Here is a 107,013-nt window from a genome sequence, read left to right on the forward strand (position 1 = left end):
TCCGCAAGGCCTTCATCGCGCCGCCGGGCAAGGTGCTGATCAGCGCCGACTACAGCCAGATCGAGCTGCGCCTGCTGGCCCATATCGGCGACATCCCGCAGCTGAAGAAGGCGTTCCAGCAGGGCCTGGACATCCACGCCATGACGGCCTCGGAAATGTTCGACACGCCGATCGAGGGCATGGACCCGATGATCCGCCGCCGGGCCAAGGCCATCAATTTCGGCATTGTCTACGGCATCAGCGCCTTTGGCCTGGCCAACCAGCTGGGCATCTCGCAAGGCGAGGCGGGGGCCTACATCAAGACCTATTTCGAGCGCTTCCCGGGCATCCAGGCCTATATGGACGCGACCAAGGCCTTCGTGCGCGAGCACGGTTACGTCTCGACCGTCTTCGGCCGCAAGATCAACATCCCGGAGATCCAGTCCAAGTCGGTGGGCCAGCGGCAGTTCGCCGAGCGCGCGGCGATCAACGCCCCGATCCAGGGCGCGGCCGCCGACGTCATGCGCCGGGCGATGATCCGGATGCCCGCCGCCCTCGAGGCGGCCGGTCTCGAGGCGCGGATGCTGCTGCAGGTGCACGACGAACTGGTCTTCGAAGCGCCGGAAAGCGAGGCCGATCGCGCCTGCGCCGTGATCAGCGACGTCATGGAAAAGGCCGCCGAGCCCGCCGTGGCGCTGTCCGTGCCGCTCACCGTCGAGGCCCGCGCCGCGCTCAACTGGGATGAGGCTCACTGACCAAAAAAGTGGCGGAGTTGTCATTTATGCGACATTCCGCCACGGCACGGTTAATGCCCCGGCAATTGTTCGCGGCCACTGTGCCTGTGACGCCCGCGAACCGTAGTGCAGTTTCAAAGAGTAGTGTTATCCGAGGTTTAGCGGTCGCCGCCCCATTTCGAGGAGCCCCGGCCGGTGTCTTTTGGCGATCTGAAAATTCCGCACAAGCTGATGGCGGTTTTCGCTGTCATGCTTACGACCATCGTTGTGATGGGCGTGTCCCTCTACGCCAACAAGGTCGCCCTCGCTCATTCCGTGGAACGCACCGAGCGCGCCTATGAGATGCTGCGCCAGGCGGATACGGCGGCCTTCCGCCTGACCCGTCAGGAGAACTCGCTGCGCGGCTTCCTGCTTTCGGGCGACAACTACTACGTCCAGCGCCTGGAAGAGGCGCACAAGCCGAAGTTCCTGAAGGCGCTGGACGAGATGCGCGCGCTGGCCGCCGGCGACCAGGAAGACCTGGCCCGCATCGCCGCCGTCGACGCCGCCTACGCCAACTATCGCAAGATGGCCATCGAGCCGGGCGAGCGGCTGGGCGCCGATCCGGCCACTCGTCCTCAAGCGGTCGAGCTGGTGCGCAACGACGGCGTCGCCGACAAGGCGGTCGAGCCGGTCGAAAACGCTATCGAAGCCATCACCAAGCACGCCGAGGCCCAGCTGGCGACGGAAGCCGCCGCCCAGAAGAAGGCCTCGCTGGAATCGACCCTGGCCCTGGCCATCGGCATCCTGATCACGGCCGGCATCGCCATCGGCGGCGGCCTGCTGCTGACGGGCGCCATCGCGGCGCCGGTGACCGCCATGACCAACGCCATGCGCCGCCTGGCCTCGGGCGACAGCACCGTCGAGGTGCCGGCCCAGGGCCGCAAGGACGAGATCGGCGACATGGCCGCCGCCGTCGCCTACTTCAAGGATTCCGAGGCCGAGAAGGTCCGCATCGAGGCCGCCGCCGCCGAGCACCGCCGCGCCGCCGACGACGAGCGCGCCGCCAACGAGGCCGAGAAGGCCGAGGTCGCCCGCGCCGACGCCATCGCCATCACCGCGTTGAACGAGGCGCTGGACCATATGGCCAGCGGCGACCTGACCCACCGGATCACCACCCCGTTCGCGCCCAAGGCCGAAAGCCTGAAGGCCAACTTCAACGCCGCCGCCGACCGCATGCAGCAGGCGATCCAGTCGATCAACGCGGCCACCGGCGGCGTCAACAGCGGCGCCGACGAGATCGCCGAGGCCTCGGACAACCTCTCGCGCCGGACGGAACAGCAGGCCGCCAGCCTTGAAGAGACCGCCGCCGCCCTCGATGAGATCACCGCGACGGTCCGCAAGACCGCCGCGGGGGCCAAGGAGGCCTCGCAGGTGGTGGCCAACGCCCGGTCGGACGCCGAACGCTCGGGCCGCATCGTCAGCCAGGCCGTCGCCGCCATGACCGAGATCGAGACCTCCTCGACCCAGGTCGGCAACATCATCGGCGTCATCGACGAGATCGCCTTCCAGACCAACCTGCTGGCCCTGAACGCCGGCGTCGAGGCCGCTCGCGCCGGTGAAGCCGGCCGCGGGTTCGCGGTCGTCGCCCAGGAAGTTCGGGCCCTGGCCCAGCGCTCGGCCGACGCCGCCAAGGAGATCAAGACCCTGATCTCGACCTCGACCCAGCAGGTCGGCGCGGGTGTGGATCTGGTCGGCCAGACCGGCGAGGCCCTGAGCCGCATCGTCGAGCAGGTCGCCTCGATCGACGCGTTGATGAAAGAGATCTCGGCCTCGACCACCGAGCAGGCCACCGGCCTGAACGAGGTCAACGGCGCGGTGAACCAGATGGATCAGGTCGTCCAGCAGAACGCCGCCATGGTCGAGGAAGCCACCGCCGCCTCGCACTCGCTGAAGAACGAGGCCGCGGCCTTGATGGAGCTGGTCGGTCGCTTCCGCGTGACCGAGGGCGCGCCGGCCGTCGCCACGTCGCGTCCGGCCCAAACGACCTATCGTCCGCCGGCTCCGGCTCCGGCTCCGGCTCGGGCTCCCGCCCGTGCCGAGCCCGCGCGTCCGGCGGTCTCGGCTCGTCCGGGACGCGGTTCGGCCGCCGTGGCGGTCCGCGAGGATTGGGAAGAGTTCTGATCGCCCTGTTCTGATCGTGGACGATCAGCGATCTTGAGCGGGCTCTCCGGGAAACCGGGGAGCCCGTCTTCGTTTAGCGCGGGCTTAGCCGCGGTTCAGGGCGATCGTCTCGAACGACGATTGGGTGGTCCGGGGGCCGTGGCTCGGGTTCGGCGTCGGCAGGGCCAGGCCGATCGCGGCGGCGATCAGCAGGGCGACGGTGAAGAAGGCCTTGGCAGCCATGTCCTATCTCGGGTCTGACGTCTTGAAGCGACAATTCGCGGGCGTCGACGAGGGCCTAGATGGCCCCGCCGCCGCCAGGTTCAAGGCCCGGGTTCCTGTGGTCCCGAAGCGTCCTGATCCAATAGGAAAGGCCGGAAACCCGCTTGCGGGTTCCCGGCCTTTTTAGGATCGATGCGCTGCGAAAGCGGACTTAGAAGATTTCGAACAGGCCGGCGGCGCCGCGCTGAGATCGCGAAGAGCGATCTCAGCCACTCTTGGTGATGGGCGCCGTCCTCCGTCCTGATCGAAATCAGAAGATTTCGAACAGGCCGGCGGCGCCCATGCCGCCGCCGATGCACATGGTCACCACGCCCAGCTTGGCCTTGCGGCGCTTGCCTTCCAGCAGCAGGTGGCCGGCGCAGCGGGCGCCGGTCATGCCGAAGGGGTGGCCGATGGCGATCGAGCCGCCATTGACGTTGTACTTCTCCGGGTCGATGCCCAGGCGGTCGCGGCTGTAGAGGCACTGCGAAGCGAAGGCCTCGTTCAGTTCCCACAGGTCGATGTCGTCGACCTTCAGGCCGTGGCGTTCCAAGAGGCGCGGCACGGCGAAGACCGGGCCGATGCCCATTTCGTCGGGCTCGCAGCCGGCGATGGCGAAGCCCTTGAACAGGCCCAGCGGCTCCAGGCCGCGCTTGGCGGCTTCCTTGGCTTCCATGACCACCACGGCGGCGGCGCCGTCCGACAGCTGGCTGGCGTTGCCGGCGGTGACGAAGTTGCCCGGACCCTTGACCGGCTCCAGCTTGGCCAGGCCCTCGAGGGTCGTTTCCCGACGGTTGCACTCGTCCTTGGTGACCACGTAGTCGACCAGGCTCTCTTCCTTGGTCTCCTTGTTGACCACCTTCATCTTGGTGGCCATTGGCACGATCTCGTCGTCGAAGAGGCCGCTGGCCTGGGCCGCGGCGATGCGCTGCTGGCTGCGCAGCGAATATTCGTCCTGATATTCGCGGCTGATGTTGTAGCGCTTGGCGACGATGTCGGCGGTGTCGATCATCGCCATCCACAGGGCCGGCTTTTCCTTCATCAGCTTGTCTTCGGTGATGTGGAAGCGGTTCATGTGGCCGCCGCCCTGCACCAGCGAGATCGACTCCACGCCGCCGCCGATGGCGACCGGGGCGCCGTCGTTGCGGATGTAGTTGGCCGCCGTGGCGATGGCCTGAAGGCCCGAGGAGCAGAAGCGATTGACGGTCTGGCCCGAGGTGGTGACCGGCAGGCCGGCCCAGATCGCGGCGTTGCGGGCCACGTTCATGCCGGTGGCGCCTTCGGGGCCGCCGCAGCCCAGGACGACGTCCTCGACTTCCGGGCCGTCGAGACCGGCGCGGCTCACCGCGTGCTGGATCGCATGACCGGCCATGGCCGCGCCATGGGTGTTGTTGAAGCCGCCCCGATTGGACTTGGCCAGGCCCGTGCGGGCGTAAGAGACGATAACCGCTTCGCGCATAGAGGCGCACTCCCCGTTAAACGTTAGTTTGAATTGGGCTCACCCTAGACCGGCTTTCCGCGCGGCGAAAGATGACGTTAGCGTCAACGGTAGGTCTATTTCCCGAACCCTTGACCCGGCTCCATCAGCGCCAGGCGGATCAGCCGCGAATCCTCGACCGCCGCCGTGCGGTGCTCGACGAAGACGCGGTAGTCCGGGTTCGTGACCATGGCCAGGAAGGCGCCGGCGTTCGGATATTCGGCGATGAAGGCCAGGTCCCAGCGCTCGTCCGTCGGGCCGGTGACCACGCCCTCGGGCCGTCCCGCCCAGACCTGCCGCCCGCCCAGGCTGGCGAACAGCGGCGCGGTCGTGCGGCCATATTCGCGATAGGCGTCGAGGCCGGTCAGGCCCTTGCCATGAAGGGGATGCCCCTGCGGATAGTCGGCGGCGGGCTTCAGCCGGATCAGGTTGAGCATCTGGATCGGCGTGTCGCGCGGCAAGGCCTTGAAGGCGTCGAACTGCGCGCGGGTCGGGTCGATGCTGGACATGGTTCCTCCGGTCTCGGCGCCTCAGCGCTCTTGTTCGGACCGCAGTGGAGGCCAGAACCGAAACAACGCCAAGCTCAATATCGCGAGGGCGACGGCTTCAGCCGGACGTGTCCGCCTATCTCCCTGTCCTCACCGCTTCGTCAGGATGGTCAGGCCGTCGGGCAGTTCGTTGCGGTCGTCGGGGCGCGGCGGAATGTGGGTGGCCAGGATCGTTCCGGTGCGGTTCACGGCGGCGACGAAGCCGTCGGCGATCTCGCCGCGCTTGAGGCCCGCGACCAGATCGGCGACGACCTCGTCCCAGACCGCATTGGGCGCGGCGGCGTAGATGCCTTCGTCGGCGATGACCTCGACCCGGTGCTCGGCCAGGGCGGCGAAGATCAGCACGCCGGTGCGGTCGCGGGTGACGTGCAGGCCGTGGCTGAGGAACTGCTCAAGGGCCGCGCGCTTGACCCGGGCCGCCTTGAGCGAGCCGGGCGTGAGGGCGCGGCGGACCGGCGGCATCGACACCACCAGCGCCACGACGACGAACACCACCAGCTGCAGGGCGATGTAGGTCGACAGCGCCGACAGGATCGCGCCGTCCAGCGCGGCCTGGTGGCCGATGCTCCAGCCGCCGAACAGGCGGGTCAGCATCTCGGGCCGGAAGCCGGCGAACAGGGCGCCGGCCGGCAGGACCAGGGCCGCGAACGCCGCCCAGGCCAGGGGCGTCTCGCGATAGTCCGACACCTCGGGCGCCAGCACGCAGAAGATCTCGCCGCCGGTGGTCTTCTCGGCCTCGGCCACCGCGCCGGCGATACGGTCGAGGTCCTGTGGGGTCATGAATTGCGCCATCTCACCAGTTCCCCGAACTGCCGCCGCCGCCGAACGATCCGCCGCCGCCGGAGAAGCCGCCGCCACCGCCGCCGCCCCAGCCCCCGCCTCCGCCCCGCCGGCCGCTGTCGTTCAGCGCGCCCAGGATGATCCACGGCAGGGCCGAGCCCAGGCCGCCGCGACCGCGGCCTCCCCGGAACAGGCTGGAGAAGACGAAGATGATGAATAGGAAGATCAGGAAGCCGACGATCGGCGAGCCCTTGGCCTTCTGCCGCTCGGGCTGGCTGGCCTCGGCGACGCGGGCCTTGGCCTGGTCGGCGGGCAGGCTGAGCTGCTCGACCAGGGCGTCGGTCCCGGCGACGACGCCGCCCTCCATGTCGCCGGCGCGGAACTTCGGCAGGATGGCGCTCTGGATGATGACGCTGGACAGGGCGTCGGTCAGGACGGGCTCAAGGCCGTAGCCGACCTCGACCCGCACCTTCCGGTCGTTGGGCGCGACCAGCAGGATCACGCCGGTGTTCTTGCCCTTTTCGCCGATGCCCCAGGTCCGGCCCAGCTGGTAGCCGTAGTCCTCGATCGGATAGCCGTCGAGGCTGGGCACGGTGGCCACGACCAGCTGGCGGCCGGTCGTGGTCTCGAGGTTTTCCAGCTTGCCCGTCAGGTCCTGCTCGACCTGGGGCGACAGGATCTGGGCGTCGTCGACCACCCGCCCGGTCAGGGGCGGGAACTTCGGATCGGCGAAGGCGGGGAGGGCGAAGAGCACGGCCGTGAGGGCCAGCAGCCACGTCCTCACGCTCGCCCGGACCTTGGGCAGGGCGCGTTGCAACCTAGTTGACCTTCGGCGGGGTCGCCGCCGGCGGGCTGGAGAAGTCCACCGTCGGGGCGGTCTGGGCCGAAGCCGTGGCCTGGAACAGCTGGGCCGGCTTCTGGCCGCTGTAGACGGTCTTGGCCCACAGCACGCTGGGGAAGGTGCGCAGCGTGGTGTTGTAGGTCTGGGCGGCGCTGTTGTAGTCGCGGCGCGCGATGGTGATGCGGTTCTCGGTGCCTTCCAGCTGGCTCTGCAGGGCCAGGAAGTTCTGGTTCGACTTCAGGTCCGGATACTGCTCCTGGATGACCATCAGCCGACCCAGCACGCCCGACAGCTTGTCCTGGGCGGCGGCGTACTGCTGGAACTGGACCGGATCGGTGATGGTCGAGGCGTCGACCTTGACCTGGGTGGCGCTGGCGCGCGCTTGCGTCACCTCGACCAGCACGCTCTTTTCCTGGGCCGCGTAGCCCTTCACCGTGGCGACCAGGTTCGGCACCAGGTCGGCGCGGCGTTGGTACTGGTTCTGCACCTCGGCCCAGGCGGCCTTGGTGGCCTCGTCCTGGGTGGGGATGGTGTTGATGCCGCAGCCGGCCAGCGTCGCGGGAATGGCGACGATCAGGGCGATGCGCGCGGCGTAACGGACGAGACGGTTCATGGAGCCTCCTGCGCGAACACGTATGTTCGCGTATCGCGGTTAGATAGCGTGTCCATTGATACACGTCAGGTCGCGACGGGTTAAACCTTATCCATGTCCGCCCGTTCCTGGGCGAAGGCCTGCTTTCGCGGTCCGGCATAGCCAAACAGCCAGGCCGCGACCTTGCGCATCTGGATCTCCTCGCTGCCCTCGGTGATCCGGTAGCGGCGGTGGTGGCGGTAGATGTGCTCGAAGGGCTTGTGGCGCGAATAGCCGATGCCGCCGTGGATCTGCATGGCCCGGTCGGCGGCCTCGCAGCACAGGCGGTTGGCCCAGTAGTTACACATCGAGACCTTGTCGGAGAGGCGCTTTTCGACCTCGACCTTGGACATCTGGTCCATGTCCCAGGCGGTCTTGCGGATCAGCAGGCGCAGCATCTCGGCCTGGGTCGAGAGCTCGACGATCGGGAACTGGATGGCCTGGTTCTCGGCCAGGGCCTTGCCGAACGGCTTGCGCGCGCGCGCGTACTTGATGCTTTCTTCTATGCAGAAGGTCGCAGCGCCCAGGCTGGAGGCGGCCTGACGGATGCGGTTCTCGTGCACGAAGTGCTGGGCCAGGGCCAGGCCGCCGCCCTCGGGTCCGAACATCGCCGATTCCGGGACCCATACGTCGGTGAAGCTGACGCGCGGGTGGTCGGTCGGCATGTTGAAGGTCCAGAGGTACTCCTCGATCTTCACGCCGGGCGCGTGGGCCGGGACCAGGAAGGCGGTGATCCCCCGGGCGTCGCCGTCCTCGCCCGAGGTGCGGGCGAACAGGCAGCAGTGGGTGGCCGCGTGCATGCCCGTGGTCCACATCTTCTCGCCGTCGATCCGCCAGCCGGCTTCGCCATGGCGTTCCTCGCGCACGGCCTGGGTCTCCATGTGGGTGGCGTCCGAGCCGTGGTCGGGCTCGGTCAGGCCGAAGGTCGGGCGGAAGGCGCCCTTGTCCAGCATGTCGGTGATCAGGTGCTGCTGGTCGGGCCGGCCGAAGTCGCGGATCATCAGCACGAACGGGTTGTTGCCGACGATCGAGTGCTCGTTCTGCAGGTCGTTGAACAAGCCCAGGCCCTTGCTGGCCAGGTGTTCGCGGATCACCGCCATCCACAGGTTGGAGCCGTCCTGGCCGCCATGGGCCTTGGGCAGGGCGAAGCGGTAGTGGCCAGCCTGGTCGGCCAGCTTGCGGGCCTGCGCCAGCAGCGCTTCCCATTCGTGTTTGGGCAGGCCGCCGCCGTCCCAGTCGGTGCGGGCCCATTCACGGCGGTGGTCGAAGAAGCGATCGTTGTCGTCGCGCGCCTGCAGGGGCGCGATCTCCCTGTCGATGAAGGCGTCCAGCTCGCCCAGATAGGCGGTCAGCTCTGGTGGCAAGTGGAAGTCCATGGCGAAGCCTCCCTCAAGCGCGTTTTTGAGCGCACATCTTATGGTTATGGCGAGAGACTAAGCGCGGCGCGCGGCCGCGGCCAACCGTGCCCCTGCGGAATGAAGTTTTAACCGGTCCTTGACCAGAGCGTGCGTAGGGTTTCGGCCATGATCACCATGGCTGCCTTCGCGATCATCGGGGCCGCGCTCGGGCTGTTCGTCCGACCGCGCTGGCTGGGCGTGCTGCTGCCGATCGTCCTGGCCATGCTCGTCGAGGGCGGGGTCTACTGGGCCGTCGGGATCATGGAGCGCCAGCCGAACCGCGAAGTGCTGATCATGCGACTGCAGGCGATCTTCGGCGAAGACTGGATCGGCATGAGCGGCCCGATCGCCGCCGCCGTGATCGGCGCCGTCATGGCCGCCTTGCTCGGCGCCTTCACAGACCCCAAGCAGGTCGCGCCGGTGCTCACCGCCGAGGGCATCCAGCGTCGCGCCGGCAAGAACGGCCGCTATGCTCGGGCCGAGGGCATGGTCGAGGACCGCGCCATCCACGCCAAGGCCGAAAGCCGGATCGACTCGATCCTGGGGCTGTAGGCTCGCCGTTTCCGGCCGCCATTCGCCGCAATCGCTCCGAAATCCCCGTTTTCTGAAAATGCGATGCGCCCGCAAAAATTCCGCTTGCGCAATTTCTTATCACTGATATCTAAGCGATGCTTAGTTCGGACCCGAAGCACCGGTGGGGATACCGGCGCGGCCATGCCTAGATAGGGTGGTCCCAAGGGATTGGTAGGGTCCGGGCGGCCAGTACCGCTTTTCGACGATCAACGATCTGACCGCAATTTCCCCAACACCGGAGGGCTTTCTGATGAAGCTCCGCACACTGGCGGCTGTCGCCGCCATCTCCTTCTCGATGTTCGCCGGTTCGGCCCTCGCCGACGGCCGTATCGCCGCCGCCCTGGACGCCCCCGTCGCCGCCAAGACCAAGGTCGTCGCCGGCGGAGCAGTCTTCGTCTGCGAAGGCGCCGAGTGCGTCTCGGCCCAGGCCCCGTCGCGGGCCCTCACCGCGGTCGCCTGCAAGGCGCTCGCCAAGGAAGTGGGTCGCGTCGCGGCCTTCGGCGGCGAAACCAAGTCGCTGGACGCCGACGAGCTGACCCGCTGCAACGCCTCGGCCAAGGACGTTTCGTCCCTGGCCTCGGCTAAGTAGGAACACGTACCGCGCTTTACCTGAGTACCAGACGCGTTGTGGGTCGCCGTTTCTCCGACCCGGTCTGGCTGTTTCCTCGAGCATTCACCTTCAAGGGCGGCGGAAACCTTCCGTCGCCCCTTTTCTTTTCCGGACCAGTGATTAGTTGACGCTGATGGACATGAGCTTGGCCGCACAGCTGGAAACCGTTCTGCGCAAGGCCGCGGGCGAAGGAACGGCCCTGGCCTCGATGACCGTGGACTATGCCGGGGACGCCGGCGAAGAGGATCTGGAGCCCAAGGCCTGGGTCGAGCGGGGCACCCGCAGCCTCGTCTTCGCCCAGGGCGAATTGCGGCGTCCGGACGGCGCTCTGGCGGCTTCCGCCTCGGCCGTGTTCCGCCGCGCCGCGGACTGAACGGCTAACCAGCCTCGCCCCTTTGGTTGCGACTGCGAAAGGCCCGTGTTATCAGGCGCGCGGCTTCGGACAGGGCGGCGCGGACGCGTCGGCCGTCCATGTGCTTTTCATAAGCACGCTCAAGCCTTTAAGCCGCGATAAGGGTTAACCTTCTTGTTCGCGGCCATTTACAACGCACCGGGCGGATACCAAGTGGCGGACGAAACCAAGGCGACGGATGCGGGTCAGCGCTATGCGCAGTCCCTCTTCGAACTGACGATCGAGAACGGCTCCCTGCAGAAGGTCGAGGCCGACCTGAAGAGCCTGAAGGCCATGGTGGCCGACAGCGCCGACCTGCGCCGTCTGATCGCCTCGCCGGCCTTCTCCGCTGAGGACAAGGGCAAGGGCCTGGCCGCCGTCGCCAAGAAGGCCGGCTTCCAGCCGCTGACCACCAAGTTCCTGGGCCTCGTCGCCGCCAACGGTCGCGCGGGCGACCTGCTGGGCGCGATCACCGCCTTCACCGAGATGTCGGCTAAGCACCGCGGCGTCGTCACCGCCGAGGTCGTCTCGGCCGCCGCCCTGTCGCCCGCCCAGCTGAAGGGCGTGCAAGCCGCCCTGGCCGAAGCGCTCGGCAAGACCCCTGAAGTTTCCACGCGCGTCGATCCGTCCCTGCTGGGCGGTCTGAAGGTGCGCGTCGGTTCGCGTCTCTTCGACGCTTCGCTCCGTTCGAAGCTCGATTCCCTGAAATTCGCCCTGAAGCGCGCTTAAGCCTTTAAGTAAGCGCCAGAAAAATTAGATCGCAGAGAGCCCAGAAGACCATGGACATCCGCGCCGCCGAGATTTCGGCCATCCTCAAGTCGCAGATCGCCAACTTCGGCGAGGAGGCCGCCGTCTCGGACGTCGGCCAGGTGCTGTCCGTCGGTGACGGCATCGCCCGCATCTACGGCCTGGACAACGTCCAGGCCGGTGAAATGCTGGAATTCCCGAAGGCCGGCGTGAAGGGCATGGCCCTGAACCTCGAGCGCGACAATGTCGGCGCCGTGATCTTCGGCCAGGACCAGGCCATCAAGGAAGGCGACGAAGTCCGTCGCCTCGGCGAGATCGTCGACGTGCCGGTCGGCCGTGGCCTGCTGGGCCGCGTCGTCAACCCGCTGGGCGAGCCGATCGATGGCAAGGGCCCGATCGAGTTCACCGAGCGTCGCCGCGTCGACGTCAAGGCGCCGGGCATCATCCCGCGCAAGTCGGTGCACGAGCCCGTGCAGACCGGCCTGAAGTCGATCGACACCCTGATCCCCGTCGGCCGCGGCCAGCGCGAGCTGATCATCGGTGACCGTCAGACCGGCAAGACCGCCGTCGCCATCGACACCATCCTGAACCAGAAGATCGTCAACGCCGGCAAGGACGAGAGCGCCAAGCTCTACTGCGTCTACGTCGCCATCGGCCAGAAGCGCTCGACCGTCGCCCAGATCGTCAAGACCCTGGAAGAGCACGGCGCCCTGGAATACACGATCGTCGTCGTCGCCTCGGCCTCGGAGCCGGCCCCGCTGCAATACCTGGCGCCGTTCTCGGGCTGCGCCATGGGCGAGTGGTTCCGCGACAACGGCCTGCACGGCCTGATCATCTATGACGATCTGTCCAAGCAAGCCGTCGCCTACCGCCAGATGTCGCTGCTGCTGCGCCGCCCGCCGGGCCGCGAAGCCTATCCGGGCGACGTGTTCTACCTGCACTCGCGCCTGCTGGAACGCGCCGCGAAGCTGAATGAAGACAACGGTTCGGGCTCGCTGACGGCGCTGCCGATCATCGAAACCCAGGCCAACGACGTGTCGGCCTACATCCCGACCAACGTGATCTCGATCACCGACGGCCAGATCTTCCTGGAAACCGACCTGTTCTACCAGGGCATCCGCCCGGCCGTGAACGTCGGCATTTCGGTGTCGCGCGTCGGCTCGTCGGCCCAGATCAAGGCGATGAAGCAGGTCGCCGGTCCGATTAAGGGCGAACTGGCCCAGTATCGTGAAATGGCCGCCTTCGCGAAGTTCGGCTCGGACCTGGACGCCTCGACCCAGAAGATGCTGGCCCGCGGCGAGCGCCTGACCGAGCTGCTGAAGCAGCCCCAGTACGCGCCGCAGTCGGTCGAAGAGCAGGTCTGCGTGATCTACGCCGGCACGCGCGGTTATCTGGACAAGATCCCGACCTCGTCGGTCCGCCGCTTCGAGACCGAGCTGCTGGCTCGCCTCCACAGCGCCCACAAGGACCTGCTGGACGGCATCCGCACCAAGAAGGCCCTCGACAAGGATCTGGAGAACACGCTGAAGAGCGCGCTCGACAGCTTCTCGGCGACCTTCGCCTAAGGCGAGGCAGATGGCTGACGCCCCCAAGACCCTGGACGCCTGGTCCGGCGAGTTCGGCGACCGCTACACCCAGCGGAACGCCGTGACCGTCGACGCCGTGCGCGGCCGGACGAAGGCTTGGGGGCAGGTGCTGCCGCGTCTGGTCGGCGATCCGCCCAAGAGCATCCTGGAAGTCGGTCCGAACGTCGGGCTGAACCTGCGGGGTCTCCAGGCGATCACCGACGCCGAGCTGTGGGGCATCGAGCCCAACGGCGCGGCCCGCAAGCAGATCCTCGAGGATGGCGTCCTGCCGCCCGAGCGTCTGTTCGAGGGCTTCGGGCACAGCATTCCGCTGGCGGATGGCGCGGTCGACCTGGCGTTCACCTCGGGCGTTCTGATCCATGTGGATCCGACCCAGCTCGAGGCGACGATGCGCGAGATTCATCGCGTGTCCGCCAAGTACGTCCTCTGCGCCGAGTATTTTTCGCCGAAGGCGGAAACGATTACGTACCGAGGCGAGACGGATCTTCTGTTCAAGAACGATTTCGGCTCGCTCTATTTGGATCTGTTCCCGGATCTGGTGCTGGTTGATTACGGGTTTTTCTGGAGAAGAACGACCGTGATGGACGACACCACCTGGTGGCTGTTTAGGAAGGTCTGATAGGCGGATGGCAAGCCTAAAGGAAATGCGCAATCGGATCTCGAGCGTCAAGGCGACGCAGAAGATCACGAAGGCGATGCAGATGGTGGCGGCGGCGAAGCTGCGCCGGAGCCAGGACGCGGCGGAAGCCGCCCGTCCGTACGCCCGGCGCCTGGCTTCGGTGATCGCCAATCTGGCCGCCGGCGTGTCGGGCGACGGGGCTCCGGCCCTGCTGACCGGCACGGGGCGCGACGATCGTCACCTGATCATCGTCGCCGCGGCCGATCGCGGCCTGGCCGGGGGCTTCACGTCGTCGATCGTGCGGGCCGCGCGCCAGCAGATCGACAGCCTGATCGCCCAGGGCAAGGACGTGAAGATCGTCTGCGTCGGCAAGAAGGTCAGCGCCCAGCTGAAGCGCCCCTACGGCGACAAGGTGGTCGAGAACTTCGACCTGTCGGCCTATCGTCAGTTCACCCTGTCGGTCGCCCAGCCGATCGCCGACGTCGTCACGCGCCTCTATGAAGCCGGCGACATCGACGTGGTCACGCTGTTCTACAGCCAGTTCAAGTCGGTCGTCGTCCAGACCCCGACGGCGCTGCAGCTGATCCCGGCCGTGGTCGACGGCGCCGCGGCGCCCGCGGGCCAAGGTCAAGGCGGGGGCGCTTCGGCGGTCTACGAGTACGAGCCCTCGGAAGAGGCCATTCTCGAGACCCTGCTGCCGCGCAACCTGACGGTCCAGATCCTGTCGGCCCTGCTGGACAACATGGCTGGCTTCTACGCCAGCCAGATGACCGCCATGGACAACGCCACGCGCAACGCCGGCGACATGATCAAGCGCTACACCCTCGAATATAACCGCTCCCGCCAGGCCCAGATCACCAAGGAGCTGATCGAGATCATCTCCGGCGCCGAAGCCGTCTGATCCAAGCCTAACGACACAAGCACGCAGAGACCGAAAGACCGCAAGCCATGGCCAAGACCCCGACTAAGGCTCCCGCCACCGAAACGCCGGCCGCCGCCGCCAAGAAGCCCGCCGCCCCCAAGGCCGCCGCGGCTCCGAAGGCCGCTGTCGCGAAGGCTCCCGCCGCCGCTAAGGCTCCGGCCGCCAGGAAGCCGGCCGCCCCGAAGGCCGCCGCCGCCTCGGCCAACGCCGCCGTCAACCTGGACGGCGCGACCGGCCGCCTGGTGCAGATCATCGGCGCCGTCGTCGACATCGAGTTCACCGGCGAGCTGCCGGCGATCCTGAACGCCGTCGAGACCGTCAACACCGCCACCGGCCAGCGCCTGGTGTTCGAAGTCGCTCAGCACCTGGGTCAGAACACCGTCCGCGCTATCGCCATGGACGCCACCGAAGGCCTCGTTCGCGGCCAGCCCGTGCGCGACACCGGCGAGTCGATCCGCGTTCCGGTCGGTCCGGGCACCCTGGGCCGCATCATGAACGTCATCGGCGAGCCGATCGACGAGCAGGGTCCGATCCAGTCGGACATCTATCGCACGATCCACCGCGACGCCCCGACCTTCGCCGAGCAGACCAACACCGCTGAAGTGCTGGTCACGGGCATCAAGGTCATCGACCTGATGTGCCCCTACACCAAGGGCGGCAAGATCGGCCTGTTCGGCGGCGCCGGCGTCGGCAAGACCGTGACGATGCAGGAACTGATCAACAACATCGCCAAGGCTTACGGCGGTTACTCGGTTCTGGCCGGCGTGGGTGAGCGCACCCGCGAAGGCAACGACCTCTATCACGAGATGATCGAGTCGAACGTCAACGTCGACCCGAAGGCCAACAACGGCTCGACCGAAGGCTCGCGCTGCGCCCTGGTCTACGGCCAGATGAACGAACCCCCGGGCGCCCGCGCCCGCGTCGCCCTGACCGGCCTGTCGATCGCGGAATACTTCCGTGACGAAGAAGGCAAGGACGTGCTGCTGTTCGTCGACAACATCTTCCGCTTCACCCAGGCCGGCGCCGAAGTGTCGGCTCTGCTGGGCCGCATTCCCTCGGCCGTGGGCTATCAGCCCACCCTGGCCACCGAGATGGGCAACCTGCAGGAGCGCATCACCTCGACGAACAAGGGTTCGATCACCTCGGTCCAGGCCATCTACGTGCCCGCCGACGACTTGACCGACCCGGCCCCGGCCGCCTCGTTCGCCCACTTGGACGCCACCACCGTTCTGAGCCGCGACATCGCCGCCCAGGCCATCTTCCCGGCCGTCGATCCGCTGGACTCGACCTCGCGGATCATGGACCCGCTGGTCATCGGCGAAGAGCACTACAATGTGGCCCGCTCGGTCCAGGAAGTGCTGCAGCAGTACAAGGCCCTGAAGGACATCATCGCGATCCTGGGCATGGACGAGCTGTCGGAAGAGGACAAGCTGGTCGTCTCGCGCGCCCGCAAGATCTCGCGCTTCCTGTCGCAGCCCTTCCACGTCGCCGAGCAGTTCACCAACACGCCGGGCGCCTTCGTCCAGCTGAAGGACACGATCCGCTCGTTCAAGGGCATCGTGGACGGCGAGTACGACCACCTGCCGGAAGGCGCCTTCTACATGGTCGGCCCGATCGAGGAAGCCGTGGCCAAGGCCGAAAAGATGGCGGCTGAAGCCTAATGACCGAAGACACGGAACTGGCCGGTTTCTGCTGCGAGGAGCTGGCGGAGGCGGTGTCTCCGGACACCAACGCCGGTCTCATCGAGCATGACAGCGGCCTGATCCTGCTGAACCTCGGTGAGCGGGAAGAAGAGGGCGAGACGGGCTTGATGCTGGCCACGATCCACTTCTGCCCGTTCTGCGGGACCGAAATCCAGACCGACGAAGACATCGAGGCCGCCCTGGGCGGTGTCGAGGAGACCTTCAACTGATGGCCAAGCTGCATTTTTCCCTGGTTGCACCCGAGCGCGAACTGTTCTCCGGCGACGTGGACATGGTCCAGGCTCCCGGCGCGGAAGGCGACTTCGGCGTCCTGGCCAACCACGCTCCGTTCATGACCACCCTGCGCGAAGGCAAGGTGACCGTGAAGGACGGCGCGACGACCAAGGTGTTCGACATCCAGGGCGGCTTCGCCGACGTCGGTCCGGAAGGCCTGACGATCCTGGCCGAGCACGCCGTCGAAGCGGCCTGATTCAGGTTTTCTACGTGTTCTGAAACGCCCTCGGTCCTCGTGATCGGGGGCGTTTTCGCGTGTGGGGCGACCATCCGTGGTGTCAAGCGTAAGAAAATTACACTTGTGGCCCAATCTTGGTCTTAATCCGTAGCCATAAGGGTTGCGAGGGACCGTCCGTCGGTTTTAATGCCGACCTCTCGTCTTGTTGGGGATATCCAGCCTATGCGCCTTGCGCTCGCCAGCCTGATCGCCCTCGGTGCGGTCTCGACCGCCGCCGTTGCTCAGGAGCAAACCACCGCTCCCGCCGCCACGCCCGCTCCGGCTCCGGCCGCCGCGCCAGCCCCGGCCGATCAGGCCGCTCCCGCCGCCGCTCCGGCTGATCAAGCCGCGCCGCCCGTCGCCGCGCCGGCCGCCAGCGCCGCTCCGGCCGAAACCTATACCGCTCCGGTTCGCGGTCCGCGCACCACCGACCCGCTGTCGGTCCGCCTGATGGACGTGCTGGACAAGGTCTGCAAGCCGTCGGTCGCCGGCGGCGACTTCGCGCAGCTGGTCAAGGACTACGGCTTCAAGAAGAAGAAGGAACAGTGGGTCTTCGCGCTCGAGAAGCCCTACAACATCACCCTGGACAACCCGGGCTCGAACAAGAACGTCTGCACGATCACCATCGACTACGCGCAGACCCCCGAGCAGGCTCAGGAACTGGCCAACGCCCTGCACGACTACGCCACCTGGGAAAACAGCCCGCAGCTGCGCCTGATCCGCAACGACCAGACGGTCGGTAGCGACTTCCGCCGCTTCACCGTGTCGTGGGACGACGCCTGGGCTGGCGGCCACGCCGGTCTGGTGTTCATGCGGCTGAAGAAGACCGACGAAACCTCGGTCGGCAAGAACTTCGAACGCGCCCAGATCCTTTACAGCACCACCAGCCGCTAAGGCCCGTTGGTTGCCCTTCGGGGCGGCGCGATCTATCTAGGCGAGGCGCGGGGGACGACCCCCGCGCCTTTTGCTTTTCGCGAAGGCCGATTGTCCGGGGACGACCCCACCTTTTCAGGAAAGGGGCTCGTCGTGGCCTGGATCATTCTCCTCATCGCCGGCGTCTTCGAAGTGGGCTGGGCCGTGGGCCTGAAGTTCACGGAGGGCTTCACCAAGCCGATCCCGATCGCGCTGACGGCGGTCAGCCTGGTGCTGTCCATGGGGCTGCTGGGCTGGGCGGTGAAGACCCTGCCTCTGGGCACGGCCTACGCCGTCTGGACCGGCGTCGGCGCGGTCGGCACGGCCATTGTCGGCATCGTGCTGTTCAAGGAGCCGGCGACGGCCGCCCGGCTCGTCTGCCTGGGCCTGATCGTGGCCGGGATCCTGGGGCTGAAGGTGTTCTCGCCGACGGCTTAAGCCGCTGCCCGGCCTTCGTCAGCGATAAACGCCAGGCACCGTTCCGCCACCTTTTCCCAGCCCGGCTCCCCGGGAAGCCAGTGGCTCATCTCGGGGAACACCTCGACGCCGCCGCCCAGGCGCGCGGCGGTCTGGCGGACCGTGGCGGGCGGATGGATGACGTCCTGGCCGCCGGCGATCGCCAGCACGGAACAGCCCGGCGCCGAGACCGAGGTGGTCATGAAGGGGTCCAGCCACCAATTGAGCGTTTCCCAGAGGGCCCGGCCGCTCTCGGCCGTCATGCGGGCGAAGATCGCCTTTCGCTCGGGGCGCTGCAGGCGGTCGACGCTGTAGCGCCGCACCACGCCATAGTCCGGCGCGATGGCCTGCAGCCAGTAGGGGCCGAGGCTGTAGAGGCTGACGGCCGAGACCGCCTCCTCCAGGCTCGCGCCCGAGACGCCCCAGGGCGCGGAGGGGGCCAGCAGGATCAGCTTGGCGGCCTTGGCGCGGCTGGCGGCCATCTGGGCGACCAGGCCGCCCATCGAGTGGCCGATCACGATCGGCGGCGTCTCGCAGGTCTCGATCAGGCGCGCGATCTGGCGCGCGTAGTCGCTCATCGAGACACCGGCGGCGCTGCTCTGGCCGTCATGACCGATCAGGTCGGGCGTCAGCACGCGATGACCCGCCGCCTCGAACGGCGCGCGGAAGGCGTCGAAGGTCCAGCCGCCGCAGAAGGCGCCGTGGACCATGATCACGGGTGCGCGCATGAACGCCCTAAAGAAACCCCGCCGACGAAGCAGCCGGCGGGGAGCAGCCTACACGCTCTACTTCGCCTTGGGCGAGGTTTTGGCGGCCGTCTTTGTCGCAGGGGCTTTGGCGGCGGCCTTGGGCGCGGCGGCTGCTTTCGGAGCAGCGGCCTTCGGAGCGGGGGCGGCCTTGGGAGCGGCAGCCTTGGGCGCGGCCTTGGCGGCGACCGGTTTCGCGGCCGCGGCCTTCGGAGCGGCCTTCGGCGCGGCGGCCTTGGCGGGAGCCGGAGCGGCCTCGGCCTTCGGCTTGGCGGGGGCCTTGGGCTTGGCGGCCGGAGCGGCCTTGGCGGCGGGCTTCGGCGCGGCGGCGGCCTTGGCCGGAGCCTTGGCGGCTGGAGCCTTCGCGGCCGGCTTCGGCGCGGCCTCGGTCTTGGCGGGCGCGGCCTTCGCCGGCGCCTTGGGTTTCGCCTCGGCCTTCGGCTTGGCGGCGGCCTTGGGAGCCGCCGCCTTCTTCGGCGCGGGCTTCTCGGCCGCCGGGGCGGGAGCCGCCGCCACCGGGGTCGGCGCGGGCGCCGGAGCTGGAGCCGGAGCCGGGGTCGGTTCCGCCGCCTTCACGGGCGCGGGCGTCGGCGCGGGTTCGGGCGGCTTAGCCGGAGCCGGAGCCGGAGCCGGAGCCGGAGCCGGGGCGGGCGCGGGGGCCGGAGCCGCCGTCGTGGCCGGGGTTTGCTTCTTGCCCGTCAGCCAGGCGATCACGTCGTCGAGGATCTTCATCGTGTTGGGCTCGTCTATGAGATAATGGGCGTTGTTGGGATAGATCTTGAGGTCGGCCTGCGGGTACTTGCGGCCGAGGCGCTGGACGTCGTCCAGCGGCGTGGTGCGGTCCAGGGCGCCGGCATTGATCAGGATCGGCACGGTCACCTTGGTTTCGTCGACATAGGCGGTCTTGTGGACGTCCTTGTGCGGCCAGGCCAGGTCGGCCAGCGCCTGGCCGCTGTCATAGACCATCGTCGCGTAGAGCGCGTCGTGACGCTCGGCCGGCACGGCGTTCATGACGCCGAACTTGAAGCCGGTCTTCCACATCTTGCCCGCCCGGGTCTCGGGTTTGGATCGGAGGGCCATGTTCAGGAAGGTGAAGACCGGAGAGAGCTTGGGCTTGCCGCGCGCATCGGCCGGCGAGGCCGGGGCGAACAGCACCAGCGCCGACGCGTGGCCGGCCTCGGCGACCTTCTGGGCGATCAGCCCGCCCATCGAATGGCCGAAGACCAGCGGCTTCTTGCCGGTCTCCTTGGCCAGGGTCTGGGCCAGGGCGCTCATCTCGGCGACATAGTCGGCCAGAGAGAGGCCGACCAGACCCGCGCGCGGACCTTCGACCGTGCGCACCGCCGATCGGATGGTCGGCGCCTCCACGCGATAGCCTTCGGCCTTCAGCCGCGCGGCGACGGGACCCCAGACGTCCCCCGCGCAGCCATAGCCGTGAATCAGCAGGACCGTATTCGCCATTCGATACTCCCCAGCGCGGGAGATCAGCCGCCGCGCGCGAACTCCTGGAACGCGGCGACCACAGCTTCGTAGACCCCGCGCTTGAAGGGTACGATCAGTTCGGGTGCTTCGTCGAGCCTGCCCCATTTCCAGGCGTCGAACTCGACGTGCGCGTCCGCTTCCAGATCGATCTCGGCCTCGTCGCCGATGAAGCGATAGGCGAACCAGACTTGCTTCTGCCCCAGCCAGCCGCGCGAGCGCTTCTCGTTGGCCAGCACCTCGGGCGGAAAGTCGTACGTGATCCAGCCTTCGGTGCGTCCCAGAAGTTCGACGGAGCTGACGCCGGTCTCCTCGGCCAGCTCGCGCCGGGCGGCGGCCTCCAGGTCCTCGCCTTCGTCGACCCCGCCTTGCGGGAACTGCCAGTTGTAGGGCGGGGGCTGTTTGTGGCGGCGACCCAGCCAGACGCGGCCGTCCGGATGGAACAGGACGACGCCGACGTTCGGTCGGTGCTTGGGATGGTCGAGCTCGGTCATGCCGAGCCTTTTTCCACGAGTTCTAGCGGTGCGCCAGGGCTGACGCCGGGGCCAGCTGCATGCCGCGCGCCTGCAGGCCGGCGGCCCAGATACGCACCTGGTTGATCGTCACCGGATAGGCGAAGCCCGAGCCCAGCGCCTGTCCGCGACCGGCCGCGCCGGTCTCAAGGGCCTTGAGCTGAGTGTCGATGGCGCCGGCCGAGAGCTCGTCGTCGATCACGCGGTCGGCCGAGGCGCGCGGGATCGGGCCGGCGCGGCGGGCGGCCAGGCCGTCGTCGACGAAGGCCAGGCCCCGCGACTTGAGCACGCCGTTGAAGGTGGCCATCGCCTGGTCGTTGTCGACGAAGCGGGCGCCCAGATAGTTCGACAGGCCGAAATAGCCGGTGGCGCGCGACATCAGCCATTCCAGCTTGCGCACGGTGTCTTCGGGCCTGTTGGCGGCGATCAGGGTGTAGGGACCCGGATCGTTGGCCGGATAGTCGGCCGGCTCCATCGGGGTCTCGAGCAGCACCTCGTGGCCATGGGCGCGGGCCAGGTCGATCCAGCCCTGCAGGCCCTCGGCATAGGGCGCGAAGGACAGGGTGATCTCGCCCGGCAGGGTCTCGATCGCCGCGCGGGTGGTCTGGGCGTTGAGGCCGAGCCCTCCGATGACCATCGACACCTTGGGGCGGCCGTTGGGCGTGAAGGGGCGAGCATAGGCCTCGGCCGCGGTGCGGCCGTCGGCGCCGATGATCGGCAGAGGGCCGCCGCCGGGGCCCGGCGCGGTCAGGCCGGCGATCGGGGCCTGGGCCAGGCCCGGGCCCTGCTGGATCGGCGGCAGGTTCTGCAGGCCCTCGGCGGCCGGCGCCTTGCCCTCTTCGGGCTTCACCGGGGCGAAGGGATTGGCCGACAGGTCCAACTGGCCGGGCGCCAGTTCGGCCCCGTGCGGATCCTCGCCGCCCAAGCCCTCGCGCCAGCCCTCCGGCGCGTTCTTGGTGGCGCCGATCTTGGTCAGCTCCAGGCGAATCACCGGCGAGCCGGCGTGCGGGTCGCTGGTGATCAGAACCAGCGTCGCCAGCGAGGCCAGGAACAGGCAGGCCGCGCCGCTGGCGCCGATGAAGGGATTGCTGACCGCGGCCATCAGCTTGGCGCGCAGGTCGCCGGACCCGCCCGGAGCGGGCGCGGCGGCGGCATAGGCGGGCTTACGCGAAAAGGATACGGCCATGACCTCTTAAGGCTAGCGGGCAAGCTTCGAATATATGGTTAACGAGGTATGGCCGTATGGCGTTCTGATGACCTTCTGGCCGCGGCGCGGCGACGCGGGCGCCGCTGAAATTGGCGTTTTCTGCAATCGCCGCAGGCGTTGAACGCTGAGTGCGGTCACGGGCGGTCTGATCGGTTGACGGGCGCGGCCCCGGCTCCTTCCCTGGAGTCCTCTCGCGGGAGAGATCGGGCCCCGGCCCGGCGCTGAAGGCGAAACCGCCCCGGAAACGCTCAAGCAGAAGGACCGCGCGAGATGTTGAACGCTGGAAAGCAGGGCGCGTAACGCCCTCGCCGAAGGAGCAAGGCGACCGCCCGTCCATCGGAGGCGGGGCGCTGAATCTCTCAGGCCCAAGGACAGCGGGGGTGCGAAGGCGAGCCGTCCCGGCCCGCTCAGACCCACGCGTGCGCCAATGCAGATCTAGGTATTTCCATATCGATATAGCCAAATGCAATGAACGCGATCGTCGTGCACGACTTTCGTGAGATATCTGTTAGATATATAATATGAATATATTCAAAGTGTTCATAAATCGAACATGGATGCGTAACGTTTCCACTTTGTGATTATGTGGATGCGATCCGAGAAATTCTTAGTTTACCTGCGATGAGGCGTTGATGACGTTGCCCTGGTCAAAATGATCGGGGATAGTCATGACCACTCGCATACCTGCACACGCCGCCGTTCGTCTTAGGGCGCTGCTGCTCGCCGCCTCGGTTCTGGGAAGCGCCACGCCGGTCCTGGCCCAGGAAGCCGACAAGGCGGCCGAACTGGAAACCGTCGTGGTGACCGGAAAGCGCCTGTCGGAAGCCAGCGTCGCCATCGGCACCGACCACGCCACGGCCACCGTTTCGATCACCCGCGAGGCTCTGTTGTCCGCGCCGGCGGGGATCACCGGCCTGAAGATGCTGGAGAGCCTGCCGGGCTTCAACGTCCAGGCCAACGACGCCCTGGGCATGTACGAGTTCGGCAATTCGGTCTCGGTGCGGGCCTTCAACTTCCAGCAGATCGGCTTCCTGCTGGACGGCATCCCGATGGGCCGCAGCGACCAGTTCGGCGGCAGCCCGATCTATCGCTATGTCGACAACGAGAACCTGCTGCGGGTGACCGCTTCGGCCGGGGCCGGCGACGTCGCCCTGCCCAGCTATGCCTCGCTGGGACCCATCGTCGACTACTTCACCCAGGCCCCGTCGGAGGAGATGGGCGGCGCGATCAGCCAGACCTTCGGCAGCGACGACCTGCGCCGCACCTTCCTGCGCCTGGAATCCGGCAAGGTGGGTCCGCTGTCGGGCTATGTCAGCGGTTCTTGGATCAAGGGCGACCTGTGGCGCGGCCCGGGCACGATCGATCGCAAGCACTACGAGGGCAAGCTGCAGTACGACCTGCCCAACGGCGGCGACATCAGCTTCCAGACCGTCCACAACGATTATTTCGACTATGACAGCCCGTCGATCACCAAGGCTCAGTACGCCGGAACGGCGGGCGACGTGTTCGGCCGCCAGGGGCGCTATTTCGCCTATCTGGGCGCGGTGCCCACCTCGGTTCCGTTCGGCACGCCGCTGTCGATCCCGACGGGCAGCTTGCCGGAAGCCGTGGCGGGGGTGCCGTACTCCAACGCCAACTACGCCCAGTACTACAAGTTCGCGGTCAACAAGCGGAAGGACCACCTGTACGGCCTGACGCTGAACACGCCGATCACCGACAACTTCGACCTGACCACCACGGCCTATTACGAGGACAAGGGCGGCTACGGCGTCTCGCCCGAGGCCTATTCGACCTCTAAGTCCAGCTATGACGCCGAGGTCGGCAAGGTGGCCGGCATCGTCGCCCCGCGCGGCATCCAGTACGGCCTCTCCGGCATCGACGGCATCCGCAAGGGCGTCACCGCCAAGGTCGCCTGGCGCCTCGGCTTCAACAAGATCGAGGCCGGCCTCTGGCTGGAGAACGACGACTATCACCGCACCCAGAACCGCTACAACGTCGAGAACGGCAATCCCGACGGCAAGCCGCTGTTCAACGAGCGGGTCCACGCCCAGCGCGACTACAAGTCGCTGCGCGAGACCAAGCAGTTCTTCGTCAAGGACACCGTCACCCTGCTGGACGCCAAGCTGAAGCTGGAGCTGGGCTTCAAGGCCACCGACATCGACTACAAGATCGCCGGCTATCGCAATCCGTTGGACTACATCAACGGCCGCCACCCGATCCTGAAGGACAACTGGAAGGACAGCTTCCTGCCCCAGGTCGGCGCGGTCTACAGCGTGACCGGCCGCGACCAGATCTTCGCCTCGTACTCCGAGAACATGGCCCTGCCGCGCGGCGCCGACGACATCTTCTCGGCCGCCAGCCCGACCGTCGCCGGCCCCGATCCCGAGACCTCGACCAACTGGGAGCTGGGCTACCGCGCCAACCACAAGACGTTCAACGCCTCGATCGTGGCCTACCAGACCGAGTTCAAGAACCGCCTGCAGGCCTTCGCCTCGCTGGTGCCCGGCGGCGGCGGCACGACCGAGACCTTCTACCAGAACGTCGGGGCGGTGAAGGCCAAGGGCGTCGAGTTCAGCGGCCAGTGGAAGCCGGAGATCTTCGCCGGCAAGGCCTATTTCAACGCCAACGTCTCGTACAACGACGCCAAGTTCCAGGACGACGTCCTGAACTACCGCGCCAGCACCACGGCCGCGCCGGCCACCCTGGCCGTCGCCGGCAAGAAGGTGCCGGACTTCCCCGACTGGGTGTTCCAGGGCGGCGTGACGCTGGAGCCGTTCGATGGCCTGCTGATGAACGTCTCGGCCCGCCACCTGGAGAGCCGCTTCACCAACTTCGTCAACAGCGAGAAGGTCGGCGGCTACACCATCGTCAACGCCTATATCGACATCGGCGACGGCTTCGCGGCCGGGCCGTTCAGCCAGGTCAAGGCGCGGGTCAACATCGATAACCTGTTCGACAAGGACTATCTGGGCACGATCAACACCACGGTGAACACGCCGGCCAGCTTCCGTCCGGCCCCGCCGCGCACGATCCAGTTCACGATCTCCGCCGACTTCTAGTCCCCGCCCTCCGGTCGGCCTCTGCAAAGGCCGGCCGGACCCTTTTCGAGCGTACTCATGACCCGTTTCCTCCTCGCCACGACCGCCGCCCTGGCCCTGGTCGCCGGCGCCGCGCCCATGACGGCCTGGGCCGCCGATCCGGCCGCCGCGCGCAAGCTGCACGAGGGCCTGCTGACCCTCGACACCCACCTGGACACCCCCGCCAATTTCGGCCGGCCGGGCTGGGACATTCTCGATCGCCATTCCGCCGACAAGGACGGCTCGCAGATCGACTATCCGCGCATGGTCGAGGGCGGGCTGGACGGCGGCTTCTTCGCCATCTTCACCAACCAGGGACCGCGCACGCCCGAGGCCACGCGCGCCGCCCGCGACGCGGCGATCATCCGCGGCGTCGAGATCCGCGAAATGGTCGCCAAGCACGGCGACAAGTTCGCCCTGGCCCTGAAGGCCGACGACGCCGAGCGCATCGCCGCCCAGGGTAAGCGCGTGGTCTTCGTCAGCGTCGAGAACAGCTATCCGATGGATGGCGACGTCACCCTGCTGTCGACCTTCTACGCGCTGGGCGTGCGGATCTCGGGCCTGGCCCACTTCAAGAACAACGACATGGCCGACAGCTCGACCGACACGCCCGAGTGGCATGGCCTGTCGCCGCTGGGCAAACAGTTCGTCGCCGAGGCCAACCGCCTGGGCGTGGTGCTGGACGGTTCGCACTCGTCCGACGAGGTGCTGGATCAGCTGATCGCCCTGTCCAAGACGCCGGTGATCCTGACCCACTCGGGCTGCAAGGCGGTGTTCAACCATCCGCGCAATGTCGACGACGCCCGCATCAAGGCCCTGGCGGCTAGCGGCGGCGTCATCCAGGTCGACGCCTATTCCAGCTACCTGATCGAGACGCCCAAGAACGCCGAGCGCGACGCGGCCATGGCGGCGCTACGGGCCAAGGCGGGCGCGCGGGCCAAGATGACCGAGGCCGAACGCGCGGGCTTCATGGCCGAGATGAAGGCGATCGACGCCAAGTACCCCGTCCCGAAGGCGACCTTCGAGGACTTCATGAACCACCTGAACCACGCGCTGAAGGTGGCCGGCGTCGACCACGTCGGGATCGGCATCGACTTCGACGGCGGCGGCGGGGTGACCGGTCTGAACGACGCCTCGGACTACTGGAAGATCAGCGAGCGCCTGCTGGCCGAGGGTTACACCCGCGACGACTTGGCCAAGATCTGGGGCGGCAACGTCCTGCGGCTGCTGCGCGCGGCCGAGGCGGCCAAGGCGGCTTAAAGTCGTGCTCTAGCCGCTCAACAGCTTGTCATCCCGGCCGCAGCGAAGCGGAGAGCCGGGACCCAGGGGCCACTGGCAGTGCGCCGGCCGCTGGGTCCCGGACAGCCTCTTCGAGGCTTCCGGGATGACAAGGATTTTTGGCTTTGAATTTGTTGAAGACCCGAGGCTTTGTCCCGAACGAAAAGCGCCGCCCCGGTTTCCCGGAGCGGCGCTGATCGGATCGAGGAAGGCGAAGGCCTATTTGTTCTCGCTGACCGGCTTGCCGCTCGCCGCGGCGGCCGCCTTGGCGGTGACCTCGGCGACCTTGGCCGCCGGCTTGGGCAGCTTCGGCGTATTGGCGACGCCGCCGGCGTTCAGCACGGCGATGGCGCGCTGCAGCTGGAAGTCGCCCTTCTTGTCGTCGAAGGCGGTCGGCGGGGCTTCGGCCGGGGTGTGGACGCCCACGCGGCTCTTGCCCTCGTCGGCGTTCAGCGCGTTCTTGAAGCTGGCCTCGCTGAACCAGACGCGGTTGGCGATGTCCTGGGCCTGGTCGCGGGTCTGGGCGACCTCGAGGTCCGGGGCGATGCCGGTCTTCTGGATCGAGCGGCCCGACGGCGTGAAGTACTTGGCCGTGGTCAGCTTCAGGGCGCCGTCGGCCCCGCCGCGCAGCGGGATCACGGTCTGCACCGAACCCTTGCCGAAGCTGGTCAGGCCGACCAGTTCAGCGCGGTGGCGATCCTGCAGGGCGCCGGCGACGATCTCAGCGGCCGAGGCCGAGCCCTGGTTGATCAGCACGACCATCTTCATGCCGTTCAGCAGGTCGCCGGGACGAGCATTGTAGCGCTGGATGTTGCGCGGATCGCGGCCGCGCTGGCTGACCACCTCGCCGCCGTCCAGGAACACGTCGGCCACGCCGACCGCCTGGTCCAGCAGGCCGCCCGGATTGTTCCGGAGGTCGAGGATCAGGCCCTTCATCTTCGGGTTCTTGGCCTTCAGATCATTGATCGAGGCGACCAGGGCGTCGGTGGCCTTCTCGTTGAAACCGGGCAGGCGGACGTAGCCGTAGTCGCCTTCCATGCGGGCGATGGCGGCCTTGGGTTTGATCACCTCGCGGACCAGCTTGACGTCGAACGGATCGGTCTTGTCGCGGGCGATGGTCAGGGTGACGCCTTCGCCGGGCTGGCCGCGCATCTGCTTGACCGCCTCGTTGACGGTCAGGCCCAGCACGCTCTGGCCGTTGACGGCGGTGATGTAGTCACCGGCCTGGACGCCGGCGCGGGCGGCCGGAGTGCCGTCCATCGGCGAGATCACCTTCACGACGCCGTCCTCGCTGGTCACTTCCAGGCCCAGGCCCCCGTATTCGCCGCGGGTGGTGTCCTGCATGTCCTCGTAGGCGTCGGGCGCCAGATAGCCCGAGTGCGGGTCGAGGCTGGTCAGCATGCCGTCCAGGGCCGCTTCGATCAGCTTCTTGTCGTCGACCTCGGTGACGTACTGGTCCTCGACCGTGCCCAGCACGTCGCCGAACAGCTCAAGCATCTTGTAGGTCTTGGTCTTAGGCGCGTTGTTGGCCTGGGCGATGGGACTGACATAAGCCATGGCCCCCGCGCCGAGGACGAAGGCGGAAACGCCGATGAGCAGGTACTTGCGCATTAAGGCCCGGAAGGCTCCCTACGCGACGCGCGGCGTCGCAACCGAATTTAGCCCCACCCAACCACTGTCAGAGGCCGGAGGTATAATTACGGCCACCATTACTGAAAAAGCCGTCTACCGCGACTCCTGTTTGAGCCAACGCTCCGGATCGGCCGGCGCGCCGTTCTCCCGGACCTCCAGATAGAGTTCCGGCTCGGAAGATACATGATCCGGCATCTTCCCGATGGGGGCGCCGACCGCGACAGATTGTCCGGGTGAGGCCGTTATCTGGTCGAGGCCCGCCACCACCACGTGATAGGCGCCCTGGGCGCGAAGGATCAGCACCGCGCCCCAGCCGTTCAGCGCGCCGGCGTACTCGACGGTTCCGGCGACGGGCGCGGTGACGGTCAGGCCCTTCTCCGTGCGCACGGTCAGGCCGGGCGACTTGCCGCCGGCCGGCATGTCCTGGCCGAAACGGCGGACGATCTCGCCGGCGGCGGGACGTCGCAGCACCAGCGGCCCGGTGGCATCGACCCTAGCCAGGCCGTCGGTCAGGGCGCCTAGGGTGCGCAGCTCGTTCTGCTGGGTCAGGGCCTCCTGGGCATAGGCCCGCTCCAGCTGGGTCTTCTCGATGATCAGCCGCTCGATCTCGCCCTTGCGATCGGCGACCGCGCTCTCGGCGGTGAACAGTTCGGCCGAGGCGGCGGCGGCCTCGCGGCGCAGTGTCCCGACCGCCACGGCCTGGCGGCCATAGGCCTCGGCGCGCTTCTGCAACTCGGGCGTCATGGCGCGGATCAGGATCGCGGCCCGCACCGCATCGCGCGCATCGTTCGGCGTCACCAGCAGCGCCGGCGGCGGATCGCGGCGGAACAGCTGCAGGGCCGACAGCAGCAGCGACAGCCGCTGCCGGTTGGCGCCCAGGTCGGCCAGGATGGCGTTCTCGCGGGCGTTCAGGGCTTCCAGCCGGGCCCGCTTGGCGTCGACGTCGCCGCCGGCGGCGATGCGGGCGTGGTCCAGGCGGTCCAGCTCGGCGCGCAGATCCTCGATCTCGCGACGGGTGTCGATGGCGGTCTGGCGATCCCTGGCCCGCTGGTCCTCGACGATGCGGTCAGCGCGCTGCCAGCCGACCACGGCCGTCGGGACGGCGAGGACCAGGGCGCAAACGGCGATGACGAGTCGCGAGCGGGACATCGCCCAACCTTTAGCCCTAGTCGCGGTGATAGGGCGAGCCCGACAGGATGGTGGCGGCGCGATAGACCTGCTCGGCCAGCATGGCCCTGGCCAGGGCGTGCGGCCAGGTCTGGGGGCCGAAGGCCATGGTCTCGTGGGCGTTCGCCAGGATCGAGGGATCCAGGCCGTCGGCCCCGCCGATCAGGAACACCACCCGCCGCGTCCCGTCGTCGCGCAGGCGGGCCAGGTGGTCGGCGAAGGCGCGGCTGGGCCGGACCTTGCCGTGCTCGTCGCAGGCGATGACGTGGGCGCCCTCCAGGTGCGGCCGCAGCACCTCGGCCTCGGCCGCCTTGCCGGGCTTGCGGGCCTCGACCTCGAGGATCTCGACCGGTCCCAGGGCCAGGGCGCGGCCGGACGCCGTGGCGCGGGACGCATAGTCCACGGCCAGCTGCGCCTCGACCATGCGGCCGAGTTTTCCGACGGTGAGGATTGTGATCTTCATCGGGGGAGTGCGTTGAGATCCCCGCCCTTCGACAGGCTCAGGGCGAGGATCTCAAGAACGCGCATCAATAGACCTCACCCTGAGCTTGTCGAAGGGCGAGGTCGCCTGGCGCTATCAGTTCGTCGCGGTGCGGTGCGGTGCGTCGACCGCCCAGATCTTCTCGATGTTGTAGAAGCTGCGCACTTCGGGACGGAACAGGTGGATGACGACGTCGCCGGCGTCGATCAGCACCCAGTCGCAATGCGGCAGGCCTTCGACCCGCGCCTTGCCGTAGCCGTTTTCCTTCAGCGCCCGCAGCAGGTGGTCGGCCAGCGCGCCGACGTGGCGGTGCGAACGGCCCGACGCCACGATCAGGCTGTCGGCGACCGAGCTCTTGTCCGCCAAGTCGATGTGGACGATGTCCTGGGCCTTGTCGTCATCCAGACGTTCCAGGATCAGGCGCTCCAGCGCCTTGAGATCGAGGGGCAGACTCAGGCCCGGGGATTCAGTCGATGACTCGGCGCCGGCCAGGCCTTCGTGCGCACTAAGCGCGGGGTCGCTACGCAGCGGATTGCTCCTTATGGGTTCGCTGTGGATATCTTCCATAGCACGGAATTGAGCCGGAAGTGAGGGGGTGATGGCCGAACGCCGATTCGTCGGCGCCCCTGAGGCGTTCACGCAACGCCCGAAAGCTTGGCTTTCAGCCCTTTTGCCGTGACCGCATAGCCGTGGAAGAGGCGAAGTTCAGCGGTCCGGTCAGGTAGACCCAGGCCGGCGACTTGGCGTCCGGCAGCCTGGCCGCGGCGCTGGCGGGCCAGCGGGCGAAGGCGAAGCGGCGGGCGGCCGGCGAGGTGCGGGCCTTCAGCGCGATCCAGGGGCGGGAGATCACCGCGACCGGAACCTCGCGCATGATCTGGGTCCAGCCGCGCCAGCGATGGAAGGTGGCCAGGCTGTCGGCGCCCATGACCCAGACGAACTTCACGCCAGGATAGCGCGCCCGCAGCACCCGCAGGGTGTCGATGGTGTACCGCGACCCCAGCCGCGTCTCGGCGTCCGAGACGATCATCCCCGAGCCGCGCGCCCAGCGGCGGGCGTTGGCCATCCGCTCGGCGACGGGGCGGGTCTCGTGCGACGACTTCAGCGGGTTCTGCGGCGACACCAGCCAGATGACGCGGTCCAGCTCCAGGCGGCGCATGGCGGTCTCGGCTACGTGGGCATGGCCCTCGTGCGCCGGGTTGAAGCTGCCGCCGAACAGGCCGACGCGCATGCCCGGCTCCAGGTGGAAGCCAAGACGCTGAGCGTTGGGCCGGCCGGCCTCAGGGACGAGTCTGGCCGGTCCCGCGAACCACATATTTGAATGTCGTCAGTTGCTCGGCCCCAACCGGGCCGCGGGCATGAAGCTTGTCGGTGGCGATGCCGATCTCGGCCCCGAAGCCGAACTCGCCGCCGTCGGCGAACTGGGTCGAGGCGTTGACCAGCACGATGGCGCTGTCGACCTCGGCCACGAAGGCGTCGGCGGCGCCGGTGTCCTCGGTGACGATCGCGTCGGTGTGGCCGGAGCCATAGGCCGCGATGTGTCGGGCCGCGCCGGCCACGCCGTCGACCACGGCCACGGCCAGGATCGGGGCCAGGTATTCGGTGGTCCAGTCCTCGACGGTGGCCTTCTTCATCGTCGGCTCGATGGCGCGCGCAGCCGTGTCACCCCGGAGTTCGCAGCCGGCCCGGATCAGGGCGTCGGCGATCGGCGGGAGAAGCTTTTCGGCGGCGGCCTTGTCGACCAGCAGGGTTTCGGCCGAGCCGCAGACCGACACCCGCCGCAGCTTGGCGTTGACGACGATGTCGACGGCCTTCTTCACGTCGGCGGCCGCGTGGACGAAGACGTGGTTGAGGCCTTCCAGATGGCCCAGCACCGGGGCGCGGGCCTCGGCCTGGACGCGGGCGACCAGGCTCTTGCCGCCGCGCGGGATGATCAGGTCGATGGCCTTGTCCAGGCCCGAGAGGAGGGCGCCGACGGCGGCGCGGTCGGGGGTCTTGACGATCTGGACGGCGGCGGCGGGAAGGCCAGCGGCCTTCAAACCGCGTTCTATCGAAGCGTACAGCGCGAGGTTGGAGTGGATGCACTCCGAGCCGCCGCGCAGGATCACCGCATTGCCCGAGCGCACGCACAGCGCCGCGGCGTCGGCGGTCACGTTCGGGCGGCTCTCATAGATCATGGCGATGACGCCGATGGGTGTGCGGACGCGGCTGATGTCCAGGCCGTTGGGCCGGGTCCAGCGCGCGGTGGCGACGCCGACAGGATCGGGGATGGCGGCCACGGCCTCGACCCCGGCGGCGACGTCTTCCAGCCGCGCCTCGTCCAGGGCCAGGCGATCCAGCATCGGGCCTGAGACGCCATTGGCCTCGGCGCGGCCCAGGTCCTTGGCGTTGGCGGTCAGGATGGCGACGGTGTCCTGGCGGATCGCGGCGGCCATGGCCTGGATGGCGGCGGTGCGCTGCTCTGGCGTGGCGAGGCGGAGCGCATGCGCGCCCTCGCGAGCCGTCCGGCCCATCCCCGCCATCGTCGCTTGCAAGCTGACGCCCGCGTCGTCCATCGTCCCCGTCCTGATCCTGATGGTCCTGGTAAGTTATGCTCAGGTTGAGGCTTACCTAGGCGCTTTCAGGGTAGGATGAAACAAGGTTCGTCTGAAAACGGACGGAGTTTTGGTGGGGCGGTCTCGCTTCAGGATGGGTCGCTGACCATCCAGGCTGGTATGTCGCTGGCGGCGTGCAGCACACGCCAGACGTCGATATGATCCTCGCGGGCAACGTAGAAGACGACATAGGGACAGCCGTGCAACGGCCAACCGCGCAGGCCGGGCAGGTCGAGCTCGTGGGCGTAGCGGCTTGAGCCGGCGTCCGGTCGTTCGCCGATCAGCCTATAGGCCCGTTCGAGCGCGTCGATGAAGCCGAGCGCGGCCTTCGGACTGGCTTCCGCGAGATAGAAATCCAGCGCGTCGTTGATGTCGCGCTCCGCCAGGGTGCGCGGAACGACGTCCTTGGACTTCAAGAGCGGCCACGCACGCGCGTCCGAAGCGCGTCGAAGTAGCTCGCGTCCGCCTTGGCGCCAGACGGCGCGGCCGCGCCATCCAGCAGCAGGGCGCGGAGATGCTGGCGGTTCTGGTCCTTGCGGATCAGTTCCCGGACATACTCGCTGCTGGTTCCATAACCCCGGCCGGAGACCTGCTCGTCGACAAAGGCCTTCAAGGCGTCCGGCAGCGAGATATTCATCGTGGTCATGGGATCAGGATGAGGTTCTTGGCAAAAATTGGCAAGGGTCGCGTCTGGCGACCTATTCCGCGTCCCAGGCATACGCCTTGTCCAGCCAATCCCCCAGCCGCCCGTCCGGCCGCGCCAGGGCGTGGATCCGGGTCATCTCGTCGTCGGACAGGTTGAAGTCGAGGATGTCGAAGTTCTCCTCGATCCGCGCCGGGTTCTTGGTGCGGGGGATGGCGATGATCCCCTGCTGGATGATCCAGCGCAGGGTGACCTGGCCGGGGGTCTTGCCGTGCGCGGCGCCGATCTCGACCAGCACCGGATCATGGGCGACCTTGCCCTGGGCCAGGGGCGACCAGGCGGTGATCGAGACGCCCAGCGCGTCGGCCTTGGCCTTCAGGGTCTTGATCGACAGGTAGGGGTGATACTCGACCTGATCGTTGGCGATCGGGGCTTCCGACAGCTTCGCGGCTTCTTCCAGCAGAACCGATGGGAAGTTCGACAGGCCGATGGCGCGGGTCAGGCCCCGCGACTGGACCTCGTTCAGGGCCTTCAGGGTCTCGGCCAGCGGCACCTCGGGCTTGGGCCAGTGCAGCAGCAGCAGGTCGACGTGGTCGACGCCGAGACGCTCCAGGCTCTTCTCGGCCGAGCGCTGCAGATCGCCGTCGTGGAACTTGTCGATCCAGACCTTGGTGGTCAGGAAGATCTCGTCGCGCTTGACGCCGCTGGCCTTGAGGGCGGCGCCCACATCGCGTTCGTTGCCGTAGATCTGAGCGGTGTCGATATGGCGATAGCCGACCTCCAGGGCCTTCTCGACCAGCGGCGTGGCCGCGCCGTTCTCCAGCTGCCAGGTGCCGAAGCCGAGGGCGGGCATCAGGACGTCGCCCGAGCGGATGGCGGGAACGAGCTTGGACATGGAGAACTCCTGGGAAGACGTCAGGCGGATATAGGCTCTGGCTTGGCTAGCGCCACCTTGGTGCGAACGCGCGAGAGGGCGATGAAGACCAAGGCGAAGGCCCGCGCGGCCCTGATCCTCAAGGCGGGGTCGCCGTCGGATGGGCCTCGTCCCAGGCCTTCAGCACCTTCTTCGGAGCGGTGGCGCGCCATTGGCGGGCGATCAGCCGCTCGACCGTGCCCGGATGGGCGTGGGGCAGGCGGACCAGGACGTAGGGGTAGTTCCTGAAGTGATCGGTGACATGGAAGACGTCGGGCTCGGCCTCGATCAGCATCTCGCGTTCGTCGAACGGCACGGCGGGGCAGACCAGGCTCTCGCCGTCCTCGAACAGGCGGGTCAGGAACTTGCCGTGCGCCTTCAGGCAAGGCCGGCCATAGGCGGTCCCATCCTCGACCCCGGGCAATTTGAACGCGAACGCTCTGACGTCGTCGTAGGTCATGGGCTCTCTTCCCCAGCGCGACTATATGTGGGGAATGGACGCTGAGAACACCCTGAAGACGCCGGTCCTGGTGCTGGGCGCGACCAGCCTGATCGGCGGCCACCTGCTGTCGCGGCTGAAGGCCGAGGACCTGGATCCGACGGCGTTCAGCCGGCGCCCGCCGACCGAGGAGACCTGCTGGATCGGTGGTGACCTGAAGGACGCCGATCTGGACGAGCGGCTGCCGGTGGCGGCGACGGTGTTCGCGCTGTCGCCGATCTGGCTGCTGCCGACGGCGCTGCCGGCGCTGAAGGCGCGCGGCATGGAGCGGCTGATCGCCTTCTCCTCGACCAGCCGCTTCACCAAGGTCGACTCGCCGGACGAGGGCGAGCGGGCGGTGGCGCGGACATTGGCGGAGGCCGAGGCGGCGGTCGAAACCTGGTGCGCCGGGCACGGCGTCGCCTGGACCATCCTGCGGCCGACCCTGATCTATGACGAGGGCCACGACGAGAACGTCAGCCGCATCGCCCGCCTGATCCGCCGCTTCCATGTCATGCCGCTATCAGGCGACGGCGCGGGCCTGCGCCAGCCGGTCCATGCCGAGGACCTGGCGGCTGGAGCGCTGGCCGCCGCCCACGCGCCTGCGACGATGAACCGGGCCTATGACCTGGTGGGCGGCGAGACCGTGACCTACCGCCTGATGGTCGACCGGATCTTCGAGGGCCTGGGCAAGACTCCGCGCAGCCTGCCGATGCCGACCTGGCTGTTTGGACTGATCATGCGGCTGGCCAAGCCGTTCTACCCGGGCGCGACCGTGGCCATGGGCGCGCGGATGGGCCAGGACCTGACCTTCGACAGCTCGGCGGCGATGCGGGATTTCGGGTGGAGCCCGAGAAAGTTCCGCCCGCGCTTCTAGTCCGCGTCGGCCAGCACCATGGCGAACGGCGTCAGGCCGCCGTCGCGTTCGACATAGCCGCTGACCAGCTTGCGGTCGGGCGGCAGGACCCCCAGGTCGATCTCCTCGGTCGGGAACACCACGATGCGGCGGTCGCCGATGCAGACCACCAGCTCGTAACCGTCCAGGGCCCGGCGGGACATGTTCTTGATGTAGGAATAGTACGGCTCGCGCTTCCAGCTGGCGGGCTTGCCGGCGTCGACCACCACGTTCAGGCGCTTGCCGTCGCGGTCGGAATACAGGACGAAGCCGGCCTTGTCGGGCCGCCAGGCGTCGCCCAGCTTCTCGGACGTGATCCACAGGCACATGAAGCTCCGGCACGCCTGGGGCCGTAGTTCATAGTCGCCGCAGCCGCCGCCCTCCTGCCCGAAGTGAGCTTGATCGTCAGGAGGCGGACGATAGCAATGCCGTGTGACGGTTTGATGGGGCGGCGCTACGCGGGACAGCTCGTCCGGGTCAGCTCGTAGCGGGCGAACGGCGCTTCCTTGGCTCCGCTCTGGGCGACGATGGTCCAGGTCAGCCGGTCGCCGTCGCGCCGCCAGCGGTTGACGTAGCTGGCGTCCGGATAGGCGTAGGCGATATCGAACCCGCCCGGCTGGGCCGCGCCCTGGCCGACGGCGGTGAAGTCGCCCCCGAAGCTGTCGGACCAGAAGCCGGACACGCCGGCGGGCTCACCGCCCTTCAGCGTCGCGCCCCGACCGCCAAACACCAGGTGGGCGGCGTAGCGATCCTTGGGATCGGCCTTGGCGCGACTGTCGGCGTCCACCGTCAGCATGGTTCCGAGCGCGACGGGCTTGGCGGCGAGGGTGATCTCGACCGCCTTGCCCATGACCTCGCCCGCGCCGCGCCAGCAGCCTTGCAGCGCGCCGACCTCGGCCGGCACGGGCGCCGGCGGCGGATCGTCCGCCCAGGCGGTTCCGGCCGTCGCCAACAGCAAGATGCTCACGCTCGCCAGATGCATATCTACTCGACCCCCGTCGCGCTCCACACGCCCAGTTCATTGCCGGATGGATCGGTGAAGTGGAAGCGGCGGCCGCCGGGGAAGCTGAAGATCGGGGCGGTGATCACGCCGCCGGCCTTCGTCACCTTGTCCAGCATGGCTTCCAGGTCGTGGGCGTAGAGGATGACCAGCGGCCGGTCGGTGGCGCCCTCCTGCGGCTTGGCGAAGCCGCCATCGGCGCCCTGGCCCTCGAAGGCGACATAGTCGGGGCCGTAGTCGACGAAGCTCCAGCCGAAGGCGGCCGAATAGAAGCCCTTGGTCGCCGGCAGGTCGCCGCCCGGCCACTCGATATAGTCGATCTTGCCGTCCTCACGCATGGGTGCTTTCCCGAAACTGTGTTCTCTAAATGTTCTAGTTCGCCGCTAGGGCAGAGTCCAGACGCTCGTGCGCTTGACGGCGAAATCCTCGAGCTCGCGGGTGGTCTCGACCTGGTACTCGGCCAGCTTCACCAGGTCGTCCTTACGGAAATAGGTGCGGCCCGGATCGCCGATGAACACCGTCGCGCCGGCGGCCCGGCCTTGCCGCAGCCAGTCCATCACAGCCTCGGCCATGGGCTTCTCGTAGCAGATGTCGCCGGCCAGCAGCACGTCGCAGGCCGGCGGGGGAGCATCGAGAAGATTCACATCGGTGAAGGCCACCTCGACCCCGTTGGCCTCGGCGTTCAGGCCGATGGCGGCCTCGCAGAAGACGTCGATATCGGCGGCCAGCACGCTGGCCGCGCCGGCCTTCATCGCCGCGATGGCGACGATGCCCGAGCCGGTGGCGAAGTCGATCACGCGCTTGCCGGCGACGGTCTCGGGGTTGTCGAGGATGTAGCGCGCCAGGGCCTGGCCGCCCGCCCAGGCGAAGGCCCAGAAGGGGGGCGGCAGGCCGATCTCTTCCAGCGCCTCCTCGGTCAGCTTCCAGATCGGCGTGATCTCGTCGGCCAGGTGAAGCGACAGTTCCGGCGCGTGTGGCGTCGGCTGGAAGCGGGTGTTGTCGCGGATGAAGGCCCGGCGGCCTTCCAGGGTCTGGACGATCATGGCGCGCTTAGAGCATCCAGGGCTTCGGCTGGGGAGCCGAAATCCTCGTCCTTCGACAGGCTCAGGATGAGGATTTCTACCGTGACGTTGAAGTCGTCCTCACCCTGAGCCTGTCGAAGGGCGAGGGCGGGCCTCAGGCGGCGACCGGTTTGCTCGAGGCGGCCTTCAGCACGGTCAGGTAGCCCGGGGCGGTCAGCATGCCGGACGTCAGGCCCTTCTTCTCCAGCAGCCGGTGCGCCATCGGCAGGTTCCAGCACGGGGTGTGCATGAACAGGTGATGCTCGGCGTGGAAATTGACGTGATAGGGCGCGATCAGGGCCCGCTCGATCCAGTTGGCGTGGGTGGTTCGGGCATGCCGGAACGGATCGGGCTCGTCCTTGGCCACCAGGGCGTGTTCGGCGATGTTGCGCAGGCGGGTGACCAGCGGGAACCAGGTCGCCATCGGCACGATCCACAGGGCGAACCAGGCCCACCAGAGGCCCAGCGCCGACAGCACGATCAGGATGCCGAGGTTCCACAGCAGGAAGGGCCTCTGCCGGGCGATCTCGCCGGCGAAGATCGCGCCCTTGGGCTGTCCGACGGTTTTCGAGCCCTTCATCTTTCCCAGCAATGGCCCGAACCGCTGCTTGAAGAAGGTCTGGCCGGTCAGGTCGCGGATGATCTTGCGGCGCAGGCTGGCCCGCGTGGTCGGGAAGGGCGCCGACAGGATCAGGTCCGGATCCTCGGCCTGCTGGGCGTATTTGTGATGGGTCAGGTGATAGGGGCGATAGCTGGCCAGGGACGCGCCGGTCGGGGCGGCGCACAGCCACTCGCCCAGCCAGTTGTTGACCTTGAGGTTCGGATGCAGCCCGCCGTGCGCGGCCTCGTGCATCAGGATGGCCAGGCCCAGCTGCCGCGCGCCGATCAGCATCACGGCCAGCACGTAGGTCAGCGGGTTGGGAAAGAAGACGAACAGCGCCCCGGCGGCGATGATCACCGCCCAGGCGTGGGCGACCATGAAGATCCCGCGCCAGGACGAGCGCGCGGAGATGCGCGTCCATTCGTCGGGCGTGAACAGGTCCTGCGGTTTGACGCGGGGGGCGACGGCCATGGAACGATCATCGCACATTCAGCTTAGGCCTGACAGGATGACCCGACGTCACATTTGGAGCCACCCATGCGCCGACTGATCCCCGCTTTCGTTCTGACCGCTGTCTGCGCCGGTGTTTTCGCCATTGGCGCCACGCCCGCCGCCGCCGCCAGCTTCGATTGCCGCAAGGCCCGCACCGCGGACGAGAAGGCGATCTGCGCCAATCGCGACCTCAACGACCAGGACGTGCGGATGGACCAGCTTTACGGGATCACCCGCCATCTCGTGCCGATGGGCGGTCGCGGCGCGATCATGGACGACCAGCGCGCGTGGCTGGCGGCCCGCAAGGCCTGCGGCGGCAACCGGGCCTGCCTGGCGCGCAGCTACGACAACCGCATCCGGCAGCTGAACACGGTCATGGAGCGGGTGTACCAGCAAGGGCCGTTCTGATCTGAACCCCTCCCCCTTGCGGGGAGGGGCGGGGGTGGGGGAACCAGCGCCTTGGGCCGGCCGATACGGAGCCGGCGCCCCCATCCCCAACCCCTTCCCCGCGAGGGGGAAGGGGCTCTTAGAACCGCACGCCCGGCTTCCACAGTCCGGCGACCAGTCCCGCGAAGACGATCAGGCCGGCGATGGCGTTGGACTTGAACAGCTTCAGCGCGCCTTGGCCGTCGTCTATGCGGACGGCGGCCGCCTGGCGCGACAGGTGCAGGGCGAAGAAGGCGGCCAAGGGCAGGAACAGTGGCCCGATATTGCCGACCCAACCGGCCGCGACCACGCAGACGAAGCTGGCCAGATAGAAACCGGCCACGCCGATCTGGACGTGGTCGCCCAGGCGTCGGGTCGAGGACTTGATGCCGGCCAGGGCGTCGTCCTCGATGTCCTGGATGGCGTAGATCGTGTCGTAGCCGAGGGTCCAGAAGACACCCGAGGCGTAGAGCAGGGCGGCCGACCAGGACAGGTGGTGGGTGGCGGCGGCGTAGCCCAACAGGGCGCCCCAGTTGAAGGTCAGGCCCAGCCAGGCCTGCGGCCACCAGGTGATCCGCTTCATGAACGGATAGCCCGCCACCAGACCCAGCGACAGTACGCCCAGCCCGATCGCCACCCAGCCCAAGGTGAGCAGGACAGCCAAGCTGATCAGGCTGCAGCCGATCAGGAACAGCCAGGCCTGCTTGACGGTGATCAGCCCGGCCGGGATCGGCCGCATGGCGGTGCGAGCCACCTGGGCGTCGAAGTCGCGGTCGACGATGTCGTTGAACGCGCAGCCGGCCGCCCGCATCAGAGCCGCGCCGACGAACACGGCGAGAAGCAGCAGTGGATTGGGCCAGCGGCCCTGCTCGGCGGCGGCCAGGGCGATGCCTTGCCAGCCGGGCAGCATCAGCAGCCAGATCCCCGCCGGACGGTCGAAGCGTCCCAGCTTCAGCCAGGGCCGCAGGCGCTCGGGCGCGTGGCGATCGACCCAGTTGGTGGCGACGGCGTCGGGGAGGATCCCCGTGGGGCTTTGGGCGGAGGCGGTCATGCGGCGAGGCTTACCGCGCAAACCGCGCGGAATCCCATAGGGAAGATCGATCTCGTACAGAGAAACAATCAATTGGATTTGTGGGCGCGATGAGATCAAGGTCTTCCTGCAAGTCATTCGCAGGAGCGACAACTATGACCACCGCCGCAATCCGTCTCTCCGGCTGGAGCCTGCTGCTGGCCGGCGTCGGCGCCGGCATCGTCCTGCCCCACCCGGTGACCACCCGTCTGTGGACCGCCGCCGGCAGGCTGTTCGCCCTGGCCGGCGACCACGGCATGGTGGCGCGGCTGACCTCGGCCACCAAGTTCGGCCCGAAGATCCGGCGCGGCCTGAACAGCCGTCCGCCGCGCCGCGTGGGCGGGGTGGCGGAGGCGTTCTAAGGCTTCCGAGCGCGAACGCGACGCGTTAGCTTGGGCGCATGACTCCTGAACCCGCCCGCAAGCCGCGCCGCCGCCTGAGCCGCGTCGAGCGCTGGGTGCTGGATGGCCTGGGCGGGGCGCTGCTGGCGACCGGCGCGGTGGGGATCGTCACGCCGGGCATGCCGACCACGGTGTTCTGGATCGGCGCGGTGCTGTGCTTCCTGAAGACCCGCCCCCACGCCGTGCGGCCGATGCTGCGCGTGCCGGTGGTCGGGCCGGCGATCCTGTGGTTCCTGCGCTGGCGACCGTTCGGCGGCGGGCGCAAGCGGCGGGGCTGACGAACAGGCGGGAAAGCACTATCTCCGCGCCATGACCGACGCTTTCGAGGATGAAGACGAAACCGGCGCCCGCAAGCGCGCGCTGTCCAACCGCCAGGTGCTGGGCTTCGTGGCCCGGTTCTGGAAGCGGCGGCCGGTGCTGTTCGGCTTCGGCGTCAGCCTGACCCTGGTGGCGATCGCCTTCGACCTGGCGCTGCCTTACGCTTCGGGCCACCTCGTCGACACCGTCACCAGCAAGCCGCGCGGCGACGCCGGCGCCTGGAAGGCCCTGGGCGTCTTCGTCGGCGTGTATTTCGCCTTCGCGGTGATCCGCAACATCGCCCATCGGTTCTGGATCCCGCTGGCGGCCCGGAACATGGAGGAGATGACCAACGAGGGCTTCGCCAAGGTGCAGGCCTTCTCGTCGGACTGGCATGCCGACAGCTTCGCCGGCGCGACCGTGCGCAAGCTGACCCGGGCCATGTGGGGCTATGACAGCGTCACCGATGCGGTGACCATCTGGCTGGGGCCGGGGATCATCGTGCTGGTCGGCCTGTCGATCGGCATGTTGCTGCGCCAGCCGCTGGCGGGCGCGGTGTCGCTGGTCGTGGTCGTGGCCTATCTGTCGGTGAACCTGTGGATCACCGAGCGCTATGTGCGGCCCAGCAACCTGCGCTCCAACGCCCTGGACTCCCAGATCGGCGGAGCCCTGGCCGACGCCGTGACCTCCAACCCGACCGTCAAGAGCTTCGGCGCCGAACAGCGCGAGGCCGCGCGGCTGGCCGAGGTCACCGCCGCCTGGCGTGACGCGGTCATGGTCACCTGGAGCCGCTTCACCGATGTGTGGCTGGGCCAGAACCTGCTGCTCGTGCTGCTGCAGGCTGGCCTGACCGGCTCGATGGTCTGGGGCTGGGCCAAGGGCACGGCCACGCCCGGCGACGTCGCCTTCGCCATCACCGCCTTCATGCTGATGAGCGGCTACCTGCGGAACCTGGGCGAGAATATCCGCATGCTGCAGAAGGGCATCGACGACACCGAGGACGTCGCGGCCTGGACCCGCCTTTCGCCACAGATCGCCGACGCCCCCGGCGCGCCGGACTTCCAGCCGGGCGCGGGCGCGATCGAGTTCCGCGACGTGACCTTCCGCTACAAGGCGGCCGGAGCGCCGCTGTACGACCACTTCTCGCTGAAGATCGCGCCCGGCGAGCGGGTGGCGCTGGTCGGGCCGACGGGCTCGGGCAAGTCGACCTTCGTCAAGCTGGTCCAGCGCCTGCACGACCTGCAGGATGGGGCGGTGGTGATCGACGGCCAGGACGTGTCGAAAGTGACCCAGGCGTCCTTGCGCCGCGCCATCGCGGTGGTGCCGCAGGATCCGGCCCTGTTCCACCGCTCGCTCTACGAGAACATCGCCTACGGCCGTCCCGGCGCGACCCGCGAGGAGGTCGAAGCCGCCGCCAAGAAGGCCCGCGCCCACGACTTCATCCTGCGCCTGCCCAAGGGCTACGACACCCTGGTGGGCGAGCGGGGCGTCAAGCTGTCGGGCGGCGAGCGCCAGCGCGTGGCCATCGCGCGCGCCTTCCTGACGGACGCGCCAATCCTCGTTTTGGACGAGGCGACCTCCTCGCTGGACGTCGAGACGGAAGGTCAGGTCCAGGCCGCCGCCGAGGCGCTGATGGAGGGGCGCACGACCATCGTCATCGCCCACCGCCTGTCGACCGTGCGCGGCGCCGACCGGATACTGGTCTTCCAGGGCGGCCGCGTCGTCGAGGAAGGCCGCCACGCCGAACTGACTGCCCAGGGCGGGGTCTATGCCCGGCTGAACGCGATCAGCGCGGGGGTGGCGTAGTCACTTCTTGTCGGGGCTGACACCGCCGTCCTTCGGCGGAGCGGCCGACGCGCCGCTGGCCTGGCAGTCTTTGCTCGCGGGCTGGAGGGGCAAGTGTCGACCATCGAGGATCAGGTCGCGACGGGCGACGGGCTCGCCCAGCGTGGGCGGGCCGGCCTTCATCCAGGTTTCGAGGTCATAGCTCTCGCAGCCCGCCAAGGCGATGGCGGTCAGGCTCCAGGTGTGATCCGCGCCTTCCGAGAACACCTTCAGGCGGTCACCCTCGGCCAGCAGGACCTCGTCCCTGCCGTCGGCGTCGACATCGGCGACCAGGGCCGGGCACTGCATGGCGGCGCCGGTGCAGTTCGAGCCTGAGGGCTTTGACCAGTCCTGCTCGGTGAAGCTCTTGGGCAGAGCCTTGCCGATCGGATAGACGGTCATCGCCTTGAAGTTCGGGCGCGACTCGCTGGCGGCGTAGCGTTTCTCGGTGCTGGCGGCGGCTTCGCCAGCACGCTTGGCGACTTCGGCGTCGGGATGGGCCTTCAGGCGTTCGAGCGCCAAACGCCCGTACCGCCCGCTGTCGAAGCGCAGGAACTGGAAGTCGAACTTCGCGGCTGTGACCTTGCCGCCCTCCAGCCGCTTGACCTGGCTCGCCACCGACAGCCGCGCCGGATCGGCGATCGGGGTGAACAGGGCGAGCAGCAGCAGCACCGAGACGGCGGCCATGATCAGATTGGTCGGCTCCAGGGTCTTCATCCACGGGCCGGGCCTCAGGGCGGCGATCGCGTAGCCGGCCGTGAAGCCGATCGCGACCACCAGATAGGCGCCGGCGACCACCCGGTCGGGCGTCAGGCCATACTGGTTCACCCGCAGCCACAGGGCGTAGGCGGCCAGGATCACGATCGGAATCAGCAGCAGGCCGGCGATCCGCGCCGCCCAGCGCGGGATCGTCGAGGGTGGCTCGACCCCGTCCTGATAGGCCGCGTTGACCAGGATGATCAGGGCGGCGGCGGCTGACAGCAGCAGGGACGCGGCGGCCTTGGTGCCCCACAGCGGGGCCAGGCCCGTGAAGGGCAGGGTGGCCAGGAACCCGCCGGCGATCACCACCATCAGCGGCGACAGCCAGGCCAGCAGGGTCAGGCCGACCGTGCGCACGCCGCGCACCAGGCCGGCGCGGGCCTCGGTCAACTGCACGGCCATGTGGACGGCGGCGGCGAACATCAGGCCGGTGGCCGGGAAGGCGAAGGCGGTCTCGCCGATCAGCTTCTGGATCGCCTCGACGCCGATCAGCTTGAACAGCGCTCCGGCCAGGAACAGCAGCAGCCAGAAGGCGCCGGTGAAGGCCAGCGACAGGAACAGCCGGATCAGGTTGGTGAAGGCCAGGTCGAAATAGTCCGCATAGGGCGCGACGGGCTTGCGGGCGGCGTCGGCCGGCTGGACCAGGTGATGGGCGATGAACAGCAGGGCGGCCGCGGCGATGAAGATCGGCGGCGACAGAGGGCCCGCGCCCAGGCGTTGAGGCTCGGCCCCGGTCCAGGCGGTGTGGACGGCCAGGATCGCCGCCAGGGCGACCGCGACGGCGGTCCAGGCGATCAGCACCGTGCGCCGCATGGCCGACAGCGCGGCGAGCGGAATCAACGGGACCATCAGAGCGCAGACCAGCAGCGGCGCGTAGAGCATCGGTACGGTCGCCGGCCAGGCCTTCGACTCGTCGGCCTTCTGCAGCAGGAACAGCGCGATCCCCTGGGCCAGGCCGATGGCCAGGCGCGTCGCGGCCGTCTTTCGCGCCGTCATGGCGTCGGTCGAGCTCATCCGGCGTCTCCCCTTGTCGGCCTCAGACCATCACGCCCGCGCGCGGTTGTGAAGCTTCCCCGCTTGGCTTAGCAATTTCTCCCTCTTTGGAGGGGTAGTAATGAAACAGCTTTTCCGGGCCAGCGTCGCGGCCCTTCTCGTCACGGCGGTGCTTGGCGGCGCGCCGGCCCTGGCCCAGGACAAGGGCGGCGACAAGCCGGCCGCCGAGGCCAAGTCCGACCTGCCGGCGTTTCCGGCCGACAAGTCCGTCAAGCAGACGGCGACGATCGGCGGCAAGGTCGTCGCGTACACCGCGACCGTCGGCGTGCTGCCGGTGCGGGACGAGAAGGGCAAGAAGGTCGCCGAGGTGGTCTACACCTCGTACATCGTCGACGGCCCGCGCGATCCGAACCGCCCCATCACGGTGGCCTTCAACGGCGGCCCTGGCGCGGCCTCGGTCTATCTGAACTTCGCCCTGGGCCCCAAGCGCGTACAGTTTGGCGCGGAAGGCGACAGCCCCTCGTCGTTCAGCAAGCTGGAAGACAACCCCGCCAGCTGGCTGGACTTCACCGACCTGGTGTTCATCGACCCGGTCGGCACCGGCTTCTCGCGCTCGCTGGTCAGCGAGGACGAGACCAAGAAGCGCTTCTACGGCGTCAAGCAGGACATCGACTACCTGTCGCGCATCGTCTTCGACTACCTGGTCAAGACCGAGCGCCTGGCCTCGCCCAAGTACCTGGTTGGCGAAAGCTACGGCGGCTTCCGCGGTCCGCGCCTGGCCTATGAGCTGCAGACGGATCTGGGCGTCGCGGTGAAGGGCGTCGTGCTGGTCTCGCCGCTGCTGTCCAGCGCCGGCCGCGCCAGCCAGGAGGTCTCGCCCCTGCCGGCCATGTGGACCCTGCCGTCCATCGCCGCCGCCAAGCTGGAGCGCGACGGCAAGCTGACGCCCGAGACCATCAAGGCCGTCGAGGACTACACGCGCGGCGAATACATGGTCGACCTGATGAAGGGCTCGGACCCCGCCGCCCTGGACCGTCTGACGACCAAGGTCTCGGCCATGACCGGCCTGGATCCGACCTATGTCCGTCGCGCCGGCGGCCGCCTGGAGACCCAGTCGTTCCTGCGCGAGGTGTTCCGCGACAAGGGGCGCCTGGGCAGCCGCTACGACAGCAACGTCACCTCGCTGGATCCCTTCCCCAACGCGCCCGAGCAGGAGGTCAACGACCCGATACTCGACGCGATCATCGCGCCGACGACCAGCGCCATCGTCGACTTCACCACCCGCATCGTCGGCTGGAAGCCCGAGGCGCGCTACGAGGCCCTGTCGGGCAACGTCAACCGCCTGTGGGATCGCGGTCGCGGCGCCGACACCGAGTCGGTCTCCGACCTGCGCAAGGTCGTCTCGGTCGACCCGAAGCTGAAGGTGCTGATCGTCCACGGCTACAATGACCTGTCGTGCCCGTTCTTCGCCTCGCGCCTGATCGTCGACGCCATTCCGGCCACGGCCAACGGCCGCGTGACCCTGTCCAACTATCCGGGCGGGCACATGTTCTACAGCCGCCCCGACAGCGGCGCGGCGTTCCGCCGGGACGTCATGGCGCTGTACGGGGCGCGCTAACCCAAGACTCCGATCTCCCCGGCGAAGGCCGGGGCCCAAATCCAGCCTGAGCGGCGGCGCATGACGCGCCAACCGCATTGCGGACATCCCGATGTCCGTGGGTTCGATCTGGGTCCCGGCCTTCGCCGGGAAGATCGGTTTGGTTATTGAGCTAGCGCGCCAGCCGCCCATCCTTCAGCGCGGTCGGCTCGAACGAGAAGATCACGCTGGGATCCGGCTTGGCCACGCCCTTGGCCAGCTTCTTGTCGCCGGCCGCGTGCAGCAGCCAGCGGATGACGTTGAGCCGGGCTTCCTTCTTGTGGTCGGCGCGCACGCAGATCCACGGGGCGACGTCGCTGTGGGTGCGCATGAACATCTCGTCGCGGGCCTTGGTGTAGTCGTCCCACTTTTCCTCGGCGACCTTGTCCAGGTCGCTGGTCTTGAAGGCTTTCAGCGGGTCCTCGCGGCGGGCCTTCAGGCGCTTGGCCTGTTCGTCGCGGCCGATGTCGAGCCAGAACTTGACGTAGCGCAGGCCATTCTCGACCAGCATCCGCTCGAAGGCCGGCACGTCGCGCAGGAACTGCTCCTGCTGCTCGGGCGTGGAGAAGTTCATCACCCGCTCGACCCCGGCCCGATTGTACCAGGAGCGGTTGAAGATCACCACTTCGCCACAGGCGGGCAAGTAGTCGACATAGCGCTGGAAATACCACTCGCTGCGCTCGCGGTCGGTCGGCTTGGGCAGGGCCGCGATCGTGGTGTCGCGCTTGGACAGGTGCTCGGTGATCCGCGCGATGGTGCCGTCCTTGCCAGCGGCGTCGCGGCCCTCGAAGACGGCCAGGATCTTCCAGCCGTCCTTGATGGCCTTCTTCTGCATGGCGATCAGGGCCAGCTGCAGCTGGGCGAGTTCGTTCTCGTAGTCGTCGTGCTTGCTCATGCGCGGAGCCTACCCCCGGAAAGAGGAGTTGCGCTAGAAGAGCCGCATGATCCGTCTTTTCGTTCCCAACGATCTCTCCGCCGGGGCCGGCGTCGTCCCCACCGTCGACCAGTCGCGCTATCTGACATCGGTGATGCGCCTGGGTGTCGGGGCGGAGGTCCTGCTGTTCAACGGCCGCGACGGCGAGTGGCGCGCGAGCATCATCGAGTCGACCAAGCGCGGCTGCCTGCTGAAGGCCGAGGAACAGGCCCGGCCGATGGAGATCGGGCCGGACCTCGACCTGATCATCGCCATGGTCAAGCGCGGCCGGGTCGAGACCATCGTCGAGAAGGCGGCCGAGCTGGGCGCGCGCCGTGTGCGGCTGACCATCACCCGACGGACGAACGTCGACTTCGTCAAGCTGGCGCGCCTGGACGCCATCGCCATGGAGGCCGCCGAGCAGACCGGTCGCCTGGACGTGCCCGAGGTCGCCGACCCGGAGAAGCTGGACAAGATCCTCGACGACTGGGATCCGGCCCGGCGGCTGGTGTTCTGCGACGAGGGCGGCGATGCGAAGCCGGCGATCGAAGCGCTGGCGGGAACGGGCGCGCCGGCCGCCATCCTGATCGGTCCGGAAGGCGGGTTCGCGCCGGAGGAACGCGAGCGGCTGCGGGGGCTTTCCTTCGTCACGCCGGTGTCGCTTGGCCCTCGCATCCTGCGGGCCGACACCGCCGCGATCTCGGCCATGACCCTGTGGCAGGCGGCCGCTGGGGATTGGCGGTAAAAATATATGCTCAAGGTCGCCCCTTGAGGTTCGCAAAGAAAACGCCCAACTGGGCGAGACTGAAGTTCGCCGTCGGCGGAGAGAATGGGCCCTCTCCTCCCGCAGCATCGCACCCTGGGGAGGGACGGCTTGCATGGCCGACACCGCTAACGTCCAAGAGCGTCAACTGACGCTCGCCGATCTGACCGAATATTTCGCCGCGGGCAGCAAGCCCAAGGAGGCTTTCCGCGTGGGGGCCGAGCACGAGAAGTTCGGCTTCTATCTGGGATCGCACGCGCCGGTTCCATACGAGGGCGACAAGGGGATTCACGCCCTGCTGACCGGCCTGCGGCGTTTCGGCTGGACCCCGGTCATGGAGGGCGAGGTCGTCATCGGCCTCGAGCGCAATGGGGCCAATGTCAGCCTGGAGCCGGGCGGCCAGTTCGAGCTCAGCGGCGCGCCGCTGGCGACCATGCACGACATCTGCGACGAGACCGGCCAGCATCTGGACGAGGTCAAGACCGTCGCCGACGAGCTGGGTCTGGGCTTCGTGGGCGTGGGCTTCTCGCCGCTGTGGACGCGCGAGCAGGTGCCGGTCATGCCCAAGGGCCGGTACGTCATCATGCGAAACTACATGCCCAAGGTCGGCAATCTGGGCCTCGACATGATGCTGCGCACCTGCACGGTGCAGGCCAATCTCGACTTTTCCAGCGAAGCCGACATGGTCGCCAAGTTCCGCATGAGCCTGGCCCTGCAGCCGATCGCCACGGCGCTGTTCGCCAATTCTCCGTTCGCGGAAGGAAAGCCGAACGGCTTCCTCTCCGCGCGGGCGAATGTCTGGACCGACACCGATCCGAACCGCACGGGCCTCTTGGATTTCGTGTTCGAGGACGGCTTCGATTTCGAGCGCTACGCCCGCTACGCGCTGGACGTGCCGATGTACTTCGTCAAGCGCGGCGACAAGTATATCGACGTGGCTGGACGATCCTTCCGCGACTTCATCGAGGGCAAGCTGCCCGAGCTGCCGGGCGAGATCGCCACGATCAAGGACTTCGTCGACCACACGACGACCGCCTTCCCGGAAGTGCGCCTGAAGACCTATCTGGAGATGCGCGGCGCCGACGCCGGCCCGTGGAGCCGTCTGTGCGCCCTGCCGGCCCTCTGGACCGGCGTGTTCTATGACGACGCGGCCCTGGCCGCCGCCTGGGACCTTTGCAAGGACTGGACGCTGGAGGACCGCGAGGGCCTGCGCCGCGACGTGCCGAAGCTGGGCCTGAAGGCGACCGTCGCCGGCCGCACGGCCCAGGACGTCGCCAAGGACTTCGTGGCCATCGCCAAGTCGGGCCTGAAGAACCGCGCCCACCTGAACGGCGGCTTCCTGGACGAGACCATCTATCTGGGCGAGCTGGAACAGATCGCCGACAGCGGCGTCACCCCGGCCGAAAGACTGCTATCGCTCTACAACGGCGCATGGCGGGGCGACATCAGTCGGGTGTTCACGGACTGCGCGTACTGAGATCGAGGTGGAGCGTGGCGTGAAATCTCGTTATGTATCTTAACTACATAACGAGGGTTTCGAATGCTTCGCTTGCTGCTCGGCGCCGTTGCGCTCACCGTCCTCGCGACGCCGGTGCTGGCCCAGAACCTGGCCCTGGTCGGGCCCGACGGCCAGGCCGTGACCCTGACCGCCGCCGAATTGGCCGCCTTGCCGCGCCAGACCATCGCTTTCGCGGGTCACGGCGAAAGCCATGTCTATGAGGGGCCGCTGCTGATCGATGTGCTGGCCAAGGCCGGCGCGCCGACGGGCAAGGCTCTGCGCGGGCCCGAGATGGCCGATGTCGTGCTGGTCGAGGCGAACGACGGCTACGCGGTGGCGCTGGGCCTGGCCGAGGCGGATCCGGGGACGCGCGCGAACCGCATCATCCTGGCCGACCGCGCCGACGGCGCGCCGCTGGCGGCCAAGGACGGCCCCTTCAAACTCGTCGTGGAGGGCGACCTGCGTCCGGCCCGTTCAGCGCGGATGGTCGCCAGGATCACGGTCATGCGCCTGGGCGGCGCGGCCGCCGCCAGCCACACGCACTGACCCGGCGCTCTAGAAGATCGCGCGGACTCCGACGATAACCGCCACCCACAGGCCGATGGCGGCGGCGAGCGTGAAGAGCCGACCCCAGGCGAGGCGGCGAACGGGATTGGTCGCGTGAACAGCCCGATCATATGAGACGTAGGCCATGGTTTCCTCCGCGCCCCTCTGACGGGAGCTGAACCGCATGGTCACGCTCCCAAGGGTTAAGGTCGGTTTAAGCCGGGGCGTCGCGCTACGGGGCGCCGGCGCCCCTGTAGGGTTGGTCGATGTCGCGCTCGGCCCGTTCGGGATCGGGCATGTCGACGTTCGGCGGCCAGTGCTCGGCCTGGCTGCGGCCCGAACCGCTATCGGTGTGGCGGATCGCGTCGTCGACATCGACCGCTTCGGTCCGGGCGGCCGTAAGCTCGCCCAGCTGGAACTCGACGTGCTCGGGATAGAAGGCCACGCGATTGGCGATCTGGCTGACCGCCGCGAACGGAGCCTCGTAGGACCACACGGCGTTCTCGATGACCTTGGCGTCGCGATAGATGGTGAAGTAGTTGGCGTCGCCCTTGTACGGGCAATGGGTCATCTTGTCGGTCCGACGCAGGAACAGCATCTGCACGTCCTCGCGCGCGAAGTAATAGACCGGCGGATAGTTGGCTTCCTTCAGGACCAGGACGTCGTCGCTGTCGGCGATCTCATGGCCTTCGAACAGGACGCGCACGGTCGTCGGGGCGCGCTCGATGGTGATGGGGTGGTCTTCGTCGGGGATCTTCATGGCGGGCTCCCGTCGTGGCAAAGGGTTCGCCTAGCCAAACGCGCGGGGCGACCGCCAAGCTCCCAAGCGAACATGGGGCCGTTTACGTCAGCGGCAAGCCGTTGCTTGTGAAACCGTCAGCCGCGTGATCTTCTCCCCGCCAAATTGGGGTCGATGGGGATGATTTGACCGGGGGGTCAGGTTCCCGTCTCTCGTCATGTTTCAAGGCTAGCGTATGAATATCGTCATCGCCGCGGGGATCCTGGTCACGCTCGTGACCGGCATTCCCGTCTTGGTCCAGCTGCTGCGCGGCCACCCGCGGGGCCTGATCATCTGCTTCCTGGCCGAGATGTGGGAGCGCTTCTCCTACTACGGCATGCGCGCCATCCTGATCTTCTATCTGACTCAGCATTTCCTGTTCGACCCGAAGGTCGCGTCCGGTCACTACGGCTCCTACACGGCCCTGGTCTATCTGCTGCCGCTGATTGGCGGGTTCCTGGCCGACAAGTGGCTGGGCACGCGCAAGGCGGTCGCGTTCGGCGCGATCCTGCTCGTCGCGGGTCACCTGGCCATGGCGATCGAGGGCAAGCCCGCCGTGCAGACCCTGACCTATCAGGGCGCGACCTATGAGTTTCTGGCGGAGGGCCGGGGACAGGACCGCGTGGCCAAGCTGGTGATCGCGGGCAAGCCCTATGACGTGGCCGCCACCAAGGCTGGCGAGTTCGAGATCAAGGATCTGCCGGCCGGCGCGCCGCTGCCCGCCGTCCTCCCGAAGGCCGACTACAAGCTGGACGTGACAGGGCGCGATCCGCTGTACCTGAACATCTTCTGGTTCTCGCTGTCGCTGATCATCCTGGGCGTCGGCTTCCTGAAGCCCAACATCTCGACCATCGTCGGCCAGCTGTACCCGCAAGGCGATCCGCGCCGCGATCCGGGCTTCACCCTCTACTACTACGGCATCAACCTTGGCTCGTTCTGGGCCTCGATCCTCTGCGGCCTGCTGGGCGTGAACGTCGGCTGGTGGGCCGGCTTCGGCCTGGCCGGCGTGGGCATGCTGGCCGGCTTCGTGGTCTTCGTGCTGGGCAAGCCCTGGCTGGAAGGCAAGGCCGAGCCGCCCCAGCCCAAGGTCCTGAAGGAAAAGGTCCTGGGTCCCGTCAACCGCGAGCTGGCCATCTACGCCGTCTCCCTGCTGGGTCTGATCGGGATCTTCTTCCTCGTGCAGTTCAACGCCGTGGTCGGCGTCGCCCTGAACATCGGCATCCTGGCCTCGCTGGGCTACATCGGCTGGTTCATGTTCCGCAAATGCGGCAAGGAGGAGCGCGAGCGCCTCGCCCTGGCGGTGTTCCTGATCTTCGGCGCGGTGGTGTTCTGGACGCTGTTCGAGCAGGCCGGCTCGTCGCTGAGCCTGTTCGCCGCGACCAACGTCCAGCTGGATCTCGTCCGCGAGCCCGTCCGGCTGTTCAGCGGCGCGGTGACCCTGGCCACGCCCGAGCAGTTGGCCAAGGCCGGCATCGACGCGGCCTCGACCTTCTGGGTCAACACCAGCTTCAACGCCCCGCAGACCCAGGCCCTGAACGCCGGCTGGATCCTGATCTTCGCGCCCGTTCTGGCCGCGCTCTGGACCTTCCTGGGCGCGCGCGGCAAGGACCCCAATCCGGTCGTCAAGTTCGGCCTGGCTCTGATCCAGGTCGGCGCCGGCTTCCTGCTGCTGCAGTGGGGCTCCACCTTCGCCGACGGCGCCTTCAAGATGCCGCTGATCTTCCTGACGCTGATGTACATGCTGCACACCACTGGCGAGCTGTGCATGTCGCCGGTCGGCCTGTCGCAGATGACCAAGCTGTCGCCCGCCTCGGTGGTGTCGTTCATGATGGCCGTCTGGTTCATGGCCGTGGCCATCGCCCAGTGGGTCGGCGGCAAGATCGCCGGCTTGGCGGCCACCGAGACGGTCGGCGGCCAGGTGCTGGACCCCGGCGCGGCGCTCGCCGCCTCGCTGAAGGTGTTCAACGTCATCGGCCTGGTGTCGGTGGTGATCGGGATCGGCTTCCTGCTGCTCTCGCCGGTCCTCAAGAAGTGGTCACACGGCGCCGACGACACCACCGGCCCGACGGTCGCCGACGCCTCGGGGGCCTAGACTGAATAAGGAACGAAGGGCCCCAGCATGGACTGGGGCCCTTCTCACGAGGCGCGGAGGGGCCGCGCCTCGACCCCAGGTGGGACCGTCCTTCGCGGTGGCTCAAACCCCGAAGTCCGTTTCCGCTCCTACCCGAAGTTCGTCGGTGAAAACCTGGAGGCAAGGTGGCGCTCGCCGCGCCGCGAGGGAAGTTACAAGCCCGACAGGTGGATTAAACCTTTGCAAGGTTGCGCGGGCGGCCGCCGAGCCATAGGTCCGAGACCCGACGGAGGGTCCGATGACCGACCTTGTGAAGCCGCTGACGACCGACGACCTGACCGGTCCGGACGGGCAGGCGCTGCTGGCGTTGAACAACGACCACGCCGTCGAGCTGTCGTGGCTGGAGCCCGAGCGGCTGGCGCATCTGGTCGCCGAGGCCTTCGTGGCGCGCCGGGTGGGCGTGGCCGACGCGCTGCTTCTGACCTTCGACCAGGCCGCCGACTATGACAGCGTCAACTATCTGTGGTTCCGGGCGCGCTACCCGGCCTTCGTCTATGTCGACCGCGTCGTGGTGGCCGACACCGCGCGCGGACGCGGCCTGGCGCGCGCGCTCTATGACGACCTGTTCGCCGCGGCCAGGGCGGCAGGGCACGAGCGGATCGTCTGCGAGGTCAATTCCGATCCGCCCAACCCGGCTTCGGACAAGTTCCACGCCGCGCTCGGCTTCGTCCCCGTGGGGACGGCCCAGATCCACGGCGGGAAGAAGACGGTCACCTATCTGGAGCGCACCCTTTAATCCGATCTTCCCGGCGAAAGCCGGGACCCAGATCGTAAGGCTGTGAGGCGCATGCAGAAACGCCAGCGATCCTCTCCGGAACACGGGCGCTCTTGCATCTGGGCCCGGGCCTTCGCCGGGGAAATCGGAGTTTGGGTTAAACCGCCGTCCCGCCCACCGTCAGGCCGGTGATCTTCAGGCTCGGTTGGCCCACGCCCACGGGCACGCCCTGGCCGGACTTGCCGCAGACGCCGATGCCGGGGTCGAAGTCGAAGTCGTTGCCGATCATCGTCACGCGGGTCAGGGCCGACGGGCCGTCGCCGATCAGGGTCGCGCCCTTGACCGGGGCGGTGATCTTGCCGTCCTCGACCAGATAGGCCTCGGTGCACTGGAAGACGAACTTGCCGTTGGTGATGTCGACCTGGCCGCCGCCGAAATTGGCGCAGTAGAGGCCGCGCTTCAGCGAGGCGATCATCTCCTGGGGATCGTCCTTGCCGGCCAGCATGCCAGTGTTGGTCATGCGCGGCAAAGGCATGTGGGCGTAGGACTGGCGGCGGCCGTTGCCGGTGGCCTTCATGCCCATCAGGCGCGCGCTCATCCGGTCGTGCATGTAGCCGACGAGGACGCCATCCTCGATGAGGATCGTGCGCTCGGTGGGCGTGCCTTCGTCGTCGATGGTCAGCGAGCCGCGGCGGCCGGGCAGCGAGCCGTCGTCGAACACCGTGACGCCCTTGGCCGCCACGCGCTCGCCGATGCGGCCCGAGAAGGCGCTGATGCCCTTGCGGTTGAAGTCGCCTTCCAGGCCGTGGCCGACGGCCTCGTGCAGCAGCACGCCGTTCCAGCCCGGGCCGAGCACCACGTCCATCTCGCCGGCCGGGCAGGCGACGGCGTCCAGATTGACCAGCGCCATGCGCAGGGCTTCGTCGACCTGGTCCCGCCACTTGTCGGGCGAGATCCAGGCGGCGAAGCCGGCGCGGCCGCCGGCGCCGGACGAGCCGCTCTCGCGCTTGCCGTCCTTCTCGACCGTGACCTGGACATTGACCCGCACCAGGGGGCGCACGTCGCGGAGCAGCTTGCCGTCGGCGCGCAGGATCTCGACCACCCGGCGCTCGCCGGCCAGCGAGGCCATCACCTGCACGACGCGCGGGTCGCGGGCGCGGGCGAAGGCGTCGATCTCCTGGAGCAGGCTGACCTTGTCCGAGAAGTCGGGGGCGCTGACGGGGTCGTCCTCGCCGTACAGGCGCTCGTTGGTCGAGCGTGGACCCTCGGCGCTGACGCCACTGTAGCCACGCTTGGCCAGGCTGGCCGAATCGGCGGCGCGGCGAATGGCGGCTTCGGAGATTTCGGCGGCATGGGCGTAGCCCGCCGTCTCGCCGGCCACGACGCGCAGGCCGAAGCCTTCGCCGCTGTCGTAGGAGGCGCTCTTCAGGCGTCCGTCGTCGAAGACGAAGGCTTCGCTCTCGGAGCGTTCGAGAAACAGTTCGCCATCATCGGCGCCGGCGAGGGCTTCGCCAAGAATCGACTGGGCGCGGTCGCGATCGACGCCAGCGGCGTCCAGAAGAGAAGGGGCGGCCAAGGAAGAGGCGGAGAGCGGAGCGTTCATGGCCCTACAGGTAGGACTTCCGAGCGCGTCCGTCACCCCGCCCCCTTCGTCACACCAGCTTCCGATCTTCCCGGCGAAAGCCGGGATCCGGGTCTTATGGCCGCGAGGCGCATGCAAAAAACGCCCACGATCCTGTCCGGAACGCGGGCGCTCTTGCATATGGGCCCGGCCTTCGCCGGGGAGATCGGATATCTCGAAGATCAGTATTCGCGGCGGATCTCGCCCGAACCGCTGATCTCGCTGGTCACCGTCTTGGGTTCGGTGCGCAGCTCGACGTCGCCGCTGCCGGAGATGTTGATCCTGGCCTTGTTGGTGGCGAACAGGGCGCCGCCGCCGCTGCCCGAGACGTCGAACACCGCGTCCTTGGCCTTCAGGTCGGTCAGGTTGACGTAGCCCGAGCCCGAATTGTCGACCGCGATGGTCTCGACCCGGCCGGCGGCCTCGACGTCGCCGCTGCCGCTGACCGACACGGCGAAGGCCGGGTGGTCGTACTTGCGGACCTCCAGGTCGCCCGAACCGCGGACGTCGAACCTGGTGACGTCCGGGGCGATGACCGTGATCCTCACCCGATCGGAGTCGCTTTCGACATGCACGCCGAACGCGTTGATCGTGATGCTGTCATGGTCGACGCCGTCGTTGTCGCCCAGGGTGATGCGGCCGCCTTCGACGCGCAGGCGGTCGATATAGCTCCTGGGTCCCGAGGCGACGATCTTGGCCTCGGCGCCCTGAACGAAGACCACGTCGACCGGCAGGTCGATGATCAGCTCGTCCTTGCCCGTCCAGGCGAAGGTGCGGTCGACGCTGGGCTCGGCGTGCCGGCCCTGGACGAAGTGCCGTCCAGTGCGGACCACCTTGCCGTTCTCGCGGATGACGATGGTCTCGTCATGCTCCAGCGGCAGGGTCCAGCCGTTCTTGAGAATGTCGGGGCCGGCGAGAGCCGCCACCCCGGCGAAGCAGCCGACGGCGAGCACGAAGCTGGCCCCGGCGACGATGAGCGTATTGCGGATCAACATTGTCCCCTCCTAATGCCGCTCAGGCTTGGTCCATGGCCGGCTTCAGCAGCCGGAAGTGAAGGCGGGCGTACCAGACGACCGCGTTGAAGACCCCGACGGTGGCCAGCGTCAGCAGGGCGCCGAGGCAGGTGGCCACGCCCATCATGCCGAGACCCGCCAGGAAGGCGGTGAGCGGGCCCCCGGGCGGTCCGGTCAGCGGGCCGGCGGCGAAGACGAAGCCGCCCGCGATGAAGATGGTCACGACCGCGACCAGCATCCCGAACAGAACGCCCAGCACGCCCATCAGCAGGGGCAGCAGGAACATCACGTCCAGGGCCCCCAGGCCCAGCAGGGCCAGGACGGCGGCCAGGGCGTTGGAGGGGTTCTTCTTCTCCTCCCACTGCTTGAGACCGTTCTCGGCGCGCAGTTCGCGGGCCAGGCGGTCGGGATCGCCGAGGGCCGCCGCCGTTTCGGCCTCGCTGCGACCGGCGGCTTGCGCGTCGGCGAAGTGCGCCTCGTGATCGGCGACGATGTCGGCGATGGTGGTCACCGGCAGGCCGGCGAGACCCCGTCGCAGACGGGTGATGAACTCGGCGCGGTTCATGCGGCGGCTCCCACGATGTCGTTGACCGCTCGCGAGAACGCCGACCATTCGGCCCTCTGCTGCTCCAGGCTTTGACGCCCGGTGGTGGTCAAGCGGTAGTATTTGCGCGGCGGACCACTCTGGCTTTCAACCAGATAGGTCTCGACCAGGCCATCCGACTGCATGCGGCGCATCAGCGGATAGATCGTCCCTTCCCCCATATCGATGTCCCTCGTCAGCCTGCTGGCGATCTCGTAGGCGTAGCTGTCGGCGTGCGAGAGCAGGGCCAGCACGCACAGCGCCAGCACGCCTTTCTTCAGTTGGATTTCAATCGTTTCCGGCACGGCGTCCTTGCCTCCGTTGATGCTCTCTTCTACCGCCAGGTACTGAGTGGTGCAAGGTACCTACTCATGAATGATACGTAATGATGCGGACGGAGGTTTTCGGGCTTGATGAGAATGGTTCTTGACTGGAGCGGCCCCAGGCCGGGATTACGGGCAATCCCATGCCGCGCGCGTGGTCTCTGGCGCTTGGCAACCGCTAGGGATGCGCGTATGCAGCCTCCGGACCGATCCTCGGGGCGGGCTGACGTCGACGCGCGATTCTACGAGCGCGAAGTCGATTGTGGAGCGCTCCGGGATTGTAATATGCAAGTCGGCGCGGCGCGGCCTTGATCGGGCTCAAAAACCGCCGCTGAAACGGGCCGTGAGGGATATGAAGGCGCAATTTTCGGGGATTCGGCGGATCATGACGGGCGCGTCCGCCCTCGCCGCCGCAATGGTGTTTTCTGGGATGCTCGCGGGGAACGCCCTCGCCGAGGATCTGCTGGGCCAGCCGACGCCGGGGGCCATTGACCTTCAGCCGGCCGCCTCGGTCCTGAAGCACGACGCTATCCGCTTCCACAACCTGGTGCTGATGCCGATCATCACGGCCATCACCCTGCTGGTTCTGGGCCTGCTGATCTGGATCATCGTTCGCTACAATAAGAAGGCGAACCCGGTTCCGGCGAAGTTCAGCCACAACACCACGATCGAGATCATCTGGACGGTGTTCCCCGTCCTGATCCTGATGGTCATCGCCATCTTCTCGTTCCGCCTGCTGTTCGCCTATAACAACATGCCCAAGCCCTACATGACCGTGAAGGCCACGGGCTATCAGTGGTACTGGGGCTACGAGTACCCGGACCAGAAGATCAGCGAGATCGTGTCGCTGCCGCTGACCAAGGAACAGGCCGACGCCAAGAAGGTCCCGTACCTGCTGGCCGCCGACAAGGCGATGGTCGTTCCCGTCAATCAGGTCGTCCGCGTCCAGGTCACCGGCGCCGACGTGATCCACGCCTTCGCCCTGCCGGCCTTCGGCCTGAAGATCGACGCCATCCCGGGCCGCCTGAACGAAACCTGGTTCAAGGCCGAGAAGACCGGCGTCTATTACGGCCAGTGCTCGGAACTCTGCGGCGTTGACCACTCGAACATGCCGATCGAGATCCGCGTGGTCTCGCAAGGCGAGTTCGACGCCTGGGTCAAGGAGAAGGTCGCTCCGCCGGCTCCGGCCGCCGCGCCGGCCGCTCCGGCGGACGCCGCCGTGACCCCCGCTTCGGCTCCCGCCCCCGCTTCCGCTCCGGCCGCGGCTCCCGCCGCGCCGGCGGCCTAAGATACGATCGTAGGATAGAAGTCCGATGGCTCACGCCGCAGACACTCACGACGCGCACGGCGGTCATGACGACGCCGACCACAAGCCGCCCTTCATCGCCCGCTGGTTCTTCTCGACGAACCACAAGGACATCGGCACCCTGTACATCCTGTTCGCCATCATGGCGGGCATCGTCGGCGGGGCCCTGTCGGGCCTGATCCGCTGGGAGCTGATGGAGCCGGGCATCCAGGTGTTCTCGGACACCGGCATGCTGGCGCAGATGGGCATCTTCAAGGGCAAGCACGGCTACAACGCCGTGGTCACCGCCCACGCCCTGATCATGATCTTCTTCATGGTCATGCCCGCCATGATCGGCGGCTTCGGCAACTGGTTCGTCCCGATCATGATCGGCGCGCCGGACATGGCCTTCCCGCGGATGAACAACATCTCGTTCTGGCTGCTGGTCGCCGCCTGGGTCCTGCTGGTCACCTCGATGTTCGTCGACGGCGGTCCCGGCCACGGCTTCGGCGGCGGCTGGACGATCTATCCGCCGCTCTCGACCATCGGCCACAAGGGTCCGGCCATGGACCTGGCGATCCTCTCGCTCCACCTGGCCGGCGCTTCGTCGATCCTGGGCGCGATCAACTTCATCACCACGATCTTCAACATGCGCGCGCCGGGCATGACCCTGCACCGCATGCCGCTGTTCGCCTGGTCGGTGCTGATCACCGCCTTCCTGCTGCTGCTGTCGCTGCCCGTCCTGGCCGGCGCCATCACCATGCTGCTGACCGACCGTAACTTCGGCACCCACTTCTTCGACCCGGCCGCCGGCGGCGACCCCGTCATGTTCCAGCACCTGTTCTGGTTCTTCGGTCACCCGGAAGTGTACATCCTGATCCTGCCCGGGTTCGGCATCATCAGCCACATCGTCTCGACCTTCTCCAAGAAGCCGGTCTTCGGCTACCTGGCGATGGCCTACGCCATGGTCGCCATCGGCTTCGTCGGCTTCGTCGTGTGGGCGCACCACATGTACACGGTCGGCATGAGCATCAACCTGCGCGCCTATTTCGTGGCCGCCACGATGATCATCGCCGTCCCGACGGGCGTGAAGATCTTCAGCTGGATCGCCACGATGTGGGGCGGTTCGCTGGACTTCAAGACGCCCATGCTGTGGGCGATGGGCTTCATCTTCCTGTTCACCGTCGGCGGCGTGACCGGCGTGGTCCTGTCGAACGCCGGCATCGACTACAGCCTGCACGACACCTACTACGTGGTCGCCCACTTCCACTACGTGCTGTCTCTGGGCGCCGTCTTCGCCATCTTCGCGGGCTTCTACTACTGGTTCGAGAAGATGTGGGGCGTGAAGTACAACGAGTTCCTCGGCTGCGCCCACTTCTGGGTGATGTTCGTCGGCGTGAACCTGATCTTCTTCCCGCAGCACTTCCTCGGCCTGCAAGGCATGCCGCGTCGCTACGTCGACTATCCGGATGCCTTCACGAAGTGGAACTACGTCTCGACGGTCGGTTACATGATCACCGTCGTCGCCGTCGGCATCTTCATGATCATGCTGCTGGAAGCCGCGATCCGTCGCCGCCCGGCGGAAGCCAACCCGTGGGGCGAAGGCGCCACGACGCTGGAATGGACCCTGTCCTCGCCGCCGCCGTTCCACCAGTTCAGCGAACCGCCGGTGATCAAGGAAGACGGCCACCACTAAGGCCGGCTTCCGGGTTTGACCTGAAGCAAAAAGGGGCGCGGTCAGGATCCTTAAGGGTCCGGGCCGCGCCCTTCGCCCATTCAAGACCGATATGTTCACCCCGATGTCGAAGACCCTCGCCATGGCCCCGGAGACCGTTCAGCCCGACACGTCGCAGCCAGACCTGTCTCAGGCCGCGCGTTGGCAGGACTACTTCCAGCTGATGAAGCCGCGCGTCATGTCGCTGGTGGTGTTCACGGGCCTGACGGGCCTGCTGGCCGCCCGCGCGCCGATCCATCCGGTCCTGGGCGCCATCGCGGTGCTGTGCATCGCCGTCGGGGCCGGCGCCTCGGGCGCGCTGAACATGTGGTACGACGCCGACATCGATCAGCAGATGCGCCGCACGCGCGGCCGTCCGGTCCCGGCCGGCAAGGTCAAGGGCGAGGAGGCCGCCTCGCTGGGCGTCGTGCTCTCGCTCCTGTCGGTGATGTTCCTGGGTTTCGCGATCAACTGGTTCGCGGCCGCCCTGCTGGCCTTCACCATCGTCTTCTACGCCGTCGTCTACACGATGTGGCTCAAGCGCTGGACGGCGCAGAACATCGTCATCGGCGGTCTGGCCGGCGCCCTGCCGCCCGCCATCGGCTGGGCCGCGGCCACGGGCTCGGCCCCGCTGAACGCCTGGCTGATGGTCGCCATCATCTTCTTCTGGACCCCGCCGCACTTCTGGGCGCTGTCGCTGTACGTCACCACGGACTACGCCAAGGCCGGGGTGCCGATGCTGCCGGTGGTCAAGGGCGCCAAGGAAACCCGCAAGCAGATCCTGATCTACAGCCTGATCCTGATCCCGATCTGCCTGGCGCCGGTGCTGACCGGCCTGGGCGGTCCGATCTACCTGGCCGTGGCCGGTCTGGGCGGCGCGGTGTTCCTGATCCTCGCCTGGCGCGTTTTCGCCAGCAAGGCGGGCGACGCGGCCGACCCGCGCGTGACCGACCGCGCCCTCTATGAGGTCACCGAGGACGAGAAGGCAGCCGGCTCGAAAGCCGCCCGCAACCTGTTCGCCTTCTCGATCCTCTATCTTTTCGCGATGTTCGCCGCCCTGCTGGGCGAAGCCGTGTCGGGCGTGCGCGCCCTGGAGCTGCTCAAGTGAATCAACCCCTAGACACTCAAGCCAACAGGGACGCCGCCAAGAAGGCGCGGGACGGGCGCAACATCGCGCTCGGCCTGGGCCTCGTGGCCTTCGTCATCATGGTGTTCGTTGTCACCCTCGTGAGGCTCGGCGCCAATGTCGCCCACCCGCACCCCTAAGAAACGCACCCCCAAGGCGGACCTGACCCCGCAAGAGCAGGCCGCGCGCCGCAACGGCAAGGTGGCGCTGATCTGCGCCGCCGCCTTCTTCGGCATGGTTGGCGCGGCCTATGCGGCCGTCCCGCTGTACAAGCTGTTCTGCCAGGCGACCGGTTTCGACGGCACGGTCCGCAGGGCCGAGGCCAAGCCGGACAAGATTCTAGATCGCAAGGTCACCATCCGCTTCGACGCCAATATCCGCGAGCTGCCCTGGAAATTCCAGGCGCTGCAGTCCAGCCAGGACGTGCGGATCGGCGAGACGGGCCTGGCCTTCTTCAAGGTCACCAACCCCACCGACAAGCCGATGACCGGCCGGGCGCTCTACAATGTCGTGCCGGAGTCGGCGGGGCCGTATTTCCAGAAGCTGGAGTGCTTCTGCTTCACCAGCCAGACGATCCAGCCCCACCAGACGGTGGAGTTCCCGGTCGTCTACTTCGTGGATCCGCAATACGTGAAGGATCCCGAGACCGTCGGAAAGAACGAGATCACGCTCAGCTACACGTTCTTCCCCGCCGTCGACGACGGCAAGAAGACCAAAGTTGCGGCGGCGGCGACGCCTCGCATCGTGGAACCCCTTGGCGGCGCACCGTCGAGAGGGCTATAGCGTTTCACAACGACCACGGCGCGGGGGACCAGCGACCGTGATCAGAGGGATATAAGGGTTAGCAGCAACATGGCCGGCGCCGTCAAACACGACTACCACATCCTTCCGCCCAGCCCGTGGCCCTTCGTGGGCTCGGCCGCAGCCACCGTCATGGCCATCGGCCTGATCGGCTGGATCAAGGGCGGCGTTCTCGGCATCGAGAAGGGCAACTGGGCCATCTTCGCCGCCGGCATCGCGGGCGTGCTCTACACCATGTTCGGCTGGTGGTCGGACGTGGCCAAGGAAGCCAAGGCCGGCGACCACACCCCGGTCGTCTCGATCGGCCTGCGCTACGGCATGATCCTGTTCATCGCCTCGGAAGTCATGTTCTTCGTGGCGTGGTTCTGGATGTTCTTCGAGATGGCGCTGTTCCATCATCACCGCACCCTGTCGGCGATCGAGGAAGTCCGCACCGCCTGGGCCACCTGGCCGCCCGCCGGCGTCGAGACCGTCTCGCCCTGGCACCTGCCGCTGGTCAACACCCTGACCCTGCTGCTCTCGGGCACCACGGTCACCTGGGCGCACCACGCGCTGCAGGTCGGCGACCGCAAGGGCGCCAAGTGGGGTCTGATCCTGACCATCCTGCTGGGCGTGCTGTTCACGACCATCCAGATCTACGAGTACAGCCACATCAACCACGAGAAGCTGTTCTACTCGGAAGCCGCCGTGAACTCGGGCCTCTATGGCTCGACCTTCTTCCTGGCCACCGGCTTCCACGGCTTCCACGTGTTCGTCGGCACCCTGTTCCTGCTGGTCTGCCTGATCCGCCTGATGAACGGCGCCTTCACGCCCAAGCAGCACTTCGGCTTCGAAGCGGCGGCCTGGTACTGGCACTTCGTGGACGTGGTCTGGCTGTTCCTGTTCGCGTTCATCTACGTGATCTTCGGGGCCTCGCCCCACTAGAGCCCTCATGAGAGGGCTCTAGCCTCAAAGTTTGAGCGCGGCGACGCGCTCGGGGGTCGCAAGATCCTGAGGGGCCCGGAGCGCGGATCAGCGTTCCGGGCCTTTTTCGTTTCGGAGGCCCGCACCCATGACCCCTTCTTCCACCCACAAGACCAATCCCTACGCCGCCGGCGCGCGCGGCCTCTGCCCCAACTGCGGCGAGGGCCATCTGTTCGAGGGCTTCCTCAAGTTGGCGCCATCCTGCGAGGCCTGCGGCTTCGACCTGAGCAAGTTCGAGACCGGCGACGGGGCGGCGACCTTCGTCATCCTGATCGCCGGATCGGTCTGCGCCTTCGGGGCGCTGTTTTCGATGTTCGCCTGGAACTGGCCGATCTGGGCGCTGCTGGTCGTCTGGTTGCCCGCGGTCGTGATCATTAGCCTGGGCCTCATGCGCCCGGCCAAGGGGCTGATGGTCGCCTCCCAGGTCGCCCACAAGGCCTCGGAAGCTGGTCGCGACCATGTCTGAGTCCGCGGCCAGGAAGTCCGGCTTCCCGATCGGCCTGACGATCGCCACGGGGATCGCCTTCGCCATCCTCTGCGGCCTGGGCGCCTGGCAGGTCCAGCGCCTGCATTGGAAGCAAGGCATACTGGCGCGGATCGAGGTCCTGAAGACGGCGCCGGCCTTGCCGCTGATCCAGGTGCTGACGGCCGAGGCCCGCGCCAAGGACCTGGCCTGGACCCGGGTGAGCGTCGACTGTGGCGACGTCGCCGGCCAGCCCCTGCCGCTGGTCTATGGCGTTCGCGACGGCGACGTGGTCTGGCGCGCCCAAGCCCCCTGCGCTGTCCTGGCCGGTCCCTACAACATGATCCTTGTGGACCGTGGCGTCGTCCCCGCCCTGACCGGGCAGGTGGCGCCGCCGCCGCGGTCCTTCGACACGCCGCGTCGGGTGGTCGGCGTGCTGATGCCGATCAAGCAACTGGGCGGTGACCGGGCCGAGGTCCTGAAGCGCTTTCCCGGCCGCCAACCCGCGCCGCTGGTGTTGATGGCCGAGAGCGAGGCCCCCGCGCCGGCCGGAATCACCCCCGCGCCGCTGCCGGCAGAAATTTCCAATCGGCACCTGGAATACGCCCTGACGTGGTTCGGTCTTGCCGTAACCCTGCTGTTTATCTATGCCGCCATGCTCTGGCGGAGAGTGAGACCCTGATGCGCTACGTGTCGACCCGCGGCCAGTCCGCGCCCATCGGCTTCCTGGATGCGGTGCTGGCCGGCCTGGCCCCCGACGGCGGCCTGTACGTGCCCAACGAGTGGCCCAGCTTCTCGGCGGCCGAGATCGCGAGCTTCGCGGGCCAGCCCTATGCCCAGGTGGCCGCCGCCGTGGTCGGCAAGTTCGTCGGCGACGACATCCCAGCCGAGGACCTGCTCAACATGTGCGAGGAGGCCTACGCCACCTTCGCCCACACCGCTGTCACGCCGCTGAAGCAGCTGACCCCGAACCGCTACCTGCTGGAGCTGTTCCACGGCCCGACCCTGGCGTTCAAGGACGTCGCCATGCAGCTGCTGGGCCGGCTGTACGACTACGTGCTGGAACGCCAGTCGCGGAAGATGACCATCATCTGCGCCACCTCGGGCGACACCGGCGGCGCGGCCGTCGAGGCGTTCCGGGGCCGCAAGAACGCCCGCATCGTCGCCCTCTTCCCGGAAGGCCGCATCAGCGAGGTGCAGCGCCGGTTCATGACCACGGCCGTCGACGCCAATGTGGCCTGCATCTCGGTGCTGGGGTCGTTCGACGACTGCCAGGCCATCGTCAAGCAGGCCTTCCAGGACGACCAGTTCCGCCACGCCGTCGATCTGTCGGGCGTCAACTCGATCAACTGGGCGCGGATCGCGGCCCAGAGCGTCTACTACTTCACCTCGGCCGTCGCGCTAGGCGCTCCGAACCGCGAGGTCGCCTTCGTGGTGCCCACGGGGAATTTCGGCGACGCCTACGCCGCCTTCGTGGCCAAGAAGCTGGGCCTGCCGATCCACTCGGTGACCGCCGCCACCAATTCCAACGACATCCTGGCGCGCGCCATCGAGACCGGCCGCTATGCGCGCGGCGCCGTGGCCGCGACCCAGAGCCCGGCCATGGACATCCAGGTCGCCAGCAACTTCGAGCGCCTCTATTTCGAAGCGGTCCGCCGCGACGGCACCGAGACCGGTCGGGCCTTCCGCGCCTTCGCCGACACCGGCTTGCTGGACATCCCGCCGGGCGCCCACGCCTGGATGCGCGAGCTTTTCCGCGGCGCCTCGGTCAGTGAAGCCGACACCGCCAAGACCATGCTCTCGACCCTGAACGAGACCGGCGAGGTCATCGACCCGCACACTGCCGTCGGCCTGGCCGCCGCGCGGGGCGTGGACGTCCCCGCCTCGGTCCCGGTGGTGGTGCTGTCGACCGCCCATCCGGCCAAGTTCCCCGAAGCGGTCCAGGCCGCCACGGGCCTTCTACCCCTGACCCCGCGCGCCACGCCGGACCTCTCCAAGAAGCCGGAAAAGTTCGAACGCCTGCCGGCCGACGGCGCGTCCATCAAGGCCTTCGTGCGGACCTTCGCGGCCAATACTTGAGGCTGGGCTAGTGTTTAGGCGCGCGAGCGCCTAGATACCGCCGCTCATGACCACGATCCTCCGCACCCTGCCCAATGGCGTCCGCGTCGTCTGTGACCCGATGCCGGGCCTCGAAACCCTGGCCCTTTCCGTCGTGGCGGGGCGCGGGGCCGCTTATGAGGATCCGGCGCGGTCGGGTTGGTCGCACTTGCTGGAGCACATGGTCTTCAAGGGCGCGGGCGGCCGCTCGGCTCGCGACATCGTCGAGGTCATCGAGAACCAGGGCGGCTCGGTCAACGCCGCGACCGGCTATGAGCGCACCAGTTTCCAGGTCCGGGCGCTGAAGGGCGGCCTGGATCTCGGCATGGACGTCATCGCCGACCTTGTCCGCCGCCCGACGCTCGATCCCGCCGACCTGACCCGCGAGAAGCAGGTCGTCGCCCAGGAGATCGCCGAGGCCGCCGACGCGCCCGACGACTATGTCTTCGACCTGATCCAGCGCGCCAGCTGGGGCGACCACCCGTTGGGCCGTCCGATCCTGGGCAGCGACGCCACGGTCGAGGCCGCCACGGTCGAGGCCCTGTCCGACTGGCGCGCCCAGCTCTACGCCGCCGACCGCCTGGTGGTCAGCGCCACGGGCGCGGTCGACGAGGCGGAGCTGATGGCCGCCGCCGAGCGCGCTTTCGGCGACCTGCCCGCCACGCCTGGCGCGCCCGTCCCGCAAGCCGCGGCCTTCATCGGCGGCCCGCGAGCCGAGACCCGCAAGCTGGAGCAGGCGCATCTGGTGTTCATGCTGCCGGCCTGCGGCGCGCGCGAGCGGGACTATTTCGCCCTGCGCATCTTCGCCGAGACCCTGGGCGGCGGCATGTCCTCGCGCCTGTTCCAGGAAGCCCGCGAGAAGCGCGGCCTCGCCTACAATATCGACGCCTATGCCGACACCTATGCCGACCACGGGGCGCTGGGCATCTATGCCGGCTGCGCGGCCGGCGACGCGGTCGAGACCGCCAAGGTCTGCGCCGAGGAACTGGTCAAGCTGGTCGAGCGCATCGACGACGCCGAGCTGGCCCGCGCCAAGGCCCAGCTGAAGGCGCACATGTTCATGGCCCGCGAGCAGCCGCTGTCGCGCGCCGAGCAGGGGGCCGGGCAGGTGTTGCTGTTCGACCGCCTCTATCCGCCGTCCGAACTGGCCGCGGAGGTCGATGCGGTGACTCCCGCCGACGTTGCGCGCCTGGGTCGGCGCCTGCTGGCCGGCCAGGCCGCCACCGCCGTGCTCGGCGCCAAGTCGGCGCTGAAGGCCGGCGAGGCGTTCGGCAAAGCATTGTCCCCCAAAAGCTGACATCGGAAGGTGACGGCCGTGATTGAGATCGAGCTTCGTCCTTGTCCGTCCTTCTACCGTTCCTGAAGACTCGCCCCCGCCTGCAGCTGGAGGGCCGCGCCGTCTATCTGCGGCCGCCGCGTCCGCAGGATCATCGCGCCTGGGCGGCCCTGCGCGCCCAGTCCCGATCTTTCCTGGAGCCGTGGGAGCCGACCTGGCCAGAACACGACCTGACCCGGGCCGCCTTTCGCGCCCGACTCAGCGCCTATGCCCGCGAGCTGGAGCTGGGCGAGGCCTATCCGTTCTTCATCTTTCGTCGTTCGGACAACGTCCTGGTCGGCGCCGTGCGACTTTTCCACGTGCGACGTGGCGTCGCTCAGACCGGCTCGATTGGATACTGGATCGGCCAGTCCTTTACTCGGCAAGGCTTGATGAGCGACGCCGTCCAGACCCTGATCCGCTTTGCTTTCAAGGGTCTGGATCTCCACAGACTTGAAGCCGCGTGCATGCCGCAGAACGCCGCCTCGGCCGCCCTGTTATTGAAATGTGGGTTTTCTGAGGAGGGATATGCGCCCGCTTATTTGAAAATTAACGGCGGTTGGCGAGATCATCGTCTGTTCGGCATGGTCGCGCCCGAGTAGCGCCGCGGCCCGATCGACGAGTTTTTGGGACGGGCATGTCTTTCAAGACCAGCGAACGACGGAACTGGGACACGACCGCCACGCTCGAGGCGTTGGGCGGCGCCGATGTCGCGCTGTGGATCTGGGAGCCCGAAGCCGATCGCCTCCGCCTGAATGGCGCCGCCCGCGCCCTGGGCCTGGGGCCGCTGGCCCCCGAATGTTCCTCCGCCGCCTTTCGCGCCTTGGCCTTGCCGCAGGACCGCGCGCAGGCCGAGGAAGTCCTCAAGCTGCGCGAGCCTGGCTGCGAGGTCATCGCCCGCTTCCGCGTGCGCGGCGGCGAGACTTGCCTGTGGCGGGGCGTCTGGCTGGAGGAGGGCGTCCGCGCCGCCGGCGTCGTCGCCCCCGAAACGAAATTCTCGGCCTCGGAGCGCTGCGAGCTCACAGGCCTGCTGGATCGCCGCAGCTTCATCGCCCGCGCCCGCGAGCGCCTGCAACAGGACGGGATGCACGAACTGGTCGTGGCCGACCTTGATCGCCTGCGCCGCCTGAACGAGGCCTTGGGCCACGAACGCGCCGACCTGGTCCTGGCCGCCCTCGGCTCCCGCCTGGCCGCCTCGTTCCCGGGCGACGCCCTGCTGGGCCGGATCGGCGAGGACGAGTTCGCCGTGCTGTGCGCGCCCAAGGGCTACGAGCCGGCCGAGATGCTGCGCTCGGCCCTGGAGCAGCCGTTGCGCGTGGCCGGGTTCGACATCCATCCGACCCTGTCGATCGGCGCCGTCTCCGCCGAGGGCGGCCTGGACGCTCCGGACGCTTGCGAACTGCTGCGTCGCGCCGAGCTGGCCGTCGAGGCCGCCGCCGCCGCCGGCCGTGGCGGGGCCGCCGCCTACGGCCGTTCGATGGAAACCGACGGCCTCTCGCGCCTGGCCCTGGAGGCCGACCTGCGGGGCGCCATCGCTCGCGGCGAGATCAAACCCTACTTCCAGCCGGTCGTGCGCCTGTCGACGGGCGCGCTGTCGGGCTTCGAGGCCCTGGCCCGCTGGATCCACCCGCGCCGGGGCATGCTGCCGCCCGACGAGTTCCTGCCGCTGATCGAAGAGATGGGGCTGATGAGCGAGCTCGGCGCGCACATGATGCACACCGCCGCCAAGCAGTTGGCCACGTGGCGCGACAGCCATCCGGCGATGGGCGCCCTGACCGTCAGCGTCAACCTGTCGACCGGCGAGATCGACCGTCCGGGCCTGGTCACCGACGTGGCCGAGACCCTGCGCGTCAACCGCCTGCCGCGCGGCGCCCTGAAGCTGGAAGTGACCGAAAGCGACATCATGCGCGACCCCGAGCGGGCCGCCGTGATCCTGAAGACCCTGCGCGAAGCCGGCGCCGGCCTGGCGCTGGACGACTTCGGCACCGGCTTCTCGTCGCTCTCGTACCTGACGCGCCTGCCGTTCGACACGCTGAAGATCGACCGCTACTTCGTCCGCACCATGGGCAGCAACGCCGGCTCGGCCAAGATCGTCCGCTCGGTCGTCAAGCTGGGCCAGGACCTGGATCTGGAAGTCGTGGCCGAGGGCGTCGAGAACGCCGAAATGGCCCATGCCCTGCAGTCGCTGGGCTGCGACTACGGCCAGGGCTTCGGCTACGCGCCGGCGCTGTCGCCGCAGGAGGCCGAGGTCTATCTGAACGAAGCCTATGTGGACGGCGCCGCGCCGGTGAAGGCGCGGGGCTAAGCCCGTCCCGCCGTCGCCGACAGGTGGTCGGCGGTGACGCCCAGCTTGGCCAGCGCCCGGGTCCACTTGTGTTCGTGGTCCTCGTCGAACAGCAGGGCCTCGTCGGCGTCGCAGATCAGCCAGACATTGTCGCGCAGCTCCTGCTCCAGCTGTCCCGGACCCCAGCCGGCATAGCCGAGGGCCAGCATCGCCTTGCGCGGGCGGTTGACGCTGGCCAGGGCGTCCAGCACGTCGCGGGTGGCGGTCAGGCTCAGGCCGTCGGCCACGGGCAGGGTCGAGTCCGGCGACATGAAATCGTCGGTGTGCAGCACGAAGCCCCGTTCGCGCTCCAGCGGGCCGCCCAGAAGCACCAGATCACTCGGGGCCTGGAGCCGTGACTTCACGCCCAGGCGTTCCAGCAGCTCGAACACGGTCAGGCCCTCGACCGGGCGGTTGACCGCCAGGCCCATGGCCTGGTCCTCGTCGTGGGCGCACAGATAGAGCACGGTGCGCTCGAAGCGCGGGTCCTCGATGCCGGGCATGGCCACCAGGAGCCGCCCGACCAGGAAATCGCCGTCATCCTCGCCATTGGGGCCGTCTTCGATGAAGGTGTCCATGATAAGAGCATTGGCTTTCGTCGTGACGGTTTCAAGTCGTTGAACGTTTCAAAGCGTGCTTGGCGTCCGCTCTCGCGAGGGATATTCGAGCAGGCGCGATTTCACACGCACACGAGGAAACACGGCCCATGGCGATCAAGGTTGGCGACACGCTGCCCGCGGCGACTTTCATGACCAGCACGGCCGAAGGGCCGGCGCCGATCACCACCGACGACATCTTCAAGGGCAAGACCGTCGCCCTGTTCGCCGTCCCCGGCGCCTTTACCCCGACCTGCTCGGCCAAGCACCTGCCGGGCTTCAAGGAGAAGGCCGCGGAACTCAAGGCCAAGGGCGTCGACACGATCGCCTGCGTCTCGGTCAACGACGTTTTCGTGATGAAGGCCTGGGGCAAGGACCAGGGCATCGACGGCGAGGTTTTGCTGCTGGCCGACGGCAATGGCGACTTCACCAAGTCGGTCGGCCTGGACTTCGACGGTTCGAAGTTCGGCATGGGCGAGCGCTCGCAGCGTTACTCGCTGATCGCCAAGGACGGCGTCGTGACCCAGCTGAACATCGAGGAAGCCGGCCAGTTCAAGGTCTCGTCGGCCGAGTACCTGCTCGAGCAGCTGTAAGATCCGAAGGGCGCGGCGGCCCCGCCGCCGCGCCTTTTATTCTTTGACTATGGCCTCGTGCAGCGCCTGGATCCGCTTGTTGAGCGCCCCCAGGTCCTCGCCCTCCATGCCCGACCGCTCCAGCAGCATGTCGTTCAGGCATCCCGAGCGGCCAAGCAGGGCGCGTCCAGCCTCCGTCATCGTCACCTCGACACGGCGCTCGTCCTCGAGCCCGCGCCGCCGCGCGACCAGACCGGCGGCCTCCAAGCGTTTGACCAGCGGCGTCACGGTGCTGGACTCCAGGTCCAGCCGTTCGGCTATGCCGCCGATCGTGATCCCCCCTCCTTTGCCTTCAGGCGCCTCGCCCAGCACGTTCAGCACCAGGTACTGCGGATAGGTCAGGCCCAGCGCGTCGAGCAGGGGCTTGTAGGCCCGCGTGATCGCCATGCTGGTGGCGTACAGGGTGAAGCAGATCTGCTGATCCATAGGGTATGGGCGTGGGGTTTTCGTCGTCATGGATCCTTCCTATCACGAAAAATGATGTCGCGATAAATAAAATGATGGACAGGGCCGCCGCCGCGGTTTAGATCGCTACTTGTTGTCGCGATAACAATTATCGCGGTTAGAAAATGAGGGTTGATCCATGAGCCAGTCGAACCAAGCTTCCCGTCGCGGCGTGATGACCGCCGGCTTCGGTCTCGCCGCCGTGGCGGCCGCCTCGCTGGGCCAGAGCGCCCAGGCCGCGACCCCGAAGGCCGCCGTCGCCACGCCGCATGCCGCCAACCGTTCGCAAAGCGGCTTCGTCACCACCCAGGACGGCGTCCAGATCTTCTACAAGGACTGGGGTCCGAAGGACGCCCAGCCTGTCGTCTTCCACCACGGATGGCCGCTCAGCGCCGACGACTGGGACGCCCAGATGATGTTCTTCCTGGGCAAGGGCTATCGCGTGATCGCTCACGACCGTCGCGGCCATGGCCGGTCGACCCAGACCGACATCGGCAACGAGATGGACACCTATGCCGCCGACGTCATCGCCCTGGCCGACCACTTGGACCTGAAGAACGCCATCCACGTCGGCCACTCGACCGGCGGCGGCGAGGTCGCTCACTATGTGGCCCGCGCCAAGCCGGGCCGCGTCGCCAAGGCCGTACTGATTGGCGCGGTGCCGCCGATCATGCTGAAGACCCCGGCCAATCCGGGCGGTCTGCCGATCGAGGTGTTCGACGGGTTCCGCTCGGCCCTGCTGGCCAATCGCGCCCAGTTCTTCCGTGACATCCCGGAAGGTCCGTTCTTCGGCTTCAATCGTCCGGGCGCCAAGATCAGCCGGGGCCTGATCGACAACTGGTGGCGCCAGGGCATGATGGGCGGGGCCAAGGCCCACTATGACTGCATCAAGGCCTTCTCCGAGACCGACTTCACGCCGGATCTCAAGAAGATCGACGTGCCGGTCCTGATCATGCACGGCGAAGACGACCAGATCGTCCCGATCGCCGACAGCGCCCACTTGGCCATCAAGCTTCTGAAGAAGGGGACGCTGAAGACCTATCCGGGCCTGCCGCACGGCATGGCGTCCACGCACCCGGAGGTGATCAACGCCGACCTGCTGGCGTTCTTCAAGGCGTAGGCCTGAACGCGCAAGAAAACGGTGTCATCCCGGGCGGCGTAGCCGACCCGGGACCCAGGGGCCGGCGCACCGCCGCTGGCCCCTGGGTCCCGGCTCTCCGCTTCGCTGCGGCCGGGATGACACGCTTTGTTGTCAGGCCCCCAGCACCTCGGGCGTCATCGCCTCCAGGTCGGCCGCGCCCAGCATGACGCTGGCCGCCGCGCCGGGAACCTGAGCCAGCACACTCTCGGCGAAGACGCGGGCCAGAGCCCGCTTGCTCTCGGCCCAGGCCGCGTCGGCTTCGCCCGAGGCCGCCAGGGCGCCCTTGGCCAGCATCCACCCGCCGACGACATCGCCCATCAGCTTCAGATAGGCCGTGGCGCCGGAGAGGGCGTCGGGCATCGACTTGGTCCGGCGCTCGACCAGCCAGGCGGTGGCCGAGGCGGCGGCGTCCAGGGCGGCGCCCAGGCGCAGGCCGACGGCCTTCAGCGCCGAAGCGTTGAGGGCGTCGATGGTGTCGCGGATGTCGTCCATCAGGTCAGCCACGGCCTGGCCTTCGCCCATCGTCAGCTTGCGGCCCACGAGATCGATGGCCTGGATGCCGTTCGTGCCCTCGTAGATCGGGGCGATGCGGGCGTCGCGATAGTGCTGGGCCGCGCCGGTCTCCTCGATGAAGCCCATGCCGCCGTGAATCTGCAGCCCTTGCGAGGCGACCCAGACGCCGACATCGGTCGACCAGGCCTTGGCGATCGGGGTCAGCAGTTCCTCGCGCAGCTTGGCGCTCGTGCGGGTCGCCTCGTCGGCGGCGGCGCGCGACAGATCGGCGGCGACGGCGGTCGACAGGCAGATGCCGCGCGCGGCTTCGATATGGGCCTTCATCAGCACCAGCGAGCGGCGCACGTCCGGATGGTCGAACAGGCGCGAGGGATAGGCGCCCGTCCAGGCCGAGCGGCCCTGGACGCGTTCCTGGCTGAAGTTCAGGGCCTGCTGGTAGGCGCGCTCGGCGATGGCTACGCCCTGGGCCCCGACCTGCAGACGGGCGGCGTTCATCATCACGAACATGTTGGGCAGGCCCTGGCCCAGGCCGCCGACCAGCTCGGCCTTGGCGCCCTCGAACAGCATCACGCAGGTGGGCGAGCCGTGGATGCCCAGCTTGTGCTCCAGCCCGCCCACGCGCAGGGCGTTGGCCTCGCCCAGCTTGCCGTCGGCGTCGACCAGCACCTTGGGGGCCAGGAACAGCGAGATGCCCTTCACGCCGGGAGGCGCATCGGGCGTGCGGGCCAGGATCAGGTGGACGATATTGTCGGCCGCATCGTGGTCGCCCCAGGTGATGAAGATCTTCTGGCCGGTGATCTTCCAGCCGCCGGCGCCATCGGGGGTGGCCATCGTGGTCAGGGCGGCCAGGTCGGAACCGGCCTGCGGCTCGGTCAGGTTCATGGTCCCTGTCCATTCGCCGGAGATCAGCTTGGGCAGGTAGGTGTGCTTCTGGCTGTCCGTGCCGCACAGCTCCAGGGCCTCGATGGCCCCCAGGCTCAGCATCGGGCAGAGGCCAAAGGCCATGTTCGACGCCTGAATCATTTCCAGCACCGCGACTTCGAGTGTCTTGGGCAGGCCCTGGCCGCCGTGCTCGACCGGCGCGGCCAGGCTGGCCCAGCCGCCTTGCGCGAACTGCTTGTAGGCGTCGGCGAAGCCGGGGGCGGAGCGGACCACGCCGTTCTCCAGCCGGGCGCCGACCTGATCACCGCCCCGGTTCAGCGGAGCCAGCACGTCGGCGGCGAAGGCGCCGGCCGCTTCCAGCACCGCCGTCACCGTGTCGGCGTCGGCCTCGGGAAAGGCGTCGGCCAGCCGCCCGAAGTCCGCCGCATGCCGCAGCGAGAAGGCGAGGTCACGGACGGGGGCGCGATAGGTCATGGCCGACAAGCTCCAGAGGATCGGCGATCTGTTTAGGCGGGGTGACGCAACGTCGCCAAGCCATCCCCGTCTTTATGGCGAAGATCACGGCCTCGTGATCTTCGCCCCCTTCAAAGCCGTGCTGGAGTGCCTAAGTCGGGGAACTGCAACTAATGCTGTTTTAATTCCGCCCTGGAGCGCCCCGATGTACAAGCCCTTCCTCTACGCCACGCTCGCCGCGGCCGTGCTGACCGCGCCGGCCGCCATGGCCGCGCCGTCGACCGATCCGGCCAAGATGCCCGCCGGCAGCTATGTGCTCGACAAGACCCACGCTTCCCTGACCGCCAAGCTCAAGCACATGGGCCTGTCGAACTACACCCTGCGCTTCACCAAGCTGGACGCTTCCTACCAGTACGATCCGGCCCAGCCGACCGCCGCCAAGCTGACCGTCACGGTCGACCCGGCCTCGATCGACACCTCCACCGGCGCCGACGAGTTCGGCCTGAAGTTCAACAAGGAACTGATCGGCGACGGCTGGCTGGAAGCCGCCAAGTACCCGACCATCACCTTCGTCTCGACCGTCGTGAACGTCGGCGACGGCCAGCACGGCACGGTGACCGGCGACCTGACTTTCCACGGCGTGACCAAGCCGGTGGTGCTGGACGTCACCTTCAACGGCTCGGGCCCGGGCATGAACCCGCTGCAGACCCGCGCGGGCTTCTCGGCGACCACGACCATCAAGCGGTCGGAGTTTGGCGTCGGCAAGTACGTGCCGCTGGTCGGCGACGACGTCACGCTGAACATCGAAGTCGAATTCCAGAAGAAGTAAAACTGCGCTGGATCATGGCGGGCGAACCCCGCCATGATCCAAGCTAAGTTCAGGGGACCTGGGAGACTCGCATGGCCGCAAGCCGTACGCGCTACACGACGGTGGCGATCGTCATTCACTGGCTGATCGCCGCGGCCCTCATCTTCCAGATCATCCTGGGCTGGCGGATGGGCGACGGGCCCAAGGGCCCGACCACCTACGCCCTGTTCCAGCTGCACAAGTCGATTGGCATCACCATCCTGCTGCTCAGCCTGGCGCGGCTGGCCTGGCGGCTGTTCAACACGCCGCCGGCCCCGCCCGAGGGACAGCCCAAGTGGGAGCAGGTCGCCTCCAAGCTCGTTCACATCGGCTTCTATGTGATCATGATCGGCCTGCCGCTGACGGGCTGGATCCTGGTCTCGGCCAGCCGCGTGCCGATCCCGACCCTGTTGTTCGGGACGATGCCGTGGCCGCACATTCCTGGCCTGCCCGAACTGGCGGCCGGTCCCAAGCACCTCTGGTACGAGATCGGCGAGCTGGGCCACGGCGTGCTGGTCAAGGTCACCTATCTGCTGCTGATCCTGCACCTGGGCGCGGTGGCCAAGCACCAGATCCTCGACAAGGACGAGGTGTTCGCCAACATGGCTCCCGGCGCTCGCCCCGGCTGGAAAGAGCCCCGGGCCTGGCTGGCCGCGGCCGGTCTCGCCGCCGTGGTCGCCGCGGGCTATCTCTACATGCCCGCCACCAAGGCCAAGCCCGCCGCGCCGCCCGCGCCAGCCGCCGAACCTGCTCCGGCCGAAGCTCCGACCGCCGCCGCGACGCCGCCGGTCGACGCCGCGCCGCCCGCCGTCGAGGCCGCCCCCGCGGCAGTCTCCGAGCTCAAGGACCCCGTCCAGTGGACCGTCCAGAAGGGCTCGACCCTGGGCTTCAGCGCCACCTGGTCGGAGAACGCCATCGAGGGCCGCTTCAAGACCTGGACCGCCGACATCCTGTTCTCGCCCGAGGCCCTGGACCGCTCGAAGCTGACCGTCGCCATCGACACGGCCTCGGTCGACACCGGCGACGCCCAGCGCGACCAGAGCCTGCCCAGCGGCGACTTCTTCGACACCGCCGAGCACCCAAAAGCGACCTTCACGGCTGCCAAGTTCCGCAAGACCGGCGAGGGCAAGTTCGTCGCCGACGGGATCCTGGACCTGCGCGGCGTGAAAAAGCCGCTCAGCCTGCCGTTCTCCCTGAAGATCGACGGCGACACGGCGACCGCGCGGGGTGTAACCACCCTCGACCGGACGACGTTTGGAGTTGGGCAGGGCGAATGGGCGTCGACGGACGAAATCGCGGCGAAGGTGAAGGTCAGCTTCAGCCTGACCGCCAAGAAGAAGTAGAGGCCGCCGCCGACGCTCTGCGCGCCGGCGGGCTGGTCATCCTGCCGACCGAGACGGTCTACGGGCTCGGGGCCGACGCCGCGAACCCGGCGGCCGTGGCGGCGATCTTCGAGGCCAAGGGCCGGCCGCGCTTCAACCCGCTGATCGCCCACGTCGCCGACCTGGAAACCGCCGCGCGGATCGCCGACCTCGATGACCGCGCCTGGGCCCTGGCCCGCGAATTCTGGCCGGGGCCGCTGACCATCGTCGCGCCGATCAAGGACACGGCCGCCGTCTGTGACCTGGCGCGCGCCGGGCTCGACACGGTGGCGATCCGCGTGCCGGGCCACCCGGTTTCGCACGCGGTGCTGGAAGCGTTCGGCGGCGCGGTCGTCGCCCCCTCCGCCAACCGCTCGGGCCGCCCCAGCCCCACCACCTATGCCGACGCCATCGCCGAGACCGGCGACAAGGCCGCCGCCGCCCTGGACGGGGGGCCGAGCGCCGTCGGCCTGGAATCGACCGTGGTCTCGGTCCTGGACGGCCAGGCGCGCCTGCTGCGGCCCGGCGCCGTCACGCGCTTCCAGTTGCAGCGGATCGTCGGGCCTCTGGCCGAAGCGGAAGACGACGCCAGGCGCTCGCCCGGCCGCCTGGCCCTGCACTACGCCCCCGACGCGCCGGTGCGGATCAACGCCAAGGCCCCAGAGACGACCGAGGCCTATCTGGCGTTCGGGGATTGGCCGCAGGGTCCGCGCGTCTTCAATCTCAGCCCGTCCGGCGACCTGGCCGAAGCCGCCGCCAACCTGTTCTCGTACCTGCGCGCCGCCGACCGTCTTCGCCCCTCGGCCATCGCCGTCGCGCCGATCCCGGAAGACGGCCTGGGCGAAGCGATCAATGACCGGCTGCGTCGCGCGGCCGGCTTCGTAGGATAGACCGATGAAGAGCAAGACCCGGATCATGTATGTCGAGGACAAGTCCAAGGGCATCAACGGGCCGGCGCGGATCGGGCGGGTCGTCTCGTCCAAGAGCGGCGAGACCCTGCACTATGCCGGCCAGACGTTCTGGGCCCTGCGCCACTCGGGCCTGAAAGCCAACTTCCAGGACAGCGTGACCGGCCATCCGTACTGGATCGCCCGGGCGCGCAAGGACGGCGCCGACCGGCTGTTCAAGGGCGCGGGCGATCCGGCCGTGATCGACGACAATGTGCGCGAGGAATATTGGCGCGACATCCGGGGCCTTCCCGACCCCGCCTTGGGTTAGGTCCGCGACGCCGTAGACGCTGACATCGACCCAATCCGCCGCTTATACTGAGCGCCATGATCAAGCCCGTTCCCGCCGATGTCGTCTCCCGGATCAAGGCCGTGCTCGGCGAGGGCGGCTGGAGCCAGGATCCGGACGTGCTCGCGCCACACCTCGTCGAATGGCGCGGTCGCTGGCGGGGCGAGACGCCGCTGCTGGTGACGCCGCGCACGACCGACGAGGTCGCCGCCGTGGTCGGGATCTGCGCGGCCGAGGGCGTGGCGATCACGCCCCAGGGCGGCAATACCGGCCTCGTCGCCGGCCAGATCCCGCACGGCGAGATTCTGCTCTCGACCCAGAAGCTGAAGGCGATCCGCGACGTCGACCCGCTCGACGACGCCATGGTGCTGGAGGCCGGGGTCACGCTGCACGAAGCCCACCAGCAGGCCGCCCGGGTCGGCCGGCGCTTCACGGTCGGCGTGGCCTCGGAAGGCTCCTGCACGATCGGGGGGCTGATCTCGACCAACGCCGGCGGCACGACCGTGCTGCGTTATGGCATGATGCGCGAGCAGGTGCTGGGCGTCGAGGCGGTGCTGCCCAATGGCGAGATCTGGAACGGCCTCAAGCGCCTGCGCAAGGACAATACCGGCTACGACCTCAAGCAACTGCTGATCGGCGCCGAGGGCACGCTGGGCATCGTCACCGCGGCCTCGCTGAAGCTGCACGCGCCGCTGGCCTCGCGGGCGGTGGCGATCGTGGGCCTCAACGCGCCGGCCGACGCGATCCAGCTTCTCGCGAGGGCGAAAGACGAGACCGGCGGCGCGGTCGAGGCCTTCGAACTGATGAGCTTGCTGGGTTTCGCCCTGACCATCCGCAACGTGCCGGGCCTGCGCGACCCGCTGCCGACCGAGCATCCCTGGTACGTGCTGATCGAGATCGCCAGCGGCGAGCCCGGGACGGCCGAGGCGGCGTTGGAACGCCTGCTGGCCAAGGCCCTGGGCGACGGCTTGATCGCCGACGCCGCCGTCGCCCAGACCGAGACGCAAGAGAAGACCTTCTGGCACATCCGCGAGGGCCATTCGGCGGGCCAGAAGCCCGAGGGCGCGGTGTGGAAGCACGACATCTCGGTGCCGGTCTCGAAGATCCCGGCCTTCATTGAAAAGGCCGACGCGGCGCTGGAGGAAGCTTTCCCCGGCGTGCGGATCATCGCTTTCGGCCATGTCGGCGACGGCAATGTCCACTACGACGTGCTCAAACCCGTTGGCGCGGATGATGACGCTCATGACGCCCAGCGCGAGCTGGGCGCCAGGATCGTCCACGACATCACCGCCAGCTTCGCCGGCTCGATCAGCGCCGAGCACGGTCTGGGGGCGATGAAGACGGCCGAGGCCCTGACCTACAAGGACCCGATCGAGGTCGCGGCCCTGCGCGCGATCCGGGGGGCTCTGGACCCCAAGCGGATCATGAACCCCAGGATTCTGTTCTAGGCGGCGGCTTTGGCGAGGGCGCGCCGCTTGCGGACGCGCAGGGCCTGCAGGACCAGCACGCCGATCGCGCCAGCCGGGATCGTGGCCTTGTAGAAGCCGGCCTGCGAGCCGGGACCCAGCACGTTGATCGCCAGGGGTATGAAGCCCCAGTGGCCCGTGCCCTGTTGCATCCAGAACGCGCCGACGCCGACGAAGCACATCAGCGCCCACACGATGCGGAACTTCAGCGTCCGGTCGCGGGCGACCAGGAACGCGGCCACGACCATCGGCAGCGGCCAGGCGAGAGCGGCCACGAGGCCAAAAGTCTGGGTCATGGGCGCTGCATAGCCGTCTCGCCCGGATGGGTCGAGCCGCCTTCACGGTTACTCAACTCCTAGGCGTCCATAAGGCGCACCTGTCAGGGGATGGGCGGGGAAAGATCATGAAGTTTGGTTTGGTCGCGTCGGCGTCCGCGTGCGTCCTGCTCTGCGCCTGCGCGTCTGTGACGCGCGGCTCGACCGACGCCTGGGAGGTCAACAGCGACCCGATCGGCGCCAAGGTCGAGACCACCAACGGCCACTTCTGCGAAGCGACGCCGTGCGCGATCCGCATGAGCCGCAAGAGCGAGTTTGTCGCCACCGTCACCAAGCCGGGGTACCGCCCGGCCACCATCACCGTCACCCACAAGACCGCCAAGGCGGGCGCCGCCGGCATGGCCGGCAACGTCCTGATCGGCGGTCTGATCGGGGTCGGCATCGACTCCGCCACCGGGGCCACCCAGGACCTCGTGCCCAATCCGGCCTTCGTGAAGCTGGAGCGGACTGGACCTTACGACCCGCCCGCCGAGATCCTGCCGCCGGAGCCTGTCCCGCCGCCGCCGGCCGTTCCGCAACCGGTCTATGCGCCCGAGCCGGTCGCGGCGCCGCCGATCTACACACCGGCTCCGCCGCCCTCCCGCGCGCCGACCTACGCACCGGCGGCGCCGACGGTCTACACGCCCGCGCCGCTCTCCGGGGGGCCAGTCGCGCCGCCGCCGCCACCCCCGCCGGTCGTGAGCAGCAGCAACATCATCAAGGGCACGGCCTTCCTGCGCACGCGCAACGGCCAGACTCGCAGCTGCGCCGGCTCGCCGGTGCGGTTGTTCCCGCGCGGTCCTTCCACTATCGCCTTCGTGCGCCAGGCCTATGGTTCGGAGCAGGGCGGCTTCGCCCGCCGGACGACCTGGGAGCCGCAGCCGTTCGATCCGGTCATCACGGTCGAGACCTGCGACGCCCAGGGCGGCTTCGCCTTCGACCGCCTGCCCGACGGCGACTACTATGTCGCGGCCGTGGTCAGTATCGAGAGCCCGGCCGGTAATGGCGGCGGCTATATGGTCCAGGAGGGCGGCACGATCGTCACCCTGGTCTCGGTCTCGGGCGGCGCGGTCAAGCCGATCGTCCTGACCCGTTAGGTCTCCGGCACCCCGGCCATCATCGCCTTTAGAGCCCCCAGGTGGCCCTTCAGCGCCTTGCGTCCGGGACTGGTCAGCGACAGCCAGGTGCGCTGGCGGCCGTCGGAGGCGGCCTTGCTGACCTTGACGTAGCCGGCTTCCTCCAAGGTCTTCACGTGCTTGGAGAGCACCGACTCCGAGACGTCCAGCGCCTCGCGGACGGTGGCGAAGTCGATGGTGTCCACCGCCGCCAGCATGCAGCACATCTGCAGGCGATTGGGGGCGTGGATCACCGGGTCCAGTTCCACGCTCACAGCGAGCCGCCGTCGCGCAGGTCGGCGCGGAAGGCCGCTTCCCAGACGAAGCCGCCGATGGTGACGATCACGGCGACCAGCGCGCCGAAAACCAGCGGCGCCAGGGTTAGCCCCCGCTCGTGCACCAGCCAAAGCGAGATCAGTCCACCGAGCGTCGCGAGCGCGGCCAGCCCGACCGCGATCCAGCGTGTGCGCCCGGCGCGGTAGCCGCTGACCCACATTCCCGTGTGACGCTTGTAGGCTCGCACCAGCAGCCACAGGCCGGCGAGATAGACGGCATAAAACGCGACCACGAGGGGGATCGGCAGCGCTTGCACCCCGATCAGCCCGCCGATCAGAACACCCAGCGCCGGGTGGTGCCAGATCGGCGCCTTGGCCCGTTCGGCCAGGTCGGTATTGGCGGCTTCGACCTCGGCCAGCATCCGCAGGGCGTCTTCGTCTCGGGTCATGGCGACTTCCTTACTTTCCATTGCGTAAAGTCATAACTCGCTACTTTCCAGTGTGGCAAGTGGAAACTTTCCGATCTGGAAAGTGATGGACTCGACAAGCGCGATCGGGGCGAGCTTGATGGCGGCATGAGCGCGCTCTTCCGGTTCGCCAGCGCTGTCCGGCGTCACGCCGAGGTCGAGGCCTGGTTCTCGGCCGACGATCCGCTACGTCAGTTGGGTCACGCTTGGTTCGAGCGCCTGCGGGCCAGCGGCGGAGACGTCCGCGAACTGCTGCACGACGGCCATCCGACCGCCTGCGTCGACGACGCCGCCTTCGCCTATGTCGACGCCTTCGCCGCCCATGCCAGCATCGGTTTCTACGCGGGTGCGTCGCTGCCTGATCCGGGCCGTCTGCTCGAAGGGACGGGCAAGCGGATGCGGCACGTCAAACTGCGCTGGGGCCGGCCGATCGACGAAGCGGCCTTGGTCGAGCTGATCGCCGCCGCCCATGCGGACATGCGGCGGCGTGTCGACTCAGGGGAATGACATAGCTGGCGCCGTCGCTCCTAAGCCTCTATCTCCCGGCCATGCTGATGGTCATCTCGCCCGCCAAGTCGCTGGACTTCACCGCCCCCAAGGATGTGCTGCCGCTCACCACGCCGGCGCTGAAGCCCCAGATCGCCGAACTGGCCAAGGTCACGCGCAAGCTGACCGCGCCCGACCTCAAGCGGCTGATGCACATCTCCGACGCCCTGGCCAAGCTGAACCGCGAGCGGTTCCAGGCTTTCGACTCCGAGCTCGAGGATGGCCTGCAGGCGATCATCGCCTTCAACGGCGATGTCTATGCCGGCCTGGCCGCCCGCGAGCTGGACCGTCCGGCCCTGGAGTGGGCCCAGGATCACCTGCGGATCCTGTCGGGCCTCTACGGCGTGCTGCGCCCGTTCGACGCCCTGCAGCCCTATCGCCTGGAGATGGGCGCGCGGCTGAAGACCAAGCGTGGCAGCAACCTCTACGACTTCTGGGGCGAGACGATCTCCACGACCCTGAACGCCGCCGCCGAGGGCCACGACGACCCGACCCTGGTGAACCTGGCGAGCCAGGAGTATTTCGGCGCCGTCGACGCCAAGGCCCTGAAGCTGCCGGTGGTCACTTGCCACTTCAAGGAAGAGAAGCACGGCGAGCTGCGGGTGCTGGGCTTCTTCGCCAAGAAGGCGCGGGGCCGCATGGCCCGCTACATCATCGACAACCGGATCGACCTCGCCGAAGGGCTGAAGCGGTTCGACCTTGACGGCTACGCCTTCAAGCCGAACCTTTCGACCGAGGCCGACTGGGTTTTCGCTCGCCCGCAGCCCTGAATTCATCTATCGATGAATTTATAAGCGCTCGCCTCTCGCATGGGCGAGCTATATGCTGCGTCGCAGCAAATGCAGGGAGCGTGAGCGCATGGCCGTGGATTTCGGTTTGCAGGGGCAGGTCGCCATCGTCACCGGCTCGACCAGCGGCATCGGTCACGCCTTGGCCGACGCGCTCGCCGCCCAGGGCTGCAACATCGTCATGAACGGCTTGGGCGAGATGAACGCCATCGAACGGGCCCGGGCCGAGATGGCCGAAACCCACGGCGTCGAGGTGCTGTATCACGGCGCCGACATGACCAAGCCCGACCAGATCGCCGACATGGTCCGCGCCGCCAAGGCCGAGTTTGGCGAGCTGGACATCCTGGTCAACAACGCCGGCGTCCAGCACGTGGCCCCGATCGAGGATTTCCCGGACGACAAGTGGGACCTGATCATCGCGATCAACCTGTCGTCGGCCTTCCACGCGACCAAGGCGGCCGTGCCGATCATGAAGGAGCAGGGACGCGGGCGGATCGTCAACATCGCTTCGGCGCATGGTCTGGTCGCCTCGCCGTTCAAGTCGGCCTATGTCGCGGCCAAGCACGGCATCCTGGGCCTGACCAAGACGGTGGCCCTCGAGGTCGCCGAGCACGGAATCACCTGCAACGCCATCTGCCCCGGCTTCGTGAAGACCCCGCTGGTCGAGGCCCAGATCGCCGATCAGGCCAAGGCCCGCGGCATTTCGGAAGAGGCGGTGATGAAGGACGTGATCCTGGCCGCCCAACCAACCAAGCAGTTCGTCACCTTCGAACAGCTGGGCGGCATGTTGCTCTATCTGGTCTCCGACGCCGGGGCTTCGGCCAATGGCGCGGCGTTCCAGGTCGACGGCGGCTGGGTCGCGCAATAGGCTGGGCCGCGTGCCCATCCCGCCCTTCATCAAGAAGAAGTCCGCCCCCCGGACGCTGAGCCTGGCCCTGCAGGGCGGGGGCTCGCACGGGGCGTTCGAGTGGGGCGTGCTCGACCGCCTGCTGGAGGAGGACGATCTGGAGATCCGGGCGGCCACCGCCGCCTCGGCTGGGGCGATGAACGCCGTCTGCCTGGCCCAGGGCCTGATCGACGACGGCAAGGCCGGGGCCAGGAAGCGTCTCGAATCTTTCTGGCGGCAGGTGAACCGGCAGGGCGGACGCAATGTCTTCGGCGACACCTCGATCTGGACCTCCGCGTTCAGCGGCGGGGCCGACTGGCTGAAGAACACTCCCGGCTGGCGGATGGCCGAGACCTTCGCCCTGTCGCTCAGCCCCTACGAGTTCAATCCGTTCAACCTGAACCCGCTGCACGACACGCTGGAAGCCGAGATCACCTTCAGCCAGATCCGCGAGAAGAGCCCGATCAAGCTCTATGTCGCCGCCACGGCGGTGCGGACCAGCAAGTCGGTGATCTTCCGCGAGACCGAGCTGACGTCTCGCCACATCATGGCCAGCGCCTGCCTGCCGCAGGTTTTCCAGGCCGTGGAGATCGACGGCGAGCCCTACTGGGACGGTGGTTTCCTGGCTAATCCGCCGCTGTGGCCGTTGTTCTATGACGACACCCCCGACGACATCCTGATCGTCAGCCTCAACCCTTTCGTCCGCGAGGAGACGCCCAAGTCCCCGGGCGAGATCATGGACCGGCTGAACGAGATCACCTTCAACGCCTCCCTGGCCTCGGAGCTGCGGGCCATCGGCTTCGTGCAGAAGCTGCTGGACGAGGGGCTGCTGAAGGAAAACGCCCGGGGCCGCTACCGCCGGATGCTGGTCCACGCCATCACCGCCGACAAGCCGCTGGCGGATCTGTCGCTCTCCACCAAGTTCAACACCGAGTGGAGTTTCCTGACCGATCTCAAGGCGCGGGGGCGCAAGGCGGCGGAAGCTTGGCTGGCCGACTGCGGAAACTGCATCGGTGTGAAGTCCAGCGTCGATCTCAAGGTCGGCTTCCCCTGAAGGACCTGGCCATGAACCATCCCGTGCCGACCGTCGGTGTCGTCTGCCTGCGCGGCGACGAGGTCCTGCTGATCCGGCGCGGCACGCCGCCTCGACTGAACCAGTGGAGCCTGCCGGGCGGAAGGCTGGAATGGGGAGAGACCCTGGAGGTCGCCGCCTTGCGCGAGCTCAAGGAAGAGACCGGCGTCGAGGCCGAGCTGCTGGGCCTGCTGGACGTGGTCGACGGCGTGTTTCCGGCCCGTCCAGGCGGCGAGATCACCCGCCACTACGTGATGATCGACTACGCCGCCCGCTGGACCGGCGGCGAGCCAGTGGCCGGCGACGACGCGGCCGAGGCGAAATTCGTGACGCTGGACGAGGCCATGGCCCTGGTCGAGTGGGAAGAAACACGGCGGGTGATCGCGGAGACGTATCAGCGGCTCGGGGCTTAGACGCCCCTCCGTCACGGCGCTTCGTTGCGTCCAGCCATCGCCCGTGTTCAATCCACCCATGACCCTCGTCGAAGCCCGCGCCCCGCGCACCTCTCTCAGCCCCAACGCCCTGATCCTGATCGCCGCGTGCGTCGGTCTGGGCTGGGCCGTCGCTGCCCAGCTGCCGCCCGCCGGACCGCTGACCTTCGCCTTTGTCGCCGCGACCTGGATCCTCAGCGTCGGGGTCCACGAGTTCGGCCACGCCTTCGTCGCGCACAAGGCCGGTGACACGACGATTGTCGAGAAGGGCTACCTGACCCTCGATCCGCTCAAGTATTCGGACCTCGTCACCACCCTCATCTTCCCGCTGATCGCCCTGGCCCTGGGCGGCATCGGCTTTCCCGGCGGGGCGGTCTATCTGCGCGAGGACCTGATGCGGTCGAAAGGCTGGCGGTCGCTGGCCTCGCTGGCCGGGCCGCTGGGGACGCTGGCGGTGCTGGTCGCCCTGGCCATCGCCCTGCCGTTCGTCGCCTCCGGTCCGCTCTACAACGCCCTGTCGCTGCTGGCCCTGCTGCAGGCCAGCGCCCTGGTCTTGAACCTCCTGCCGATCCCGGGCCTGGACGGCTACGGCGTCATCCGGCCGTTCCTCTCCGACGGCGTGCGGGCCAGGCTGGTCAAGATCGAGCGGATCGGCTTTCTCATCCTGTTCGCCCTGATCTTCTGGGTCCCCGGGGTCAGCGGCTTCATCTTCGGCGCGGCCCTGACGGTCACCGACCTCCTGGGCGTATCGCGGTCGGCCGTCGGCGCCGGCTGGCAGGCCTTCCACTTCTGGGGCTCTTGACCTTCCGCCCCTGACCGCCTCTCCTTCAAACAAGCGTTTCAGAGACAAGAGGGAGGTTCGCCATGGCCTACGCGCCGTTCAATCTGTCGGGCAAGGTGGCCCTGGTCACTGGCGGCAATCGCGGCATCGGCCTGGGCATGGCCAAGGCGATGGCGGAGGCTGGCGCCGACATCGTCATCTGGGGCTCCAATCCCGAGCGCAATCTCGAGGCCGAGAAGCAGCTGACCACGCTGGGCGTGCGGGTGAAGGCCCAGACCGTCGACGTCTCCGACGAAGATCAGGTCCGCGAAGGCATGGAGGAGGCCGTGGCCGCCATGGGCCGGGTCGACAGCGTCTTCGCCAATGCCGGCGTCGGCTTCGGTTCGCCCTCGTTTGTCGAGATGAAGACCGAGACCTATCGCAAGGTGCTGTCGGTCAATCTGGACGGTGTGTTCTTCACCCTGCGCGAGGCCTGCCGCCACATGGTCGAGCGCGCCAAGACCGGCGATCCGGGCGGTTCGCTGGTCGGGGTGGCCTCGCTGGCCGCCATCGAGGGCGCGGCCCGCAACGAGGCCTATGCGGCCACCAAGGGCGCGGTGATCTCGATGATCAAGTCGGTCGCCGTCGAGCACGCCCGCTATGGCGTGCGCGCCAACGCCATCCTGCCGGGCTGGATCGCCACCGACATGACGGCCGGGGCGCAGGCGAACGCCGCCTTCGCCGAGAAGGTCATCCCGCGCGTGCCGGCTCGCCGCTGGGGCGAGCCCGAGGATTTCGGCGGCATGGCCGTCTATCTGGCCTCGGACGCGTCGAGCTACCACTCGGGCACGACCATCGTCATCGACGGCGGATACTCGATCTTCTGACGGCGTGTTTCTTGGACTCTGAAGTCCAATAAAAACCCAGGTAAAACAGGGCCTTGCGGAACGGTCCGCGCGGTGAGAAGCTTTCTCCACGGCAGCCTGGACATCAGATCCGGGCGCCGACGAGGAAACAAAGACGATGACGCCCCAAGACGTTGTCAGCCTGGCTCCGCCGCGCGGCTTCCTGACGCTGATCGCCCTGGTCCTGACGGCCATGGCCAGCTGCTTCTGGACCGCCGAATCGGACGTCGAGACCGAGCTGGTCCGCCACAACTAGGCTAGGCTAACCTCGCGGCACGCTTGCGGGCGCGGGCGCGGCGCGAAATCCTCCCTGAAAGCAACGGGAGGAACGGTCATGGGCCTGCGCACGCCGCTCTGCGATCTACTGCATATCGAGCATCCGATCCTTCTGGCCGGCATGGGCGGGGTGTCCTATGCGCCGCTGGCGGCGGCGGTGTCGAACGCCGGCGGCTACGGTGTGCTGGGCATGGCCGGGACCTCGCCGGACTTCATCCGCGACCAGATGCGCGAGGTCCGAAGCCTCACCGACAAGCCGTTCGGCGTCGACCTGCTGGCCGCCACGCCGGACGCGCTGACCGCCAGCGTCGAGGTCATTATCGAGGAGGGCGCCTCGTCCTTCATCGCCGGCCTTGGCGTGCCGCTGCCGATCATCGCGCGCCTCAAGGCGGCCGGCCTGAAGGTCATGGTCGTCTGCGGGGCGGTGAAGCACGCGGTCAAGGCCGAGCAGGCCGGCTGCGACGCCGTCATCTGCCAGGGCGGGGAGGGCGGCGGCCACACCGGTCTGGTCGGCACCTTGCCGCTGGTCGCGCAGTCGGTCGAGGCCGTGAAGATCCCTGTCGTCGCGGCGGGGGGGCTCTATGATGGCCGGGGCCTCGCGGCGGCCCTGGCCCTGGGCGCCCAGGGCGTCTGGATGGGCACGCGCTTCATCGCCAGCCTCGAGGCTCACGCCGGCGACCTCTATCGCCAGGCGGTGGTCGAGGCGGCCGACGAAGACACGATCCGCACCCGTTGCTACTCAGGCAAGCCGATGCGGGTGAAGAAGAACCCCTATGTCGACGACTGGGAGGGCCGGCCATCCGACATCCAGCCTTTCCCCCAGCAGGCCATGATCTCGATCCGGGCGGGGGCCATGGGCGGCATCGGCGGCCAGATCGAGGGTCTCGACCCGGCCAAGTCCTGCTTCGCCATGGGCCAGAGCGCCGGTGGCGTGCGCGAGGTGCTGCCGGCCGGCGAGATCGTGGCGCGGCTCGTCAGCGAGGCAGAGGCGGCGCTGGACCGGGCGAACGCCTTCCGCGTCTAACGCTTGTGCGGGGGCAGGATCCGCTGGAAGTGCGCCTCGAAGACCGCGTGGCATTCGCAGGCGCGCTTTTCCAGGCCCGGACGGTCCAGCACCTCGACCTTGCCGCGGCCGATGTGGATGACCTTGGCGTCCTGCAGGACGCGGGCGACGGCGCTGATCGTCGTGCGCTGCACGCCCAGCATCTGGGCCAGGGTCTCCTGGGTCAGGCGGATCGGCTCCTTGCCCGAGCGGTCGTGGGCGAACTGCAGCCAGCGGCAGACGCGTTGCTCGATCGGATGCAGGGCGTTGCAGGCGGCGACCTGCATCATCTGGGCGATGAAGGCGTCGGCGGCGCGATCGAACAGGTCGCCGACGACGGCGTGGCGGAGCTTGACCTCCTCCAGCTTGGCGGTCGGCAGGCAGAAGGCGTGGCCGGGCACGCGAACGACGGCGCGGCCATAGGCGGGCTTGAAGCCGGCGCTGACCACGCCGCCGATCGCGCCTTCGAAGCCGATGCTGGCGGCCTCGATCTCCTGACCGTCCGAGGTCACCACCAGCAGCGAGGCCTGGGTGGGGCCGCAGGGCAGGTAGGTGTGCTCGACGTCGTCCCCGACATCGAACAGCACGGCGTCGGCCGGCAGGTCGACGAGAACCATGTGCGCGGCCAATTCGGCCAGGGCGTCCGGGCGCAGGGCGGCCAGCAGACGGTTGGAATCGTAGGTCGGGGCGGCGTCGCCCTCGACGGTGCTGCGGACGATGCGGGTGATGGCGGTCATGCGTGCCTCCCGTGAAGCTCGACAGCATAAGCGCGCGGCGCACGGCTTAGTTTCCCGTGGACGGCGAGACTCTTCCGAAGCACCCTCCGCAAGGGCCACGGAGTAGACCCATGATCGCCAAGCGACACCTGCGGCGGAGGCTGAGCCAGTACGGCGCGCTATGGCTCGGATCGTTCGTCGTCACCCTGCTGGTCATGGCCGCCATGGTCTTCGGCGTGGGCGCGCCGCTGGCGGAGACCGCCGACCTCGCCCTGCCGATCGCCCTGGCCCTGCTGGGCCTGGCGGTGATCACCGGCGTCGGGATCACGTTAGCCCAGGACGTCAGCCTGTCGACCAAGTCGCTGATCACGGCCCTGGCCCTGCTGCTGGTCCTGCCGCTGCTGTGGGCGCCGGTGCTGGCGGTGATCGTCACCGCCGCTATCGCCGGGGCGTCGGTGGAGTATTCCACCGCCTACGCTCAGTTCCGGATCGCGGTCAGTCACCTGATCTACCCGCTGGTGGCGATGCTGGGCGAGGACCCGCTGGTCGGCTTCGTCTGGCAGGCGTTCCAGGTCGTCGCGTCCGTGGTGGGCGCGGTCGCGTCGGTGCTCCAGGTGTGGCGGGTCATCAAGCCGTTCCTGTACGGCGAGGAGGAAGAGACGGCGGAAGCCTAGACTGTATCTTCCAGCCTCCAGCCTCCAGCCTCCCCGGAGGTGAGGGCCCAGGCGCCGGTTTCCGCCCTATCCAAAGCTTGTCATCCCGGCCGCAGCGCAGCGGAGAGCCGGGACCCAGGGGTAGCCGCACTGCGCCGACCCCTGGGTCCCGGACAGCCTCTGCGAGGCTTCCGGGATGACAAGAATTTGGTTTGAAGCGTCAGCTTCGGTCCCCGCTTTCGCGGGGATGAGCGGTTGGAGGAATGCCTTAGCTCAGCGTCGTCGGGCCGGGCAGCACCCAGTCCTCTTCCTGCTCGTGCAGCATCACATGCAGGCCCAGGCCGGCTGGATGCTCGGCCAGGCGTCGGGCCGCGGCGCTGGCTTGGCCGCGCGTTTCGTAAGCGCCAAAGCGCAGGTTGTCGCCGATGATGGACCAGCGATCGCCGACCCGAACGACACCATAATGCACCTCAGTCATGGGCAGACCTCCTTGCAGTATCCACAGGGAACGCCTGATCTGTGGCGATCACAAGGCCCTTATTGTTCAAGCTTTTTTGACACCGAGGGGCATTTTGTCCCCAAGCGGAAGCCGACCGCTCGCCCGTCAGGCGCGGGACGGTGACAGGCGGGCGCGGTTTGGCGATAACAGGCTCATGTCGCGTCCGTTCCTTATCGGCGTCCTCCTCGGCGCCCTCGTCGTTTCGCCGGTCCTGGCCCCCAAGGCGTTCGGTCAGGAACGGGCCGCCGACGAGCGTCAGCGTCTGCTGGACCTGGCCTATACGCTGGGCGAGAGCCACGCCCTGCGCCAGGCCTGCGAGGGCGTCGACGACCAGTACTGGCGCTCGCGCATGGTTCGCCTGACCGAGGTGGAGCAGGCCGACCAGGCCTTCGACGCCCAGATGCGCGAGCGGTTCAACACCGGCTTCGCCTCGCGTCGCAGCGAATATCCGATCTGCGACGACGCCAGCCGCAAGGCCGAGCAGGCCGCCGCCCGCAAGGGCCAGGTCCTGGCCCACAAGCTCTCGCAGTCGATGCGCCCCGCGCCTCCGCCGCCCGCGCCGGATTCCATGGCGGACGGCGAAGGAGCGCGCTAACCTCTACCCAGGTTTGTAGAGGAGCGTCGCTCTTGGGCACGTCCATCGTCGTAATCGTCCTGCTGGTTCTGGCCTTCGTGCTGGTGATGAGCGTCATCAAGATCGTGCCGCAGGGGCGCGAATTCACCGTCGAACGGTTCGGCCGCTACACCCGGACCCTGAAGCCCGGCATCAGCATCCTGACTCCCTTCGTCGAGACGATCGGGCGCAAGGTGAACATGATGGAGCAGGTGCTGGACGTCCCCCAGCAGGAGGTCATCACCAAGGATAACGTGTCGGTGAAGGTCGACGCCATCGTCTTCATTCAGGTGATGGACGCCGCCGCGGCCGCCTATCGGGTGGACAATCTGATGTACGCCATCACCCAGCTGGCCCAGACCAACCTGCGCACGGTCGTCGGCTCGATGGAGCTGGACGAGGTGTTGAGCCAGCGCGACGCGATCAACACCAGGCTGCTCTCGACCATCGACCACGCCACCGGCCCGTGGGGCGTCAAGGTGGCGCGGATCGAGATCAAGGACCTGACGCCGCCGCCGGACATCACCAACGCCATGGCCCGCCAGATGAAGGCCGAGCGCGAGAAGCGCGCGGTGATCACCGAGGCCGAGGGCGAGAAGCAGTCCCAGATCGCCCGCGCCGAGGGCCAGAAGCAGTCCGCCATCCTGCAGGCCGAGGGCCGCCGCGAGGCCGCCTTCCGCGACGCCGAGGCCCGCGAGCGGGAAGCCGAGGCCGAGGCCAAGGCGACGGCCTTCGTCTCCGAGGCCATCTCCAAGGGTGACGTCAACGCCATCAACTACTTCATCGCCCAGAAGTACGTCGAAGCCTTCGGCGAGCTGGCCCGCAGCCCGCAGCAGAAGACGGTGATCGTGCCGGCCGACTTCTCGGGCCTGACCGGGACCGTCGCGGGCGTCGCCGAGCTGATCAAGAGCCTGGGCGCCGATACCCCCAAGGCCCCGCCGCCGTCGCGGAGCGCATCGACCGCGGCGCCGACCAGCCCGCCGCCCGCCAAGCGCGGAGCCTAGGTCATGGGCGCGATCGCCGGCTTCTACGCTCTGCAACCGTTCTGGCTGTGGCTGGCCGTCGCGGCCCTTTGCCTGGCCATCGAGGTCTCGACCGGGACGGGCTGGCTCCTGTGGCCGGCGGCCAGCGCCTTCGTCATAGGCCTGGTCGCCCAGGCCTTGCATCCGGGCGCTGTGCTCGAGATCGGCCTGTTCGCCGTCCTGACCATCGCCTCGACCTATCTGGCCCGCCGCTTCCTGCGGCCGGTGCTGGAGCCGACGGGGCCGGACCTCAACGACCCACTGAAACGGCTGATCGGCCAGCGCGGCCAGGTGCTGTCGACCTTTGAGCAAGGCCGCGGCCGGGTGTTCGTCGACGGCAAGGACTGGGCGGCCGAGACCGAGGAGCCGATCCCCGCCATCAGCCAGGAGGTCGTGGTCATCGGCCTCAATGGCGCGGTGCTGAAGGTCCGCAAGATTCCGACCTGACGGAAACCTGCTGACAGAACGCGGCGTCTGCCCCTGTTATCCGCCGACGGCGACACCATTTGAGCCCCGCATCAGCCACCTTGCAGGGCATGCGCGACGCTGAACCGTCGCGTTTAGGGGAGACGGCGTGACTTCAATCATATCGGTGAAGGGTCTGACCAAGACCTATGCGTCTGGCCATCAGGCCCTCAAGACGATCAACCTGGACATCGAGAGGGGCGAGATCTTCGCCCTCCTGGGCCCGAACGGGGCCGGCAAGACCACCCTGATCAGCATCATCTGCGGCATCGTCAATCCCAGCCTGGGCGTCGTCCTGGCCGACGGCCACGACGTGGTGAAGGACTATCGCGCCGCCCGAACCAAGATCGGCCTGGTGCCACAGGAACTGCACACCGACGCCTTCGAGACGGTCTGGGCCACGGTCAGTTTCTCGCGCGGCCTGTTCGGCAAGCCGCGCAATGACGCACTGATCGAGAAGATCCTTCGCGATCTGTCCCTGTGGGACAAGAAGGACAGCAAGATCATGGCGCTGTCGGGCGGCATGAAGCGCCGGGTGATGATCGCCAAGGCGCTGAGCCACGAGCCGACCATCCTGTTTCTGGACGAGCCCACCGCCGGCGTCGACGTCGAGCTGCGCCGCGACATGTGGGAGATGGTCCGCCAGCTGCGCGAGAGCGGCGTCACCATCATCCTGACCACCCACTATATCGAGGAGGCCGAGGAGATGGCCGACCGGATCGGGGTGATCAACAAGGGCGAGATCATCCTGGTCGAAGACAAGACCGTGCTGATGCGCAAGCTGGGCAAGAAGCAGCTGACCGTGCACCTGCGCGAGCCGCTGACCACCCTACCGGCCGGCCTGGACGACGCTTCGCTCAGCCTGATCAATGACGGCGCAGACCTCGTCTACACCTTCGACGCCCAGGCCGACGACACCGGCATCGCCGATCTGCTGAAGCGGCTCGCCGAGCACGGGGTCGACTTCAAGGACCTCAAGACCGACCAGAGCTCTCTGGAAGACATCTTCGTCAGCCTGGTGAGGGCCCCGCAATGAACCTCTTCGCGATCAAGGCCATCTACCGCTTCGAGATGGCGCGGTGGTTCCGCACCCTGCTGCAGAGCATCCTGGCGCCGGTCATCTCGACCTCGCTGTATTTCGTGGTGTTCGGCTCGGCGATCGGCTCGCGCATGCAGTCGATCGACGGCGTCAGCTACGGCGCCTTCATCATCCCCGGCCTGATCATGCTGTCGCTGCTCAGCGAGAGCATCTCCAACGCCTCGTTCGGCATCTACATGCCCAAGTGGGCCGGCACGATCTATGAGCTGCTCTCGGCCCCGGTGGCCTGGTTCGAGGCCGTCACCGGCTATGTCGGCGCCGCCGCCACCAAGTCGATCTGCCTGGGCCTGCTGATCCTGGCCACCGCCCGGATCTTCGTGCCGTTCGAGATCGCCCACCCGTTCGTGATGCTGCTGTTCCTCGTCTTGACCTCGATCACCTTCAGCCTGTTCGGCTTCATCATCGGGGTCTGGGCCGACAATTTCCAGAAGCTGCAGATCGTGCCCGCCCTGATCGTGACGCCGCTGACCTTCCTGGGCGGCAGCTTCTACTCGATCAAGATGCTGCCGGAGGTCTGGCAGAAGGTCACCCTGTTCAACCCGGTGGTCTATCTGATCAGCGGTTTCCGCTGGAGCTTCTACGGCCAGTCGGACGTCGGCGTCGGCGTCAGCCTGGCCATGACCGGCGTGTTCCTGGTCATCTGCCTGACGGCGGTGGGCTGGATCTTCAAGACGGGCTACCGGCTGAAGGTGTGATCGGCCTCGGCGCTGTACTCCTCTCTTGTCATCCCGGCCGAAGCGAAGCGTAGAGCCAGGACCCAGGGGCAACCGCTTTGCGTCGACCCCTGGGTCCCGGACAGCCTCTGCGAGGCTTCCGGGATGACAAGAAATGGCGCCGTTCAGTCGGTCTCCGCCGCGCCGGCTTTAAGCCCCTGCGCGCCGCCGCCCTTGCTCACCAGGGCCGCCTCGGCGGCTCTGACCATGGCGCGTTCGGCGTTGAAGGCCGTCAGGGTCTCGCAGGTGGCGAAGAAGCCGGGATCGGCGTTGGTGTCGATCGCGGGCTGGGCCACGATCAGATGCAGGCCGCGGGCCTTCAGCTTCAGCACCGCCTCCAGCAGGTCCGTCGTCGTGCCGGCCAGGGCGTGCAGGCTGAGCACCGCCAGGGTTCCGCCGGGCGCCAGGGCCGCCAAGGCCTTGTCGAGGCCGGGGCGGATGATGGCGTTGGTCAGGCACCGGTCGCTGAACACCTCCTGGCAGCCCAGGAGCAGCAGGCGCTCCTCCTGGACCGGGCTGAAGAAGACGCCCCTGACGGGCGGCAGGCGGTAGTAGCCGACGCGGTTCATCGCGTCGGCTTGGCAAACCCGGAGAGCCTTGGCGAGGACTTTCCGGGACCGCCCACAGCTTCTTAAGCCAGCAAGCCCCCTAGGAGACGAGATTGGCAACAAGGGCCGAGATCGGCGTGGTCGGGCGGCCGATCAGGCCCGACAGCTGATGGCCGTCGTCGAACAGGCCGCCTTGCGACGCGCCGACGTCCGACTGGGCCAGGATCGCGGCGAAGGCGGCGGGCAGGCCCAGGCCTTCCAGAATCTTGGCGTACTCGGCCTCGGGCAGGTCGTTGTAGGGAATGGTCTTGCCGGCCTTGGTCGAGATCTCGGCGGCCAGCTCGGCCATTGTGAAGGCGGTGTCGCCGGCCAGTTCGTAGGTCTTGTTCTCGTGGCCATCGGTCGCCAGCACGACGGCGGCGGCCTCGGCGTAGTCCGCGCGGGCGGCGGCCGAGATCCTGCCCTGGCCGGCGCTGCCGATCAGCGCCCCCGACGCGACGGCGCCGTGGATGGCGCCGGCATAGTTCTCGGCGTACCAGCCGTTGCGCAGCAGGGTGTAGGCGACACCCGAAGCCTTGAGCAGCGCCTCGGTGGCCTTGTGCTCGTCGGCCAGGACCAGCGGCGACGTGTCGGCGCGCAGGATGCTGGTATAGGCGATCCGCTTCACGCCGGCCGCCTGCGCGGCCTCGATGACGGCGCGGTGCTGCGGCAGACGCTGGCCGACCTCATTGCCGGAGATCAGCAGCAGGGTGTCGACGCCTTCGAGCGCCGGCCCCAGGGTCTGGGCTTTGGTGTAGTCGGCGGCGCGGGCGGCCACGCCCAGGTCGGCGGCCTTGGCCGGATCGCGGACCAGGGCGAGAATCTCGCCGGCCGGGACGCGCGCCTTGAGGCTTTCGACGACGAGGCGGCCCAACTGGCCGGTGGCGCCGGTGATGGCGATGGTCATGATCGTTCTCCCAATGGGTATGACGGTCTCGATCTGGGCGCCTTGCTTACTTTTCGTAAGTACCCACATGAATGTAAGCATGAAAGAAACTTCGCCCCCTCCCGCGCCGCTCTCGGAGAAGCTGATGCGCGGCGACCTGATGGCGCCCGACTGTCCGTCGCGCGCGGTGCTGCAGCACGTGACCAGCCGCTGGGGCGTGCTGGTGCTGATGGCCCTGGAGACGGGGACACATCGTTTCAGCGAACTGCGCCGGGGCATCGGCGGGGTCAGCGAGCGGATGCTGGCCCAGACCCTGCAGCAGATGGAAGGCGACGGCTTCGTGCGCCGCGTGGCCTACCAGGTCGTGCCGCCGCATGTGGAGTACAGCCTGACGCCCCTGGGCCTGGAGGTCGCCGAGAAGGTGCGCGGCTTGGCCGACTGGATCGAGCTCAATCTCGACCGGATCCTGGTCGGCGAGCCAGAGGACGCGCCAGTTATCTAAGCGCTCTTTCCATCAGGCTCTGGCGAACCGCGCCCGGTACGCGCCGGGCGTGGTCGAGAACTGGCGCCGGAAGTGATGGCGCAGGGCCGGCGCGCCCAGGCCTACGGCCTCGGCGACCTGCTCGATCCCGGCCGGCGAGGTCTCCAGCAGATCCCGCGCCCGGTTCAGCCGTTCGGCCAGCAGCCAGCGGGCCGGGGTCTCGCCGGTGGCGGCCTCGAAGCGGCGCAGGAAGGTCCGCTCGCTCATCCCCGCCGCGCCGGCCAGGGCCTTGATCGTATGGTCGCCGGCGAGATCGGCGCGCATCCGGTCGAGGATCGGCGAAAGCCGCGAGGCCTCATGCGCCACGGGCACGGGCCGCGCGACGAACTGGGCCTGGCCGCCGTCGCGATGCGGTGGCACGACCAGGCGCCGGGCGACGGTGTTGGCGGCCTCGGGTCCGAAGTCGCGGCGGATCAGGTGCAGGCCAAGATCGATGCCCGCCGCGCTGCCGGCCGAGGTCAGGAGGTCGCCTTCGTCGACATAGAGCACGTCGGGCTGGACTGCGATCGCCGGATAGCGCTGGCGCAAGGCGTCGGCATAGCGCCAGTGGGTGGTGGCCCGGCGTCCGTCCAGCAGACCCGTGGTCGCCAGCACGAACACCCCCGAGCAGATCGACATCAGCCGCGCGCCCCTGGCGTGGGCCTTTCGCAGCGCCTCGATCAGTGGCGTGGGCGCGGGATGATCGATCCCCCGCCAGCCCGGGGCGACGATGACGCTGGCCTCGCTCAGTAGTTCCAGTCCGCCGTCGCCGACGATCCGCACGCCGCCCAGGCCGCGCAGGTCGCCCGGCTCCACGGCGGCGGTGGCGAAGCGGTACCAGTCGGCGCCCATCTCCGGACGCGGCAAGGCGAACAGCTCGACCGCCACGCCATATTCGAAGGTGCAGAGGCCGTCATAGGCGAGGACCACGACGAGAGGCTGAGCGTTTGGCATGATCTTTACGGTCGATGTCGATCTCGCCAGCTAACGCGGGCGCGGTCCGCGCGGCAAGTCTAGGGGCGTCCAAACCTGGAGAGCGCCATGAGCTTCGTGTCCGAGATTCCCGCCGCCCCGTCTGCCGTCGCCGCCGACCACTTCGCCGCGCGGCTGTCGCTGGAGACCGATTGCGCCGACGTCGCCGCCGCCCTGCAGGCGGGTGAGGTCGATTTCGTCCTGCTGCATGTCGTCGGCTCGCCGCAGGCCTATGCCCGCGGTCACGTGCCGGGCGCGATCCACCTGCGCCACGCCGACATGACGGCCGAGCGGATGGCGCAATGGCCCGCCGACACCCTGTTCGTCGTCTATTGCGCTGGCCCGCACTGCAACGGCGCCGATCGCGCGGCGCTGAAGCTGGCCCGGTTGGGCCGACCGGTGAAGCTGATGCTCGGCGGGATCACGGGTTGGGAGGACGAAGGCCTGCCGTTCGTGAGCGGCGAGGAGCCGGGCGTTCTCGAGGCCTAGAAGACCCTCGGATTGGCCTGGCGCAGGCCTTCGTTGGCCAGGGCGTCGGCGCGTTCGTTCAGCGGATGGCCGGCGTGACCCTTGACCCAGCGCCAGTCGACATCGTGCCGTTCGCGGGCGGCGTCGAGGCGCTTCCAGAGGTCGTCGTTCTTGACCGGGCTCTTGTCGGCGGTCTTCCAGCCGCGCGCCTTCCAGCCGCGGATCCACTCCTGGATGCCCTTCATCACGTACTGGCTGTCGGTATGCAGCTCGACCTTGCAGGGGCGGTTCAGCAGCTCCAGCGCCTGGATGGCGGCCATCAACTCCATGCGGTTGTTGGTGGTCGCCGGCTCGCCGCCGCAGATCTCTTTCTTCTTGTCGCCATAGAACAGGATGGCGCCCCAGCCGCCCGGGCCGGGATTCCCCTTGCAGGCCCCGTCGGTATAGATCGTGACCTTGGGCGTCATGCGAACAGCACGAGGCCTTCGCGGTGGACGGCCAGCTTGCGCTCGTACTCCAGCGGGTCCTTGGGCTTTACGAGGGCGCCGGCGGGCGTCGAACCCCAGTCGGCCAGGCGGGTCAGGAAGAAGCGGATGGCCGCGCCACGCGCCAGGATCGGCAGGGCTTCCTTCTCGGCCGGGCTCAGCGGCCGGCGGCGCTCATAGCCGTTCAGCAAGGCCTTGGCGGCGGTGATGTTGAAGCTGCCGTCGGGTTCGAAGCACCAGGCGTTCAGGGTGACGGCCACGTCGTAGGCGTAAGCGTCCTCGCAGGCGAAGTAGAAGTCGATCGCCGCGGCGAACTTGCCGTTCGACTCGAAGAAGACGTTGTCCGGGAAGTAGTCGGCGTGGATCACGCCCGACGGCAGGTTGCGCGGCCACATCAGGGCCAGCTGCGCCAGGTCGCTGTCGATGGTCGCCGACAGGCCGGGCTTGAGGTCCTCGGCGGCCTTGCGGTGCTTGGAAAACAGCGGCGACCAGGCGCTCTGGCCCAGGTCGTTGGCGCGGCGGCCGGGATAGCCCTCGCCGGCCAGATGCAGCCAGGCCAGGCCCTCGCCCGCCTCGCGGCAGTGGGCGACGGTCGGCTTGCGCACCGACAGGCCGGGCAGGAACTCGACGATGGCGGCCGGCTTGCCGCGCAAGGTCGCCAGGGTGGCGCCCTTGCGGTCCGGGATCGGCCGGGCGCTGGGATAGCCCCTGTCGGCCAGCCAGGTCAGCAGGTTCAGGAAATAGGGCAGATCGTCGGCCTTCACCCGCCGCTCGTAGACGGTCAGGATATAGCGACCCTTCTCGGTCTCCAGCAGGAAGTTGGAGTTCTCCACCCCCTCAGCGATGCCCTTGAAGGCCAGGGGCAAGCCCAGGTCGTAGCCCGCCAGGAAGGCTTCGAGTTCAGCGTCGGTGATGTCGGTATAGACGGCCATGGTGTCGGGATGCGGGACGAGGGGCTGGCGGTCAAGGGGGCGTTGAAGTATAACGTTCGTAAGAACGTGGAGCCGCTTGATGATCGCTCTTAAACTGACCCAGATCGGAAACTCGGTGGGTGTAGTTCTGCCCAAGGAGGCTTTGGTCAAGCTCGGCGTTGAGAAGGGTGATGTCGTCTATCTGACCGATGCTCCCGGCGGCGTTCTGCAGATCTCGCCATATGACCCCGAGGTCGCTCGTCAGATCGAACTGGGCGAAGAGATCATGGATGAGTATCGCGATACCTTCCGCGCGCTAGCCAAGTGAACCTTGAGCCCGTTTGGGTTCACGTCGAAGCCCTGAAAGTCCTGCATGAGCGAAGCCTCGCGCTGCACGGCGGCCCGTCGGGCGTGCGCGATCATGGCTTGCTGCAATCGGCGTTGGAGAGGCCGAAGAACCGCTTTCACTACGAGGGTGTGACGGACATAGCCGAGCTTGCCGCCACCTATGCCGTCGAGATCTCGGGCAACCATCCGTTCGCCGACGGCAACAAGCGTGCGGCCTTTCACGCGATGGCGTTGTTTCTGCGCCTGAACGGATTGAGGCTGAAGACCGATCAGGCGGAGGCGGCGCGCACGATCTACAGGCTAGCGGCCGGTGAGCTCGACATTCTGGCTCTGACCGCCTGGCTCCGAACGCGCGTCGTCTAAGCCGTCAGCAGCCTCGGCAGCTTGAACGTGATGGTTTCGCGGGCCTCGACCAGTTCCTCGACGGTGGTGTCGAAGCGCGCCGAGATGGCGTCGATGACGCCCTGCACCAGGTCTTCCGGGGCCGAGGCGCCGGCGGTCAGGCCCACGCGCGAGACGCCGTCGAACCAGGTCCAGTCGATGCCGTTGGCGTCGTCGATCAGATGGGCGGCGGTGGCGCCGGCCTTCAGGCCGACTTCCTTCAGGCGCACCGAATTCGAGGAGTTCTTCGAGCCGACCACCAGCACCAGTTCCGACTGCTCGGCCAGGTGTTTGACCGCGTCCTGGCGGTTGGTGGTGGCGTAACAGATGTCTTCCTTGTGCGGAGCGGCGATCCCGGGGAAGCGCTCGCGCAGCAGGGCCACCATGTCCGCCGTGTCGTCGACCGACAGGGTGGTCTGGGTCAGGAAGGCCACGTTGGCGGCGTCCTTGGGCTCCCAGGCGGCGGCGTCCTTGATGTCCTCGATCAGGGTGACCGAGCCCTCGGGCAGCTGGCCCATGGTGCCGATGACTTCCGGGTGGCCGGCGTGGCCGATCAGCACGATCTCGCGGCCGGCGTCATAGTGTTTCTGGGCCTCGACGTGGACCTTGGAGACCAGCGGGCAGGTGGCGTCCAGATAGATCATCTGACGCGATTGGGCCTCGGCCGGCACCGATTTGGGCACGCCGTGGGCCGAAAACACCACGGGGCGGTCGTCGGGGGCCTCGGACAGTTCCTCGATGAACACCGCGCCCAGGGCCTTCAGTCGGTCGACCACGTGGCGGTTGTGGACGATCTCGTGGCGCACATAGACCGGCGCGCCGAACTTCTCGACGGCGCGTTCGACGATCTGGATGGCGCGGTCCACGCCAGCGCAGAAGCCGCGCGGGCTGGCCAGCACGAGCGAGATCGGGCGACGAACCGGCATGGGGGCGGGCGTATGGGCGTTCATGCGCGGAAACTAGTCGTTCGGATGGTCCGGCGCCAGGAGTCTGCGTCGTTGCGACGTCACGCATATGCCTTTATCAGGCTGCATGACGCCGAAGGGGCTGCATGGTCCCGCTTGGCTCTTCTTTTTCTCGAACCGGACGTTTCATGCGCCGCATTCTTCCGCTCGCCCTCAGCGCCATGATGGCCGTCTCGTTCGTCGCGACGGCGACGACTGTTCATGCGCAGATGGGGCCCGGCGGCGGCCAGGGCGGCGGCCCCGACGATGACAGCGGCGCCGCGAAGAAGAAGAAGCGCGACGAGGAGTGGAACCAGCCCAAGGCGCCGCTGCAGCAGCTGCGCAACGCCGGCCCGTGCCCCTATGTGAAGGTGCTGTACGACGCCAGCCGTTATGTCGAGTTCAAGGACGGCAAGGAAGCCGCCAACCAGGCCGGCTTCACGGGCGAGATCCAGAGCATCTCGTCGGGCTGCGCCTACAAGGCCAACGAGCCGATCAGGATCCGCATCGAAGCCCTGTTCCAGCTGGGCCGCGGCCCGCAGGCCGAGGGCGACAAGCACGTCTATCGCTACTGGGTCGCCGTCACCGAGCGGAACCAGTCCGTGATCGCCAAGGAATATTTCGACCTGCCGGTGACCTTCGCGCCCGGCAAGGATCGCGTATACGCCACCGACACGATCGAGCAGATCACCATTCCGCGCGCCGACGACAAGGTCAGCGGCAGCAACTTCGAGGTCCTGTTGGGCTTCGACGTGACCCCGGAAATGGCCGCCTTCAACCGTGACGGCAAGCGCTTCCGCGTCAATGCCGGTCAGGCCGCACAGGCTCAGCAAGCTGGGCAAGCAGGGAACACCACCAAGCAATGAACGATTTGAAGCGGTCCCTGAGCGAGGCGGCCGCGGCCGCTTTCCAGGCCGCCGGACTGCCTCCCGAATTCGGACGCGTCACCGCCTCCGACCGTCCCGACCTGGCTGATTTCCAGTGCAACGGCGCCCTCGCGGCCGCCAAGAGCGCCAAGCGCAATCCGCGCGAGATCGCCGTGCAGGTCGTCGATATCCTGAAGGGCGACCCGCGCCTGGCCTCGGTCGAGATCGCCGGAGTCGGCTTCATCAACATGCGCGTCAGCGACGAGGCCCTGTCGGCCCGCGCCCGCGAGATCGCTTCCGACGATCGCGCCGGCGCTCAGCTGCTGGAAACCCCGCGCCGGGTGCTGGTCGACTATGCCGGCCCGAACGTCGCCAAGCCGATGCATGTGGGCCACCTGCGCGCCTCGATCATCGGCGAGTCGGTCAAGCGGCTGTACCGCTTCCGCGGCGATGACGTGGTGGGCGACGCCCACTTCGGCGACTGGGGCTTCCAGATGGGCCTGCTGATCAGCGCCATCATGGACGAGGACGCGTTCATCAACGCCCTGATGCAGAAGCTTCCCGAGGCTCCGCGCGGCTTCAGCGCCGCCGACGAGGCCAAGGTGATGGCCGAGTTCGAGAGCCGCATCACCCTGGCCGACCTCGACCGCATCTATCCGGCCGCCTCGGTGCGCCAGAAGGAAGATCCGGCGTTCAAGGAGCGCGCCCGCAAGGCCACCGCCGAGCTGCAGAACGGCCGCTTCGGCTATCGCCTGCTGTGGCGTCACTTCGTCAATGTCAGCCGCGTGGCCCTGGAGCGCGAGTTCCACGCCCTGGGCGTCGACTTCGACCTTTGGAAGGGCGAGAGCGACGTCAACGACCTGATCGAGCCGATGGTCCGCCAGCTGGAGGACAAGGGCCTGCTGGTCGACGACCAGGGCGCCCGCATCGTCCGCGTGGCCCGCGAGGGCGACAAGCAGGACGTGCCGCCGCTGTTGGTGGTGTCGTCGGAAGGCTCGGCCATGTACGGCACGACCGACCTGGCGACGATCCTGGACCGCCGCAAGTCGTTCGACCCCCACCTGATCCTCTACTGCGTGGACCAGCGCCAGGCCCTGCATTTCGAGACCGTGTTCCGCGCCGCCTACCTGGCCGGCTACGCCGCCGAGGGCTCGCTGGAGCACATCGGCTTCGGCACCATGAACGGTGCGGACGGCAAGCCCTTCAAGACCCGCGCCGGCGGCGTCCTGAAGCTGCACGACCTGATCGAGATGGCCCGCGAAAAGGCCCGCGAGCGCCTGCGCGAAGCCGGCCTCGGCGCCGAGCTGACCGAAGAGCAGTTCGAGGACACCGCCCACAAGGTCGGCGTCGCGGCCCTGAAGTTCGCCGACCTGCAGAACTTCCGCGGCACCTCCTACGTCTTCGACCTCGACCGCTTCACCAGCTTCGAGGGCAAGACCGGTCCGTACCTGCTGTACCAGTCGGTGCGTATCAAGAGCGTGCTGCGCCGCGCCGCCGAGGCCGGCGCCGTCGCCGGTCGCATCGTGATCCGCGAGCCTGCCGAACGGGACCTGGCCATGCTGCTGGACGCCTTCGAGGGCGCCCTTCAGGAGGCCTATGACAAGAAAGCCCCCAACTTCGTGGCCGAGCATGCCTACAAGCTGGCTCAGTCGTTCTCGAAGTTCTACGCGGCCTGCCCGATCGTCAGCGCCGACACCGAGGAACTGCGCGCCTCGCGCCTGAGCCTGGCCGAGACCACCCTGCGCCAATTGGTGCTGGCCCTCGACCTGCTCGGCATCGAAGCGCCGGAACGGATGTAGGGTTCGAGCCCCTCGCGGCGGTTGCAATCGCCGCGAGGGCGCACGACAGTCCCGGCCGCACTTGCGTGTGTCGGGAGGGGTTATGAACAAGTCCGTGGTCGCCATGTTGATGGCGAGCGCCTGCGTCAGCGCGATCGCCGCGCCGGCCTTCGCCGAGAAGGCCAAGCCCAAAACCGACAAGTACGCCGACGCCACCGCCGGCCTCGAACGCAAGGACGGCCTCCTGCCGGTGTTCGTCGACAAGAAGGACGGCAAGATCCTGGTGCTGCTGCCCAAGCCGGGCGCGGACGGGATCGCGGGGCGCTATATCTACCAGACCTATCTGCGGTCGGGTCTGGGCTCGAACCCGACGGGTCTGGACCGCTCGGCGCCGGGCGACACCCAGATCATCGCCTTCCACCGCGTGGGCGGCAAGGTCATCGCCCAGTTCGAGAACTGGGGCTTCTCGGCCGCGCGGGGTTCGGTCGACGAGCAGAAGGCGGTGGCCGACTCGTTCCCGGTCTCCAGCGTCTGGTCGAACGCCATCGAGGCTGAAAGTCCGGACGGGGGCCTTCTGGTCGATGTGACCAGCTTCCTCACCCGTGACGCCCAGGGCGTCGCCAAGACGCTGAAGCGCGGCAAGCAGGGCGACTTCCGTCTGAACGACGGCCTGTCCTACGCCGACACCGGCGCGGTGAACGTCTTCCCGCTGAACGTCGAGCTGGAGGCGGTCGAGACCTTTGTCGGCGACGATCCGGGTTCGGAGGTTCGCGGCATCGTCCCCGACCCGCGCAACGTGACCCTGGCCCTGCACCACTCGTTCGTGGCCCTGCCCGAGCCGGGCTATCAGCCGCGCCAGAACGATCCGCGCGTGGGCGTGATCGACCACACCGTGGCCGACTATTCCGCGCCGCTGGGCGAGCCGCTGGTCTATCGGCTGGTCCATCGCTTCCGGCTGGAGAAGACCGATCCGACCGCCGCCCGCTCGCCGGTCAAGAAGCCGATCGTGTTCTATGTCGACCGCGCGGCGCCCGAGCCGGTGCGCTCGGCGCTGATCGAGGGCGGCCGCTGGTGGAACCAGGCCTTCGAGGCCGCCGGTTTCATCGACGCCTTCAAGGTCGAGCTGCTGCCCGAGGGCGTCAGCCCGCTGGACGCTCGCTACAGCGTCGTCAACTGGGTGCACCGCCAGACGCGCGGCTGGTCGTATGGCCACGCGGTGGTCGACCCGCGCACGGGGGAGATCATTAAGGGCGACGTGCTGCTGGGCTCGCAGCGCGTCCGCCAGGACCGGCTGATCTTCGAGGGACTGGAAGGCGCGGCGGCCACTGGCAAGGGCGGCCCCAACGATCCGATCGAGATCTCGCTGGCCCGCATCCGCCAGCTGTCGCCGCACGAGATCGGCCACTCGATCGGCCTGCAGCACAACTTCGCCGCCAGCACCTATGGCGACCGCGCCTCGGTGATGGACTATCCGGCCCCGAGGATCGCCATCAAGGGCGGCCAGCTGGACTTCTCCGACGCCTATGGGCGCGGGATCGGCGCCTGGGACAAGTTCGTGATCGACTGGCTGTATGGCGTCGCCCCGGCCGGCGTCGACGAGAAGGCCTGGCTGAAGGCCAAGGCCGACAAGAGCCAGGCCGACGGCCTGCGCTATGTCTCCGACGACGATGCGCGCGGGCAGGACACGCCGCATCCGGTCGGCGCGGTCTGGGACAACGGTTCCGACCCCGTCGTCGAGCTCGACCATCTGATGGCCGTGCGCAAGATCGCGCTGGACCGTTTCGGCCTGGCCAACCTGCCCAAGGGCGGGTCGGTGGCCGATCTGCGCCGCGTGATCGTGCCGATCTACATCTTCCATCGCTATCAGGTCGACGCGACGGCCAAGCTGGTCGGCGGCGTCGACTTCACCTACGCCGCCGAGGGCGATGGCCGGGAGGCCAGCAAGATCGTTCCGCCCGCCCGCCAGGCCGCCGCCATCGACGCGCTGCTGAGGACGCTGGCGCCCGCCGCGCTGGACCTCTCCGACAAGACCCTGGATGTCCTGACCTCGGGCCAGTCGCAGGGCGCCGACAAGGCCAATGATGTCGAGACCTTCGGCCAGGGGCCGGTCTTCGACCTCCCCGCGACCGCCGACGTCGCCGCCGACCTCGTCTGGGGCGACCTGTTCGCGCCGGCGCGCCTGAACCGTCTCATGGAGGCCAAGCGCCGCGATCCGGCCCAGCCGGGTGTCGAGGGGCTGTTGGACAAGGCCCTGGCCTTCGCCGCCTTCGATGGCAAGGCGACGGGCCGCCAAGCCGAGCTGGCGCGTCGCGTCCGCCAGAGGATGGTGGTCAACCTGGCCAACGCCTTGGGCGACAAGGACCTGTCCCCGACCGCGGCCACCGTGATCCGCGCGCGTCTGGCCGACTGGGGCAAGGGCCTCAAGGCCGTGACCGCAAGCGACGCCGCCGACCGCGCCCAGGCTCGCGCCCTGGCTGGTGTCGTCACCGATGAAAGCGGCGACCGCCTGGCCGGGCTGATCGAGGAAGGCAAGGCCAAGGTCGTCATCCCGCCCGGCCCGCCGATCGGCGAGGACGACTGGTTTGGGGGCATCGGCCTCTGACGTGGCAGGCCGTGCTTGACTCGCACGGCCGCCTCCCGCATCACCCCGAAGACCCTCGCGGGAGACATCGGGATTCGCTCCCGAGGCCGAAGGCGCAACCGCCCCGGAAACGCTCAGGCAAAAGGACCGCGCGGGTTTAGGAACGCTGGAAAGAGGCCTCCCGAAAGGGCGGCTCGCCGAAGGAGCAAGGCCAAACCCGTCCGGCAGAGGGGCGAGGCCGGAATCTCTCAGGTCCAAGGGACAGCGGGGGCGACTTGCCGGCGGACGCCGGTCCCGTCGCCGACCCCGCTTGGAGCCTGTCCAGTGTCCGATCAAGACCTCAAGAAGACCCCGTTGTACGAGGCCCACGTGGCGCTTGGCGCGCGCATGGTGCCGTTCGCCGGCTACTCGATGCCGGTGCAGTACAAGGACGGGGTGCTGAAGGAGCACCTCTGGACCCGCGAGCACGCCGGCCTGTTCGACGTCTCGCACATGGGCCAGGCGCGCCTGCGCGGTAAGAACCCGGCCAAGAGCTTCGAGAAGGTGGTCTCGGCCGACTACCAGGGCCTGAAGGCCGGCAAGCAACGCTATGGCGTGCTGCTGAACGCCGAGGGCGGGATCATCGACGACCTGATGACGGCGCGCCCCGACAACGACGGCCTGTTCGTGGTGGTCAATGGCGCCTGTAAGGACAACGACTACAAGATCATCGCCGAGGCCCTGGCCGGCGAGGCCACGGTGACCCGCCTGGAGGACCGCGCGCTGCTGGCGCTGCAAGGTCCGCAGGCCGCCGCCGTCCTGGCCGCTCATGTTCCGGAAGCCGCCGGCATGGTGTTCATGGACACGCTGGCCCTGACCGCCTTCGGCGTCGACGCGATCATCTCTCGCTCGGGCTATACGGGCGAGGACGGCTACGAGATCTCGGTCCCGGCCGACGCCGCCGAGCGCATCTGGAACACCCTGCTGGCCGACGAGCGCGTCAAGCCGATCGGCCTGGGCGCGCGCGACAGCCTGCGCCTGGAAGCGGGCCTGCCGCTGTACGGCCATGACCTGGACGAGACGGTCTCGCCAATCGAGGCCGGTCTGAACTTCGCGGTCGGCAAGTCGCGCCGCGAGGCTGGCGACTATCTGGGCGCGGCCCGGATCGCCAAGGAACTGGCCGGCGAGCTGTCGCGCGTCCGCGTCAATCTGAAGGTGCTGGAAGGCGCGCCGGCCCGCGAAGGCGCCGAGATCGCCGACGAAGCGGGCAATGTCATCGGCAAGGTGACCAGCGGCGGCTTCGCCCCCAGCCTGGGCTTCCCCATCGCCATCGGTTTCGCCCCGCCGGCCTATGCGGCCGTGGGGACGAAGCTCAAGGTCATCGTTCGTGGAAAGGCCGCCGCCGCTGAAGTGGTCGCCACCCCGTTCGTCGCCAACCGTTACGTCCGCAAACTCTAATCAAGGGCCCAGGCAATGCGTTTCACCAAAGATCATGAATGGGTCATCGTCCAGGGCGACGTGGCCACCGTCGGGATCACCGCCTACGCCGCCGAGCAGCTGGGCGACGTGGTGTTCGTCGAGACGCCCGAGGCCGGCAAGGTCGTCAAGCAGGGCGAGCAACTGGCCGTCGTCGAAAGCGTCAAGGCCGCCTCCGACGTCTACGCCCCGGTGTCGGGCGAGGTCGTCGAAGGCAATGCCGAGCTGGGCGATGCGCCGGAAACCGTCAACGCCCTGCCGGAAAGCGGCGGCTGGTTCGCCAAGATCAAGCTGAGCAACCCGGCCGAGGTCGACGCCCTGATGGACCGCGACGCGTACGAAGCGTTCCTGAGCACGCTCTAGCTCCACCGCCGTAGACACCCCCCATCCCCGCCCCTTCCCCCATTGAGGGGGAAGGGAGAAGGACCGAAAGATGCGTTACCTCCCCCTGACCCCCGAAGACCGCGTCGAGATGCTCGGCGCGATCGGCGTCAAGTCGATCGACGACCTGTTCATCGACGTGCCGGCCTCGGCCCAGCGTTCCGGAACCGTCGACCTGCCGCTGCACGCCGGCGAGATCGAGGTCGAGCGCGAGATGGCCGGCCTGGCTCGTCGCAACCGCTCGGCGGGGGAGGGACCGTTCTTCTGCGGGGCCGGCGCCTATCGCCACCACGTGCCCGCCACGGTCGACCACATCATCCAGCGGTCGGAATTCCTGACCAGCTACACGCCCTATCAGCCGGAAATCGCCCAGGGCACGTTGCAGGTGCTGTTCGAATTCCAGAGCCAGGTCGCGGCCCTGACCGGCATGGAGGTGGCCAACGCTTCGCTCTATGACGGTTCGACCGGCGCGGCCGAGGCGGTGATGATGGCCCAGCGCGTCACCCGCCGGAACAAGGCGGTGATGTCGGGCGGTGTCCATCCGCACTATGTCGAGACCATCGAGACCCTGGCCCACGCGGCCGGCGTCATGACTCAGGCGATGGCTCCGGCCATCGACGCCGAGGACGCCGTGATCGCCGCCATCGACGCCGACACCGCCTGCGTCGTCGTCCAGACCCCGAACGTGTTCGGCACGGTCACCGACGTGACCCGGATCGCCGAGGCCGTCCAGGCGGCCGGCGCGCTGCTGATCGTGGTGACCACCGAGGCGGTCTCGTATGGCCTGCTGAAGT

The 107,013-nt window shown here is 68.0% G+C and carries 122 protein-coding genes, 6 pseudogenes and 2 riboswitches (2 of these 130 only partly in view); of the genes and pseudogenes, 77 read left to right on the forward strand and 51 right to left on the reverse strand.

What is annotated here, in order from left to right:
• Together polA and AC07R7_RS04635 are read left to right on the forward strand one after the other, a co-directional pair.
• Positions 1-734, forward strand: the 3' portion of a protein-coding gene (gene polA / locus AC07R7_RS04630) for a DNA polymerase I (protein ID WP_494634315.1). The gene continues 2,158 nt to the left of window position 1, outside the view; 734 of the gene's 2,892 nt are visible here — the last part of the coding sequence; its start codon lies beyond the left edge, outside the window; it ends in the stop codon at positions 732-734.
• Positions 735-962: 228 nt separating this feature from the next.
• On the forward strand, positions 963-2,876 hold the full coding sequence (locus tag AC07R7_RS04635; protein WP_494634316.1) for a HAMP domain-containing methyl-accepting chemotaxis protein: 1,914 nt from the start codon (positions 963-965) through the stop codon (positions 2,874-2,876).
• An 84-nt stretch (positions 2,877-2,960) separates the two neighbouring features.
• On the opposite strand, the gene AC07R7_RS04640 is transcribed toward AC07R7_RS04635, so the two are convergent.
• The 8 genes and pseudogenes from AC07R7_RS04640 to AC07R7_RS04675 form a co-directional block, all read right to left on the reverse strand.
• Positions 2,961-3,098, reverse strand: a complete 138-nt coding sequence (locus AC07R7_RS04640; protein WP_199743329.1) for a hypothetical protein — start codon at positions 3,096-3,098, stop codon at positions 2,961-2,963.
• 289 nt (positions 3,099-3,387) lie between these two features.
• Positions 3,388-4,575: an acetyl-CoA C-acyltransferase gene (locus tag AC07R7_RS04645; RefSeq protein ID WP_494634317.1), complete on the reverse strand. Its 1,188-nt coding sequence runs from the start codon at positions 4,573-4,575 to the stop codon at positions 3,388-3,390.
• A gap of 95 nt (positions 4,576-4,670) precedes the next feature.
• Complete coding sequence (locus AC07R7_RS04650; protein ID WP_494634318.1) at positions 4,671-5,102, reverse strand: DUF1330 domain-containing protein; 432 nt, start codon at positions 5,100-5,102, stop codon at positions 4,671-4,673.
• Positions 5,103-5,123: 21 nt separating this feature from the next.
• Positions 5,124-5,213: pseudogene (locus AC07R7_RS04655) on the reverse strand (type II CAAX endopeptidase family protein); the annotation flags it as partial.
• Between the two features lie 18 nt (positions 5,214-5,231).
• On the reverse strand, positions 5,232-5,933 hold the full coding sequence (locus tag AC07R7_RS04660) for a TPM domain-containing protein (RefSeq protein WP_492837512.1): 702 nt from the start codon (positions 5,931-5,933) through the stop codon (positions 5,232-5,234).
• Between the two features lies 1 nt (position 5,934).
• Positions 5,935-6,738 carry a TPM domain-containing protein gene (locus AC07R7_RS04665; RefSeq protein WP_494634319.1) on the reverse strand — a complete coding sequence of 268 codons (804 nt, stop codon included), beginning with the start codon at positions 6,736-6,738 and terminating at the stop codon, positions 5,935-5,937.
• 1 nt (position 6,739) lies between these two features.
• Complete coding sequence (locus AC07R7_RS04670; RefSeq protein ID WP_494634320.1) at positions 6,740-7,375, reverse strand: LemA family protein; 636 nt, start codon at positions 7,373-7,375, stop codon at positions 6,740-6,742.
• Between the two features lie 80 nt (positions 7,376-7,455).
• Entirely contained in the window at positions 7,456-8,769 is a 1,314-nt protein-coding gene (locus AC07R7_RS04675; protein ID WP_494634321.1) for an acyl-CoA dehydrogenase family protein, read from the reverse strand.
• Positions 8,770-8,925: 156 nt separating this feature from the next.
• Between AC07R7_RS04675 and AC07R7_RS04680 the strand changes: the two genes are divergently transcribed.
• From AC07R7_RS04680 to sugE, 12 genes are all read left to right on the forward strand, one after another.
• Entirely contained in the window at positions 8,926-9,342 is a 417-nt protein-coding gene (locus AC07R7_RS04680) for a hypothetical protein (protein WP_492888269.1), read from the forward strand.
• 271 nt (positions 9,343-9,613) lie between these two features.
• Positions 9,614-9,952: a DUF8200 family protein gene (locus AC07R7_RS04685; RefSeq protein WP_494634322.1), complete on the forward strand. Its 339-nt coding sequence runs from the start codon at positions 9,614-9,616 to the stop codon at positions 9,950-9,952.
• A 160-nt stretch (positions 9,953-10,112) separates the two neighbouring features.
• Entirely contained in the window at positions 10,113-10,346 is a 234-nt protein-coding gene (locus AC07R7_RS04690; RefSeq protein ID WP_494634323.1) for a hotdog family protein, read from the forward strand.
• Between the two features lie 192 nt (positions 10,347-10,538).
• Positions 10,539-11,093: a F0F1 ATP synthase subunit delta gene (locus tag AC07R7_RS04695; protein ID WP_494634324.1), complete on the forward strand. Its 555-nt coding sequence runs from the start codon at positions 10,539-10,541 to the stop codon at positions 11,091-11,093.
• Positions 11,094-11,143: 50 nt separating this feature from the next.
• A complete protein-coding gene (atpA, locus tag AC07R7_RS04700; RefSeq protein ID WP_492837504.1) occupies positions 11,144-12,676 on the forward strand; it encodes a F0F1 ATP synthase subunit alpha in 1,533 nt (510 codons plus the stop codon).
• 10 nt (positions 12,677-12,686) lie between these two features.
• Complete coding sequence (locus tag AC07R7_RS04705) at positions 12,687-13,316, forward strand: pseudaminic acid biosynthesis-associated methylase (RefSeq protein ID WP_492888211.1); 630 nt, start codon at positions 12,687-12,689, stop codon at positions 13,314-13,316.
• Between the two features lie 7 nt (positions 13,317-13,323).
• Positions 13,324-14,217, forward strand: a complete 894-nt coding sequence (locus AC07R7_RS04710) for a F0F1 ATP synthase subunit gamma (protein WP_494634325.1) — start codon at positions 13,324-13,326, stop codon at positions 14,215-14,217.
• Positions 14,218-14,264: 47 nt separating this feature from the next.
• Complete coding sequence (gene atpD / locus AC07R7_RS04715) at positions 14,265-15,899, forward strand: F0F1 ATP synthase subunit beta (protein WP_494634326.1); 1,635 nt, start codon at positions 14,265-14,267, stop codon at positions 15,897-15,899.
• On the forward strand, positions 15,899-16,150 hold the full coding sequence (locus AC07R7_RS04720; protein ID WP_492102718.1) for a hypothetical protein: 252 nt from the start codon (positions 15,899-15,901) through the stop codon (positions 16,148-16,150). The genes atpD and AC07R7_RS04720 overlap by 1 nt, the downstream gene beginning before the upstream one ends.
• On the forward strand, positions 16,150-16,410 hold the full coding sequence (locus AC07R7_RS04725; RefSeq protein ID WP_066686484.1) for an ATP synthase F1 subunit epsilon: 261 nt from the start codon (positions 16,150-16,152) through the stop codon (positions 16,408-16,410). The genes AC07R7_RS04720 and AC07R7_RS04725 overlap by 1 nt, the downstream gene beginning before the upstream one ends.
• Positions 16,411-16,578: 168 nt before the next feature.
• Positions 16,579-17,325, forward strand: coding sequence for a hypothetical protein (locus AC07R7_RS04730; RefSeq protein ID WP_492888208.1), 747 nt, complete (start codon positions 16,579-16,581; stop codon positions 17,323-17,325).
• 132 nt (positions 17,326-17,457) lie between these two features.
• A complete protein-coding gene (gene sugE, locus AC07R7_RS04735; protein WP_492888207.1) occupies positions 17,458-17,781 on the forward strand; it encodes a quaternary ammonium compound efflux SMR transporter SugE in 324 nt (107 codons plus the stop codon).
• Here the strand turns inward: sugE and AC07R7_RS04740 are convergent.
• From AC07R7_RS04740 to AC07R7_RS04755, 4 genes are read right to left on the reverse strand one after another with little or no spacing between them, the layout of a single operon-like run.
• Entirely contained in the window at positions 17,778-18,527 is a 750-nt protein-coding gene (locus tag AC07R7_RS04740; protein WP_494634327.1) for an alpha/beta fold hydrolase, read from the reverse strand. The two genes, sugE and AC07R7_RS04740, sit on opposite strands and share 4 nt — an antisense overlap.
• Before the next feature lie 57 nt (positions 18,528-18,584).
• Positions 18,585-20,006, reverse strand: a complete 1,422-nt coding sequence (locus AC07R7_RS04745; RefSeq protein WP_494634328.1) for an alpha/beta hydrolase — start codon at positions 20,004-20,006, stop codon at positions 18,585-18,587.
• A 23-nt stretch (positions 20,007-20,029) separates the two neighbouring features.
• Positions 20,030-20,518, reverse strand: a complete 489-nt coding sequence (locus tag AC07R7_RS04750; protein ID WP_492837496.1) for an RNA pyrophosphohydrolase — start codon at positions 20,516-20,518, stop codon at positions 20,030-20,032.
• A gap of 22 nt (positions 20,519-20,540) precedes the next feature.
• Positions 20,541-21,722 carry a divergent polysaccharide deacetylase family protein gene (locus AC07R7_RS04755; protein WP_492888204.1) on the reverse strand — a complete coding sequence of 394 codons (1,182 nt, stop codon included), beginning with the start codon at positions 21,720-21,722 and terminating at the stop codon, positions 20,541-20,543.
• 291 nt (positions 21,723-22,013) lie between these two features.
• A riboswitch (glycine riboswitch) is annotated at positions 22,014-22,128 on the forward strand.
• 283 nt (positions 22,129-22,411) lie between these two features.
• On the opposite strand from AC07R7_RS04755, the gene AC07R7_RS04760 reads away from it, so the two are divergent.
• From AC07R7_RS04760 to AC07R7_RS04770, 3 genes and pseudogenes are all read left to right on the forward strand, one after another.
• On the forward strand, positions 22,412-24,802 hold the full coding sequence (locus tag AC07R7_RS04760; RefSeq protein WP_494634329.1) for a TonB-dependent receptor: 2,391 nt from the start codon (positions 22,412-22,414) through the stop codon (positions 24,800-24,802).
• Between the two features lie 57 nt (positions 24,803-24,859).
• Positions 24,860-26,080 carry a dipeptidase gene (locus AC07R7_RS04765; RefSeq protein WP_125154995.1) on the forward strand — a complete coding sequence of 407 codons (1,221 nt, stop codon included), beginning with the start codon at positions 24,860-24,862 and terminating at the stop codon, positions 26,078-26,080.
• 14 nt (positions 26,081-26,094) lie between these two features.
• Positions 26,095-26,227: pseudogene (locus AC07R7_RS04770) on the forward strand (hypothetical protein); the annotation flags it as partial.
• Positions 26,228-26,317: 90 nt separating this feature from the next.
• Here AC07R7_RS04770 and AC07R7_RS04775 read toward each other — a convergent pair.
• The 3 genes from AC07R7_RS04775 to rlmH form a co-directional block, all read right to left on the reverse strand.
• Entirely contained in the window at positions 26,318-27,709 is a 1,392-nt protein-coding gene (locus tag AC07R7_RS04775) for a S41 family peptidase (protein ID WP_494634330.1), read from the reverse strand.
• 114 nt (positions 27,710-27,823) lie between these two features.
• Positions 27,824-28,879, reverse strand: a complete 1,056-nt coding sequence (locus tag AC07R7_RS04780) for a murein hydrolase activator EnvC family protein (RefSeq protein WP_494634331.1) — start codon at positions 28,877-28,879, stop codon at positions 27,824-27,826.
• Positions 28,880-28,895: 16 nt separating this feature from the next.
• On the reverse strand, positions 28,896-29,360 hold the full coding sequence (gene rlmH, locus AC07R7_RS04785) for a 23S rRNA (pseudouridine(1915)-N(3))-methyltransferase RlmH (RefSeq protein WP_494634332.1): 465 nt from the start codon (positions 29,358-29,360) through the stop codon (positions 28,896-28,898).
• Between the two features lie 17 nt (positions 29,361-29,377).
• Here rlmH and AC07R7_RS04790 point away from each other — a divergent pair.
• Positions 29,378-29,468 (forward strand): annotated as a pseudogene (locus AC07R7_RS04790) (hypothetical protein); the annotation flags it as partial.
• Positions 29,469-29,474: 6 nt separating this feature from the next.
• On the opposite strand, the gene rsfS reads toward AC07R7_RS04790, so the two are convergent.
• The 7 genes from rsfS to AC07R7_RS04825 form a co-directional block, all read right to left on the reverse strand.
• On the reverse strand, positions 29,475-29,906 hold the full coding sequence (rsfS, locus tag AC07R7_RS04795; protein WP_494634847.1) for a ribosome silencing factor: 432 nt from the start codon (positions 29,904-29,906) through the stop codon (positions 29,475-29,477).
• Between the two features lie 133 nt (positions 29,907-30,039).
• Positions 30,040-30,690, reverse strand: coding sequence for a nicotinate-nucleotide adenylyltransferase (locus AC07R7_RS04800; RefSeq protein WP_492837488.1), 651 nt, complete (start codon positions 30,688-30,690; stop codon positions 30,040-30,042).
• A complete protein-coding gene (locus AC07R7_RS04805; RefSeq protein ID WP_494634333.1) occupies positions 30,656-31,930 on the reverse strand; it encodes a glutamate-5-semialdehyde dehydrogenase in 1,275 nt (424 codons plus the stop codon). Before AC07R7_RS04805 ends, AC07R7_RS04800 begins: the two co-directional genes overlap by 35 nt.
• Before the next feature lie 128 nt (positions 31,931-32,058).
• Complete coding sequence (locus AC07R7_RS04810) at positions 32,059-32,385, reverse strand: type II toxin-antitoxin system RelE/ParE family toxin (RefSeq protein ID WP_494634334.1); 327 nt, start codon at positions 32,383-32,385, stop codon at positions 32,059-32,061.
• Positions 32,382-32,615 (reverse strand): ribbon-helix-helix domain-containing protein, encoded by a 234-nt coding sequence (locus AC07R7_RS04815; protein WP_494634335.1) that lies wholly within the window; start codon positions 32,613-32,615, stop codon positions 32,382-32,384. Before AC07R7_RS04815 ends, AC07R7_RS04810 begins: the two co-directional genes overlap by 4 nt.
• A gap of 52 nt (positions 32,616-32,667) precedes the next feature.
• Positions 32,668-33,507 (reverse strand): aldo/keto reductase, encoded by an 840-nt coding sequence (locus AC07R7_RS04820; RefSeq protein ID WP_494634336.1) that lies wholly within the window; start codon positions 33,505-33,507, stop codon positions 32,668-32,670.
• A 118-nt stretch (positions 33,508-33,625) separates the two neighbouring features.
• Positions 33,626-33,985 carry an MmcQ/YjbR family DNA-binding protein gene (locus AC07R7_RS04825; RefSeq protein ID WP_494634337.1) on the reverse strand — a complete coding sequence of 120 codons (360 nt, stop codon included), beginning with the start codon at positions 33,983-33,985 and terminating at the stop codon, positions 33,626-33,628.
• 34 nt (positions 33,986-34,019) lie between these two features.
• Here AC07R7_RS04825 and AC07R7_RS04830 point away from each other — a divergent pair, with 34 nt between their 5' ends.
• Positions 34,020-34,880, forward strand: a complete 861-nt coding sequence (locus AC07R7_RS04830; protein WP_494634338.1) for an NAD-dependent epimerase/dehydratase family protein — start codon at positions 34,020-34,022, stop codon at positions 34,878-34,880.
• Here AC07R7_RS04830 and AC07R7_RS04835 read toward each other — a convergent pair.
• From AC07R7_RS04835 to AC07R7_RS04850, 4 genes are all read right to left on the reverse strand, one after another.
• A complete protein-coding gene (locus tag AC07R7_RS04835) occupies positions 34,877-35,227 on the reverse strand; it encodes a hypothetical protein (RefSeq protein ID WP_494634339.1) in 351 nt (116 codons plus the stop codon). The two genes, AC07R7_RS04830 and AC07R7_RS04835, sit on opposite strands and share 4 nt — an antisense overlap.
• A gap of 125 nt (positions 35,228-35,352) precedes the next feature.
• Positions 35,353-35,865: a hypothetical protein gene (locus tag AC07R7_RS04840; protein ID WP_494634340.1), complete on the reverse strand. Its 513-nt coding sequence runs from the start codon at positions 35,863-35,865 to the stop codon at positions 35,353-35,355.
• A 17-nt stretch (positions 35,866-35,882) separates the two neighbouring features.
• Positions 35,883-36,236, reverse strand: a complete 354-nt coding sequence (locus AC07R7_RS04845) for a VOC family protein (protein WP_494634341.1) — start codon at positions 36,234-36,236, stop codon at positions 35,883-35,885.
• A 45-nt stretch (positions 36,237-36,281) separates the two neighbouring features.
• Positions 36,282-36,941: a class I SAM-dependent methyltransferase gene (locus AC07R7_RS04850; RefSeq protein WP_494634342.1), complete on the reverse strand. Its 660-nt coding sequence runs from the start codon at positions 36,939-36,941 to the stop codon at positions 36,282-36,284.
• A 14-nt stretch (positions 36,942-36,955) separates the two neighbouring features.
• Between AC07R7_RS04850 and AC07R7_RS04855 the strand changes: the two are divergent.
• Positions 36,956-37,089: pseudogene (locus AC07R7_RS04855) on the forward strand (hypothetical protein); the annotation flags it as partial.
• Here the strand turns inward: AC07R7_RS04855 and AC07R7_RS04860 are convergent.
• Entirely contained in the window at positions 37,075-38,031 is a 957-nt protein-coding gene (locus AC07R7_RS04860; RefSeq protein ID WP_494634343.1) for a fatty acid desaturase family protein, read from the reverse strand. The pseudogene AC07R7_RS04855 and the gene AC07R7_RS04860 sit on opposite strands and share 15 nt — an antisense overlap.
• A 66-nt stretch (positions 38,032-38,097) precedes the next feature.
• Here AC07R7_RS04860 and AC07R7_RS04865 point away from each other — a divergent pair, with 66 nt between their 5' ends.
• Positions 38,098-38,460 carry a lysozyme inhibitor LprI family protein gene (locus AC07R7_RS04865; protein ID WP_395444990.1) on the forward strand — a complete coding sequence of 121 codons (363 nt, stop codon included), beginning with the start codon at positions 38,098-38,100 and terminating at the stop codon, positions 38,458-38,460.
• 118 nt (positions 38,461-38,578) lie between these two features.
• Here AC07R7_RS04865 and ubiA read toward each other — a convergent pair whose 3' ends face one another.
• Entirely contained in the window at positions 38,579-39,529 is a 951-nt protein-coding gene (gene ubiA, locus AC07R7_RS04870) for a 4-hydroxybenzoate octaprenyltransferase (RefSeq protein WP_494634344.1), read from the reverse strand.
• A gap of 134 nt (positions 39,530-39,663) precedes the next feature.
• On the opposite strand from ubiA, the gene AC07R7_RS04875 reads away from it, so the two are divergent.
• The 3 genes from AC07R7_RS04875 to AC07R7_RS04885 are packed head-to-tail and all read left to right on the forward strand — an operon-like array spanning position 39,664 to position 42,051.
• Positions 39,664-39,909, forward strand: coding sequence for a hypothetical protein (locus tag AC07R7_RS04875; RefSeq protein ID WP_492888185.1), 246 nt, complete (start codon positions 39,664-39,666; stop codon positions 39,907-39,909).
• Between the two features lie 38 nt (positions 39,910-39,947).
• Positions 39,948-40,226 carry a DUF454 family protein gene (locus AC07R7_RS04880; RefSeq protein ID WP_492888184.1) on the forward strand — a complete coding sequence of 93 codons (279 nt, stop codon included), beginning with the start codon at positions 39,948-39,950 and terminating at the stop codon, positions 40,224-40,226.
• A gap of 31 nt (positions 40,227-40,257) precedes the next feature.
• Positions 40,258-42,051 (forward strand): ABC transporter ATP-binding protein, encoded by a 1,794-nt coding sequence (locus tag AC07R7_RS04885; protein ID WP_494634345.1) that lies wholly within the window; start codon positions 40,258-40,260, stop codon positions 42,049-42,051.
• Here AC07R7_RS04885 and AC07R7_RS04890 read toward each other — a convergent pair whose 3' ends face one another.
• Entirely contained in the window at positions 42,052-43,824 is a 1,773-nt protein-coding gene (locus AC07R7_RS04890; RefSeq protein ID WP_494634848.1) for a DUF4153 domain-containing protein, read from the reverse strand.
• A 118-nt stretch (positions 43,825-43,942) separates the two neighbouring features.
• On the opposite strand from AC07R7_RS04890, the gene AC07R7_RS04895 reads away from it, so the two are divergent.
• Positions 43,943-45,439 carry a S10 family peptidase gene (locus AC07R7_RS04895; RefSeq protein WP_494634346.1) on the forward strand — a complete coding sequence of 499 codons (1,497 nt, stop codon included), beginning with the start codon at positions 43,943-43,945 and terminating at the stop codon, positions 45,437-45,439.
• Between the two features lie 151 nt (positions 45,440-45,590).
• Here the strand turns inward: AC07R7_RS04895 and ppk2 are convergent, their stop codons facing one another.
• A complete protein-coding gene (gene ppk2, locus AC07R7_RS04900) occupies positions 45,591-46,352 on the reverse strand; it encodes a polyphosphate kinase 2 (protein ID WP_494634347.1) in 762 nt (253 codons plus the stop codon).
• Positions 46,353-46,398: 46 nt separating this feature from the next.
• Here ppk2 and AC07R7_RS04905 point away from each other — a divergent pair, with 46 nt between their 5' ends.
• From AC07R7_RS04905 to AC07R7_RS04915, 3 genes are all read left to right on the forward strand, one after another.
• Positions 46,399-47,115 (forward strand): 16S rRNA (uracil(1498)-N(3))-methyltransferase, encoded by a 717-nt coding sequence (locus tag AC07R7_RS04905; protein WP_492888180.1) that lies wholly within the window; start codon positions 46,399-46,401, stop codon positions 47,113-47,115.
• Between the two features lie 133 nt (positions 47,116-47,248).
• Positions 47,249-48,610: a glutamate--cysteine ligase gene (locus AC07R7_RS04910; protein ID WP_494634348.1), complete on the forward strand. Its 1,362-nt coding sequence runs from the start codon at positions 47,249-47,251 to the stop codon at positions 48,608-48,610.
• A 63-nt stretch (positions 48,611-48,673) separates the two neighbouring features.
• Positions 48,674-49,177, forward strand: coding sequence for a molybdopterin-dependent oxidoreductase (locus AC07R7_RS04915; RefSeq protein WP_494634349.1), 504 nt, complete (start codon positions 48,674-48,676; stop codon positions 49,175-49,177).
• A 9-nt stretch (positions 49,178-49,186) separates the two neighbouring features.
• Here the strand turns inward: AC07R7_RS04915 and AC07R7_RS04920 are convergent, their stop codons facing one another.
• Positions 49,187-49,324 (reverse strand): hypothetical protein, encoded by a 138-nt coding sequence (locus AC07R7_RS04920; protein ID WP_492888177.1) that lies wholly within the window; start codon positions 49,322-49,324, stop codon positions 49,187-49,189.
• An 85-nt stretch (positions 49,325-49,409) separates the two neighbouring features.
• Positions 49,410-49,937 carry a DUF427 domain-containing protein gene (locus tag AC07R7_RS04925; protein WP_494634350.1) on the reverse strand — a complete coding sequence of 176 codons (528 nt, stop codon included), beginning with the start codon at positions 49,935-49,937 and terminating at the stop codon, positions 49,410-49,412.
• 214 nt (positions 49,938-50,151) lie between these two features.
• Between AC07R7_RS04925 and AC07R7_RS04930 the strand changes: the two genes are divergently transcribed.
• Together AC07R7_RS04930 and AC07R7_RS04935 are read left to right on the forward strand one after the other, a co-directional pair.
• The gene (locus AC07R7_RS04930; RefSeq protein WP_494634351.1) at positions 50,152-52,047 is read left to right on the forward strand and encodes a peptide MFS transporter; all 1,896 of its coding nucleotides are present in this window, start codon (positions 50,152-50,154) and stop codon (positions 52,045-52,047) included.
• Positions 52,048-52,324: 277 nt separating this feature from the next.
• Positions 52,325-52,822, forward strand: coding sequence for a GNAT family N-acetyltransferase (locus AC07R7_RS04935; RefSeq protein WP_494634352.1), 498 nt, complete (start codon positions 52,325-52,327; stop codon positions 52,820-52,822).
• 136 nt (positions 52,823-52,958) lie between these two features.
• On the opposite strand, the gene tldD is transcribed toward AC07R7_RS04935, so the two are convergent.
• From tldD to AC07R7_RS04955, 4 genes are all read right to left on the reverse strand, one after another.
• Positions 52,959-54,404, reverse strand: coding sequence for a metalloprotease TldD (gene tldD / locus AC07R7_RS04940; RefSeq protein ID WP_492837459.1), 1,446 nt, complete (start codon positions 54,402-54,404; stop codon positions 52,959-52,961).
• 200 nt (positions 54,405-54,604) lie between these two features.
• On the reverse strand, positions 54,605-55,417 hold the full coding sequence (locus tag AC07R7_RS04945) for a GIN domain-containing protein (RefSeq protein ID WP_494634353.1): 813 nt from the start codon (positions 55,415-55,417) through the stop codon (positions 54,605-54,607).
• Between the two features lie 19 nt (positions 55,418-55,436).
• Complete coding sequence (locus AC07R7_RS04950; protein ID WP_125155027.1) at positions 55,437-56,000, reverse strand: DUF1700 domain-containing protein; 564 nt, start codon at positions 55,998-56,000, stop codon at positions 55,437-55,439.
• Positions 55,997-56,323, reverse strand: coding sequence for a PadR family transcriptional regulator (locus AC07R7_RS04955; RefSeq protein WP_492837456.1), 327 nt, complete (start codon positions 56,321-56,323; stop codon positions 55,997-55,999). Before AC07R7_RS04955 ends, AC07R7_RS04950 begins: the two co-directional genes overlap by 4 nt.
• A 370-nt stretch (positions 56,324-56,693) precedes the next feature.
• Here AC07R7_RS04955 and coxB point away from each other — a divergent pair, with 370 nt between their 5' ends.
• The 12 genes from coxB (at position 56,694) to AC07R7_RS05015 (ending at position 68,410) form a co-directional block, all read left to right on the forward strand.
• On the forward strand, positions 56,694-57,629 hold the full coding sequence (gene coxB / locus AC07R7_RS04960; RefSeq protein WP_492888170.1) for a cytochrome c oxidase subunit II: 936 nt from the start codon (positions 56,694-56,696) through the stop codon (positions 57,627-57,629).
• Positions 57,630-57,654: 25 nt separating this feature from the next.
• Positions 57,655-59,322, forward strand: a complete 1,668-nt coding sequence (gene ctaD / locus AC07R7_RS04965) for a cytochrome c oxidase subunit I (RefSeq protein WP_125155030.1) — start codon at positions 57,655-57,657, stop codon at positions 59,320-59,322.
• Between the two features lie 103 nt (positions 59,323-59,425).
• A complete protein-coding gene (cyoE, locus tag AC07R7_RS04970) occupies positions 59,426-60,448 on the forward strand; it encodes a heme o synthase (protein WP_494634354.1) in 1,023 nt (340 codons plus the stop codon).
• Positions 60,445-60,606 (forward strand): cytochrome c oxidase system small membrane protein, encoded by a 162-nt coding sequence (locus AC07R7_RS04975; RefSeq protein WP_099575476.1) that lies wholly within the window; start codon positions 60,445-60,447, stop codon positions 60,604-60,606. Before cyoE ends, AC07R7_RS04975 begins: the two co-directional genes overlap by 4 nt.
• Positions 60,584-61,249 carry a cytochrome c oxidase assembly protein gene (locus AC07R7_RS04980; RefSeq protein ID WP_494634355.1) on the forward strand — a complete coding sequence of 222 codons (666 nt, stop codon included), beginning with the start codon at positions 60,584-60,586 and terminating at the stop codon, positions 61,247-61,249. The genes AC07R7_RS04975 and AC07R7_RS04980 overlap by 23 nt, the downstream gene beginning before the upstream one ends.
• A gap of 69 nt (positions 61,250-61,318) precedes the next feature.
• Positions 61,319-62,191, forward strand: a complete 873-nt coding sequence (locus AC07R7_RS04985; protein WP_494634356.1) for a cytochrome c oxidase subunit 3 — start codon at positions 61,319-61,321, stop codon at positions 62,189-62,191.
• A 127-nt stretch (positions 62,192-62,318) separates the two neighbouring features.
• Complete coding sequence (locus tag AC07R7_RS04990) at positions 62,319-62,696, forward strand: DUF983 domain-containing protein (RefSeq protein WP_494634357.1); 378 nt, start codon at positions 62,319-62,321, stop codon at positions 62,694-62,696.
• Positions 62,689-63,375 (forward strand): SURF1 family protein, encoded by a 687-nt coding sequence (locus AC07R7_RS04995; protein WP_492837451.1) that lies wholly within the window; start codon positions 62,689-62,691, stop codon positions 63,373-63,375. Before AC07R7_RS04990 ends, AC07R7_RS04995 begins: the two co-directional genes overlap by 8 nt.
• Positions 63,375-64,772: a threonine synthase gene (gene thrC / locus AC07R7_RS05000; RefSeq protein ID WP_492888165.1), complete on the forward strand. Its 1,398-nt coding sequence runs from the start codon at positions 63,375-63,377 to the stop codon at positions 64,770-64,772. The genes AC07R7_RS04995 and thrC overlap by 1 nt, the downstream gene beginning before the upstream one ends.
• Before the next feature lie 46 nt (positions 64,773-64,818).
• A complete protein-coding gene (locus AC07R7_RS05005) occupies positions 64,819-66,087 on the forward strand; it encodes a M16 family metallopeptidase (RefSeq protein ID WP_492888164.1) in 1,269 nt (422 codons plus the stop codon).
• Between the two features lie 41 nt (positions 66,088-66,128).
• The gene (locus AC07R7_RS05010) at positions 66,129-66,707 is read left to right on the forward strand and encodes a GNAT family N-acetyltransferase (RefSeq protein ID WP_494634358.1); all 579 of its coding nucleotides are present in this window, start codon (positions 66,129-66,131) and stop codon (positions 66,705-66,707) included.
• A 35-nt stretch (positions 66,708-66,742) separates the two neighbouring features.
• A complete protein-coding gene (locus AC07R7_RS05015) occupies positions 66,743-68,410 on the forward strand; it encodes a putative bifunctional diguanylate cyclase/phosphodiesterase (protein ID WP_492837447.1) in 1,668 nt (555 codons plus the stop codon).
• On the opposite strand, the gene AC07R7_RS05020 is transcribed toward AC07R7_RS05015, so the two are convergent.
• Positions 68,407-69,006: a YqgE/AlgH family protein gene (locus tag AC07R7_RS05020; protein WP_494634359.1), complete on the reverse strand. Its 600-nt coding sequence runs from the start codon at positions 69,004-69,006 to the stop codon at positions 68,407-68,409. The two genes, AC07R7_RS05015 and AC07R7_RS05020, sit on opposite strands and share 4 nt — an antisense overlap.
• Positions 69,007-69,134: 128 nt before the next feature.
• Here AC07R7_RS05020 and AC07R7_RS05025 point away from each other — a divergent pair, with 128 nt between their 5' ends.
• Positions 69,135-69,617: a peroxiredoxin gene (locus tag AC07R7_RS05025; RefSeq protein ID WP_494634360.1), complete on the forward strand. Its 483-nt coding sequence runs from the start codon at positions 69,135-69,137 to the stop codon at positions 69,615-69,617.
• Between the two features lie 36 nt (positions 69,618-69,653).
• On the opposite strand, the gene AC07R7_RS05030 is transcribed toward AC07R7_RS05025, so the two are convergent.
• Positions 69,654-70,112, reverse strand: a complete 459-nt coding sequence (locus AC07R7_RS05030; RefSeq protein ID WP_494634361.1) for a MarR family winged helix-turn-helix transcriptional regulator — start codon at positions 70,110-70,112, stop codon at positions 69,654-69,656.
• 127 nt (positions 70,113-70,239) lie between these two features.
• On the opposite strand from AC07R7_RS05030, the gene AC07R7_RS05035 reads away from it, so the two are divergent.
• Entirely contained in the window at positions 70,240-71,220 is a 981-nt protein-coding gene (locus AC07R7_RS05035; RefSeq protein WP_494634362.1) for an alpha/beta fold hydrolase, read from the forward strand.
• A 14-nt stretch (positions 71,221-71,234) separates the two neighbouring features.
• On the opposite strand, the pseudogene AC07R7_RS05040 reads toward AC07R7_RS05035, so the two are convergent.
• Together AC07R7_RS05040 and AC07R7_RS05045 are read right to left on the reverse strand one after the other, a co-directional pair.
• A pseudogene (locus AC07R7_RS05040) lies at positions 71,235-71,348 on the reverse strand (hypothetical protein); the annotation flags it as partial.
• A 4-nt stretch (positions 71,349-71,352) separates the two neighbouring features.
• Entirely contained in the window at positions 71,353-73,110 is a 1,758-nt protein-coding gene (locus tag AC07R7_RS05045; protein ID WP_494634363.1) for an acyl-CoA dehydrogenase family protein, read from the reverse strand.
• A 184-nt stretch (positions 73,111-73,294) separates the two neighbouring features.
• Between AC07R7_RS05045 and AC07R7_RS05050 the strand changes: the two genes are divergently transcribed.
• The 5 genes from AC07R7_RS05050 to AC07R7_RS05070 all read left to right on the forward strand — a co-directional run bounded on the left by AC07R7_RS05050 (position 73,295) and on the right by AC07R7_RS05070 (position 77,981).
• Positions 73,295-73,918 carry a YceI family protein gene (locus AC07R7_RS05050; protein ID WP_494634364.1) on the forward strand — a complete coding sequence of 208 codons (624 nt, stop codon included), beginning with the start codon at positions 73,295-73,297 and terminating at the stop codon, positions 73,916-73,918.
• Positions 73,919-73,989: 71 nt separating this feature from the next.
• Positions 73,990-75,279, forward strand: a complete 1,290-nt coding sequence (locus AC07R7_RS05055) for a YceI family protein (RefSeq protein WP_494634365.1) — start codon at positions 73,990-73,992, stop codon at positions 75,277-75,279.
• The gene (locus AC07R7_RS05060; RefSeq protein ID WP_494634366.1) at positions 75,210-76,187 is read left to right on the forward strand and encodes an L-threonylcarbamoyladenylate synthase; all 978 of its coding nucleotides are present in this window, start codon (positions 75,210-75,212) and stop codon (positions 76,185-76,187) included. Before AC07R7_RS05055 ends, AC07R7_RS05060 begins: the two co-directional genes overlap by 70 nt.
• 4 nt (positions 76,188-76,191) lie before the next feature.
• Complete coding sequence (locus tag AC07R7_RS05065) at positions 76,192-76,515, forward strand: 1-deoxy-D-xylulose-5-phosphate synthase (RefSeq protein ID WP_492888155.1); 324 nt, start codon at positions 76,192-76,194, stop codon at positions 76,513-76,515.
• A gap of 56 nt (positions 76,516-76,571) precedes the next feature.
• Positions 76,572-77,981: an FAD-binding oxidoreductase gene (locus tag AC07R7_RS05070; RefSeq protein ID WP_494634367.1), complete on the forward strand. Its 1,410-nt coding sequence runs from the start codon at positions 76,572-76,574 to the stop codon at positions 77,979-77,981.
• Here the strand turns inward: AC07R7_RS05070 and AC07R7_RS05075 are convergent.
• On the reverse strand, positions 77,978-78,295 hold the full coding sequence (locus AC07R7_RS05075) for a hypothetical protein (RefSeq protein ID WP_494634368.1): 318 nt from the start codon (positions 78,293-78,295) through the stop codon (positions 77,978-77,980). The genes AC07R7_RS05070 and AC07R7_RS05075 overlap by 4 nt on opposite strands.
• A gap of 107 nt (positions 78,296-78,402) precedes the next feature.
• On the opposite strand from AC07R7_RS05075, the gene AC07R7_RS05080 reads away from it, so the two are divergent.
• Positions 78,403-79,410 (forward strand): hypothetical protein, encoded by a 1,008-nt coding sequence (locus tag AC07R7_RS05080; RefSeq protein ID WP_494634369.1) that lies wholly within the window; start codon positions 78,403-78,405, stop codon positions 79,408-79,410.
• On the opposite strand, the gene AC07R7_RS05085 is transcribed toward AC07R7_RS05080, so the two are convergent.
• Together AC07R7_RS05085 and AC07R7_RS05090 are read right to left on the reverse strand one after the other, a co-directional pair.
• Complete coding sequence (locus AC07R7_RS05085; RefSeq protein ID WP_494634370.1) at positions 79,407-79,703, reverse strand: transcriptional regulator; 297 nt, start codon at positions 79,701-79,703, stop codon at positions 79,407-79,409. The genes AC07R7_RS05080 and AC07R7_RS05085 overlap by 4 nt on opposite strands.
• Positions 79,700-80,152: a hypothetical protein gene (locus AC07R7_RS05090; RefSeq protein ID WP_494634371.1), complete on the reverse strand. Its 453-nt coding sequence runs from the start codon at positions 80,150-80,152 to the stop codon at positions 79,700-79,702. The genes AC07R7_RS05085 and AC07R7_RS05090 overlap by 4 nt, the downstream gene beginning before the upstream one ends.
• Positions 80,153-80,278: 126 nt before the next feature.
• On the opposite strand from AC07R7_RS05090, the gene AC07R7_RS05095 reads away from it, so the two are divergent.
• The 9 genes from AC07R7_RS05095 (at position 80,279) to AC07R7_RS05135 (ending at position 86,858) form a co-directional block, all read left to right on the forward strand.
• Entirely contained in the window at positions 80,279-80,677 is a 399-nt protein-coding gene (locus tag AC07R7_RS05095; RefSeq protein WP_494634372.1) for a DUF1801 domain-containing protein, read from the forward strand.
• A gap of 41 nt (positions 80,678-80,718) precedes the next feature.
• A complete protein-coding gene (yaaA, locus tag AC07R7_RS05100) occupies positions 80,719-81,486 on the forward strand; it encodes a peroxide stress protein YaaA (protein ID WP_494634373.1) in 768 nt (255 codons plus the stop codon).
• Between the two features lie 88 nt (positions 81,487-81,574).
• Positions 81,575-82,372 carry a 3-hydroxybutyrate dehydrogenase gene (locus AC07R7_RS05105; RefSeq protein ID WP_492837430.1) on the forward strand — a complete coding sequence of 266 codons (798 nt, stop codon included), beginning with the start codon at positions 81,575-81,577 and terminating at the stop codon, positions 82,370-82,372.
• A gap of 10 nt (positions 82,373-82,382) precedes the next feature.
• Positions 82,383-83,444 (forward strand): patatin-like phospholipase family protein, encoded by a 1,062-nt coding sequence (locus AC07R7_RS05110; RefSeq protein ID WP_494634374.1) that lies wholly within the window; start codon positions 82,383-82,385, stop codon positions 83,442-83,444.
• 11 nt (positions 83,445-83,455) lie between these two features.
• Positions 83,456-83,875, forward strand: a complete 420-nt coding sequence (locus AC07R7_RS05115) for an NUDIX hydrolase (RefSeq protein WP_494634375.1) — start codon at positions 83,456-83,458, stop codon at positions 83,873-83,875.
• Positions 83,876-83,933: 58 nt separating this feature from the next.
• Positions 83,934-84,695, forward strand: a complete 762-nt coding sequence (locus AC07R7_RS05120; RefSeq protein WP_494634376.1) for a site-2 protease family protein — start codon at positions 83,934-83,936, stop codon at positions 84,693-84,695.
• A 62-nt stretch (positions 84,696-84,757) separates the two neighbouring features.
• A complete protein-coding gene (locus AC07R7_RS05125; RefSeq protein ID WP_492837425.1) occupies positions 84,758-85,540 on the forward strand; it encodes an SDR family NAD(P)-dependent oxidoreductase in 783 nt (260 codons plus the stop codon).
• A 136-nt stretch (positions 85,541-85,676) separates the two neighbouring features.
• Complete coding sequence (locus AC07R7_RS05130) at positions 85,677-85,814, forward strand: hypothetical protein (RefSeq protein WP_492837424.1); 138 nt, start codon at positions 85,677-85,679, stop codon at positions 85,812-85,814.
• Positions 85,815-85,892: 78 nt separating this feature from the next.
• Complete coding sequence (locus tag AC07R7_RS05135) at positions 85,893-86,858, forward strand: NAD(P)H-dependent flavin oxidoreductase (protein ID WP_492888144.1); 966 nt, start codon at positions 85,893-85,895, stop codon at positions 86,856-86,858.
• Here AC07R7_RS05135 and AC07R7_RS05140 read toward each other — a convergent pair.
• The gene (locus tag AC07R7_RS05140; RefSeq protein WP_492888143.1) at positions 86,855-87,613 is read right to left on the reverse strand and encodes a Crp/Fnr family transcriptional regulator; all 759 of its coding nucleotides are present in this window, start codon (positions 87,611-87,613) and stop codon (positions 86,855-86,857) included. The two genes, AC07R7_RS05135 and AC07R7_RS05140, sit on opposite strands and share 4 nt — an antisense overlap.
• 110 nt (positions 87,614-87,723) lie before the next feature.
• Here AC07R7_RS05140 and AC07R7_RS05145 point away from each other — a divergent pair, with 110 nt between their 5' ends.
• A complete protein-coding gene (locus AC07R7_RS05145; protein ID WP_494634377.1) occupies positions 87,724-88,266 on the forward strand; it encodes a hypothetical protein in 543 nt (180 codons plus the stop codon).
• Between the two features lie 39 nt (positions 88,267-88,305).
• Positions 88,306-88,461 (forward strand): hypothetical protein, encoded by a 156-nt coding sequence (locus AC07R7_RS05150; RefSeq protein ID WP_494634378.1) that lies wholly within the window; start codon positions 88,306-88,308, stop codon positions 88,459-88,461.
• 52 nt (positions 88,462-88,513) lie between these two features.
• Here the strand turns inward: AC07R7_RS05150 and AC07R7_RS05155 are convergent, their stop codons facing one another.
• The gene (locus tag AC07R7_RS05155) at positions 88,514-88,741 is read right to left on the reverse strand and encodes a hypothetical protein (protein ID WP_492888266.1); all 228 of its coding nucleotides are present in this window, start codon (positions 88,739-88,741) and stop codon (positions 88,514-88,516) included.
• A gap of 157 nt (positions 88,742-88,898) precedes the next feature.
• Here AC07R7_RS05155 and AC07R7_RS05160 point away from each other — a divergent pair, with 157 nt between their 5' ends.
• The 6 genes and pseudogenes from AC07R7_RS05160 to AC07R7_RS05185 all read left to right on the forward strand — a co-directional run.
• Complete coding sequence (locus AC07R7_RS05160) at positions 88,899-89,339, forward strand: TIGR02301 family protein (protein WP_494634379.1); 441 nt, start codon at positions 88,899-88,901, stop codon at positions 89,337-89,339.
• An 86-nt stretch (positions 89,340-89,425) separates the two neighbouring features.
• Complete coding sequence (locus AC07R7_RS05165; protein WP_395445904.1) at positions 89,426-90,361, forward strand: SPFH domain-containing protein; 936 nt, start codon at positions 89,426-89,428, stop codon at positions 90,359-90,361.
• Positions 90,362-90,364: 3 nt separating this feature from the next.
• Entirely contained in the window at positions 90,365-90,826 is a 462-nt protein-coding gene (locus AC07R7_RS05170) for an NfeD family protein (protein ID WP_494634380.1), read from the forward strand.
• 127 nt (positions 90,827-90,953) lie between these two features.
• The gene (locus AC07R7_RS05175; protein ID WP_494634381.1) at positions 90,954-91,880 is read left to right on the forward strand and encodes an ABC transporter ATP-binding protein; all 927 of its coding nucleotides are present in this window, start codon (positions 90,954-90,956) and stop codon (positions 91,878-91,880) included.
• Entirely contained in the window at positions 91,877-92,638 is a 762-nt protein-coding gene (locus AC07R7_RS05180; RefSeq protein ID WP_494634382.1) for an ABC transporter permease, read from the forward strand. The genes AC07R7_RS05175 and AC07R7_RS05180 overlap by 4 nt, the downstream gene beginning before the upstream one ends.
• Positions 92,635-92,766 (forward strand): annotated as a pseudogene (locus AC07R7_RS05185) (hypothetical protein); the annotation flags it as partial. The gene AC07R7_RS05180 and the pseudogene AC07R7_RS05185, both read left to right, overlap by 4 nt.
• A 15-nt stretch (positions 92,767-92,781) precedes the next feature.
• On the opposite strand, the gene AC07R7_RS05190 reads toward AC07R7_RS05185, so the two are convergent.
• Both AC07R7_RS05190 and AC07R7_RS05195 read right to left on the reverse strand, forming a co-directional pair.
• Positions 92,782-93,225: a recombinase family protein gene (locus tag AC07R7_RS05190; protein ID WP_494634383.1), complete on the reverse strand. Its 444-nt coding sequence runs from the start codon at positions 93,223-93,225 to the stop codon at positions 92,782-92,784.
• Positions 93,226-93,304: 79 nt separating this feature from the next.
• Positions 93,305-94,150, reverse strand: a complete 846-nt coding sequence (locus tag AC07R7_RS05195) for an SDR family oxidoreductase (RefSeq protein WP_494634384.1) — start codon at positions 94,148-94,150, stop codon at positions 93,305-93,307.
• 79 nt (positions 94,151-94,229) lie between these two features.
• On the opposite strand from AC07R7_RS05195, the gene AC07R7_RS05200 reads away from it, so the two are divergent.
• Positions 94,230-94,631 carry a winged helix-turn-helix transcriptional regulator gene (locus AC07R7_RS05200; RefSeq protein ID WP_494634385.1) on the forward strand — a complete coding sequence of 134 codons (402 nt, stop codon included), beginning with the start codon at positions 94,230-94,232 and terminating at the stop codon, positions 94,629-94,631.
• A 12-nt stretch (positions 94,632-94,643) separates the two neighbouring features.
• On the opposite strand, the gene ftrA is transcribed toward AC07R7_RS05200, so the two are convergent.
• Positions 94,644-95,603: a transcriptional regulator FtrA gene (ftrA, locus tag AC07R7_RS05205; RefSeq protein ID WP_494634386.1), complete on the reverse strand. Its 960-nt coding sequence runs from the start codon at positions 95,601-95,603 to the stop codon at positions 94,644-94,646.
• An 87-nt stretch (positions 95,604-95,690) separates the two neighbouring features.
• On the opposite strand from ftrA, the gene AC07R7_RS05210 reads away from it, so the two are divergent.
• A complete protein-coding gene (locus tag AC07R7_RS05210; protein ID WP_494634387.1) occupies positions 95,691-96,110 on the forward strand; it encodes a rhodanese-like domain-containing protein in 420 nt (139 codons plus the stop codon).
• Here AC07R7_RS05210 and rnhA read toward each other — a convergent pair.
• Both rnhA and thrB read right to left on the reverse strand, forming a co-directional pair.
• Positions 96,107-96,556 carry a ribonuclease HI gene (rnhA, locus tag AC07R7_RS05215; RefSeq protein WP_492888131.1) on the reverse strand — a complete coding sequence of 150 codons (450 nt, stop codon included), beginning with the start codon at positions 96,554-96,556 and terminating at the stop codon, positions 96,107-96,109. The genes AC07R7_RS05210 and rnhA overlap by 4 nt on opposite strands.
• Entirely contained in the window at positions 96,553-97,506 is a 954-nt protein-coding gene (gene thrB / locus AC07R7_RS05220) for a homoserine kinase (protein ID WP_494634388.1), read from the reverse strand. Before thrB ends, rnhA begins: the two co-directional genes overlap by 4 nt.
• A 79-nt stretch (positions 97,507-97,585) precedes the next feature.
• Between thrB and AC07R7_RS05225 the strand changes: the two genes are divergently transcribed.
• Complete coding sequence (locus AC07R7_RS05225) at positions 97,586-97,813, forward strand: AbrB/MazE/SpoVT family DNA-binding domain-containing protein (protein WP_494634389.1); 228 nt, start codon at positions 97,586-97,588, stop codon at positions 97,811-97,813.
• Positions 97,810-98,196 carry a type II toxin-antitoxin system death-on-curing family toxin gene (locus tag AC07R7_RS05230; protein WP_494634390.1) on the forward strand — a complete coding sequence of 129 codons (387 nt, stop codon included), beginning with the start codon at positions 97,810-97,812 and terminating at the stop codon, positions 98,194-98,196. Before AC07R7_RS05225 ends, AC07R7_RS05230 begins: the two co-directional genes overlap by 4 nt.
• On the opposite strand, the gene ispH is transcribed toward AC07R7_RS05230, so the two are convergent.
• Positions 98,193-99,140, reverse strand: coding sequence for a 4-hydroxy-3-methylbut-2-enyl diphosphate reductase (ispH, locus tag AC07R7_RS05235; protein ID WP_494634849.1), 948 nt, complete (start codon positions 99,138-99,140; stop codon positions 98,193-98,195). The two genes, AC07R7_RS05230 and ispH, sit on opposite strands and share 4 nt — an antisense overlap.
• 167 nt (positions 99,141-99,307) lie before the next feature.
• Here ispH and AC07R7_RS05240 point away from each other — a divergent pair, with 167 nt between their 5' ends.
• The 6 genes from AC07R7_RS05240 to gcvPA all read left to right on the forward strand — a co-directional run.
• On the forward strand, positions 99,308-100,024 hold the full coding sequence (locus AC07R7_RS05240; protein WP_494634391.1) for a Tat pathway signal sequence domain protein: 717 nt from the start codon (positions 99,308-99,310) through the stop codon (positions 100,022-100,024).
• Positions 100,021-101,823, forward strand: a complete 1,803-nt coding sequence (gene argS, locus AC07R7_RS05245) for an arginine--tRNA ligase (protein WP_494634392.1) — start codon at positions 100,021-100,023, stop codon at positions 101,821-101,823. The genes AC07R7_RS05240 and argS overlap by 4 nt, the downstream gene beginning before the upstream one ends.
• Positions 101,824-101,905: 82 nt before the next feature.
• A complete protein-coding gene (locus tag AC07R7_RS05250; protein WP_494634393.1) occupies positions 101,906-104,404 on the forward strand; it encodes a zinc-dependent metalloprotease in 2,499 nt (832 codons plus the stop codon).
• A 48-nt stretch (positions 104,405-104,452) separates the two neighbouring features.
• Positions 104,453-104,543: riboswitch (glycine riboswitch) on the forward strand.
• A 164-nt stretch (positions 104,544-104,707) separates the two neighbouring features.
• The gene (gcvT, locus tag AC07R7_RS05255; protein ID WP_494634394.1) at positions 104,708-105,820 is read left to right on the forward strand and encodes a glycine cleavage system aminomethyltransferase GcvT; all 1,113 of its coding nucleotides are present in this window, start codon (positions 104,708-104,710) and stop codon (positions 105,818-105,820) included.
• Positions 105,821-105,835: 15 nt separating this feature from the next.
• Positions 105,836-106,201 carry a glycine cleavage system protein GcvH gene (gene gcvH / locus AC07R7_RS05260; protein ID WP_125155078.1) on the forward strand — a complete coding sequence of 122 codons (366 nt, stop codon included), beginning with the start codon at positions 105,836-105,838 and terminating at the stop codon, positions 106,199-106,201.
• Between the two features lie 70 nt (positions 106,202-106,271).
• Positions 106,272-107,013: the 5' portion of an aminomethyl-transferring glycine dehydrogenase subunit GcvPA gene (gcvPA, locus tag AC07R7_RS05265; protein ID WP_494634395.1), read on the forward strand. 605 nt of this gene lie beyond the right edge of the window; the window shows 742 of its 1,347 coding nt (coding positions 1-742); it begins with the start codon at positions 106,272-106,274; its stop codon lies beyond the right edge, outside the window.

Source organism: Caulobacter sp. GW821-FHT05F04 (genome assembly GCF_059419665.1).

Bases quoted from the DNA above. Each gene is read 5' to 3' on its own strand.
- AC07R7_RS04635 (WP_494634316.1), top strand. From the start codon at position 963: ATGCTTACGACCATCGTTGTGATGGGCGTGTCCCTCTACGCCAACAAG.
- AC07R7_RS04640 (WP_199743329.1), bottom strand. From the start codon at position 3,098: ATGGCTGCCAAGGCCTTCTTCACCGTCGCCCTGCTGATCGCCGCCGCG.
- AC07R7_RS04645 (WP_494634317.1), bottom strand. From the start codon at position 4,575: ATGCGCGAAGCGGTTATCGTCTCTTACGCCCGCACGGGCCTGGCCAAG.
- AC07R7_RS04650 (WP_494634318.1), bottom strand. From the start codon at position 5,102: ATGTCCAGCATCGACCCGACCCGCGCGCAGTTCGACGCCTTCAAGGCC.
- AC07R7_RS04660 (WP_492837512.1), bottom strand. From the start codon at position 5,933: ATGGCGCAATTCATGACCCCACAGGACCTCGACCGTATCGCCGGCGCG.
- AC07R7_RS04670 (WP_494634320.1), bottom strand. From the start codon at position 7,375: ATGAACCGTCTCGTCCGTTACGCCGCGCGCATCGCCCTGATCGTCGCC.
- AC07R7_RS04675 (WP_494634321.1), bottom strand. From the start codon at position 8,769: ATGGACTTCCACTTGCCACCAGAGCTGACCGCCTATCTGGGCGAGCTG.
- AC07R7_RS04680 (WP_492888269.1), top strand. From the start codon at position 8,926: ATGGCTGCCTTCGCGATCATCGGGGCCGCGCTCGGGCTGTTCGTCCGA.
- AC07R7_RS04685 (WP_494634322.1), top strand. From the start codon at position 9,614: ATGAAGCTCCGCACACTGGCGGCTGTCGCCGCCATCTCCTTCTCGATG.
- AC07R7_RS04690 (WP_494634323.1), top strand. From the start codon at position 10,113: ATGAGCTTGGCCGCACAGCTGGAAACCGTTCTGCGCAAGGCCGCGGGC.
- atpA (WP_492837504.1), top strand. From the start codon at position 11,144: ATGGACATCCGCGCCGCCGAGATTTCGGCCATCCTCAAGTCGCAGATC.
- AC07R7_RS04705 (WP_492888211.1), top strand. From the start codon at position 12,687: ATGGCTGACGCCCCCAAGACCCTGGACGCCTGGTCCGGCGAGTTCGGC.
- AC07R7_RS04710 (WP_494634325.1), top strand. From the start codon at position 13,324: ATGGCAAGCCTAAAGGAAATGCGCAATCGGATCTCGAGCGTCAAGGCG.
- atpD (WP_494634326.1), top strand. From the start codon at position 14,265: ATGGCCAAGACCCCGACTAAGGCTCCCGCCACCGAAACGCCGGCCGCC.
- AC07R7_RS04720 (WP_492102718.1), top strand. From the start codon at position 15,899: ATGACCGAAGACACGGAACTGGCCGGTTTCTGCTGCGAGGAGCTGGCG.
- AC07R7_RS04725 (WP_066686484.1), top strand. From the start codon at position 16,150: ATGGCCAAGCTGCATTTTTCCCTGGTTGCACCCGAGCGCGAACTGTTC.
- AC07R7_RS04730 (WP_492888208.1), top strand. From the start codon at position 16,579: ATGCCGACCTCTCGTCTTGTTGGGGATATCCAGCCTATGCGCCTTGCG.
- AC07R7_RS04740 (WP_494634327.1), bottom strand. From the start codon at position 18,527: ATGCGCGCACCCGTGATCATGGTCCACGGCGCCTTCTGCGGCGGCTGG.
- AC07R7_RS04745 (WP_494634328.1), bottom strand. From the start codon at position 20,006: ATGGCGAATACGGTCCTGCTGATTCACGGCTATGGCTGCGCGGGGGAC.
- AC07R7_RS04750 (WP_492837496.1), bottom strand. From the start codon at position 20,518: ATGACCGAGCTCGACCATCCCAAGCACCGACCGAACGTCGGCGTCGTC.
- AC07R7_RS04755 (WP_492888204.1), bottom strand. From the start codon at position 21,722: ATGGCCGTATCCTTTTCGCGTAAGCCCGCCTATGCCGCCGCCGCGCCC.
- AC07R7_RS04760 (WP_494634329.1), top strand. From the start codon at position 22,412: ATGACCACTCGCATACCTGCACACGCCGCCGTTCGTCTTAGGGCGCTG.
- AC07R7_RS04765 (WP_125154995.1), top strand. From the start codon at position 24,860: ATGACCCGTTTCCTCCTCGCCACGACCGCCGCCCTGGCCCTGGTCGCC.
- AC07R7_RS04775 (WP_494634330.1), bottom strand. From the start codon at position 27,709: ATGCGCAAGTACCTGCTCATCGGCGTTTCCGCCTTCGTCCTCGGCGCG.
- AC07R7_RS04780 (WP_494634331.1), bottom strand. From the start codon at position 28,879: ATGTCCCGCTCGCGACTCGTCATCGCCGTTTGCGCCCTGGTCCTCGCC.
- rlmH (WP_494634332.1), bottom strand. From the start codon at position 29,360: ATGAAGATCACAATCCTCACCGTCGGAAAACTCGGCCGCATGGTCGAG.
- AC07R7_RS04800 (WP_492837488.1), bottom strand. From the start codon at position 30,690: ATGTGGTTCGCGGGACCGGCCAGACTCGTCCCTGAGGCCGGCCGGCCC.
- AC07R7_RS04805 (WP_494634333.1), bottom strand. From the start codon at position 31,930: ATGGACGACGCGGGCGTCAGCTTGCAAGCGACGATGGCGGGGATGGGC.
- AC07R7_RS04815 (WP_494634335.1), bottom strand. From the start codon at position 32,615: ATGACCACGATGAATATCTCGCTGCCGGACGCCTTGAAGGCCTTTGTC.
- AC07R7_RS04820 (WP_494634336.1), bottom strand. From the start codon at position 33,507: ATGTCCAAGCTCGTTCCCGCCATCCGCTCGGGCGACGTCCTGATGCCC.
- AC07R7_RS04825 (WP_494634337.1), bottom strand. From the start codon at position 33,985: ATGACCTACGACGACGTCAGAGCGTTCGCGTTCAAATTGCCCGGGGTC.
- AC07R7_RS04830 (WP_494634338.1), top strand. From the start codon at position 34,020: ATGGACGCTGAGAACACCCTGAAGACGCCGGTCCTGGTGCTGGGCGCG.
- AC07R7_RS04835 (WP_494634339.1), bottom strand. From the start codon at position 35,227: ATGTGCCTGTGGATCACGTCCGAGAAGCTGGGCGACGCCTGGCGGCCC.
- AC07R7_RS04845 (WP_494634341.1), bottom strand. From the start codon at position 36,236: ATGCGTGAGGACGGCAAGATCGACTATATCGAGTGGCCGGGCGGCGAC.
- AC07R7_RS04850 (WP_494634342.1), bottom strand. From the start codon at position 36,941: ATGATCGTCCAGACCCTGGAAGGCCGCCGGGCCTTCATCCGCGACAAC.
- AC07R7_RS04860 (WP_494634343.1), bottom strand. From the start codon at position 38,031: ATGGCCGTCGCCCCCCGCGTCAAACCGCAGGACCTGTTCACGCCCGAC.
- AC07R7_RS04865 (WP_395444990.1), top strand. From the start codon at position 38,098: ATGCGCCGACTGATCCCCGCTTTCGTTCTGACCGCTGTCTGCGCCGGT.
- ubiA (WP_494634344.1), bottom strand. From the start codon at position 39,529: ATGACCGCCTCCGCCCAAAGCCCCACGGGGATCCTCCCCGACGCCGTC.
- AC07R7_RS04875 (WP_492888185.1), top strand. From the start codon at position 39,664: ATGACCACCGCCGCAATCCGTCTCTCCGGCTGGAGCCTGCTGCTGGCC.
- AC07R7_RS04880 (WP_492888184.1), top strand. From the start codon at position 39,948: ATGACTCCTGAACCCGCCCGCAAGCCGCGCCGCCGCCTGAGCCGCGTC.
- AC07R7_RS04885 (WP_494634345.1), top strand. From the start codon at position 40,258: ATGACCGACGCTTTCGAGGATGAAGACGAAACCGGCGCCCGCAAGCGC.
- AC07R7_RS04890 (WP_494634848.1), bottom strand. From the start codon at position 43,824: ATGACGGCGCGAAAGACGGCCGCGACGCGCCTGGCCATCGGCCTGGCC.
- AC07R7_RS04895 (WP_494634346.1), top strand. From the start codon at position 43,943: ATGAAACAGCTTTTCCGGGCCAGCGTCGCGGCCCTTCTCGTCACGGCG.
- ppk2 (WP_494634347.1), bottom strand. From the start codon at position 46,352: ATGAGCAAGCACGACGACTACGAGAACGAACTCGCCCAGCTGCAGCTG.
- AC07R7_RS04905 (WP_492888180.1), top strand. From the start codon at position 46,399: ATGATCCGTCTTTTCGTTCCCAACGATCTCTCCGCCGGGGCCGGCGTC.
- AC07R7_RS04910 (WP_494634348.1), top strand. From the start codon at position 47,249: ATGGCCGACACCGCTAACGTCCAAGAGCGTCAACTGACGCTCGCCGAT.
- AC07R7_RS04915 (WP_494634349.1), top strand. From the start codon at position 48,674: ATGCTTCGCTTGCTGCTCGGCGCCGTTGCGCTCACCGTCCTCGCGACG.
- AC07R7_RS04920 (WP_492888177.1), bottom strand. From the start codon at position 49,324: ATGGCCTACGTCTCATATGATCGGGCTGTTCACGCGACCAATCCCGTT.
- AC07R7_RS04925 (WP_494634350.1), bottom strand. From the start codon at position 49,937: ATGAAGATCCCCGACGAAGACCACCCCATCACCATCGAGCGCGCCCCG.
- AC07R7_RS04930 (WP_494634351.1), top strand. From the start codon at position 50,152: ATGAATATCGTCATCGCCGCGGGGATCCTGGTCACGCTCGTGACCGGC.
- AC07R7_RS04935 (WP_494634352.1), top strand. From the start codon at position 52,325: ATGACCGACCTTGTGAAGCCGCTGACGACCGACGACCTGACCGGTCCG.
- tldD (WP_492837459.1), bottom strand. From the start codon at position 54,404: ATGAACGCTCCGCTCTCCGCCTCTTCCTTGGCCGCCCCTTCTCTTCTG.
- AC07R7_RS04945 (WP_494634353.1), bottom strand. From the start codon at position 55,417: ATGTTGATCCGCAATACGCTCATCGTCGCCGGGGCCAGCTTCGTGCTC.
- AC07R7_RS04950 (WP_125155027.1), bottom strand. From the start codon at position 56,000: ATGAACCGCGCCGAGTTCATCACCCGTCTGCGACGGGGTCTCGCCGGC.
- coxB (WP_492888170.1), top strand. From the start codon at position 56,694: ATGAAGGCGCAATTTTCGGGGATTCGGCGGATCATGACGGGCGCGTCC.
- ctaD (WP_125155030.1), top strand. From the start codon at position 57,655: ATGGCTCACGCCGCAGACACTCACGACGCGCACGGCGGTCATGACGAC.
- cyoE (WP_494634354.1), top strand. From the start codon at position 59,426: ATGTCGAAGACCCTCGCCATGGCCCCGGAGACCGTTCAGCCCGACACG.
- AC07R7_RS04980 (WP_494634355.1), top strand. From the start codon at position 60,584: ATGTCGCCCACCCGCACCCCTAAGAAACGCACCCCCAAGGCGGACCTG.
- AC07R7_RS04985 (WP_494634356.1), top strand. From the start codon at position 61,319: ATGGCCGGCGCCGTCAAACACGACTACCACATCCTTCCGCCCAGCCCG.
- AC07R7_RS04990 (WP_494634357.1), top strand. From the start codon at position 62,319: ATGACCCCTTCTTCCACCCACAAGACCAATCCCTACGCCGCCGGCGCG.
- AC07R7_RS04995 (WP_492837451.1), top strand. From the start codon at position 62,689: ATGTCTGAGTCCGCGGCCAGGAAGTCCGGCTTCCCGATCGGCCTGACG.
- thrC (WP_492888165.1), top strand. From the start codon at position 63,375: ATGCGCTACGTGTCGACCCGCGGCCAGTCCGCGCCCATCGGCTTCCTG.
- AC07R7_RS05005 (WP_492888164.1), top strand. From the start codon at position 64,819: ATGACCACGATCCTCCGCACCCTGCCCAATGGCGTCCGCGTCGTCTGT.
- AC07R7_RS05015 (WP_492837447.1), top strand. From the start codon at position 66,743: ATGTCTTTCAAGACCAGCGAACGACGGAACTGGGACACGACCGCCACG.
- AC07R7_RS05020 (WP_494634359.1), bottom strand. From the start codon at position 69,006: ATGGACACCTTCATCGAAGACGGCCCCAATGGCGAGGATGACGGCGAT.
- AC07R7_RS05025 (WP_494634360.1), top strand. From the start codon at position 69,135: ATGGCGATCAAGGTTGGCGACACGCTGCCCGCGGCGACTTTCATGACC.
- AC07R7_RS05030 (WP_494634361.1), bottom strand. From the start codon at position 70,112: ATGACGACGAAAACCCCACGCCCATACCCTATGGATCAGCAGATCTGC.
- AC07R7_RS05035 (WP_494634362.1), top strand. From the start codon at position 70,240: ATGAGCCAGTCGAACCAAGCTTCCCGTCGCGGCGTGATGACCGCCGGC.
- AC07R7_RS05045 (WP_494634363.1), bottom strand. From the start codon at position 73,110: ATGACCTATCGCGCCCCCGTCCGTGACCTCGCCTTCTCGCTGCGGCAT.
- AC07R7_RS05050 (WP_494634364.1), top strand. From the start codon at position 73,295: ATGTACAAGCCCTTCCTCTACGCCACGCTCGCCGCGGCCGTGCTGACC.
- AC07R7_RS05055 (WP_494634365.1), top strand. From the start codon at position 73,990: ATGGCCGCAAGCCGTACGCGCTACACGACGGTGGCGATCGTCATTCAC.
- AC07R7_RS05060 (WP_494634366.1), top strand. From the start codon at position 75,210: ATGGGCGTCGACGGACGAAATCGCGGCGAAGGTGAAGGTCAGCTTCAG.
- AC07R7_RS05065 (WP_492888155.1), top strand. From the start codon at position 76,192: ATGAAGAGCAAGACCCGGATCATGTATGTCGAGGACAAGTCCAAGGGC.
- AC07R7_RS05070 (WP_494634367.1), top strand. From the start codon at position 76,572: ATGATCAAGCCCGTTCCCGCCGATGTCGTCTCCCGGATCAAGGCCGTG.
- AC07R7_RS05075 (WP_494634368.1), bottom strand. From the start codon at position 78,295: ATGACCCAGACTTTTGGCCTCGTGGCCGCTCTCGCCTGGCCGCTGCCG.
- AC07R7_RS05080 (WP_494634369.1), top strand. From the start codon at position 78,403: ATGAAGTTTGGTTTGGTCGCGTCGGCGTCCGCGTGCGTCCTGCTCTGC.
- AC07R7_RS05090 (WP_494634371.1), bottom strand. From the start codon at position 80,152: ATGACCCGAGACGAAGACGCCCTGCGGATGCTGGCCGAGGTCGAAGCC.
- AC07R7_RS05095 (WP_494634372.1), top strand. From the start codon at position 80,279: ATGAGCGCGCTCTTCCGGTTCGCCAGCGCTGTCCGGCGTCACGCCGAG.
- yaaA (WP_494634373.1), top strand. From the start codon at position 80,719: ATGCTGATGGTCATCTCGCCCGCCAAGTCGCTGGACTTCACCGCCCCC.
- AC07R7_RS05105 (WP_492837430.1), top strand. From the start codon at position 81,575: ATGGCCGTGGATTTCGGTTTGCAGGGGCAGGTCGCCATCGTCACCGGC.
- AC07R7_RS05115 (WP_494634375.1), top strand. From the start codon at position 83,456: ATGAACCATCCCGTGCCGACCGTCGGTGTCGTCTGCCTGCGCGGCGAC.
- AC07R7_RS05120 (WP_494634376.1), top strand. From the start codon at position 83,934: ATGACCCTCGTCGAAGCCCGCGCCCCGCGCACCTCTCTCAGCCCCAAC.
- AC07R7_RS05125 (WP_492837425.1), top strand. From the start codon at position 84,758: ATGGCCTACGCGCCGTTCAATCTGTCGGGCAAGGTGGCCCTGGTCACT.
- AC07R7_RS05130 (WP_492837424.1), top strand. From the start codon at position 85,677: ATGACGCCCCAAGACGTTGTCAGCCTGGCTCCGCCGCGCGGCTTCCTG.
- AC07R7_RS05135 (WP_492888144.1), top strand. From the start codon at position 85,893: ATGGGCCTGCGCACGCCGCTCTGCGATCTACTGCATATCGAGCATCCG.
- AC07R7_RS05140 (WP_492888143.1), bottom strand. From the start codon at position 87,613: ATGACCGCCATCACCCGCATCGTCCGCAGCACCGTCGAGGGCGACGCC.
- AC07R7_RS05145 (WP_494634377.1), top strand. From the start codon at position 87,724: ATGATCGCCAAGCGACACCTGCGGCGGAGGCTGAGCCAGTACGGCGCG.
- AC07R7_RS05160 (WP_494634379.1), top strand. From the start codon at position 88,899: ATGTCGCGTCCGTTCCTTATCGGCGTCCTCCTCGGCGCCCTCGTCGTT.
- AC07R7_RS05165 (WP_395445904.1), top strand. From the start codon at position 89,426: ATGAGCGTCATCAAGATCGTGCCGCAGGGGCGCGAATTCACCGTCGAA.
- AC07R7_RS05170 (WP_494634380.1), top strand. From the start codon at position 90,365: ATGGGCGCGATCGCCGGCTTCTACGCTCTGCAACCGTTCTGGCTGTGG.
- AC07R7_RS05180 (WP_494634382.1), top strand. From the start codon at position 91,877: ATGAACCTCTTCGCGATCAAGGCCATCTACCGCTTCGAGATGGCGCGG.
- AC07R7_RS05190 (WP_494634383.1), bottom strand. From the start codon at position 93,225: ATGAACCGCGTCGGCTACTACCGCCTGCCGCCCGTCAGGGGCGTCTTC.
- AC07R7_RS05195 (WP_494634384.1), bottom strand. From the start codon at position 94,150: ATGACCATCGCCATCACCGGCGCCACCGGCCAGTTGGGCCGCCTCGTC.
- AC07R7_RS05200 (WP_494634385.1), top strand. From the start codon at position 94,230: ATGAAAGAAACTTCGCCCCCTCCCGCGCCGCTCTCGGAGAAGCTGATG.
- ftrA (WP_494634386.1), bottom strand. From the start codon at position 95,603: ATGCCAAACGCTCAGCCTCTCGTCGTGGTCCTCGCCTATGACGGCCTC.
- AC07R7_RS05210 (WP_494634387.1), top strand. From the start codon at position 95,691: ATGAGCTTCGTGTCCGAGATTCCCGCCGCCCCGTCTGCCGTCGCCGCC.
- rnhA (WP_492888131.1), bottom strand. From the start codon at position 96,556: ATGACGCCCAAGGTCACGATCTATACCGACGGGGCCTGCAAGGGGAAT.
- thrB (WP_494634388.1), bottom strand. From the start codon at position 97,506: ATGGCCGTCTATACCGACATCACCGACGCTGAACTCGAAGCCTTCCTG.
- AC07R7_RS05225 (WP_494634389.1), top strand. From the start codon at position 97,586: ATGATCGCTCTTAAACTGACCCAGATCGGAAACTCGGTGGGTGTAGTT.
- ispH (WP_494634849.1), bottom strand. From the start codon at position 99,140: ATGCCGGTTCGTCGCCCGATCTCGCTCGTGCTGGCCAGCCCGCGCGGC.
- AC07R7_RS05240 (WP_494634391.1), top strand. From the start codon at position 99,308: ATGCGCCGCATTCTTCCGCTCGCCCTCAGCGCCATGATGGCCGTCTCG.
- argS (WP_494634392.1), top strand. From the start codon at position 100,021: ATGAACGATTTGAAGCGGTCCCTGAGCGAGGCGGCCGCGGCCGCTTTC.
- AC07R7_RS05250 (WP_494634393.1), top strand. From the start codon at position 101,906: ATGAACAAGTCCGTGGTCGCCATGTTGATGGCGAGCGCCTGCGTCAGC.
- gcvH (WP_125155078.1), top strand. From the start codon at position 105,836: ATGCGTTTCACCAAAGATCATGAATGGGTCATCGTCCAGGGCGACGTG.